This window comes from Microbacterium sp. KRD172 (genome assembly GCF_017168295.1).
In the GTDB taxonomy this organism is placed as follows: Bacteria; Actinomycetota; Actinomycetes; order Actinomycetales; family Microbacteriaceae; genus Microbacterium; species Microbacterium profundi.
On sequence record NZ_JABFAS010000002.1, the window covers coordinates 1,658,376 to 1,772,167 of the forward strand.

Annotated in this window: 113 protein-coding genes, 4 tRNA genes and 1 pseudogene (1 of these 118 only partly in view); 82 read left to right on the forward strand and 36 right to left on the reverse strand. The window is 67.0% G+C overall.

Annotation, left to right across the window (positions count from 1 at the left end):
• The first annotated feature begins 76 nt into the window (after positions 1-76).
• Positions 77-2,191, forward strand: a complete 2,115-nt coding sequence (locus J1M43_RS08345) for a type IIA DNA topoisomerase subunit B (protein ID WP_374058519.1) — start codon at positions 77-79, stop codon at positions 2,189-2,191.
• A 389-nt stretch (positions 2,192-2,580) separates the two neighbouring features.
• Here the strand turns inward: J1M43_RS08345 and J1M43_RS08350 are convergent, their stop codons facing one another.
• Positions 2,581-5,025, reverse strand: a complete 2,445-nt coding sequence (locus tag J1M43_RS08350) for a DNA topoisomerase (ATP-hydrolyzing) subunit A (RefSeq protein ID WP_206476460.1) — start codon at positions 5,023-5,025, stop codon at positions 2,581-2,583.
• A 44-nt stretch (positions 5,026-5,069) separates the two neighbouring features.
• Between J1M43_RS08350 and J1M43_RS08355 the strand changes: the two genes are divergently transcribed.
• Positions 5,070-6,197 (forward strand): alkaline phosphatase family protein, encoded by a 1,128-nt coding sequence (locus J1M43_RS08355; RefSeq protein ID WP_033107137.1) that lies wholly within the window; start codon positions 5,070-5,072, stop codon positions 6,195-6,197.
• Positions 6,198-6,240: 43 nt separating this feature from the next.
• Here J1M43_RS08355 and sepH read toward each other — a convergent pair whose 3' ends face one another.
• Positions 6,241-7,299, reverse strand: coding sequence for a septation protein SepH (gene sepH, locus J1M43_RS08360; protein ID WP_206476461.1), 1,059 nt, complete (start codon positions 7,297-7,299; stop codon positions 6,241-6,243).
• Between the two features lie 198 nt (positions 7,300-7,497).
• Between sepH and J1M43_RS08365 the strand changes: the two genes are divergently transcribed.
• Positions 7,498-7,791: a DUF4193 domain-containing protein gene (locus tag J1M43_RS08365; RefSeq protein ID WP_033107339.1), complete on the forward strand. Its 294-nt coding sequence runs from the start codon at positions 7,498-7,500 to the stop codon at positions 7,789-7,791.
• A 97-nt stretch (positions 7,792-7,888) separates the two neighbouring features.
• On the opposite strand, the gene J1M43_RS08370 is transcribed toward J1M43_RS08365, so the two are convergent.
• A complete protein-coding gene (locus J1M43_RS08370; protein ID WP_033107135.1) occupies positions 7,889-8,371 on the reverse strand; it encodes a DUF3093 family protein in 483 nt (160 codons plus the stop codon).
• A gap of 12 nt (positions 8,372-8,383) precedes the next feature.
• On the opposite strand from J1M43_RS08370, the gene dut reads away from it, so the two are divergent.
• The 5 genes from dut (at position 8,384) to dxs (ending at position 15,276) form a co-directional block, all read left to right on the forward strand.
• Complete coding sequence (gene dut / locus J1M43_RS08375) at positions 8,384-8,857, forward strand: dUTP diphosphatase (RefSeq protein ID WP_033107338.1); 474 nt, start codon at positions 8,384-8,386, stop codon at positions 8,855-8,857.
• Positions 8,854-9,444: a DUF3710 domain-containing protein gene (locus tag J1M43_RS08380; protein ID WP_033107134.1), complete on the forward strand. Its 591-nt coding sequence runs from the start codon at positions 8,854-8,856 to the stop codon at positions 9,442-9,444. The genes dut and J1M43_RS08380 overlap by 4 nt, the downstream gene beginning before the upstream one ends.
• The gene (locus J1M43_RS08385; protein ID WP_033107133.1) at positions 9,441-10,181 is read left to right on the forward strand and encodes a DUF3159 domain-containing protein; all 741 of its coding nucleotides are present in this window, start codon (positions 9,441-9,443) and stop codon (positions 10,179-10,181) included. Before J1M43_RS08380 ends, J1M43_RS08385 begins: the two co-directional genes overlap by 4 nt.
• Positions 10,182-10,333: 152 nt before the next feature.
• Positions 10,334-13,165, forward strand: coding sequence for an aconitate hydratase (locus J1M43_RS08390; protein WP_307823342.1), 2,832 nt, complete (start codon positions 10,334-10,336; stop codon positions 13,163-13,165).
• A gap of 170 nt (positions 13,166-13,335) precedes the next feature.
• Positions 13,336-15,276, forward strand: a complete 1,941-nt coding sequence (gene dxs, locus J1M43_RS08395) for a 1-deoxy-D-xylulose-5-phosphate synthase (RefSeq protein ID WP_206476463.1) — start codon at positions 13,336-13,338, stop codon at positions 15,274-15,276.
• A gap of 27 nt (positions 15,277-15,303) precedes the next feature.
• On the opposite strand, the gene J1M43_RS08400 is transcribed toward dxs, so the two are convergent.
• The 8 genes from J1M43_RS08400 to J1M43_RS08435 all read right to left on the reverse strand — a co-directional run bounded on the left by J1M43_RS08400 (position 15,304) and on the right by J1M43_RS08435 (position 23,203).
• On the reverse strand, positions 15,304-15,813 hold the full coding sequence (locus J1M43_RS08400) for a hypothetical protein (RefSeq protein ID WP_152594906.1): 510 nt from the start codon (positions 15,811-15,813) through the stop codon (positions 15,304-15,306).
• Positions 15,807-16,385 (reverse strand): hypothetical protein, encoded by a 579-nt coding sequence (locus J1M43_RS08405; RefSeq protein ID WP_033107129.1) that lies wholly within the window; start codon positions 16,383-16,385, stop codon positions 15,807-15,809. Before J1M43_RS08405 ends, J1M43_RS08400 begins: the two co-directional genes overlap by 7 nt.
• A gap of 44 nt (positions 16,386-16,429) precedes the next feature.
• Entirely contained in the window at positions 16,430-17,107 is a 678-nt protein-coding gene (locus J1M43_RS08410) for a TetR/AcrR family transcriptional regulator (protein ID WP_033107128.1), read from the reverse strand.
• A 52-nt stretch (positions 17,108-17,159) separates the two neighbouring features.
• The gene (locus tag J1M43_RS08415; RefSeq protein ID WP_235272443.1) at positions 17,160-17,819 is read right to left on the reverse strand and encodes a hypothetical protein; all 660 of its coding nucleotides are present in this window, start codon (positions 17,817-17,819) and stop codon (positions 17,160-17,162) included.
• Between the two features lie 185 nt (positions 17,820-18,004).
• Entirely contained in the window at positions 18,005-20,149 is a 2,145-nt protein-coding gene (locus J1M43_RS08420; protein ID WP_206476464.1) for a 3-hydroxyacyl-CoA dehydrogenase NAD-binding domain-containing protein, read from the reverse strand.
• Between the two features lie 8 nt (positions 20,150-20,157).
• On the reverse strand, positions 20,158-21,363 hold the full coding sequence (locus J1M43_RS08425; RefSeq protein WP_033107127.1) for a thiolase family protein: 1,206 nt from the start codon (positions 21,361-21,363) through the stop codon (positions 20,158-20,160).
• Between the two features lie 72 nt (positions 21,364-21,435).
• Positions 21,436-22,629 (reverse strand): HRDC domain-containing protein, encoded by a 1,194-nt coding sequence (locus J1M43_RS08430; RefSeq protein WP_033107126.1) that lies wholly within the window; start codon positions 22,627-22,629, stop codon positions 21,436-21,438.
• Positions 22,622-23,203: a DUF3000 domain-containing protein gene (locus J1M43_RS08435; RefSeq protein WP_033107125.1), complete on the reverse strand. Its 582-nt coding sequence runs from the start codon at positions 23,201-23,203 to the stop codon at positions 22,622-22,624. Before J1M43_RS08435 ends, J1M43_RS08430 begins: the two co-directional genes overlap by 8 nt.
• A 25-nt stretch (positions 23,204-23,228) precedes the next feature.
• Between J1M43_RS08435 and J1M43_RS08440 the strand changes: the two genes are divergently transcribed.
• A complete protein-coding gene (locus J1M43_RS08440) occupies positions 23,229-24,386 on the forward strand; it encodes a S9 family peptidase (RefSeq protein ID WP_206476465.1) in 1,158 nt (385 codons plus the stop codon).
• Here J1M43_RS08440 and J1M43_RS08445 read toward each other — a convergent pair whose 3' ends face one another.
• On the reverse strand, positions 24,387-24,818 hold the full coding sequence (locus J1M43_RS08445) for a SufE family protein (protein ID WP_206476466.1): 432 nt from the start codon (positions 24,816-24,818) through the stop codon (positions 24,387-24,389). It lies immediately after the preceding gene.
• A gap of 19 nt (positions 24,819-24,837) precedes the next feature.
• Positions 24,838-25,734: a sulfurtransferase gene (locus tag J1M43_RS08450; RefSeq protein WP_206476467.1), complete on the reverse strand. Its 897-nt coding sequence runs from the start codon at positions 25,732-25,734 to the stop codon at positions 24,838-24,840.
• Positions 25,735-25,863: 129 nt separating this feature from the next.
• Between J1M43_RS08450 and zapE the strand changes: the two genes are divergently transcribed.
• The 4 genes from zapE to J1M43_RS08470 all read left to right on the forward strand — a co-directional run bounded on the left by zapE (position 25,864) and on the right by J1M43_RS08470 (position 29,215).
• Positions 25,864-26,910, forward strand: a complete 1,047-nt coding sequence (zapE, locus tag J1M43_RS08455) for a cell division protein ZapE (RefSeq protein ID WP_033107121.1) — start codon at positions 25,864-25,866, stop codon at positions 26,908-26,910.
• Between the two features lie 116 nt (positions 26,911-27,026).
• Positions 27,027-28,265, forward strand: coding sequence for an ammonium transporter (locus J1M43_RS08460; protein WP_033107120.1), 1,239 nt, complete (start codon positions 27,027-27,029; stop codon positions 28,263-28,265).
• A gap of 28 nt (positions 28,266-28,293) precedes the next feature.
• Entirely contained in the window at positions 28,294-28,851 is a 558-nt protein-coding gene (locus J1M43_RS08465) for a type II toxin-antitoxin system PemK/MazF family toxin (protein WP_206476468.1), read from the forward strand.
• Positions 28,852-28,936: 85 nt separating this feature from the next.
• Entirely contained in the window at positions 28,937-29,215 is a 279-nt protein-coding gene (locus tag J1M43_RS08470) for a hypothetical protein (RefSeq protein WP_206476469.1), read from the forward strand.
• 127 nt (positions 29,216-29,342) lie between these two features.
• Here J1M43_RS08470 and J1M43_RS08475 read toward each other — a convergent pair whose 3' ends face one another.
• Positions 29,343-30,497 carry a DUF1611 domain-containing protein gene (locus J1M43_RS08475; RefSeq protein WP_307823344.1) on the reverse strand — a complete coding sequence of 385 codons (1,155 nt, stop codon included), beginning with the start codon at positions 30,495-30,497 and terminating at the stop codon, positions 29,343-29,345.
• 257 nt (positions 30,498-30,754) lie between these two features.
• On the opposite strand from J1M43_RS08475, the gene J1M43_RS08480 reads away from it, so the two are divergent.
• Both J1M43_RS08480 and J1M43_RS08485 read left to right on the forward strand, forming a co-directional pair.
• Complete coding sequence (locus J1M43_RS08480; RefSeq protein WP_234000250.1) at positions 30,755-30,961, forward strand: multidrug transporter; 207 nt, start codon at positions 30,755-30,757, stop codon at positions 30,959-30,961.
• A gap of 91 nt (positions 30,962-31,052) precedes the next feature.
• Positions 31,053-31,433: an SPW repeat protein gene (locus J1M43_RS08485; protein WP_033107117.1), complete on the forward strand. Its 381-nt coding sequence runs from the start codon at positions 31,053-31,055 to the stop codon at positions 31,431-31,433.
• Positions 31,434-31,474: 41 nt separating this feature from the next.
• Here J1M43_RS08485 and J1M43_RS08490 read toward each other — a convergent pair whose 3' ends face one another.
• On the reverse strand, positions 31,475-31,849 hold the full coding sequence (locus J1M43_RS08490) for a trans-aconitate 2-methyltransferase (RefSeq protein WP_052167051.1): 375 nt from the start codon (positions 31,847-31,849) through the stop codon (positions 31,475-31,477).
• Positions 31,846-33,171, reverse strand: a complete 1,326-nt coding sequence (locus J1M43_RS08495) for an ISL3-like element ISPfr2 family transposase (RefSeq protein ID WP_033107116.1) — start codon at positions 33,169-33,171, stop codon at positions 31,846-31,848. The genes J1M43_RS08490 and J1M43_RS08495 overlap by 4 nt, the downstream gene beginning before the upstream one ends.
• Before the next feature lie 340 nt (positions 33,172-33,511).
• Here J1M43_RS08495 and J1M43_RS08500 point away from each other — a divergent pair.
• Positions 33,512-34,371, forward strand: a pseudogene (locus tag J1M43_RS08500) (IS3 family transposase).
• A gap of 355 nt (positions 34,372-34,726) precedes the next feature.
• Here the strand turns inward: J1M43_RS08500 and J1M43_RS08505 are convergent.
• Positions 34,727-35,038, reverse strand: coding sequence for a putative quinol monooxygenase (locus J1M43_RS08505; protein WP_206476470.1), 312 nt, complete (start codon positions 35,036-35,038; stop codon positions 34,727-34,729).
• A gap of 107 nt (positions 35,039-35,145) precedes the next feature.
• Between J1M43_RS08505 and J1M43_RS08510 the strand changes: the two genes are divergently transcribed.
• The gene (locus J1M43_RS08510) at positions 35,146-36,087 is read left to right on the forward strand and encodes a GlxA family transcriptional regulator (protein ID WP_206476471.1); all 942 of its coding nucleotides are present in this window, start codon (positions 35,146-35,148) and stop codon (positions 36,085-36,087) included.
• A 370-nt stretch (positions 36,088-36,457) separates the two neighbouring features.
• On the opposite strand, the gene J1M43_RS08515 is transcribed toward J1M43_RS08510, so the two are convergent.
• The gene (locus J1M43_RS08515; RefSeq protein WP_052167050.1) at positions 36,458-36,778 is read right to left on the reverse strand and encodes a bifunctional 2-polyprenyl-6-hydroxyphenol methylase/3-demethylubiquinol 3-O-methyltransferase UbiG; all 321 of its coding nucleotides are present in this window, start codon (positions 36,776-36,778) and stop codon (positions 36,458-36,460) included.
• Entirely contained in the window at positions 36,775-37,782 is a 1,008-nt protein-coding gene (locus J1M43_RS08520) for an NAD(P)/FAD-dependent oxidoreductase (RefSeq protein WP_052167049.1), read from the reverse strand. The genes J1M43_RS08515 and J1M43_RS08520 overlap by 4 nt, the downstream gene beginning before the upstream one ends.
• 64 nt (positions 37,783-37,846) lie before the next feature.
• Here J1M43_RS08520 and J1M43_RS08525 point away from each other — a divergent pair, with 64 nt between their 5' ends.
• Positions 37,847-38,452: a helix-turn-helix domain-containing protein gene (locus J1M43_RS08525; protein ID WP_033107112.1), complete on the forward strand. Its 606-nt coding sequence runs from the start codon at positions 37,847-37,849 to the stop codon at positions 38,450-38,452.
• A gap of 15 nt (positions 38,453-38,467) precedes the next feature.
• Here J1M43_RS08525 and J1M43_RS08530 read toward each other — a convergent pair whose 3' ends face one another.
• The 4 genes from J1M43_RS08530 to J1M43_RS08545 all read right to left on the reverse strand — a co-directional run bounded on the left by J1M43_RS08530 (position 38,468) and on the right by J1M43_RS08545 (position 40,251).
• A complete protein-coding gene (locus J1M43_RS08530) occupies positions 38,468-39,025 on the reverse strand; it encodes a dihydrofolate reductase family protein (protein WP_206476472.1) in 558 nt (185 codons plus the stop codon).
• A gap of 165 nt (positions 39,026-39,190) precedes the next feature.
• The gene (locus tag J1M43_RS08535; protein ID WP_206476473.1) at positions 39,191-39,553 is read right to left on the reverse strand and encodes a type II toxin-antitoxin system RelE/ParE family toxin; all 363 of its coding nucleotides are present in this window, start codon (positions 39,551-39,553) and stop codon (positions 39,191-39,193) included.
• Complete coding sequence (locus J1M43_RS08540; RefSeq protein WP_206476474.1) at positions 39,550-39,798, reverse strand: hypothetical protein; 249 nt, start codon at positions 39,796-39,798, stop codon at positions 39,550-39,552. The genes J1M43_RS08535 and J1M43_RS08540 overlap by 4 nt, the downstream gene beginning before the upstream one ends.
• Positions 39,799-39,867: 69 nt before the next feature.
• On the reverse strand, positions 39,868-40,251 hold the full coding sequence (locus J1M43_RS08545) for a hypothetical protein (protein WP_152594904.1): 384 nt from the start codon (positions 40,249-40,251) through the stop codon (positions 39,868-39,870).
• Between J1M43_RS08545 and J1M43_RS08550 the strand changes: the two genes are divergently transcribed.
• Positions 40,228-40,761, forward strand: a complete 534-nt coding sequence (locus J1M43_RS08550; RefSeq protein WP_152594903.1) for a hypothetical protein — start codon at positions 40,228-40,230, stop codon at positions 40,759-40,761. The genes J1M43_RS08545 and J1M43_RS08550 overlap by 24 nt on opposite strands.
• A 46-nt stretch (positions 40,762-40,807) precedes the next feature.
• Here the strand turns inward: J1M43_RS08550 and J1M43_RS16725 are convergent, their stop codons facing one another.
• Positions 40,808-41,113: a phage major capsid protein gene (locus J1M43_RS16725; protein ID WP_234000244.1), complete on the reverse strand. Its 306-nt coding sequence runs from the start codon at positions 41,111-41,113 to the stop codon at positions 40,808-40,810.
• Here J1M43_RS16725 and J1M43_RS17160 point away from each other — a divergent pair.
• On the forward strand, positions 40,998-41,321 hold the full coding sequence (locus J1M43_RS17160) for a tyrosine-type recombinase/integrase (protein ID WP_160175068.1): 324 nt from the start codon (positions 40,998-41,000) through the stop codon (positions 41,319-41,321). The genes J1M43_RS16725 and J1M43_RS17160 overlap by 116 nt on opposite strands.
• A gap of 38 nt (positions 41,322-41,359) precedes the next feature.
• Here the strand turns inward: J1M43_RS17160 and J1M43_RS08565 are convergent.
• Positions 41,360-41,435 (reverse strand) — tRNA-Val (locus J1M43_RS08565).
• A gap of 149 nt (positions 41,436-41,584) precedes the next feature.
• On the opposite strand from J1M43_RS08565, the gene J1M43_RS08570 reads away from it, so the two are divergent.
• From J1M43_RS08570 to J1M43_RS08580, 3 genes are all read left to right on the forward strand, one after another.
• Positions 41,585-41,656 (forward strand) — tRNA-Gly (locus tag J1M43_RS08570).
• A 54-nt stretch (positions 41,657-41,710) separates the two neighbouring features.
• Positions 41,711-41,781 (forward strand) — tRNA-Cys (locus J1M43_RS08575).
• Between the two features lie 28 nt (positions 41,782-41,809).
• Positions 41,810-41,881, forward strand: a tRNA-Val gene (locus tag J1M43_RS08580).
• 206 nt (positions 41,882-42,087) lie between these two features.
• On the opposite strand, the gene J1M43_RS08585 is transcribed toward J1M43_RS08580, so the two are convergent.
• From J1M43_RS08585 to J1M43_RS08605, 5 genes are all read right to left on the reverse strand, one after another.
• Positions 42,088-42,480, reverse strand: coding sequence for a hypothetical protein (locus J1M43_RS08585; RefSeq protein WP_206476475.1), 393 nt, complete (start codon positions 42,478-42,480; stop codon positions 42,088-42,090).
• 30 nt (positions 42,481-42,510) lie between these two features.
• On the reverse strand, positions 42,511-42,963 hold the full coding sequence (locus tag J1M43_RS08590) for a helix-turn-helix domain-containing protein (protein ID WP_206476476.1): 453 nt from the start codon (positions 42,961-42,963) through the stop codon (positions 42,511-42,513).
• A 1-nt stretch (position 42,964) separates the two neighbouring features.
• Positions 42,965-43,756: a nucleotidyl transferase AbiEii/AbiGii toxin family protein gene (locus tag J1M43_RS08595; RefSeq protein ID WP_200881026.1), complete on the reverse strand. Its 792-nt coding sequence runs from the start codon at positions 43,754-43,756 to the stop codon at positions 42,965-42,967.
• A gap of 296 nt (positions 43,757-44,052) precedes the next feature.
• Positions 44,053-44,310 carry a type II toxin-antitoxin system RelE/ParE family toxin gene (locus J1M43_RS08600; RefSeq protein ID WP_206476477.1) on the reverse strand — a complete coding sequence of 86 codons (258 nt, stop codon included), beginning with the start codon at positions 44,308-44,310 and terminating at the stop codon, positions 44,053-44,055.
• Between the two features lie 10 nt (positions 44,311-44,320).
• Entirely contained in the window at positions 44,321-44,566 is a 246-nt protein-coding gene (locus J1M43_RS08605) for a type II toxin-antitoxin system Phd/YefM family antitoxin (protein WP_033107328.1), read from the reverse strand.
• A 374-nt stretch (positions 44,567-44,940) separates the two neighbouring features.
• Here J1M43_RS08605 and thrS point away from each other — a divergent pair, with 374 nt between their 5' ends.
• Positions 44,941-46,869, forward strand: a complete 1,929-nt coding sequence (thrS, locus tag J1M43_RS08610) for a threonine--tRNA ligase (RefSeq protein WP_241245383.1) — start codon at positions 44,941-44,943, stop codon at positions 46,867-46,869.
• Between the two features lie 56 nt (positions 46,870-46,925).
• On the forward strand, positions 46,926-47,459 hold the full coding sequence (locus J1M43_RS08615; protein ID WP_206477353.1) for an HIT domain-containing protein: 534 nt from the start codon (positions 46,926-46,928) through the stop codon (positions 47,457-47,459).
• A gap of 301 nt (positions 47,460-47,760) precedes the next feature.
• On the opposite strand, the gene pdxY is transcribed toward J1M43_RS08615, so the two are convergent.
• Together pdxY and J1M43_RS08625 are read right to left on the reverse strand one after the other, a co-directional pair.
• Positions 47,761-48,612, reverse strand: a complete 852-nt coding sequence (gene pdxY, locus J1M43_RS08620) for a pyridoxal kinase PdxY (RefSeq protein ID WP_033107102.1) — start codon at positions 48,610-48,612, stop codon at positions 47,761-47,763.
• A 39-nt stretch (positions 48,613-48,651) separates the two neighbouring features.
• Positions 48,652-49,959, reverse strand: a complete 1,308-nt coding sequence (locus J1M43_RS08625) for an aminotransferase class I/II-fold pyridoxal phosphate-dependent enzyme (protein WP_033107101.1) — start codon at positions 49,957-49,959, stop codon at positions 48,652-48,654.
• A gap of 96 nt (positions 49,960-50,055) precedes the next feature.
• Here J1M43_RS08625 and pdxS point away from each other — a divergent pair, with 96 nt between their 5' ends.
• The 10 genes from pdxS to J1M43_RS08675 all read left to right on the forward strand — a co-directional run bounded on the left by pdxS (position 50,056) and on the right by J1M43_RS08675 (position 60,364).
• Positions 50,056-50,973 carry a pyridoxal 5'-phosphate synthase lyase subunit PdxS gene (pdxS, locus tag J1M43_RS08630; protein WP_052167046.1) on the forward strand — a complete coding sequence of 306 codons (918 nt, stop codon included), beginning with the start codon at positions 50,056-50,058 and terminating at the stop codon, positions 50,971-50,973.
• Complete coding sequence (gene pdxT, locus J1M43_RS08635; RefSeq protein WP_033107100.1) at positions 50,963-51,556, forward strand: pyridoxal 5'-phosphate synthase glutaminase subunit PdxT; 594 nt, start codon at positions 50,963-50,965, stop codon at positions 51,554-51,556. The genes pdxS and pdxT overlap by 11 nt, the downstream gene beginning before the upstream one ends.
• Positions 51,557-51,752: 196 nt before the next feature.
• Positions 51,753-52,511 carry a YebC/PmpR family DNA-binding transcriptional regulator gene (locus J1M43_RS08640; protein ID WP_033107099.1) on the forward strand — a complete coding sequence of 253 codons (759 nt, stop codon included), beginning with the start codon at positions 51,753-51,755 and terminating at the stop codon, positions 52,509-52,511.
• A 47-nt stretch (positions 52,512-52,558) separates the two neighbouring features.
• Complete coding sequence (ruvC, locus tag J1M43_RS08645) at positions 52,559-53,143, forward strand: crossover junction endodeoxyribonuclease RuvC (protein WP_307823348.1); 585 nt, start codon at positions 52,559-52,561, stop codon at positions 53,141-53,143.
• A 9-nt stretch (positions 53,144-53,152) separates the two neighbouring features.
• A complete protein-coding gene (gene ruvA, locus J1M43_RS08650; protein WP_033107097.1) occupies positions 53,153-53,776 on the forward strand; it encodes a Holliday junction branch migration protein RuvA in 624 nt (207 codons plus the stop codon).
• Positions 53,769-54,809 (forward strand): Holliday junction branch migration DNA helicase RuvB, encoded by a 1,041-nt coding sequence (ruvB, locus tag J1M43_RS08655; RefSeq protein WP_307823349.1) that lies wholly within the window; start codon positions 53,769-53,771, stop codon positions 54,807-54,809. Before ruvA ends, ruvB begins: the two co-directional genes overlap by 8 nt.
• A gap of 69 nt (positions 54,810-54,878) precedes the next feature.
• Positions 54,879-55,289: a preprotein translocase subunit YajC gene (yajC, locus tag J1M43_RS08660; protein ID WP_033107096.1), complete on the forward strand. Its 411-nt coding sequence runs from the start codon at positions 54,879-54,881 to the stop codon at positions 55,287-55,289.
• Between the two features lie 43 nt (positions 55,290-55,332).
• Positions 55,333-57,060 carry a protein translocase subunit SecD gene (secD, locus tag J1M43_RS08665; protein ID WP_206476480.1) on the forward strand — a complete coding sequence of 576 codons (1,728 nt, stop codon included), beginning with the start codon at positions 55,333-55,335 and terminating at the stop codon, positions 57,058-57,060.
• Positions 57,060-58,049 (forward strand): protein translocase subunit SecF, encoded by a 990-nt coding sequence (gene secF, locus J1M43_RS08670; protein ID WP_033107094.1) that lies wholly within the window; start codon positions 57,060-57,062, stop codon positions 58,047-58,049. The genes secD and secF overlap by 1 nt, the downstream gene beginning before the upstream one ends.
• Positions 58,050-58,114: 65 nt before the next feature.
• Positions 58,115-60,364 (forward strand): bifunctional (p)ppGpp synthetase/guanosine-3',5'-bis(diphosphate) 3'-pyrophosphohydrolase, encoded by a 2,250-nt coding sequence (locus tag J1M43_RS08675; protein WP_206476481.1) that lies wholly within the window; start codon positions 58,115-58,117, stop codon positions 60,362-60,364.
• Here J1M43_RS08675 and J1M43_RS08680 read toward each other — a convergent pair.
• Together J1M43_RS08680 and J1M43_RS08685 are read right to left on the reverse strand one after the other, a co-directional pair.
• Positions 60,334-60,939 carry a hypothetical protein gene (locus tag J1M43_RS08680; RefSeq protein WP_052167044.1) on the reverse strand — a complete coding sequence of 202 codons (606 nt, stop codon included), beginning with the start codon at positions 60,937-60,939 and terminating at the stop codon, positions 60,334-60,336. The two genes, J1M43_RS08675 and J1M43_RS08680, sit on opposite strands and share 31 nt — an antisense overlap.
• Before the next feature lie 51 nt (positions 60,940-60,990).
• Positions 60,991-62,370, reverse strand: a complete 1,380-nt coding sequence (locus J1M43_RS08685) for a DUF349 domain-containing protein (protein ID WP_307823352.1) — start codon at positions 62,368-62,370, stop codon at positions 60,991-60,993.
• Positions 62,371-62,576: 206 nt separating this feature from the next.
• Between J1M43_RS08685 and nirB the strand changes: the two genes are divergently transcribed.
• Genes nirB through J1M43_RS08710 form a run of 5 tightly spaced genes read left to right on the forward strand, consistent with a single transcriptional unit; the run spans position 62,577 to position 68,610 of the window.
• Entirely contained in the window at positions 62,577-65,156 is a 2,580-nt protein-coding gene (gene nirB / locus J1M43_RS08690) for a nitrite reductase large subunit NirB (RefSeq protein ID WP_307823353.1), read from the forward strand.
• A complete protein-coding gene (gene nirD, locus J1M43_RS08695) occupies positions 65,153-65,545 on the forward strand; it encodes a nitrite reductase small subunit NirD (RefSeq protein ID WP_206476482.1) in 393 nt (130 codons plus the stop codon). Before nirB ends, nirD begins: the two co-directional genes overlap by 4 nt.
• 1 nt (position 65,546) lies before the next feature.
• Positions 65,547-66,803 carry a uroporphyrinogen-III C-methyltransferase gene (gene cobA / locus J1M43_RS08700; protein ID WP_206476483.1) on the forward strand — a complete coding sequence of 419 codons (1,257 nt, stop codon included), beginning with the start codon at positions 65,547-65,549 and terminating at the stop codon, positions 66,801-66,803.
• Positions 66,800-67,933: a uroporphyrinogen-III synthase gene (locus J1M43_RS08705; RefSeq protein WP_307823354.1), complete on the forward strand. Its 1,134-nt coding sequence runs from the start codon at positions 66,800-66,802 to the stop codon at positions 67,931-67,933. The genes cobA and J1M43_RS08705 overlap by 4 nt, the downstream gene beginning before the upstream one ends.
• Complete coding sequence (locus tag J1M43_RS08710) at positions 67,930-68,610, forward strand: sirohydrochlorin chelatase (RefSeq protein ID WP_206476484.1); 681 nt, start codon at positions 67,930-67,932, stop codon at positions 68,608-68,610. The genes J1M43_RS08705 and J1M43_RS08710 overlap by 4 nt, the downstream gene beginning before the upstream one ends.
• 103 nt (positions 68,611-68,713) lie before the next feature.
• Here J1M43_RS08710 and J1M43_RS08715 read toward each other — a convergent pair whose 3' ends face one another.
• A complete protein-coding gene (locus J1M43_RS08715; protein WP_052167042.1) occupies positions 68,714-68,998 on the reverse strand; it encodes a hypothetical protein in 285 nt (94 codons plus the stop codon).
• Between the two features lie 85 nt (positions 68,999-69,083).
• On the opposite strand from J1M43_RS08715, the gene J1M43_RS08720 reads away from it, so the two are divergent.
• The 18 genes from J1M43_RS08720 to J1M43_RS08805 all read left to right on the forward strand — a co-directional run bounded on the left by J1M43_RS08720 (position 69,084) and on the right by J1M43_RS08805 (position 91,756).
• Positions 69,084-70,412: a replication-associated recombination protein A gene (locus J1M43_RS08720; RefSeq protein ID WP_206476485.1), complete on the forward strand. Its 1,329-nt coding sequence runs from the start codon at positions 69,084-69,086 to the stop codon at positions 70,410-70,412.
• A gap of 191 nt (positions 70,413-70,603) precedes the next feature.
• Positions 70,604-71,233, forward strand: a complete 630-nt coding sequence (gene rpsD, locus J1M43_RS08725; RefSeq protein ID WP_033107089.1) for a 30S ribosomal protein S4 — start codon at positions 70,604-70,606, stop codon at positions 71,231-71,233.
• A 125-nt stretch (positions 71,234-71,358) separates the two neighbouring features.
• Positions 71,359-71,562, forward strand: coding sequence for a hypothetical protein (locus J1M43_RS08730; RefSeq protein WP_033107088.1), 204 nt, complete (start codon positions 71,359-71,361; stop codon positions 71,560-71,562).
• Between the two features lie 74 nt (positions 71,563-71,636).
• Positions 71,637-74,297: an alanine--tRNA ligase gene (gene alaS, locus J1M43_RS08735; RefSeq protein WP_206476486.1), complete on the forward strand. Its 2,661-nt coding sequence runs from the start codon at positions 71,637-71,639 to the stop codon at positions 74,295-74,297.
• Positions 74,294-74,767: a Holliday junction resolvase RuvX gene (gene ruvX, locus J1M43_RS08740; protein WP_033107086.1), complete on the forward strand. Its 474-nt coding sequence runs from the start codon at positions 74,294-74,296 to the stop codon at positions 74,765-74,767. Before alaS ends, ruvX begins: the two co-directional genes overlap by 4 nt.
• Positions 74,768-74,769: 2 nt before the next feature.
• Complete coding sequence (mltG, locus tag J1M43_RS08745) at positions 74,770-76,245, forward strand: endolytic transglycosylase MltG (protein WP_084595860.1); 1,476 nt, start codon at positions 74,770-74,772, stop codon at positions 76,243-76,245.
• Between the two features lie 4 nt (positions 76,246-76,249).
• Positions 76,250-77,074 (forward strand): shikimate dehydrogenase, encoded by an 825-nt coding sequence (locus tag J1M43_RS08750; RefSeq protein WP_033107085.1) that lies wholly within the window; start codon positions 76,250-76,252, stop codon positions 77,072-77,074.
• Positions 77,075-77,131: 57 nt separating this feature from the next.
• A complete protein-coding gene (gene aroC, locus J1M43_RS08755; protein WP_206476487.1) occupies positions 77,132-78,361 on the forward strand; it encodes a chorismate synthase in 1,230 nt (409 codons plus the stop codon).
• On the forward strand, positions 78,348-78,866 hold the full coding sequence (locus J1M43_RS08760) for a shikimate kinase (RefSeq protein WP_033107083.1): 519 nt from the start codon (positions 78,348-78,350) through the stop codon (positions 78,864-78,866). Before aroC ends, J1M43_RS08760 begins: the two co-directional genes overlap by 14 nt.
• The gene (gene aroB, locus J1M43_RS08765) at positions 78,863-79,951 is read left to right on the forward strand and encodes a 3-dehydroquinate synthase (RefSeq protein WP_033107082.1); all 1,089 of its coding nucleotides are present in this window, start codon (positions 78,863-78,865) and stop codon (positions 79,949-79,951) included. The genes J1M43_RS08760 and aroB overlap by 4 nt, the downstream gene beginning before the upstream one ends.
• The gene (gene aroQ / locus J1M43_RS08770; RefSeq protein ID WP_033107081.1) at positions 79,948-80,385 is read left to right on the forward strand and encodes a type II 3-dehydroquinate dehydratase; all 438 of its coding nucleotides are present in this window, start codon (positions 79,948-79,950) and stop codon (positions 80,383-80,385) included. Before aroB ends, aroQ begins: the two co-directional genes overlap by 4 nt.
• 95 nt (positions 80,386-80,480) lie before the next feature.
• On the forward strand, positions 80,481-81,041 hold the full coding sequence (efp, locus tag J1M43_RS08775) for an elongation factor P (RefSeq protein ID WP_033107080.1): 561 nt from the start codon (positions 80,481-80,483) through the stop codon (positions 81,039-81,041).
• A gap of 3 nt (positions 81,042-81,044) precedes the next feature.
• Complete coding sequence (gene nusB / locus J1M43_RS08780) at positions 81,045-81,455, forward strand: transcription antitermination factor NusB (protein WP_206476488.1); 411 nt, start codon at positions 81,045-81,047, stop codon at positions 81,453-81,455.
• 65 nt (positions 81,456-81,520) lie between these two features.
• Positions 81,521-84,775: a DEAD/DEAH box helicase gene (locus J1M43_RS08785; protein WP_206476489.1), complete on the forward strand. Its 3,255-nt coding sequence runs from the start codon at positions 81,521-81,523 to the stop codon at positions 84,773-84,775.
• A 197-nt stretch (positions 84,776-84,972) separates the two neighbouring features.
• Positions 84,973-86,361, forward strand: coding sequence for a nitrate/nitrite transporter (locus J1M43_RS08790; protein WP_307823536.1), 1,389 nt, complete (start codon positions 84,973-84,975; stop codon positions 86,359-86,361).
• A gap of 2 nt (positions 86,362-86,363) precedes the next feature.
• Positions 86,364-87,986: an FAD-dependent oxidoreductase gene (locus tag J1M43_RS08795; RefSeq protein ID WP_234000232.1), complete on the forward strand. Its 1,623-nt coding sequence runs from the start codon at positions 86,364-86,366 to the stop codon at positions 87,984-87,986.
• Positions 87,983-90,085, forward strand: coding sequence for a molybdopterin oxidoreductase family protein (locus J1M43_RS08800; RefSeq protein WP_206476491.1), 2,103 nt, complete (start codon positions 87,983-87,985; stop codon positions 90,083-90,085). Before J1M43_RS08795 ends, J1M43_RS08800 begins: the two co-directional genes overlap by 4 nt.
• A 93-nt stretch (positions 90,086-90,178) precedes the next feature.
• Entirely contained in the window at positions 90,179-91,756 is a 1,578-nt protein-coding gene (locus tag J1M43_RS08805; RefSeq protein ID WP_033107075.1) for a Rieske 2Fe-2S domain-containing protein, read from the forward strand.
• 3 nt (positions 91,757-91,759) lie between these two features.
• On the opposite strand, the gene J1M43_RS08810 is transcribed toward J1M43_RS08805, so the two are convergent.
• A complete protein-coding gene (locus J1M43_RS08810) occupies positions 91,760-91,903 on the reverse strand; it encodes a hypothetical protein (protein WP_206476492.1) in 144 nt (47 codons plus the stop codon).
• A 184-nt stretch (positions 91,904-92,087) separates the two neighbouring features.
• Here J1M43_RS08810 and J1M43_RS08815 point away from each other — a divergent pair, with 184 nt between their 5' ends.
• The 24 genes from J1M43_RS08815 to trpB form a co-directional block, all read left to right on the forward strand.
• Positions 92,088-92,354, forward strand: a complete 267-nt coding sequence (locus J1M43_RS08815) for a hypothetical protein (RefSeq protein WP_206476493.1) — start codon at positions 92,088-92,090, stop codon at positions 92,352-92,354.
• Positions 92,351-92,731: a PIN domain-containing protein gene (locus J1M43_RS08820; protein ID WP_033107073.1), complete on the forward strand. Its 381-nt coding sequence runs from the start codon at positions 92,351-92,353 to the stop codon at positions 92,729-92,731. The genes J1M43_RS08815 and J1M43_RS08820 overlap by 4 nt, the downstream gene beginning before the upstream one ends.
• 70 nt (positions 92,732-92,801) lie before the next feature.
• The gene (gene pyrR / locus J1M43_RS08825; protein ID WP_033107072.1) at positions 92,802-93,332 is read left to right on the forward strand and encodes a bifunctional pyr operon transcriptional regulator/uracil phosphoribosyltransferase PyrR; all 531 of its coding nucleotides are present in this window, start codon (positions 92,802-92,804) and stop codon (positions 93,330-93,332) included.
• Entirely contained in the window at positions 93,329-94,294 is a 966-nt protein-coding gene (locus J1M43_RS08830) for an aspartate carbamoyltransferase catalytic subunit (protein ID WP_033107071.1), read from the forward strand. The genes pyrR and J1M43_RS08830 overlap by 4 nt, the downstream gene beginning before the upstream one ends.
• Complete coding sequence (locus J1M43_RS08835) at positions 94,291-95,628, forward strand: dihydroorotase (RefSeq protein WP_374058529.1); 1,338 nt, start codon at positions 94,291-94,293, stop codon at positions 95,626-95,628. The genes J1M43_RS08830 and J1M43_RS08835 overlap by 4 nt, the downstream gene beginning before the upstream one ends.
• Before the next feature lie 2 nt (positions 95,629-95,630).
• The gene (locus J1M43_RS08840) at positions 95,631-96,134 is read left to right on the forward strand and encodes a hypothetical protein (RefSeq protein WP_234000227.1); all 504 of its coding nucleotides are present in this window, start codon (positions 95,631-95,633) and stop codon (positions 96,132-96,134) included.
• Positions 96,131-97,273, forward strand: a complete 1,143-nt coding sequence (carA, locus tag J1M43_RS08845) for a glutamine-hydrolyzing carbamoyl-phosphate synthase small subunit (RefSeq protein ID WP_206476496.1) — start codon at positions 96,131-96,133, stop codon at positions 97,271-97,273. The genes J1M43_RS08840 and carA overlap by 4 nt, the downstream gene beginning before the upstream one ends.
• Positions 97,273-100,560: a carbamoyl-phosphate synthase large subunit gene (gene carB / locus J1M43_RS08850; protein ID WP_033107068.1), complete on the forward strand. Its 3,288-nt coding sequence runs from the start codon at positions 97,273-97,275 to the stop codon at positions 100,558-100,560. The genes carA and carB overlap by 1 nt, the downstream gene beginning before the upstream one ends.
• The gene (pyrF, locus tag J1M43_RS08855; RefSeq protein ID WP_033107067.1) at positions 100,557-101,402 is read left to right on the forward strand and encodes an orotidine-5'-phosphate decarboxylase; all 846 of its coding nucleotides are present in this window, start codon (positions 100,557-100,559) and stop codon (positions 101,400-101,402) included. The genes carB and pyrF overlap by 4 nt, the downstream gene beginning before the upstream one ends.
• Positions 101,395-102,300 carry a guanylate kinase gene (gene gmk / locus J1M43_RS08860; RefSeq protein ID WP_033107066.1) on the forward strand — a complete coding sequence of 302 codons (906 nt, stop codon included), beginning with the start codon at positions 101,395-101,397 and terminating at the stop codon, positions 102,298-102,300. The genes pyrF and gmk overlap by 8 nt, the downstream gene beginning before the upstream one ends.
• Before the next feature lie 121 nt (positions 102,301-102,421).
• A complete protein-coding gene (gene rpoZ, locus J1M43_RS08865) occupies positions 102,422-102,679 on the forward strand; it encodes a DNA-directed RNA polymerase subunit omega (RefSeq protein ID WP_033107065.1) in 258 nt (85 codons plus the stop codon).
• A gap of 14 nt (positions 102,680-102,693) precedes the next feature.
• A complete protein-coding gene (gene metK / locus J1M43_RS08870) occupies positions 102,694-103,890 on the forward strand; it encodes a methionine adenosyltransferase (protein WP_033107314.1) in 1,197 nt (398 codons plus the stop codon).
• A 43-nt stretch (positions 103,891-103,933) separates the two neighbouring features.
• Positions 103,934-105,874, forward strand: coding sequence for a primosomal protein N' (locus J1M43_RS08875; protein WP_160175066.1), 1,941 nt, complete (start codon positions 103,934-103,936; stop codon positions 105,872-105,874).
• A gap of 25 nt (positions 105,875-105,899) precedes the next feature.
• Positions 105,900-106,850, forward strand: a complete 951-nt coding sequence (gene fmt, locus J1M43_RS08880) for a methionyl-tRNA formyltransferase (RefSeq protein WP_033107064.1) — start codon at positions 105,900-105,902, stop codon at positions 106,848-106,850.
• Positions 106,847-108,325, forward strand: a complete 1,479-nt coding sequence (locus tag J1M43_RS08885) for a transcription antitermination factor NusB (RefSeq protein ID WP_084595858.1) — start codon at positions 106,847-106,849, stop codon at positions 108,323-108,325. The genes fmt and J1M43_RS08885 overlap by 4 nt, the downstream gene beginning before the upstream one ends.
• Positions 108,322-109,002 carry a ribulose-phosphate 3-epimerase gene (gene rpe / locus J1M43_RS08890; protein ID WP_206476497.1) on the forward strand — a complete coding sequence of 227 codons (681 nt, stop codon included), beginning with the start codon at positions 108,322-108,324 and terminating at the stop codon, positions 109,000-109,002. Before J1M43_RS08885 ends, rpe begins: the two co-directional genes overlap by 4 nt.
• The gene (locus tag J1M43_RS08895) at positions 108,999-109,262 is read left to right on the forward strand and encodes a phosphoribosyl-ATP diphosphatase (RefSeq protein ID WP_033107061.1); all 264 of its coding nucleotides are present in this window, start codon (positions 108,999-109,001) and stop codon (positions 109,260-109,262) included. The genes rpe and J1M43_RS08895 overlap by 4 nt, the downstream gene beginning before the upstream one ends.
• Before the next feature lie 37 nt (positions 109,263-109,299).
• Positions 109,300-110,139: an ATP phosphoribosyltransferase gene (hisG, locus tag J1M43_RS08900; RefSeq protein WP_033107060.1), complete on the forward strand. Its 840-nt coding sequence runs from the start codon at positions 109,300-109,302 to the stop codon at positions 110,137-110,139.
• A 13-nt stretch (positions 110,140-110,152) separates the two neighbouring features.
• The gene (hisF, locus tag J1M43_RS08905; protein ID WP_033107059.1) at positions 110,153-110,914 is read left to right on the forward strand and encodes an imidazole glycerol phosphate synthase subunit HisF; all 762 of its coding nucleotides are present in this window, start codon (positions 110,153-110,155) and stop codon (positions 110,912-110,914) included.
• On the forward strand, positions 110,911-111,285 hold the full coding sequence (hisI, locus tag J1M43_RS08910) for a phosphoribosyl-AMP cyclohydrolase (RefSeq protein WP_033107058.1): 375 nt from the start codon (positions 110,911-110,913) through the stop codon (positions 111,283-111,285). Before hisF ends, hisI begins: the two co-directional genes overlap by 4 nt.
• Positions 111,282-111,872: a Trp biosynthesis-associated membrane protein gene (locus J1M43_RS08915; RefSeq protein ID WP_206476498.1), complete on the forward strand. Its 591-nt coding sequence runs from the start codon at positions 111,282-111,284 to the stop codon at positions 111,870-111,872. The genes hisI and J1M43_RS08915 overlap by 4 nt, the downstream gene beginning before the upstream one ends.
• Positions 111,873-111,919: 47 nt before the next feature.
• The gene (locus J1M43_RS08920) at positions 111,920-112,165 is read left to right on the forward strand and encodes an HGxxPAAW family protein (RefSeq protein ID WP_033107056.1); all 246 of its coding nucleotides are present in this window, start codon (positions 111,920-111,922) and stop codon (positions 112,163-112,165) included.
• Positions 112,165-112,977, forward strand: coding sequence for an indole-3-glycerol phosphate synthase TrpC (trpC, locus tag J1M43_RS08925; protein WP_033107055.1), 813 nt, complete (start codon positions 112,165-112,167; stop codon positions 112,975-112,977). Before J1M43_RS08920 ends, trpC begins: the two co-directional genes overlap by 1 nt.
• Positions 112,974-113,792, forward strand: partial view of a tryptophan synthase subunit beta gene (trpB, locus tag J1M43_RS08930; RefSeq protein ID WP_206476499.1) — the 5' portion only. Its footprint extends 450 nt past the window's final position; the window shows 819 of its 1,269 coding nt (coding positions 1-819); it begins with the start codon at positions 112,974-112,976; its stop codon lies beyond the right edge, outside the window. Before trpC ends, trpB begins: the two co-directional genes overlap by 4 nt.

Here is a 113,792-nt window from a genome sequence, read left to right on the forward strand (position 1 = left end):
GCCGGAGTCGCGAGGATGCGTCGCCAGGGGAGTGTCTGCAGAGCATCGAACGTGGTCGCGAATAGACTCGAGGATTGTGACCGCTGAGTATTCCGCCCATCATCTTCAGGTTCTCGAAGGCCTTGAGGCGGTTCGCAAGCGCCCCGGCATGTACATCGGATCGAACGGGTCTCCAGGGCTCATGCACTGCCTGTGGGAGATCATCGACAACTCTGTCGATGAGGCCGTCGGCGGCAATGGCACACGCATCGACGTGATCCTGCATGCGGACGGCAGTGTCGAGGTGCACGACCGCGGCCGCGGCATCCCCGTCGACATCGAGCCGCGCACGGGTCTGACCGGGGTCGAGGTCGTCTACACCAAGCTCCACGCCGGCGGAAAGTTCGGCGGCGGCTCGTATGCGGCATCCGGTGGTCTGCACGGAGTAGGCGCGTCCGTCGTGAACGCGCTCTCCGAACGGCTCGACGTCGAAGTCGACCGCGGGGGCAAGACCTATGCGATGTCGTTCCACCGCGGGGAGCCGGGCAACTTCAAGGATTCGGGCGAGAAGCGACCGGATGCACCGTTCTCCCCGTTCGAGAAGAGCAGCGAGCTCAGAGTCGCAGGCAAGGCCCCGCGGGGTGTCACCGGAACGCGTGTGCGGTACTGGGCCGATCGTCAGATATTCACGAAGGATGCTGCGTTCCAGCTCGCGGAGCTCGAGAACCGCGCACGTCAGACAGCGTTCCTCGTGCCGGGGCTCGAGATCGTCGTCCGCGACGATCGTGCTTCGACAGGCTCAGCAACCGAGTCGCCGACCTCGGCGACGGAATCGGTGGAGGTCTCGTACCGCTACGACGGCGGCATCGCGGAGTTCGTCGACTACCTCGCCGTGGATGCACCGATCACCGACACCTGGCGCATTCAGGGCACCGGAACGTTCAAGGAGACGGTTCCCGTTCTGCAGGCGAACGGCCACATGACCTCGCAGGAGGTCGAGCGCGAGTGCCGGGTCGACATCGCGATGCGGTGGGGCACAGGTTACGAGACGGTCACAAGATCATTCGTGAACATCATCGCGACGCCCAAGGGCGGCACGCACCAGCAGGGATTCGAGCAGGAGCTGCTGAAGGTGCTGCGCTCCCAGGTCGAACAGAACGCGCGCAGGCTCAAGGTCGGTAACGACAAGGTCGAGAAGGACGATGTGCTCGCGGGTCTCACGGCCGTGCTCACGGTCGAGGTGCCCGAACCGCAGTTCGAGGGCCAGACCAAGGAGGTGCTCGGCACACCGGCCGTACGCCAGGTCGTGGCGCAGGTGCTCCGCAAAGAGCTCGGCGCACGGTTCACCTCGACGAAACGCGATGACAAGAACCAGGCCAGCCAGCTGCTGGACAAGGTCGTCGCCGAGATGAAGGCGCGCGTCTCCGCACGCGCGCACAAGGAGACGCAGCGTCGCAAGAACGCCCTGGAGTCATCATCGCTTCCGGCGAAGCTCGTGGACTGCCGATCCAGCGACGTCTCGCGCAGCGAGCTGTTCATCGTCGAGGGCGATTCCGCACTGGGGACCGCCCGTCGTGCCCGCGACAGCGAGATTCAGGCACTGCTGCCGATCCGCGGCAAGATCCTCAATGTGCAGCGTGCATCGATCGGCGACATGCTCTCCAACGCGGAGTGCGCGTCGATCATCCAGGTCATCGGGGCCGGCTCCGGTCGCACCTTCGACATCTCCGCGGCGCGCTACGGCAAGATCATCCTGATGAGCGACGCCGACGTCGACGGCGCGCACATCCGCACGCTGCTGCTCACTCTGTTCTTCCGCTACATGCGTCCGCTGATCGAGGAGGGACGAGTTTTCGCCGCGGTGCCTCCGCTGCACCGGGTCATCGTGATGAATCCCGGGTCCAAGCCGAACGAGACCATCTACACCTATACCGAGCAGGAGCTGCACAACCTGCTCGCGAAGCTCCGCAAGGCGAACAAGCGCTGGCATGAGCCGATCCAGCGGTACAAGGGACTCGGCGAGATGGATGCCGATCAACTGGCCAACACGACGATGGACCGAGGCGGGCGACTGCTGCGGCGCGTGCGTATGGAGGATGCCGAGGCCGCAGGCCGGGTGTTCGAACTGCTGATGGGCAACGAGGTCGCGCCCCGTCGCGAGTTCATCATCGACTCGTCCGACCAGCTCTCCCGGGAGTCGATCGACGCGTGACGTCGAACTACCGCACGGGACACGACGGCACGGGGGAGGGCGACCCTGTGATCGCCCTGATCTCCGCGCCGTCGAATCTCGGGCTGAGGCCCCCGCAACCGGGTTCGGTGCCGGGGACATCGAAGGCGCCGGAGGCCCTGCGGGAGACCGGCCTGCATGAGGTGCTGATCGGCAGGGGAGCTGTCGACTGGGGCGCTGTGCTGCCCGGTCGCTATGTCGACGACGAGGGCCGTCGCGCCGTCGGCACCGTGCGCAATCAAGGAGCGATCATCTATCACGCGCGGCTCCTCGCGCGTCGCATCGTCGAGGCTCGCGCTGCCTCGGCGATCTCGGCACCGATGCCGTCGAACGCGATTGAACGCGGCCGTCCGACGGCGCCGCCGTGCGGGTCAGATGACCGGGCGGCCGATCGAGCCGATCACGCCGTCGATCAGCTGACCCGAGGCGTCGCGCTTGGCCGGGGTCTCCGGAAGCGTGCGCACGGCACCGTCCGTGCCGACCGCGTACGCGGGAGCCGCGCCAGCCCACGCCACGGTGAGCCGATCCTCGCCGCGCAGGAATGAATGCGCGCGCACGCCGCCGGTGCCACGGCCCTTGGCGGGGAACTCCGCGAAGGCGGAGACCTTGGCGCGTCCGGCATCCGTTCCGGGGATCACGCCCTCAGCACCGGAGACGGTCGCCACGGTCGCATCGTCGCTCGAATCCACGACGCCGAAGAACAGCACGGCCGCGCTCGAGCCGAGCTTGACGCCGGCCATTCCGCCGGCCGCCGCACCCTGGGTGCGCACTGCGGATGCGGGGAAGTGGAGCAGCTGAGCATCGGTGGTGACGAACACGACCTCGGAGTCGTCTGACGCCGATGCCGCACCGACCACTGCATCTTGCGGCTTGAGGGAGATGACCTCGATCTCGGGGCGCACAGGAAGGCCGGAGGGCACGATGCGCTTGATCGTCCCCTGCGCAGTCCCCATCGCCACCGGGACATCCGATGACAGATCCACCAGCGCGAGCACCTTCTCCGAGCGCGACGTGATGCCGAGGTAGTCGCGCAGCGGCGTGCCGGCGGCCAGCTGCACCGACGTGCCGGGGACGGAAGGCAGATCGACCGGGGAGAAGCGCAGCAGGCGTCCGGTCGTGGTGATGGCACCGGCCTCGCCGCGCACGGTCGTCGTCGTCGTCGAGATGATCGCATCGTGCTTGCTGCGGCGTGCAGGGCGGCTGAGCTCCTGGCCCTCTGCGAGGTCGACACGCACCGCGCGACCCGTCGTCGACAGCGCGATGACGGTCGGCACGTCGGCGATCTGCAGATCCGGCTCGCCGGCCTTCGCACGGCGTGGCGCGGCGGGCTTACCGTTCGTCAGCAGCGTGCGCCGTGGGGTGCCGTAGGCCTCGGCCGCGGCATCCAGCTCCTTGGCGACCTGCGCACGCAGCAGCACCTCGCTTCCGAGCAGCTCGCGAAGTTGAGCGATCTCCGCCTGCAGCGCATCGCGTTCGGTCTCGAGTTCGACGCGGGAGAACTTCGTCAGGCGGCGCAGCCGGAGTTCGAGGATGTACTCGGCCTGCGCTTCGGAGAGGTCGAACACCGTCCGTAGACGTGTGCGGGCCTGCTCTGAGTCGTCGGAGGAGCGGATGACCTGGATGACCTCGTCGATGTCGAGGATCGCGACGAGAAGCCCTTCAACCAGGTGCAGGCGCTCTTCCCGCCGTGCGAGACGGTACCGACTGCGCCTGGTGATGACCTCGAGCCGGTGGCCCACGTACACGCTGAGCATCTCTTTCAGGCCCAGCGTGCGCGGCTGCCCTTCGACGAGTGCGACATTGTTGATGTTGAACGAGTCTTCCAAGGGCGTCAGCCGATAAAGCTGCTCGAGCACGGCGTTCGGGTCGAAGCCGGTCTTGATGCCGATCGCGACACGCAGGCCGTGCTGACGGTCTGTGAGGTCGTTGACATCGCTGATGCCCTGCAGCTTCTTCGCCTGCACGGCATCGCGGATCTTCTCGATCAGTCGTTCAGGGCCGACCATGTAGGGCAGTTCGGTGACGATGATGCCGGTGCGCCGGGGGCCGATGGATTCGACGGAGACCTTGCCGCGCACCTTGAAGGCGCCGCGGCCGTTCGAGTAGGCGTCTTTGATGCCGTCCAGCCCCATGATGATGCCGCCCGAGGGGAAATCGGGTCCTGGGACGAACTCCATCAGCTCGTCGAGGGTGGCATCCGGATTCTCGAGCAGATGGATGGCTGCGGCGACGACCTCGATGAGGTTGTGCGGCGCCATGTTCGTCGCCATGCCCACGGCGATGCCGCTGGCACCGTTGACGAGGAGGTTGGGGAACGCTGCCGGCAGCACGGCCGGCTGCTGGAACTGGCCGTCGTAGTTCGGCACGAAGTCGACGACGTCTTCGTCGAGGTTCTCGGTGAGCGCGAGCGAGGCCGGTGCGAGGCGGGCCTCGGTGTAGCGGGATGCGGCGGGGCCGTCGTCGAGGGAGCCGAAGTTTCCATGCCCGTCGACGAGCGGCACCCGGAGTGCGAAGTCCTGCGACAGACGTACGAGTGCGTCATAGATGGCGGAGTCGCCGTGGGGGTGCAGCTTTCCCATCACCTCGCCGACGACTCGGGCGCTCTTGACATGGCCGCGGTCTGGGCGCAGTCCCATCTCCGCCATCTGATACAGGATGCGGCGCTGCACGGGCTTGAGTCCGTCGCGGGCATCCGGGAGCGCGCGGGAATAGATCACCGAGTAGGCGTACTCGAGGAATGATCCTTGCATCTCGGAGGACAGATCGATGTCCTGGATGCGCTCCTCGACGGGCTCGGTGGATTCGGTGCGGGGCATGGACTTCCTGGGGACGATGCTGGGCCTGTGAAAGACTGGCTCGGATGTCTCTGATTCTACCGTCCGCGCCGACGCCCGCCCGGAGCCTGACCGGGGTGGCGGGCGACTTGCTGGTGGCGCTCGAGGGTGCCGACGGGGCGCTGAGACCTGCCCGATCGGTCGTCCTCGTCATCGTCGATGGACTCGGTGCGATCCAGCTGCGCGGACACGCCGGCCATGCCCGTCGCATGACGGCCGGCCTGGGCAAGAAGGACGTCGCCTACTCGGTGTTCCCCACGACCACGGCGGCAGCGCTCACGAGCACTCTGACCGGCCTGGAGCCGGGCGAGCACGGATTGGTGGGCTACCGCGTGCTCGATCGGGAGCACGACAGGCTGGTGAACCAGCTCTCCGGATGGGAGAGCGACGGCATAGATCCGCTCGTCTGGCAACCGGCGCCCCCGGTGTTCGAGCGAGCGATCGCGGCGGGGCACGGCGCCTTCGCGGTCGGTATTGCCGCTTACGCGCACAGCGGCTTCACGAGGGCGACCATGCGAGGTGCCGCGTTCGTCGCGGCGAAGACACCGGCCGAGCGCGTGGCCGTCGCCTACCAGCTCGCCGCTGACAACCCCGGCTCGCTCGTGTACTGCTACCTCCCTGAAGTCGACAAGGCGGGGCACAAGCACGGTGTCGAGTCTGCGGAATGGATCGCGGCGCTGGAAGAGATCGACGGAGCGCTCTCGGCGGTCCCTCCGCGCCAGGTCGGAGTGCTCGTCACGGCGGATCACGGCATGATCGACGTTCCTGCGCATCGGCATGTCGTCCTCGACGAAGGCGACGCCCGCCTGGACGGGGTGCGTCACATCGGGGGAGAGCCCCGCATGCTGCACGTGTACCTGGAACCGGATGCCGATGCCGAGGCGGCGCTTCAACGATGGCGTATCGCGAGCGAGGGCGACGCCGAAGTGCTCAGCGGCACCGAGGCGATCGCGACCGGCCTGTTCGGTGCGCGCGTGACGCCGGCTGCGGCCTCCCGCATCGGCGATCTGCTGGTGATCGCACGCGGCAACAGGGCGTTCTACGACGGCACCGCCGAAGACCAGCGCGCGCGCGGAATGGTCGGCCAGCACGGTGCACTGACACCCGAGGAACGACAGGTTCCGTACATCCTGCGTGGGGCGTTCGCGGTCTGATCGAGCGTGGAACTGCGTCGGCTCAGCAGCCGATGCGTGCGCGTCAGTCGTCGGTGCGTGCGCCGAAGACGATCTCGTCCCACGACGGCATCGCATTGCGGCGGCGACGTCGTCCGGAGGTGTCGCTCGAAGAGTCCTGAGGCGCGGCATCCGGTGCGCGCTTCGGTTTCTGCTCCACGTACTCCGGCTCGAGAGACTCGAACAGCGCGATGGGTCCCGAGTCTTCCGCGCGGTCATGCTGCTCAGAGGATTCCTCATCCAGCAGAGGCGCACTCTCACGCTGTCCTCGGCGTCGGCGAAGGGCCTCGAGCAGATCGGCCGTCTCAGCACTCGTCACCGACTCGTCGGGCGCGCGCTTGATCGCAGCTGCCTGCGCTGCGGCGTTGGAGCGCTCCGGCGGCAGGGGCTCTTCGACGTCCGCCTCCGGGGCGGGCAGCAGCCGTGGGCCGAACGCACCGGAGTCGAAGCGGCTGTCGTCCTTGTAGGGGGACTCGGCACGGTCGCTGTCGACGGCGCGCAGGCGAGGAATGAGGCCCTCGGGCAGCGAGCCCTGCCGTGAGAGTTGCGTGGCATCCGCGTTCAGGGGCGAGAGCGCGCTGCGGCGCGGGTCGAAGCTCCAGCGGGCATCGTGCGACACCTCGTTGGCGTCGAACTCGAGTTTGACGATCCAGCCGGAATCGTCCTTCCAGCTGGCCCAGCGTTCTGCCGATGCCTGAAGATCGGCGAGCTTCGCGTGGATCGCGACGCCGAACGTCGGCTGAGCGTCTGGTTCGACCTCGCTGCCGATGAGCACAGGCACGGCGAGTGCCTGTCCGATGATGTGCTCGCGCTCGGCCAGCACAGGTCCTTCGAAGCGGGCGACATCGTCGACGCCGATCCCGAGAAGCTCGGCGACCTCGACTGCCGAGAGCCCGGAGCGGATGTGCGCCTGGATCTCGCGAGGGCTGGCGATGACGCGCGGGGCGTCGTCCGAGTCCCGGCGACGTGCGCGACGGATCTCGCGCTGCAGCACATCGTCGATGGCCAGCGCGAATCGCTCGCCGGAACCGGTGGCGAGGATCAGCAGGTCGTCTTCGGTGCCGACGATAGTGACGTTTTCCATGCGAATGCCCCTCTGATGGGTGTTCGATCATGGTGTCACGCACAGTCGCTCCGAGCCGGGAATACGCTGGGCGTGCCGTGAGTTTGATCTGCTGCGCGTGGCGGCATTTGCTAAATGTCTCTGCGTCGTGCAAACTATGCCCGCCGCGTACCCGACGGCGCACCGCCCACTAGCACCATGAAAGTGGAGATCTACCGCATGGCAACCGACTACGACGCCCCCCGAAAGAGCGAAGACGACTCCGAGTCGATCGAAGCACTCAAGGAGCGTGTGCCGGACAAACTGTCTGGCACGACCGGCGACGAGGACTCCGACAACCCGTCGAGTTTCGACCTCCCGGGTGCCGACCTCTCCGACCTCGAACTCGATGTCGTCGTGCTGCCAGCGCAGCAGGACGAGTTCACCTGCATGAGCTGCTTCCTCGTGAAGCACCGCTCGCAGCTCGATCACGAAGGCGCAGAAGGTCCGATCTGCAAGGAGTGCGCTGCCTGACGGCAGACGCACCGCGTTCACGCGCCCCGGCCGTATGGCTTGGGGCGCGTTGTCGTGCCAGGACGGATTGCGTCGTCGTGCCAGGACGGATTGCCGCTCAGGCGTGAGCGGATGCGGCCGCCTGGGCATCCTGGATCGCCGCGAGCAGCCGGTCAGGGGTGCGCGTGGAGATGGTCCAACTGGTCACTGGGTCGTCCGGGTCGGTGTTCTGGATGACCACGATGCCGTCGATGCCGCCGCGGATGAGGTGCCAGCCGCGCGCTGGCAGCGCGGTACCACGCGCCTCACGTGCTTCGTCACCGACCAGCGCGACGCCGGAGCCGAGCCACCGCGCGTCGATATGCGCTCTGCCGGTGCGCAGCACGGTGCCCGTCACACTGACGGCGGGTGATGCGGCGATGAGACCCACGATCAGCAGCACCGCCGCCGCCGCGCCGATCAGCAGAGCCAGCAGCGAACCCAGCGGTGTGAAGGTCAGCGCCACCATCGGCCCGATCACGGCTGCTGTCACGAGCAGCCAGAGGCTCGGGGAAAGACGTTCGCGATAGCGAACGAGCGTGTCAGGGGTGTGGTTCTGCATTAGCCTCGTGTGGTGAGCGATTCCGTTGATCTACCCATTATCGCGTCTCTTGCGCCGCATTACGCGCATCCGGGTGATGCCGGCGCCGATCTGGTCGCGGCCGAGGCCGTGCGACTCGAGCCGGGCGAACGTGCCCTCGTGCCCACGGGCGTAAGGATCGCGCTGCCCGACGGCTACGCCGCGTTCGTCGTGCCGCGCAGCGGTCTCGCAGCAAAGCACGGGATCACGATCGTCAACGCGCCGGGCACGGTGGATGCCGGATACCGCGGTGAGATCAAGGTGAGTCTGCTCAACACGGACAGATCGAACGCGTACGATGTGGCCGTCGGAGACCGGATCGCGCAGTTGATCCTGATGCCGGTGACGCGTGCGAACTTCATCCCGGTCGACGAGTTACCGGAGAGCGCCCGTGGTGCGGACGGATTCGGATCCACCGGATATCAGGCACCCTCGCAGAGCGCCGAACAGGCAGGAAACAGCAGATGACTGAAGAGATCACACAGCCGCCGTCGAAGTCGGCACCGGCGAACCGCTCGACAGACGGACCGTTCGATGAGTCCGAGGCGAACCCGATCCGCCCGTACATCGACCTCGGGGGCATCAAGATCCTCCCGCGCGAAGGACTGAATCTGCGTCTCGAGGTCGAGGAGCAGACCAAGCGCATCGTCGCCGTCGGACTCGACTACGCCGACTCGTCGCTTCAGGTGCAGCCGTTCGCCGCGCCGCGCACGCTCGGTCTCTGGCACGAGACGCGTGCGCAGCTGGTCGACCAGGTCCGCCAGCAGGGCGGGCGTGTCGAAGAGCGCGAGGGTCCGCTGGGCAAGGAACTCCTCGCCGAGGTGCCCAGCCCCGCATCCGAGGGTTCGGAGTTGCGGCTCGCGCGATTCGTCGGCGTCGACGGACCGCGCTGGTTCCTGCGAGGAGTGATCGGCGGATCTGCGGCTTCTGACCCCGATGCCGCCGCGAAGATCGAGGACCTGTTCCGCTCGATCGTCGTGGTTCGCGGAGGCGCACCGATGCCGCCGCGCGATCTGATCCCGCTCAAGATGCCGGCCACGCCCGGATCCGCGTGAGCGGCGACAACCACGAAAGCGACGAGGCGCGCGAGCAGAGCACCTCAGAGCTCCTCGGCGCCGCACTCGGCGGCGCCGCACGCAGGGCCGGCCTGGATCCTGCCGAGGACGCCAGCACGCACAAGGTCGTCTGGTCGGCGATCGGCGGATGGCGTGGCGTGCTCGAATCTGTGCTGCCGAGCCTCGCGTTCGTCGTCCTGTTCACACTCCGGCCCGAACCGCTCATCCTCGCGCTCGGCGTCTCCGTCGGGCTCGCCGCCGTGTTCACCATCGTGCGTCTGGTGCAGAAGTCACCGCCCTCGGCGGCACTGGGCGGTTTGATCGCCGCAGGCGCAGCCGCCGCCCTCGCGCTGTGGACCGGTCGCGGCGCCGACAACTTCGTGCCTGGCCTCATCACGAACGCCGTGTACGGCACGGTCCTGCTCGTCTCGGCCCTCATCGGCTGGTCGCTGATCGGCATCGCCGCCGGCTTCCTCATGGGTGAGGCGACGGCGTGGCGGGCGGACAAGCGCAAGCGCCGCGCGTTCCGCTGGCTCGGCATCGCATGGGCCGCACTGTTCTTCGCGCGTCTGGCGGTACAGCTGCCGTTGTACCTGACCGATCAGGTGACGGCGCTGGGCACACTGAAGCTCATCATGGGGCTGCCGCTGTTCGCGCCGTTGATCGCGGTCACCTGGCTTGTGGTGCGAGCGCTCTATCCTCGCGAGTCGCCGCAGTCCACAGCATCCCGTTCGTGATAGATTTATCTTGACATCAAGATAAATTGTGACCTTTCGCTGATGGGCTTTCACGGCGCACACTGTTAGGTGTGCCTTGCTAGCCGACAGCGTCGCACGCGAGCAAGATGGAGTCGCCTGTCGCTTCCATCAGACAAGAAGGAGACGGAATCGTGTCCACGGTGAACAGCTTCGGTGCCAAGAGCACCCTGACGGTCGGCAGTACCGACTATGAGATCTTCCGTGTTGACGCGGTTCCCGGCTTTGAGAAGCTGCCGTTCAGCCTGAAGGTGCTCCTCGAGAACCTGCTTCGCACCGAAGACGGTGCGAACGTGACGAAGGCGCAGATCGAAGCGCTCGGGTCGTGGGATGCCGCGGCGGATCCCAGCACGGAGATCCAGTTCTCGCCGGCACGCGTGGTGATGCAGGACTTCACCGGTGTGCCCTGCATCGTCGACCTCGCCACCATGCGCGAGGCTGTCACCGCTCTCGGCGGCGACCCGAACAAGATCAACCCGCTCTCACCGGCAGAGATGGTCATCGATCACTCGGTCATCGCGGATCTCTTCGGCTCAGAGAACGCTCTCGAGCGCAACGTCGAGATCGAGTACGAGCGCAACGGTGAGCGTTACCAGTTCCTGCGTTGGGGCCAGACCGCGTTCAACGACTTCAAAGTCGTTCCTCCAGGCACCGGCATCGTGCACCAGGTGAACATCGAGCACCTCGCAAAGGTCATCTACGACCGCACCAACGGCGGAGTCCTCCAGGCGTACCCAGACACCTGCGTCGGTACAGACTCGCACACCACGATGGTCAACGGCCTCGGGGTGCTGGGCTGGGGCGTCGGCGGTATCGAGGCCGAGGCGGCCATGCTCGGCCAGCCCGTCTCGATGCTCATCCCGCGCGTCGTCGGCTTCAGGCTCACCGGCGAGATCCCCGCCGGCGTCACCGCGACCGACGTCGTGCTCACGATCACCGACATGCTGCGTAAGCACGGCGTCGTCGGCAAGTTCGTCGAGTTCTACGGTGCCGGCGTCGCATCCGTACCGCTGGCCAACCGCGCCACGATCGGCAACATGTCGCCCGAGTTCGGTTCGACCGCGGCGATCTTCCCGATCGACGAGGTCACCACCGACTACCTACGTCTGACCGGCCGTGACGAGCAGGCCGTCACCCTCGTCGAGGTATATGCGAAGCTGCAGGGTCTGTGGCACGACGCGGACAAGGAGCCCGTCTTCAGCGAGTACATGGAGCTCGACCTCAGCACGGTCGTGCCGTCGATCGCAGGCCCGAAGCGCCCGCAGGACCGCATCCTCCTCTCCGAAGCCAAGTCGCAGTTCGAGCAGGACATCGTCAACTACGCCGACCCATCCACCTCGGACTCGCTCGTCGACCTCGAGTCCAAGCACTCGTTCCCGGCATCCGACCCGGGTGCGGGCCCTGGCGATGAGGACCACGACACTCGCCCTGTGCACATCTCCAGTGGGGTCAACGGCTCCTCCAAGCCGGTTCCGGTGACCACTCCCGATGGCGAGAGCTACATCCTCGACCACGGTGCGGTCACTCTCGCGGCGATCACCTCGTGCACCAACACGTCCAACCCCTCGGTGATGATGGCGGCGGGTCTTCTCGCTCGCAAGGCGCGCGAACGCGGCCTGAAGCAGAAGCCGTGGGTCAAGACGACGCTCGGCCCCGGTTCCAAGGTCGTCACCGACTACTACGAGAAGTCCGGTCTCGACAAGGACCTCGAGGGTCTCGGCTTCTACACGGTCGGCTACGGCTGCACGATCTGCATCGGCAACTCGGGTCCGCTGATCGAAGAGGTCTCCGCCGCGGTCAACGACCACGACCTCGCCGTGACGGCTGTGCTCTCGGGCAACCGCAACTTCGAGGGTCGCATCAGCCCCGACGTCAAGATGAACTACCTCGCATCTCCGCCGCTGGTGGTGGCGTACGCGCTGGCAGGTTCCATGCACTTCGACTTCGAGACCGATGCGCTCGGCAAGGACGAGAAGGGCGAGGACGTGTTCCTGAAGGACATCTGGCCCGCGCCGGGTGAGATCCAGGACATCATCGACTCGTCGATCTCGCGCGAGCAGTTCATCAAGCAGTACGCGACCGTCTTCGACGGCGACGAGCGCTGGACGAGCCTGCCCACCCCGACCGGCCCGATCTTCGAGTGGGACGACCAGTCGACCTACGTGCGTCGTCCTCCGTACTTCGAGGGCATGACGATGGAGCTGACCCCGGTCAGCGACATCACCGGCGCGCGTGTGCTGGCGACCCTGGGCGATTCGGTCACGACCGACCACATCAGCCCTGCGGGCAACATCAAGATCGGCACGCCGGCGGCGAAGTACCTCGAGGAGCACGGTGTGCGCCAGAAGGACTTCAACTCCTTCGGGTCGCGCCGAGGCAACCACGAGGTGATGATCCGCGGCACGTTCGCGAACATCCGCTTGAGGAACCAGCTGGTTCGCGCGGTCAACGACGGTGCGGAGGTCGAGGGTGGTTTCACCCGCGACTTCACGCAGACGGACGCACCGCAGTCGTTCATCTACGACGCCAGCCAGAACTACCAGGAGGCCGGCACTCCGCTGGTGATCTTCGGTGGCAAGGAGTACGGCTCCGGCTCCTCCCGCGACTGGGCGGCCAAGGGCACCAGCCTGCTGGGCGTCAAGGCGGTCATCACCGAGAGCTTCGAGCGCATCCACCGCTCGAACCTCATCGGCATGGGCGTCGTTCCGCTGCAGTTCCCGGCGGGCGAGAGCTGGGAGTCACTGGGACTCGACGGTACCGAGGTCGTCTCGATCAGCGGTCTGGAAGAGCTCAACAACGGCACCACTCCGAAGACGGTCCACGTGACGGCCTCACCGAGCGAGCACTCGCCTGAGGGCAAGCAGGTCGTGGAGTTCGACGCGGTCGTCCGCATCGACACACCCGGTGAAGCCGACTACTACCGCAACGGCGGCATCCTGCAGTACGTGCTTCGTTCACTCGTCTGATCGATCGCACAGGAGGGCCCGGGCGCACAGCGCCCGGGCCCTCCTGGCATACCCGGTGCGCTCGCGCCGCGCAAGCGGGTTAACCGTAAGTTCTCGGACTGCGAGGATAGAATCGACGGATGGAACCGACCGGCTGACCGGCACTGTTCCCGGAACGAGGAGGAGGGCGGATGCCGATTCTGCAGCGCATCAGCGGACCACGAGATCTCGATGACCTCACCCCCGACGAACTCGTGGAGCTCGCCGCAGAGACCAGAGAGTTCCTCGTCCAGAACGTCTCGCGAACGGGCGGCCATCTGGGTCCCAACCTCGGTGTCGTCGAACTCACGATCGCGCTGCACCGCGTCTTCGAATCGCCCGCTGATCCGATCATCTTCGACACCGGTCATCAGTCGTACATCCACAAGCTGCTCACGGGCAGGCAGGACTTCTCGGCTCTTCGCGTGCGTGGTGGGCTCGCCGGCTACCCGCAACGCAGTGAGAGCCCGCACGACGTCGTGGAGTCCTCCCACGCGTCCAGCTCGCTGAGCTGGGCGGACGGCGTCTCCAGGGCCCTGACGGCCACCGGACGGTCGGATCGTCATGTCGTGGCCGTCGTGGGTGACGGCGCTCTCACGGGCGGGATGACGTGGGAGGCACTGAACAACATCACCGACGACAACGACCGCAATCTCGTGATCGTCGTCAACGACAACGGGCGCTCCTACGCTCCGACGATCGGCGGCATGTCCCGCTATCTCAACCGCGTGCGCACGGCGGCGGCCTACAAGGACCTGCACCGCAAGTCCGACCGGCTCTTCCGCGTGTTCGGTCCGGTGGGTCGCGCGATGTTCCGCGGCATCCGTGGCGGCACCCACGGGTTCCTGTCCCGCTTCACGAACAACGAGGCGCTGTATTCCAATCTCGACATAAAGTACCTCGGACCCGTCGACGGCCATGACATACCGGCACTGCTCGAGACACTCGAACTCGCCAAGTCCTACGGTGCTCCAGTGCTCGTGCACGCCATAACCCAGAAGGGGCGTGGTTACCAGCCCGCACGCGACGACGAGGCCGACCAGTTCCATGCCGTCAATCGCATAGATCCGGTGACCGGCGAATCGCTGTCGAGCAGCGGGCAGAGCTGGACCGATGTGTTCTCTGATTCGCTGGTGCGCGTGGGGGAGCGCGACCCGAAGGTCATCGCGATGACCGCGGCGATGCTCCGACCGACCGGCCTCGCTCCGTTCGCGGAGCGCTTCCCCGACCGCGTGTACGACGTGGGGATCGCTGAGCAGCACGCCGTGGCATCCGCCGCCGGGCTCGCCTTCGGCGGACTTCATCCGGTCGTCGCCCTCTACGCCACGTTCATGGGGCGCGCCTTCGACCAGGTGCTGATGGATGTCGCGCTGCACAGGGCGGGTGTCACATTCGTCCTCGACCGCGCGGGAGTCACCGGGCCCGACGGCCCCAGCCATCACGGCATGTGGGATCTCGCGATGCTGCAGATCGTTCCGCACATCCGCATCGCGGCACCTCGCGACGGCGCGCGGCTCAAGGAAGCCCTCGACGAGGCGGTGGCCGTGGACGACGCGCCGACCGTCATCCGGTTCCCGAAGGGTGAGGTCGCCGCCGACATCCCCGCGCTCGAGCGCCTCGATGACGGTGTCGACGTGCTGTCGCGCGGTGAGAGCGAGGACGTGCTGATCGTCGCGATCGGACCGTTCGCAGCCATGGCCATGGATGTCGCCGCGCGTCTTCGTGCGCAGGGCATCGGTGCGACGGTCATCGATCCGCGCTGGGCGATCCCCGTGCAGCGGTCGGTCATCGACCTGGCGCGGTCTCACCGTCTGGTGATCACGCTGGAGGACGGCATCCGCGTCGGCGGCATCGGCACGCGCGTGCGCCAGGTGCTTCGCGAGGCCGGCATCGACACGGCAGTGGATGAGCTGGGGCTGCCGGATGAGTTCATCGATCATGCATCCCGTGATCAGATCCTCGCGGATGCCGGGCTCGCGGCGCCGAAGATCGCACAGGACATCGTGTCCCAGGTGCTCGGCACCCGTATTCCCGTCGCCCGTAATGCGGGGGAGACCGGCGCCATCGACCTGCCTCTGCACGACCGGCGCTGAGGGGGCTCATGCTCGGAGCAGATCTCGTCACACGCCGGTGATCCGCGTGGATTCGCGATGGGATCGCCAGGCGGTCCATGCCCATCCTCCGACGACGGCAGCAACGCAGACTCCCACGACGACCCCGCTGAATGGCCATCCGAAGACGTATCGGGTTGCGGCGGCGCCGCTGAGCAACGCTATCGTACCGATCAGTACGGTACCGATGAGGGCGCCCAGGAGGGCGAAAGCAGCGAGGTGCACGGCGATCGTCCTGGTGGTCGCGAGACGACGCCCGAGGTACCACGCCAGCGGAGAGCTGAGAGCGGCGACGACGGCGGACACCGCTCCGCCCACAGGCAGGCCCACGACGAGGTAGAGCGTCACCATGCTGAGCGGTGGCCCCCAAGGGAGACCGGACTGCACGATCCCCATGCCGATGAGGACAGCCGTCAGCTCGATCATGAAGATGCACCAGGATGCTCGTACCCCACGCCAGAACTCCCGCCGCGTGAACGCCATCGGCGCGGTCTTCGTGCGCGGTGTGACGTTCACCACGTAGTCGCCGTGGTGGAGGACGGGTGATCGAACGCGGCATCTTCGACCGCCGCATCCGCATCGTTGAATGAGCACGTGTGTCGAGTACGCCGCAACACGTAGCTGTCGTCGGCTAGTGCTCTGCGGAATGTGAACCACCAGCCGGCGGGAACAGCGATGACGGACGCCGCCGAGACGACGATCGATGTCGGGACTGCGAAGAACGACGTCCCACCGAGAATTACGCTGATGAGCCACATGCCGATCGCGCCGACTGGGAGGCCGAGAGCGACGTACGCAGAGATATGAAGCGCAATGGCGCGAGTGCGACGCAGCAGGTGACCGATCGGCCAGGCGACCAGAACACCTGCCACCATGACGAACAGTGAGATGGGACCGGCGACGAAAACGGTGACCACCAGGCTCAGCAGTATGAGTCCAATGAACATCATCGTCTGGTCGGACGAAGTCGAGAAGGACGCGTCGGCTATGGATGCTTCCAAGATGATCGTCAGGCCGACGAACACGAGCGCGATGAAGATGAACCAGGTGTACCAGGCGCCGCGAGTGAGTTCATCCCGGGTGAACGCCATCGGCTCATCGGTCGTGCGCGGCGAAGGAAGTGGACGATCCTCACTCAAGACCGCACCTCCGCGACGAGTGTGAGCAGTTCGCGCGATGCCGTGTGGATGCCGGGCACCTTGACGAAGGGGAGCGCAAGGCCGAGTATTCGCAGACCAGCATCCAGCATCCGCTTGGTCGATTTCGTGTCGACGGAGGAATCGTATGTCCAACGAAGGACGAGTGCGAGATACCCGACGAACAAGGCGTGCGGCAGGAGCTCGGCGACGTCATCGGGAAGACGGTGCTGGGCGCCGTCGACAGCCTCACGGAACAAGCCGACGGTCAGCTCACGGGCGGGCCCTGATTCGTCTGCCAGCGGGTTCAGTGGAGAGTCCGGTGGGATCATTGCGGCGAGGAATCCCGGCGCGACGTGCCGATAGGGCGTTACCGCGGCGAGCCCGGTGTCGAAGACCACTCGCAATCTGTCCACAAGGCCCGTCTTCGTGCTGAGGAGCGGGCGAGCTGATGCGGCATGCTCGTGCTGCACGCGGACGTAGAGCTCCTGCACCAGGTGCATCTTGGATGGGTAGTAGTAATAGGCGTTGCTCACCGAGACCTCGGCAATGTCGGCGATGGCCCGCATCGTCGTGTCGGTGTATCCGTGCTCGATGAATGAAGCGATGGCAGCATCGCGGATCCTCGCTCGTGTGCGCTCGCTCTTGGTCTGCGGCCGGTCGCCTGTTTCGAACATGTTCAAAAAATACCACAGGCGTGTCTCACACAGAGCACTAGGCGACCGTGGCTCAGTTGAGTGCGTGCAGTGCGGCGACGGCAGCGGACCCGCGGTCCGTCTCCCGCAGCGCCTGCGAGAGGAGGTACCCGTCGGTGAGGGCGTCGCCGGTGATCATGACGGAGAGGATCTCGATGCCACCGGCGGACTGCGCGCGCTCCGCGCACTGGGAGAGGACCATGACGTTGACGTCCTCGTTGCGTGGCAGCACCGCGCCGTCGGTCGCGTGGATGACGTCTCGCAGAGCGGCGCCGACGATGTTGGCCGCCCGTTCTTTCACGTTCACGACGTCGAGCTCGAAGACGCGAAGATCTCGCCCCGAGGGGACGGGGCGCCATTCGAATGACGCGTGGATGAGATGCTGATGCCCTGTTGCGCCGGTGAGATGACGCGCGGGCAGATCCGTCGATCGGACACGAACGTCGATGAGCTTGTACCAATAGAAGAGCGGGAACGCTCCGTGCGAGCCGGAGTGGAGCACGACCACCTCGCCCGCCGTGCCCTTGCCGGTGCGCACGCTGCGCGATGTGGGCTTGCGGACGATGGGTTTGCCGTTGCGGGTTCGGATCGCCGCCCACCCCTCGTCGACGGTCACGATGAAGAGCTTCAGGAGCGCAGGAACCACGAGCAGCGTGGTCAGGACGGCAGTGCCGGATTTGACGAGAGTGCTCATGGTCCCGGTTCCCAGTGCGCTGAATATCGCATCCACACTCACACTCTGCCTGTTCACCTGCGCGACACGGCGCCAGTTCACGGTCCCGCACGAGTTGTTCACCCGGATTTCGTGAGTGGTTGGCCGCTTGGACGCAGTGAAGGGGCCGCATCCGAGGACACGACCCCTTCGGGTGCGACGCAGCGTCAGACGTGCGCGATGCCGCGGATCGGCGGAGAGTGGAAGGTGCCGTCGAACACGCGTTCCGATGCGCCCTCGCGATCGAGGTACACAGAGGCGCCGCCGTCGATGAACGGCCAGCCGGCACCGAGGATGAGGCAGAGATCGATGTCCTCGACCTCGGGCACCACATCCTCGTCGAGCATGAGCTTGATCTCCTGCGTGAGTCCGTCCTGGACGCGTTGCAGAATCGTCTCAGCCGATGCGGGCGTGCTGCCCAGGTGGCCCTTGAGCGCCTTCTCGGCGGCCTTGGTCCAGCCGGTGACTCGGCCTCCCTTGTCCTTGTCCACGACCTGCTCCAGCTCGGCGAGAGCGTGGAAGTTCTCGTTCGCGTAGAAGCGGCCGGGGAAGTGGCGCACCATCGTGTCCTGCACGTGCGCCGCGACCTTCCAGCCCACCAGATCGATGAGCTGGAACGGCCCCATCGGCAGACCGAGCGGGCTGAACGCCTTCTCGACATCGGCGACGGGGGTTCCCTCGTAGACCGCACGTGCCGCTTCGCCCATGACCTTCGCCAGCAGGCGGTTCACCACGAAGCCCGGGGCGTCGGCCGTGAGCACGGCATTCTTCCCCAGTCCCTTCGCGACGACGAACGCGGTAGAGAGCGTATGCTCGTTCGTGCCGGGTGTCTTGACGATCTCGATGAGCGGCATGACTGCGACCGGGTTGAAGAAATGGAAGCCCACCAGACGTTCGGGGTGAGCGAGCTTCGCACCGATCTCCTCGACCGAGAGCGACGACGTGTTGGTCGCGAGGATCGCGTCTTCGGCGATGTACTTCTCTATCTCGCCGAACACCTGCTGCTTGACGCCGACCTCTTCGAAGACGGCCTCGATCACGAACTCGCAGTCGGCGTACTCGCTCTTGTCGACCGTGCCGTGGATGAGCCCGCGCAGCTGGTTGGCGCCATCGGCGTCCAGACGGCCCTTCGCCTCGAGTTTGCCGATCTCGTCGTTGATGTAGGCCACGCCCTTGTCGACGCGGGCCTGGTCGATGTCGGTGATCAGCACGGGCACGCGCAGCTTGCGCACGAACAGCAGCGCGAACTGGCTGGCCATGAGGCCCGCGCCGATGATGCCGACCTTGGTGACCTTCTTCGCGAGCGCCTTGTCCGGTGCGCCGACCGGGCGCTTCGCCCGTTTCTGCACCAGGTCGAAGGCGTACATGGACGCCGCGAACTGATCTCCGGTGACGAGCTCGCTGAGCGCCTCATCCTCACGGGCGAACCCTTCTGCCCGTGTTCCGCTCTTGGCCTTGTCGAGCAGCTCGAGCGCCGCGTACGGCGACTTCGGCACGGTGCCGATCTTCGACTCGAGCATGCCGCGCGCCATCTTGATGGCGATCGGCCACTTCGTCAGACGCTCCAGCTTGCCCGGCTCGTTCTTTCGCTCGACCTTCTTGCCACCGAGTACGGCATCCGCCCACGCGAGTGAGTTCTCGAGATAGTTGGCGGCGGGGAAGATCGCGTCGAAGATGCCGAGGTCGAACGCCTGCTGCGGCTTGAGCATGCGGTTCTGCTTGAGCGGGTTCGAGATCACCACCTCGAGTGCGTTCTCGATGCCGATGAGGTTCGGCAGCAGATACGCGCCTCCCCACCCGGGGATGATGCCGAGGAAGACCTCGGGCAATGCGACGGCGGCCGCGGAGGCGTCGACCGTGCGATAGGTCGAATTCAGTGCGATCTCGAGGCCGCCACCGAGCGCGAGTCCGTTCACGAAGGCGAACGACGGCACACCGAGTTCGCTGAGCGAGCCGATCACCTTGTGGCCCAGCTGAGCGATGAGCTTGGCCTGCTCCTTCGACTGCACCTTGGAGATGTCCGAGAGGTCAGCACCCGCGGCGAGGATGTACTGCTTGCCGGTGATGGCGACGGCCTGGATCTCGCCGGCCCCGGCGCGGGCCTTCAGCCCGGACAGCGTCTCACCGAGCTCGGTCAGCGTGGCGGGGCCCAGCGTGTTCGGCCGCGTGTGATCGCGACCGTTGTCCAGGGTGATGAGCGCCAGGACCTTGCCGGATGGGAGGCGGATGTCGCGCACGGGGGAGTGCGTGACGACCTCGTCGCCGGCGAGCGCCAGGATGGAGGAGAAATCGATCTTTTCGTAGTCGGTCACGTCGCCGCTCACTTCCGCTTCTTGCCGTCGTAGAAGGGGTTCTCCCAGATGACGGAGCCACCCTGACCGAGGCCCACGCACATGGCCGTGAGGCCGTAGCGCACGTCGGGACGCTCGGCGAACTGCGCCGCGAGCTGGATCATCAGTCGGACACCGGATGCCGCGAGCGGGTGGCCGATCGCGATCGCGCCGCCCCACTGGTTGACACGAGGGTCGTCATCAGCGATGCCGAAGTGATCGAGCAGCGAGATGACCTGGATCGCGAACGCCTCGTTCAGCTCGAACAGTCCGATGTCGGAGATCGTCAGACCGGCCTTCTTCAGCGCCTTCTCGGTCGAGGGGATCGGACCGATGCCCATGATCTCCGGCTGCACGCCGGCGAAGGCGAACGACACCATCTTCATCTTCGGCTTCAGGCCGAGTTCCTTGACCGCCCCGCCACCGGCGAGCAGCGACATGGTGGCGCCGTCGGTCAACGGAGACGAGGTGCCGGCGGTCACGCGACCGTGCGGGCGGAACGGCGTCTTCAGCGCGGCGAGGTCTTCCATCGTCGTCTGGGGACGGCGACCCTCGTCCTCAGTGGCGAGGCCCCAGGCACCGTCGGCGCCCTTGATCGCCACGGGCACGAGGTCGGGCTGGATCTTGCCTGCGTCGTACGCGGCCTGCACCTTGTGCTGGCTCAGCATGCCGAAGCGGTCGGAGCGCTCCTTGGTGAGGTGAGGGAAACGGTCGAAGATGCGCTCGGCCGTGACGCCCATGTTCAGGGCACCGGGGTCGACCATCTTCTCCGCGACGAAGCGGGGGTTCGGGTCGGCGTTGCCGCCGATCGGGTGGTGGCCCATGTGCTCGACGCCGCCCGCGAGGGCGAAGTCGTACATGCCGATGCCGATCGACGCACCCATGGTGGTGACACTGGTCATCGCGCCGGCGCACATGCGCTCGACCGCGAGACCGGGGACGGTGTTGGGCAGGCCGGCGAGGATCGCGACCGAGCGGCCGAGCGTCAGACCCTGATCGCCCGTCTGCGATGTGGCGGCGATCGCGACATCATCGATGCGCTCGGCCGGAATGCCGGCGTTGCGCTCCATCAGACCGATCGTCGCCTTCACAGCGAGATCGTCCGCGCGTGTGTTCCAGTACATGCCTTTTTCGCCGGCGCGCCCGAACGGGGTGCGTACGCCATCAACGAAGTAGACGTCCGAGATCTCGGCCACTCTGCCTCCAAGGTTAGGTTTGACCTCAGACTACGAGTCGTCGGATACCGTGGGGAATCGGTTGGATCGAACCTACGACTCGGACGCGGCGGGCTGATCTGCCGATTGACCGGCTTCTACAAAGGCATCCACGATCTTCTGTGCAGTCTGCTCAATCTGCCACGGCCGCGCGCCGAGATCTGCCAGGGCCGCGCCGACGGCATCCGCCGTCAACTCGGGGGGAGCCCATGCGACCCGCCGAAGCGTCTCGGGCTTCAGCAGGTTCTCCGTCGGCATTCCGAGTTCTTCGGCGCGGGCCTCCACGACCGGACGCGCGAGTTTGAGGCGCGCGTCGGCCTCAGGATTCCGCTCGCTCCAGGCCCTCGCGGGAGGCAGAGCGTCGCTGTGTCCCCGCTCGCGGGGCACCGCTGGAGCCTCGCGCCCCCTGACGATCGCGTCCCACCACCGGTCGAGCTGAGACCTGCTGGCGCGCCCGTTGAACGCCTGGACGCCGGCGAGTGCCTGCTTGCTCTGCGGGTTCGCGAGGACCGCGGCGACCAGCGACCGGTCGGGAACGAGGCGCCCTGGAGATGTGTCCTGTTGCTGCGCGAATTCTTCGCGCGCCTCCCACAGCGACCTGGCGACAGCGAGTCCGCGGGCGCCCTTCACCTGATGCAGACCGCTCAGGCGGCGCCAGGGGTCTTCTCTCGGCGGCCGGGGCGGCTGTGCGAGCGTGGCGGCGAACTCCTGCGCTGCGAAGTCGGTCTTACCCTGCTCCTCGAGTTCGGTCGCGATGACGTCGCGCACGTCGACGAGATGCAGAACGTCGAGCGCTGCGTAGTCGAGCCACGCGTCGGGCAGCGGGCGCGTCGACCAGTCGGCGGCGGAGTGCTCCTTCTTCAACGTGATGCCGAGGGTGTCCTCCACCACTGCTGCGAGGCCGACGCGTTCGTGGCCGAGCAGGCGTGCGGCGAGCTCGGTGTCGAAGATCGTCGCCGGCTCGAGTTCGAGCTCGCGCAGCGACGGCAGGTCCTGGCTGGCGGCATGGAGTACCCACTCGACGTCGCCGATCGCATTCTGCAGCGCGGCGAAGTCGCCGATCGCCGGCGGATCGAAGAGGAAGACGCCAGCGCCGCGGCGGAACACCTGCACGAGATATGCGCGCTGCGAGTAGCGGAACCCTGATGCCCGTTCGACGTCGACCGCGACAGATCCTGAGCCCGCGGCCAGCGATCTGCAGGCCGCCTGGAACTCGATCGGGTCGTCGATGACTCTGTACTCAGTCACGCCCTGCCTTTCGTGCGCCGAACACGGCGATGTTCTCTGAGCCGGGCGGGAGACCGGCGAGCATGCCGACGAGCTCGGCCCATGCTTCCACGTGCGGTCGGAACGGTTCTTCCGGCGTCCAAGAAGATCGTAGTTCGATCTGGGCTCCGTCGCCTTCCTCAGCCAGCGCACCGAAGCCCTTCGAGAGAGTCTTCGTCGCCGTGCCGGACGCGGAGTGGTACGAGGCATCCCGAGAATCTAGAGCGTCCACGAGCCACGACCACGTCACATCCGCGAGGAGGGGATCGGTGCCGATCTCCGGCTCGAGAGGCGCCTGGGCGAACGTCACGATCCGCCATGCTCCGCCCCATGCGGGCGGGGCGTCGGGATCATGCAGCAGGACGAACCGTCCGGTGCCGTAGATCGAGTCACCGTGGTCGTCGGGGCGGACGTCGGCTGCGAGAGCGATCGAGAACGGTGCGAGGCCCTGCGGGGAGGGGATCTCGCGGATCACGATGTCGTCTCGGAAGACCGTGTCGCGCAGCTCGGCTGCGGCACGTTCGAAATGCGCTCCGGCATCGGGATGTGCGCTCACGCTGACAGGCTAGAGTCAGGAAGCGATGAAGAGTCTCAGGCACGCCGTTGCACTGCTCGTCCCTGCGCTGATCGCGATGCTCGGGACTGCGGCCGCGTTTCTCGTGTTCGCGATCGCCCGGCGCGTCGTCACCCCGTCGCCCCGGGCGGCGGACACCGAGATCCTGGCCGTCGACACCGGGGCGCAGACGATCGAGCTCTCGCGCACTCCGGACACCGAGCTCCCCGGTCGCTACGGGTTGTTCACGACGGGCACGCACGGTTATGTGAAGCTCGGCGCCGTGCTGAGCGCAGACGCGACACGCGTACGACGCAAGCTCCTCACGCAGATCGAGTCCGGCGCGAAGATCGATCGGGCCGCCGGGTTCAGCGGCTGGTACTACTCGTCACCGAGCGAACTGCACCTGCCGTGGGAGAACGTGCTGATCGGATCGCCCGCCGGACCGTGCCCCGCGTGGATGTTCCCCGCCGCGTCATCGACGTGGGTCATCCAGGTGCACGGTCGGGGAGTGACGCGTGCAGAATGCCTGCGCGCGGTGCCGGTGTTCCACTCCCTGGGGATGCCGAACCTCGTAGTCTCGTACCGCAACGACGGCGAGGCGCCGCGCAGTAAGGGAGGGTCGTACGCCCTCGGTGCTTCGGAGTGGCGAGACGTCGATGCGGCGATCTCGTACGCACTGCGACATGGGGCGACCAGCGTGCTGCTGATGGGCTGGTCGATGGGCGGTGCGATCGCATTGCAAACCGCCGTGTCATCCGCGCACCGCGAGTCGATCGCAGGGCTCGTGCTCGATTCGCCTGTGGTCGATTGGCGCAACGTGCTTCGTTTCCAGGCTCGTGAGGAGGGCATCCGCGATCCCTTCCCCGCCCTGGCGATGAACGCTCTGTCGTCACCGCTGACCGCACGCCTGTCCGGCTCGGAGTTCGTGATCTCGTTCGACAAGCTCGACATGGTCGCACGCGCGGACGAGCTCACCGTGCCGATCCTCGTCCTGCACAGTGAAGACGACGGCTTCGTTCCTGCTGACGCCTCGCACGCCCTTGCCGAGGCGCGTCCTGACCTCGTCACGATGCCGACATTCACCGGCGCACGGCACACGAAGATCTGGAATTATGACCAGATCGGCTGGACTTCCGCGATCACCGACTGGATGGCGGCGAACGGCTTCACCGCTTCGGAGTGATCAGCGCTTCTGGGTGACCTGGCGCTTGACACGCATCAGCATCCCGGTCATGCCGCCGATGCGCAGCGGCGAGACCGCGCGAGTGAGGCCGATGCTCTGCGGATAGTCGTCGGGGATGGCGAGCACCTCGTCGGCCGTCAGACCGCTGATGCCCTGGACGAGGATGCTGGCGAAGCCGCGGGTCGTCGGCGCCTCCGCCGGCGCCGTCGCATGCATCGTGACGACGTCGTCGTGGACTTCGACGTAGATGTACACGGGCGACTGGCACTCTGCGACGCGCTCGTACATCTCCGGATGGTTCGCGACTTCCTCCGACACCTCTGGGAGCTCGTTGGAGAACTCCAGCAGCAGCTGAAGGCGCTCGTCCTCCGGGAGCTCGAGGAAATCGTCGCGGATCTCCGCGAGCGGGTCAGGAACGTGTGTGGTGCTCATCCCTGCCATTTTCACACGCTCAGAGGGTACCTGGCTCGTTGCCGGTGACGATCGGCACACGCACCGCGCTGCCCCACTCCGTCCAGGATCCGTCGTAGTTGCGCACGTTCGCGAACCCGAGCAGGTGCTTGAGCACGAACCAGGTGTGGCTGGAGCGCTCACCGATGCGGCAGTAGGCCACGACGTCGTCGCTGTCATTGAGACCCGCTCCGTCGCGGTAGATCGCGTCGAGTTCCGCGCGGGTGCGGAAGCCGCCGTCTTCTGCGACGGCCTTCGCCCACGGCACGCTCTGTGCGGTGGGGATGTGCCCAGCCCGCAGTGCCCCTTCGTCCGGGTACGCCGGAGCAGTGGTGCGCTCACCGCTGTACTCCTCTGGGGAGCGGACGTCGATGAGGGGTCCGCTGCCGATGAAGGCGACGACGTCGTCTTTGTAGGCGCGCAGAGCCGAGTCGTCGCGCTCGACGATCGGGTACTCGGTCGGCGTCGCCTCGGTGCGGTCGGTGGTGATCTCGCGACCTTCATCGATCCAGCGGTCGCGCCCACCGTCGAGGAGGCGCACGTCCTCGTGGCCGAAGAGCGAGAAGACCCAGAGCGCATATGCCGCCCACCAGTTGTTCTTGTCGCCGTAGATCACGACGGTGTCGTCGCGGGAGATGCCCTTGCGGCTGAGCAGAGCGGCGAAGCCCTCTCCGTCGACGTAGTCGCGCACGACGGGGTCGTTGAGCTCGGTGTGCCAGTCGACCTTCACGGCGCCCGGAATGTGACCCGTCTCGTAGAGGAGCACGTCCTCGTCGGATTCGACGACGACCAGACCAGGCTCGCCGAGGTGTGCTGCAAGCCATTCGGTGGTGACGAGCCGTCCTGGCTCGGCGTACTCGGCGAACTTCTCGGATGAGGAATCGAACTCGATGGTCACGTGGCGCTCCGGGGTGAGGTGCGAGCGAAGGCTCTGGCTGGGACGGCGTAGTGTTGAGCCGTCCCTTAGACGATAGAGCCGTTCCGAGCGCCTGGCACCCGTTCTGTAAGACTTCGACACAGGAAACGAATGACCGACACGACCAGCCCTGACGTCGCGCACCTCACCGAGCGCCAGCCGGTGGTCACCGGACCCGAGATGCTCGCGAGTCTGGTGCCGCCCCCGCAGTTCGACGACGCGACGTTCGAGAGCTATCGCTCGGATGCCGAGTTCCCCTCCCAGGCTGCGTCGAAGGCATTGCTGGCGAAGTTCGCAGGGCGCGGAGCGCCCGTCAAGCGCGGAGGCCTCTTCAGCCGTGCGAAGAAGGAGCCCGAGCTGAAGCCTGGCGTCTACCTGGATGGTGGCTTCGGCGTCGGCAAGACCCATCTGCTCGCATCGATCTACCACGCGATGCCGGCACGGCGGAAGTACTTCGGCTCGTTCATCGAGTACACCGCTCTCGTCGGAGCGCTCGGCTACCGCAACACCGTTGACCTTCTCCGCGGTGCTGATCTGATCTGCATCGACGAGTTCGAACTCGACGATCCGGGTGACACGATGGTGATGACGAGGCTCCTCGGAGAGCTGGTGAGCACGGGCACCCGCCTCGCCGCCACCTCGAACACCCCGCCGAATGCCCTCGGCGAGGGCCGCTTCGCCGCACAGGACTTCCTCCGCGAGATCCACGCGATGTCGGACAGCTTCGAGACCATCCGCATCGACGGAGTCGACTTCCGCCAGCGTGCGCTGGACGGTCATGCCGTCGCGCTGGACGATGCCGCGTACTCCCAGCGCATCGCGGCTGCATCGGGGACGGCATCCGATGATGTCTTCGGAGATGTCATCCGTCACCTGGCCAAGGTGCACCCGTCTCGGTACATCCGGTTGATCGACGGACTGTCGCTCGTCGGCCTCCGCGACGTGCAGGTGCTCACCGATCAGTCGGAGGCGCTGCGCTTCGTCGCGTTCGTCGACCGCGTCTACGACGCGCAGCTTCCGATCGTCGCGACCGGTGTGAGCCTCGATCAGGTCTTCGCGGAAGAGATGCTGGGCGGTGGATACCGCAAGAAGTATCTTCGCGCCATTTCCAGGCTCAACGCACTCACACATTCTGCGCAGCAGCCCAGCATCGCGTAACGCGATGGTTACACCCGGCTCACGGCTGTAACCGGTCGGAAACACTCACTGCGCATCCCGGAAATTGGGCATCGCCACACTGAAGCTCTCAATTACTTCGGATGTGAGGTTTTCCTATGGATGCTCCCGGCAACATCTCGTGGGCGATCACCGCGACAGCGCTGGTCCTTCTGATGACACCAGGCGTCGCGTTCTTCTACGGCGGTCTCGTCAAGGCGAAGAGCGTGGTCAGCATGATGATGATGAGCTTCGGCTCCATCGGACTGGTCGCGGTGCTCTGGATACTGTTCGGCTTCTCGATGAGTGCAGTGGAGAGCCCGACGCAGTTCGCGGGCAACCCGTTCGCCGACTTCGGTCTGAGCAGTCTCGCAGCCGGTGAAGGGTCGAACGTCGCACTCCTCGGCGTCGCGTACGGAGCGACCTTCGCGATCATCACGGTCGCGCTGATCTCGGGCGCCATCGCGGATCGCGCCAAGTTCGGCAGTTGGCTGATCTTCGCCGGCATCTTCGCCACGGTGGGCTACTTCCCGATCGCCGCCTGGGTCTGGGGCGGTGGCTGGATCATGAACCTCGGCACCACCCTGTTCGGTGAGGACAGCGGCATCGCCGTGATCGACTACGCCGGTGGCACGGCAGTGCACATCAACGCCGGTGCTGCCGCTCTCGCCCTCGCTCTCGTGCTCGGCAAGCGCATCGGATTCCAGAAGGGCATCCTCAAGCCGCACAACGTGCCGCTGACGCTGCTGGGTGCGGCCCTGCTGTGGTTCGGCTGGTTCGGCTTCAACGCGGGTGCGGAGTGGCTGTCCGACGACATGGGCGGTGTCGGCCTGATCGGACTGAACACGCTGGGTGCGACGGCTGCCGCCATCCTCGGCTGGATTCTCATCGAGAAGATCAAGGACGGCAAGCCCACCTCGGTCGGTGCCGCCTCCGGTGCGGTCGCAGGTCTGGTCGCCATCACTCCGGCCTGCGCCAACCTGACTCCGGGCTGGTCGCTGCTGCTCGGCGCCCTCGCCGGTATCGTGTGTGCTCTCGCGGTCGAATTGAAGTTCCGACTCGGCTTCGACGACTCGCTCGACGTCGTCGGCATCCACCTCGTCGGCGGTCTGCTGGGCACGATCTACCTGGGCTTCTTCGCTTCGGAGACCGGATTGCTCGTCGGCGGCGACGCTCGTCAGCTCGCGGTTCAGCTGATCGCCGCACTGGGTGTGCTGATCTACTCGTTCGTCGTCGCCTTCATCATCGGCTTCGCGATTCAGAAGACGATCGGCTTCCGCATCACGAACGAGGACGAGATCGCCGGTGTCGACTCGGTCGTCCACGGTGAAGAAGGGTACGCGCTGGTCGACGCCTGATCCGCAGGGTCGCCGATAGGGTGACGGGGTGACCTCCTCCAAGAGCATCCTGTCTCAACTCGCCGACATCGTCCTGAAGGCACTGACATCCCGAACGCCCCGCTCTCCTGAGAAGGAGGCGGGGCGTTCGCGTGCGTCTGTCACTGTTCCGAACGGCGGCGACGCGGGGCAGTTGCGGGGGCGCGAGACCATGCGGGTCGATCCCGAGCTCATCACAGACCTGCAGCTCGGCTACAGCCCTGCGAAGGACGACGCTCCGGATTCCGGCGAGATCATCTGGACGTGGGTTCCCTACGAGGAGAACGACGGCAGGGGCAAGGACCGCCCGGTTCTGGTGATCGGTCGGCAGTCCGCCGACCGCGTGTACGCGGTGCGGATGACGAGCAAGGCGCATGATGGGGACACGGACTACCTCTCCATCGGCAGTGGCGCCTGGGATGCACAGGGACGGGAGTCGTGGGTCGACATAGAGCAGCTCTACAGCGTGCACGAGGGCGGGATGCGACGCGAGGCAGCAGTGCTGAAGCGGGCGCTCTACGATCGCGTGGCCGCGGCGCTGATCACGCGCTACGGATGGGCTCGTTGACGCTAAGCGTCATGCGCGCAGCGCTTCGCTCAGCCAACGCGCGTGGAGTCGCCAGGGATCTCCCGCTCGCTCGAACCCGCGAGACGTGAGCCTGGAGTTCACGACTGAATGTGAACCACTCGCCGCCCTCGCGCAGTTGCGCGAACTCACGATGGCGCTGTTGTTCGACGGACCTGTCGCCGCGTTCGAAGGCCAGGAGTTCATCATGGCGGATGCTGGCGAGCCGCTGCCGCGGACGCATGCTCGTGCCGATCTTCACCCGACGGTCGAATCGCAGGTAATAGACGACATCGATGCGGGGGAGCGGCAGGTCAGCATCCGGCACATCGCCGTAACGCCAGCCGCACGCGGAGCATGTCCATGATCCTGCAACTCGGCGTCCGCGGCTGTCTCCGCACAGAGTGCAGGGGCCGGGCAGGGCAGCGTTCTTGACCATCAGATGGAGACGTTACCCGCGGCCGAGGACATCGGTGCCGAGTAAGTCGACTTCGTCAGGCCGATCGCTGCGTGAGCGCCTTCGACAGTTCGGGGAACGCCTGCAGCACCATGTCGACGAGTTCGTCCAACGGCCTGGTCAGCGGATCCGTCGCGGGGACTCCGAGGTCGAGTTCGATCTCGTCGATGGCTGCGGCGATCTGCGTCTCGGTGAGGTTCTCGTGGTTCACGGTCACGCCGATCACCCGGGTGTCGGCGAAAGCCTCGATCAGGGTGACTTCACTGGCGACGTCCGGCATCGGCATCATAGGGAAATCACCGAGCACGCGTCGGCCCGGCGCATGCTGGACGATCACGCCGGCCGGACGACTGCCGCGGAGGATATGGGCCGAGGTGAGATACGCGGGATGGCTGAGCGCGCCTTGACCTTCGACGATGATCACATCGGGATCCTCGCCCTCGAAGGCGGCGACGACCTGATTCTCGACCTCGCCGGAGCAGAACTGCGGCACCAGCGCGTCGAGCGCCACACCGTATCGACCGCCCTGGATGATGGTGGTCTGTCCTGTGCCGACCATGACGGCGCGGATGCCGCGGTCGTTGAGCGCCTTGACGAGCAGCGTCGACGTCGTCCGCTTGCCGACCGCGCCATCCGTGCCGAGAACCGCGATCCTCGGGCAGGTGACGTCGAAGATCCGCCCGGAGAAGAGATGGAGGTCCTTCTTGTCCTTGGGCCGACGCACATCAGTTATCGTGACGCCGGCGAGGAGCGCGGCCGCGGCGAACTCCGCGTCGTCGTTGAGGAACTCATGCAGGCCGTTGATGATGTGCATGCCGCGCGCGACGCCGTCGAGCAGTACGACCCGCTGCGCGTCCAACAACAGCCCGTCCGCTGGCGCTACGCCGCAGATGAGGTAATCCGGCGTGCTGCCGGCGTGCGCTATGGCTTCCGTGAGACTCGCGAGGATCGGGATGCCGTTGGCGACGCCGTCGAGCACAGTCCCGGCATCCGCCCCCGCGTGGTGGCTGTCGATGACGCTGAGGATCTCGTACTTCTCGGAATGACGGACCAGGCCGTTGGCGGTCTTGCCGTCCTGTTCGGCGAACTGCGCCTCGCAGTAGACGATGGCGGTCGAACCGATGGGCAGTGTCGGAAGCGATCTTGCGTCGGCGTCTGTGCGGGAGTCTGTTGAACGGGTGTACGGGTGCACGGGAATCGGGTCTCCTCAAGGTGATCCAGAGGAGGCGACGGAGAACGAAATGGCCAGAACGGGCCCGTTGGTCGACAAGAAGTCTTCCCTGACGCCGGCAAGATGCCGACTTCGCTCACCGTAGCAGTGAAAAATGCGGGTAAGGCGTGAACCGCGACCGGGCCCATCGCATAGCCATGTCGACCGCTGACGACAAGCCCCTGCTCTCCGGACCCGCCCACGCATACGCTGGGGAACCCCGGACGAAAGGATGCGGTGTGTCACACGAAGAGATGAGCAAGGAGCGGAAGCGCGAGGATCAACTCACGACGGCGCCAGACGCCACCGAGGCCGATGCAGCGCCGCGGGTGGAAGTGACCGAACGTGAGGGCGTCACACGGGTGGACGTCGCCGAAGACGCGGCGGTGCGGCCAGGACCGGGCCCGGGGATGCCGGAAGCGGACGGAGATTCCGACTCAGCGTGATAATGCTCTCGTCGGCATCCCATCCGATTTCCCCACTGCGCCGAACCTCTGATGACAGCCGCGATACCGCGGCCATACTCAAGGAGGAATCATGCGCTTCATCCCCACCAAGGTTCACGGCGTCCTCGACTACCTCGTCGGCATCGCGCTCATCGCGGCGCCGTGGCTGTTCGGGTTCGCCGGGGTCGGAGGACCTGCCGTCGTCATCCCGATCGTGCTCGGCGTCGGACTGATCGTCTACAGCCTCTTCACGAAGTACGAATGGGGCCCCTTCGGACTCATTCCGATGCCCGTTCACCTCGTGTTCGACATCGTGGCGAGCCTGTTCCTCGCACTCTCGCCCTGGATCTTCGGCTTCGCTGGCGAAGCGCTCAACGTGTGGCTGCCGCACGTCGTGGTCGGCGTCACAGTGATCATCGTCGTGCTGTTCTCCAAGACCCAGCCCGGGCCCAGCGCGAACCGGAACAGCTGAGCCGCTTTCGACCTGAGAGCGAGCCTGCGCGTGCGCCGTGTCTAATCGACCCGGCGCACGCGCAGAACTGTGTCCACGAGGACTACGTCCTTTTCATCACGCCACTTCACCGTCCGCTCGATCAGCGCGTTCGCCTCTACGATCCATCCGGTGGGCAGATCAAGCGATGCCAGCACCTCGTCGGGAGTCGGGAAAGGCGGGATCTCGGTGTCGTGCACATGCTCAGACATGGGCGGAAAGCCGCCGTGTCCGACGACGAGCAGCCGTCCGCCCGGTGCGACTGCAGACACGGCACGCCGCAGGATGGCCTCCCGTGGGAAATCGACGGGGGAGTGCATGAACGCCGATGTCACGAGGTCGTACTGCGCCGACGGACGCCAGGTCGTCAGGTCGGTCTGTAACCATTCAAGGCTCATCCCAATCGGGGGTGTAGGAGTTGGGGTCTGAAGCCGCCGGTCTCGAGCAGGCTTCGGGCGATGTAGTTGGTCAGGTTGCGGAACCCGAGTGCGGAGCCGCGCAGGTGTTCGAGCCGTCCGTTGAGTGCCTCGGTCGGCCCGTTGCTGGTGCCGGGTCGTTCGAAGTAGGCGAGCACGTCGGCGGCTCGCTTCTTCAGGGTCCGGGCCAGGGTGGTGAGCTCGGTGAGCACCTTGGGGACGCCGGCGCTGAGGTCGGTGATCAGCTTCTCCATGAGCTCGCGGCCACGTTGCCGGTCCTGGTGGCGATAGGCGGCGATCATGCGCTGGTAGACACCCCAGGTCGCCTCGACCTCGACGTGAGCGTCATCAACGAACAGCGCGCGTAGCCTGTCGCTCTGCGTGTCGGTGAGCAGGTCCGAGCCGGTGTGCAGCGTGCGCCGCGACTTGTAGAGCGGGTCGTCCCTGAACCCACGGTGCCCGTGGATCGCGAGTTGGACCCGGCGCCGGCACCTGTCGAGGGCGTCACCGGCCAGGCGCACGACGTGGAAGGGATCCATCACCGTGACCGCGTCCGGGATCTCCTCTGCAGCGGCGGTCTTGAACCCGGTGAAGCCGTCCATCGCGACCACCTCGACCGCGTCACGGAAGGCGTCGTCGCGGTCGGCGAGCCAGGTCTTGAACGCCGCCTTCGACCGGCCCTCGACCATGTCCAGCAGCCTTGCTGGGCCGGCGCCATCGCGGACCGGGGTGAGGTCGATGATCACGGTGACGTACTTGTCGCCACGCCTGGTGTGGCGCCAGACGTGCTCATCGACGCCAATGACCTTCACGCCCTCGAACCGCTTGGGGTCGTTGATCAGCAGCCGCTTGCCTTCGGCCAGGACCGCGTTGTTGGCGGTGTCCCACGCGACCCCGAGTCCCTCGGCGACACGGGCGACGGTGAGGTGTGCGACCACGATCCCTTCCAGCGCCCACCGCAGCCCGGTGCGCGAGAGCTTCGCGCGTGGCTCCGCCGCGGCGCTGGTGTCTTGGCGCCACACGTGTCCGCAGTCTGCACAGCGGTAGCGGCGCACTACAACTTCCAGCACGGTCGGTCGCCAGCCCAGCGGCTCGTGGGCCAACCGCCGGATCACGGTGTCACGAGCGGCGCCTTCGCTGCCGCACCGTCGGCACCACTGATCTGGTTCCACCACGCGGCACGCGAGGACCGCACGATCCGGTTCAAGTCGTTGTCCGGTCACGCTCAGACCGAGGCCGTCGAGTCGAGCGAAGGCGGTCAGGTCAGGGCGGCCGAAGCCGGCCGGCGGGGTAGCGTCGGGCACGTCGAGGTCTTTCGGATGGATGGCGTAGGAACCTCCGTCGTCGGGAGACCTCGACGTCTATCTGCGGACCGACGCGCCCGGCCGACCTACACCGTCATCTGAGAAGACCCCTGAAACGTCTTCGCCGACGACGGGACCGGCGAGGAGGAGGGCGCGGTGAGCTAAAAGAATGGAGCTTGCTCGGCTTCGACGCCGCCGCAAGCTCCGGTGAAACGGTCGGTACTGGTCGGTCGTCGTCGGTCACCACCGGATGGCGGCGTCCTCCACGCTCGGGGCGCTTGACCCCTGATCTTGGACACGCTGATTCCAGCACGATGCTGGGGAAGCGAGAATCCAAGGGATGGCTAGGAAGAACTACACGGACGAGTTCCGGCAGCGCGCGGTGGACTTGTATGAGTCCACGCCGGGTTCGACGCTCAAGGGCATCGCCGGGGATCTCGGGATCTCTCGGGGTGCGCTGAAAGAGTGGGTCGACAAGTTCGGCTCCGGGGTCACGGTTGCCGCTGCGTCACCGCCGACCTCAACGACGGTGTGCCCGTGGCGGAGCGGGTGAATCACAAGCGCGCCGCGCGGGTAATGCGTGAGCACCGTCTCGCGGGGATCCGGTTGCGACGACGGGTGAAGACCACGATCCCGGACCAGTCCGCCAGGCGCTTCCCCGACCTGATCGGACGGGACTTCTCCGTCGGCGACCCCGGCCGCCGCTACGTGGGCGACATCACCTACCTGCCTATCGCCGACGGCACGAACCTCTACCTCGCGTCCTGCATCGATCTCGGCTCCCGGAAGCTCGCGGGCTGGCAAGTCGCCGACCACATGCGCACCGAACTCGTCGAAGACGCCCTCCGTGCCGCGCACCGCGACCGCGGGTCGCTGGTCGGCGCGATCTTCCACTCCGACCACGGCAGCGTCTACACCTCGAAGGCCTACGCCGCGCTCTGCGAGCAGCTGGGCGTGACCCAGTCCACGGGCGCGGTCGGCACGAGTGCCGACAACTCACTCGCGGAAAGCTTCAACGCCACGCTCAAGCGCGAACTCCTCGCCGGCCGGTCAGCGTTCCCGGACCAGGCCACCGCCTACCGGGCCGTGTTCCGGTGGGCGAACCGCTACAACACTCGCCGGCGCCACTCCGCGATCGGCAACATCAGCCCGAACGCCTACGAAGCCGCACGCTCCGCTACGCTCGCGGAAGCGGCATAACCGAACCGACACCGTGTCCACGATCAAGGGCCAAGGCCCCGGCGTTTGCGCAGGTCAGCGGCTCGTTCGCCCAGTGGGCGCATCAAGCGATAGACGCAAAGCCGACGTGATTAGGTCGTCGGTTCGATTCCGACAGGCGGTTCGGTTCTGGTGGTCGCGCGATGCGCTGGCCTCACGGCTCTGCCCGACACCGACGTCGCTCTCCTCTGCGACGGACCCCTCGCCGGCTGAGCGCTCGCGGCCGGCATCCTGTCCGTGTGCCGATAGGCCTCGCACCGCTCGGCAACGCAGCGTGGCGTTGCGTCGCGACCTGGCGACGGCTCGGCGGGGCGCGATCGTCTCGTGCGTTGGCGGACTACGGGAGCTTGGACGCGAGGACGTCGGCCGCCAGGATCTCGGGTGCTGCGCCGAGGAGGTGCTGGTTGGCCATCAGGGCTGCGACGATGGCGCCGTTGGCGTGGGCGTCGCGAGCGGCCTCGTCGGGGAATGCATCGAAGATCCAGAAGGTGTCGGCGTGGGTCCTAGCCGCGAACCAGACAATCGTTCCTACTTCTTCGTTGGCGAGTGCGACAGCGCCGGCGAGCAGATCAGCGAGCGCGTCGTGCTGTCCATCGGCCGCGACGATCTTGGCGACGAAGGCATACGGAAGTGATGAGGGTGTGGACATGAGGGGTTCTCCTTGCAGTCGGGGTTCTTCGTGGGACGAGTTCAGCCTATGACGAGCGAGGGCCGATGGGGAGTGGCGTATACGGCAGTATTGCTATCATTAGCGCCATGCGTATCGGACTGATCGCGATCGACGGCTGCCTCGGTTCGGCGGTCGCGTCGGTCATCGACATCGTGCGGGTGGCCGACGGAGCCCGCGGCGATGTCGACCCGCGGATCGACCCGATCGAACTCGCCATCCTCGGACCGAAACGGCGAGTGACCACGACGGCATCGATGACCCTGTCGGTGGACCACCCGCTGCCGGAGTCCGGAGAGTTCGACGTGGTCGTCGTCCCTGCGCTTGGAACCCTCACGGCCGCCGCTACCCACGACGCCCTCCAGAGCCGAGATGCTCGTTCGGTCATCGCCTCACTCGGGCGCCTCGACGAGGCGACCACCCGGATCGCCGCGGCGTGCACCGGCGTGTTCGCCGTCGCCGAGACAGGACGGATGCATCATCGGCGGGCGACGACCAGCTGGTTCCTGGGGCCGGAGTTCCGGAAGCGCTATCCGACCGTCGCCCTCGATCTCGACACCATGGTCGTGGTCGACGGGAACCTCGTCACCGCCGGCGCCGCCTTCGCCCACATCGACCTCGCGCTCTCACTCGTGCGATCGATCAGCCCCGACCTGGCCCAACATGTCGCCAAGCTCCTCATCATCGACGAGCGCCCGTCGCAGGCGGCCTTCGTCGCCTACGAACATCTCCGGTACGAGGACCCGATCGTCGTCGAGTTCGAACGCTTCGTGCGCGCCCGCCTGGACGAACCGTTCAACGTCGCCTTCGTCGCGCAGTCGCTCGGCACCAGCCGGCGCACCCTCGAACGACGAGTCCGTGCGGCGCTCAACCTCACTCCGCTCGGCTTCGTCCAACGGCTTCGCACCGAACGAGCTCGGCACCTCTCAGCAACCACGCACCTCACCTCCGCCGAGATCGCGCTACGGGTCGGCTACGCGAACGCCGAGACTCTGCGCTCCCTCCTGCGCAGGGAGCGACGCCGTTCCTGACCTATCGCCATGCCTGTAGCCGGTGTCCTAGCGCTCGACTGGAACCACCTCTCAGCACGTCGCGTCGACGCTCCTGCGTCGCCCCTGGACGACCCACTCGACACGCCCGCAGCACAGCCCATGTGACGTGCCCCGGCTTCCCGGCCGGTCGGGGTTGGGTGGCTGTGATGTCGCTGCGTTCTCGTCGAGGGGGTCAGCAGACTCGATCAGAGCCGATTGGGATGAGACGCGAAGGCGGTTAGGTCAGGGCGGCCGAAGCCGGCCGGCGGGGTAGCGTCGGGCCCGTCGAGGTCTTTCGGATGGATGGCGTAGGAACCTCCGTCGTCGGGAGATCTCGACGTCTATCTGCGGACCGACGCGCCCGGCCAACCTACACCCTCATCTGGGAAGAGCCCCATTCGATCCGGTCGGATAGTCCCGCCTTCGCAGCCTCTGCTGCGCCGACCTCCAGAGCGATCGAAGAGATGTCGAGCGCGGTGACGTACCACCCTCGAGCGGCGAGCCAGAGTGCATCAGCGCCTTCGCCGGATCCGAGTTCGAGCGCCGTGCCCGGCGTCAGCTCAGACACCTGCTGAGCCACCGTCGCGTTGACCCGCCCACTCCATATCCGCCCGTGCTCGGTGCGTCGACTGACATACCGCTCATCCCAGAATCGAGTCGCGTCTGTCGCGGCATCCGGTTCGTGAGTCACCGCACTCCCGCTTCCTGATCGGCGTTCACTGCTCGGGCGGCGAGCGCGACCTCCTCCGCGACGAACTCTCCGTTCAATGCGAGCGCGGCTGTGGCGCCCGACCCCATCGCGATGGGAACCAGCGCGGCCGGATTCGCCGTGTTTCCCACCGCCCAGACTCCGGGGACGCTCGTTCGTCCGAACTCGTCGACCGCGGGCCACGCGCCGAAAGGCGTTTCGGTGCGCGCGGCACCGAGCTGCTGCAGCGGTTCATCGAGCGGGACGAGTCGCGGTTCGGCGAAGATCGCCTCGATCTGTACGACCGTGCCGTCGGCGAGTGCGAGTCCGGTCAGCCGGTCTCCGTCGGAAACGACGCGTGTGACGCTCCGGTGTTCGAGGTGGATGCCGCGCTGCTCGAGGATGAGTCGATCGGTTTCACCGATCGGGTCTGCGAGTGCCGTGAACACGGTGATGTCGGCGGAATACGAGCGCAGCATGTGCGCCTTGTGGATGCCGGCGGCAGAGCCCAGCAGCACACCGATCCTGCTCCCGACGGCTTCGCGGCCATCGCAGTACGGGCACGCGACGATGCCACGGCCCCACTGCTCTGCGATCCCATCGATCTCGGGGAGCACATCGCGAGTTCCCGTCGCGACGATGAGGCGACGCGCGGTGATGCGGGCGCCTGCTTCGGTGATGACCTCGAATCCGTCGGAGACAGCGCGGGTCTCGATCACGCGCGCCGTTCGGATCACTCCGTCCGCAGCCAGAACCTCGCGTCGGCCGTCGGCCACGAGATCGAGAGGGGAGTAGCCGTCGCGGCTCAGCACGCCGTGCATGTGCGGTGCGAAGCGGTTGCGCGGCTCCTGTGCGTCGAGGACGAGAACACGTCGTCTGGCGCGCGAGAGGATGAGCGCGGCACTGAGGCCTGCGGCGCCGCCCCCGATGATGATGACATCCCAGAGTTCGTCGGGTGTTGCAGTGCCGGTTGCGGGTGTTGTTGATGTTCGGTCGTCGCGTGTCATGTTCCAAGAGTGCGCAGATGGTACCGTTGTGGCAAATATCTGTGCTGAATCAGCAAGGAGAATCATGCCCGACGACTCGGTCTCACTCATCGGCCCCCGACTCAAGAGCTGGCGCGAGAAGCGCAGTATGACCCTCGCCGACCTTTCGGAAGCGACCGGGATATCGTCGAGCACGCTATCGCGCCTGGAGGCGGGAAAGCGGGCGCCGAACCTGGAGCTCGTCGTGCCGATCGCCAGGGCGCTGAGGCTGGAACTCGACGACATCGTTCCGCGTAAAGCACCGGACCCGCGTGTGGCACGCACCAGAAAGCGCATGGGGGACACCTGGTATGAGTCGCTCTCGCCTGAATCCAGTCCGGTGCAGACCTATAAAGTCACGTTTCCGGCGAACCCGGCAGGCGTCGCCGCCGTGCCGGAGCCGAAAGTGCACGACGGGCAGGAATGGCTCTACGTGCTGTCGGGTCGTCTCCGTCTCGTGATCGGTGAGCAGGACGTGGTGCTCGGTCCCGGAGAAGCTGCCGAATTCGACACGCGCATCCCGCATTGGTTGTCGGGCGTCGGCACCCGACAAACGGAGCTGCTGTCGATCTTCAGCAAGGAGGGCAAGCGCATCCATCTGCGCGCGCGTCCTGCTGCTCCATCCAATGGGAGCACGGAGACACCTCAATAAGTGAGGTTCTCGGTATCAGCCTGCGCGCCGGTAATGCATGGCGACAGTGCCGTTGTGCAGCGGTTCTGCGGAGACCAACTCGAGCATTCGCGTGCTCGCCAGTCCGCTCTGGTACAGGGTCGGGCCGTGGCCGGCGATCACGGGTTGGATGAGAAATCTGTACTCATCGATCAGCTCCAACCGGTCAAGCTCCGTCGCGAGCGCGCCGCTGCCGAGGAGTACACCGTCTGGCGTCGCGTCCTTGAGCCTCTGGACGCCCGCACGCAGATCGTCTGCGATGTGGTGACTGTTGGTCCATGGGAAGTCAGTTCGGGTGGACGAGACGATGTACTTCGGCTTGGCGTCCAGCTTGATCGCCCACTCGCGCAACGCCGGAGGTGCGCTCTCGTCGCCACGAGCGACGGCCGGCCAGTAGCTCTCCATCATCTCGTAGGTGATGCGCCCCCACAGCATCGCACCGGCTTCGTCCATGAGGCGGGTGAAGAAGGCGTGCGTCTCGTCATCCGCGATGCCCTCCTGATGATCGACGCAGCCGTCGAGAGTGACGTTGGCGCTGAAGGTCAGGAGTCCCATGCGGGGAGTATAGATCTGACAGTGTGGTGGGCGATACCGGACTCGAACCGATGACCTCTTCCGTGTGTAGGCGCTCAGATCAGGGCTTCCCTTGATTCTTCGGAGCCTACGGGTGTCTCTGAGACCCCTGAATCCGTTGTCGGGGTGATTTTGGGGTGATCGTTCTCAGCCGCTATTCGGGATGCGCTGCGCGGGAATGTCCATCGCCTCGTGCAGCAGGCGAACGACCTGAATGACCTTGCCGACCTGCCGGTAGACCACGAAGTGGCGCGGGCTGGCGATGCGACGCACCGCCGGGCTGACCTCGTCGCGGCAGGCCCGCAAATGAAGGGTCCGCAGGCCGGTCGCAAGGTCGTCACGTTCGCGTGAACCCAGTACGGTCGGATCGTCTCTGATCAGATTGATTGCTGCGATGATCAGAGCCTCGTACCCATCGCGTACGGTGTCGCCGAAGTTCTTCACTGACCATTCAAGCGCGTCAACGATGTCCGCGCGAGCCGCGGGTGCTAGGAAGAGTTCGTGCGTCACGCGATACGACGAGCAGCGCGTTTTGTAGCGACCTGACCGAGATCGCGAATATATTCATCGATGGAGTCGGCAGAAACGCGAATCCCCTCGCCACGATCGAGCTGTTCGATGCCCTCGTTCACCGCAGATGTGAGTTCGGCGTAGCGGGCTTCATCGAACTCTTCAGTGGTTTCGAGAGTAGCGATCAGCTCGTGTGCGATCTCGGCGCGCTCTGAGCGCGAGAGCGCACGAGCTGCGTCCAGCACTTCTGCGAGCTTCGGAGTCATGGTTTCAGTCTATCGCTGGGGACTGACAATGGGGAGGATTTGCGGCGCTCACAAGCTATGGCCACGGTCGGACGCTGCTTGGCTTGGGGCGGCTCGGTGCTGGCTCTGGTCGTGGAGCGCGGCACGTCGCTGCTCCGCTTGCTGGGCGTCGCGTGCGGCCTGTGCTGCGCGGGTCTGCTCGATCCGCTCTGCGGCTTCGGCGGGGGTGAGTGTGCGCAGCAGTTTGGCTTCTTCCCGCGCCTGCTTTGCGGTCTTCGTGGCTCGTGCGGCTTGCTGTGCGGGGTTGGTGGTGAGGTATGCCTGCTGGTTGCGGATCACGGTCTCCGCGCCGAATGCTCGCGCGTATGCGGCGAGTCGTGCGGTCTGTGCGCGCTCGGGCCGGTGCAGTAGCGCGTCGCGTGCTGCCTGGTGTTCCTGCTCGGCGTCGATCACGCGCGGGTCGCTATCGATCCGGGGTCGGGTGATCCTCTCCACCCAGGCGTCGGAGAGGCCAACGCGATCACGAAGCGTGAGGCCGAGCGGGCTACCGAACTTCACCGAATCGACTGGAGTTGTGACTGGGACACACCGGGCCGCTATCGCGTCCAGAATCTAGGGCCGGACATCGCGCTGAACGTGCGCGCCCAGATCACCGTGGACGATGAAACCGTGGTCGGTGAGGCGCTCAGGTTAGAATCGGGCGAGGCCATCATCCTGGACTTCCCCCGGGCTCTTGCGACGTACAAGCATGAACAACGTGAGCGCGACGAAGACCGGAATTGGAAAAGCGCGCAGAAGGATTCGGGACTGTTCGGCGGTACGGTGACGAACCTGCCGATCATGTCCAGGCTGAGCCCCCTTCACGGGGCGGACCACTGGATCCGCGACCTTCTCACCTGGCAAAGCCCGGCAGGGAATCCCCTCAAGAAGGACGATCAGCACAAGTTGTGCACATTGGCGTGAGGAGGGACCGAACCCTTCCGGCCGATCCCTCCTGCTCCGCTTCAGATCATGCGCTGAGGCTGATCTTCTGAACTGCGGCCGCGTGCGGGAACGCGAACGACACGCGCATGGTCGCGCGGATCGCAGTGCGGTCGCTGGTGAAGTACGCGGAACGGTCCACGGCCAGGTCGACGTCGTTGCGGCGAACCAGGATCGCGCGCACCTTCGGGATGCCCATCTGGGAGGACAACGGCCTGGTGTTCTCACAGGAGGACGGGTCGCCGGTCGATCCCAAGTACGTCACGCGGCGCATGATCGTCGTGGAGAAGCGGGAGAAGTTGCCGCTGATGGGGATGCACGGCTGGAGGCACATTCACGTGACTCTGCTGGACCAGGCGGGGTGCCCTCTGCCGGTCATCCAACAGCGTGTCGGGCACTCAGCCAGCAACATCACAGAGGGCGTCTATACACACCGTCAGGTGGACGCTCAACGGCCCTGGGCGCTCGCGGCTGGAGCGCTCGCGGACCCCGATTCCACACAACCGGCCGATCTGTCCACACAACACGCTGTGGGCCAGTAGTTGAAAGACGAAAACCCCCGGATAACCAGGGGTTTTCATGGTGGGCGATACCGGACTCGAACCGATGACCTCTTCCGTGTGAAGGAAGCGCGCTACCAACTGCGCCAATCGCCCATGACCCAGGGGGTCGAGAAACGATATTACCCGAATGCCGGACGCCGTCATGACCAAACCGCATGACACGCGCGAGATCGGGTTTCGGTTTTGCGGGATCGAAATGATCGGCTAAAGTTTTACAAGTGCCCGGTGAGCCGGAACACAACGCGGATGTAGCGCAGTGGTAGCGCATCACCTTGCCAAGGTGAGGGTCGCGAGTTCGAATCTCGTCATCCGCTCGAGTGCAGGAGTCTCTTTCTGAGGGGCTCACGGCACGTGGGGTCAATCCACACGGTGGCGTGGCCGAGCGGCTAGGCACCGGCCTGCAAAGCCGTTTACACGGGTTCGAATCCCGTCGCCACCTCGTCGCATCAACTTAATAGCCTTCACAGGCGCGATTGGCGCAGCGGTAGCGCGCTTCCCTGACACGGAAGAGGTCACTGGTTCGATCCCAGTATCGCGCACAGACTAAATACCAGATCAGCCCCGGTTTTCCGGGGCTTTTTTGTTTCCACTACGGCGCCGCTACCAATTGAGCCCGACATCCTGAACCGCCGCCTGGTGTGGCCGACCCGGCTCGGGGACGCACTGAACCTGCTCGCCGCGACCACGCTGGCCTGCCAACGGCGCGGGGACTCCCAACTGTCCGCGTGGACGCTGATCGGCATGTTCACCCGCGGCCGGCTGCTACCCCGCCGCTGGCGCCACTGCGCACCTGAGAACCGGTGCCAGGGCGCTCCCGCACGCCCCGGGAACCACGTAACGGGTTCTCTCGAAGGTCGTACCGGAGGTAGTTGCAGAACTCAGTATCCGATCGTGTGGTGCCCGCGACTCCGAGCTTTCGACGTGCGGCGCTCTCCGCCTCTATGTCGTCGAACGCGTCGATCTCGTCCCCGCCCATGGACCTGATGTCGCGAAGGTCCACCTGGTTCTCGAGGCAGCTGCGGGAAGTCGATGCTCCGGCGAGTGAGACTTCCTCTGCGGTGCGCTCCTGCTCACCGAACCGTCCCCGTACCCGGGCTGCTTCACCGCGTGCGTGCGCGTCGGCGCTGATGTCGGTCATGCCCCGCATGAACCCTGCGGGCGCGGGTGGTCACATGAGGACGAGACGTGGCGCGAGGAGGGGAGCGACCCGCTCTTCCGCGAGACTCTCGAGGGCGACGAGGACGTCCATGCTGGGGGTCACCTTGCCGGACAGGTAGGTGCTCAGCCGGGGTCGGGACGTTCCGAGCCGCTCGGCGACCTGCTGCTGCGTCATCCGAGTCTTCCGGAAGGCCGTCACGAGACGGTCGTGCGCGATCTCGCTGGGGGACCGGCCCTTCATGGCGAGAAGGAGGCGCACGTATTCGACCGCGGACGTCGATTCGGCGGCGTCAGCGGCTTCTTCGAACACGGCGCGCAGGTCGGGGTTCGCGTGCACGGCGTCAGCGATGCGCGCCCAGTGCTGCAGGTATCCGCGATCGAGTGCGGCGAGCATGCCCTCGAACCCCCATGCTTCGACGGGGTCGTTCGGGGTCACGTCGATGTTCCGAAAGGCCAAGGGCATGTCATTCACCTCCGGTGGGGATATGCGCGGCGACGGTTCGGCACGCTGCGACGATCTCATCCCAGTTCTGCCATCGAGGGGTCATCCCCTTGTATGAGCTCAGCCGTGCGATCTGGGAAGCGTCCCGCGGCTGCGGGGAGGCGAGTTGGCGGGCGAGCTGGGATCGGACGGGGCGATCTTCGGGATGGGTGTCGTCGCGGTAGTAGTCGTCGATGTCGCCGAGGACGGCGCCGATTCGGTCTGGTCCGAAAGTCGCGGACAGGGCAGCGATGTCGACGTAGTCGCGCATCTGGTTCCGCTTCACGATCAGGTAGGCCTTGATGCGTGCGAGTTCGTCGATGGTGGGGACGGTGAGCATGTCTCCGGAGCGGAGCTGCACCTGGGTGGTCTCCAACGGGCGGGCGCGGATGAGCTGCCGGACGCCGGCTTCGATGCCGCCGAGCTCGCCGAGGATGATCCTCCCCGGAGTGGCTCGGTTGAGGACGAAGTCTCCGTCGCGTTCCAGCGCGTCGAGGACGACCTCGAAGCGCTGGTTCAGGTCACGAACGATGTGATCGTGGTCGGTGGACGTGCGGTGCCGGGCGTAGTAGGCGGCAGCGGTGCCTCCGACGAGGACCGCGTCGGGTACGAGACGCTGCAGTCGCGCGGCTGATTCGAGCACGGCCTCCAGACCTGCAGGCATCGTGTCCGCTGGCGGCAGGTTCGCTTCCGGTGGCGTGTGTGCAGACTCGGAGAACTGGCCGCCACCGGGGACGGCAGGACGGTGGGCGCGCCCATTCTGATCCTTCACCATGACAGGATAGTATCAGTTCTGATACCTCTGCGGGCCGTAGAACGATGGATCGTCGGCGCACTCGATTGTGTCGCCGAGCGCAACCCACAGAGCCTCAGCAGTGTCGATTGTGCTTTCAAAGTGTGGGGAACTTTTCGCGCCCAACACTGGCGGTCGCGTGGCAGCCCTTGCTCCTGCCAGCGGGCAGAGTCCAGGGCAGTGAACAGGCTCACCTCGCCTGGACCGTCGGGACGGCGGACATCGCTCGTGAGCCAGGTGATCGCCGTCCCAGCGCTGACCAGAGGACGCAGTACCGTTCATTGGTCGTACACCTCTCGACGTTGACCGAGGGTGACGACGACCACCAGCAGCCGGCTGTCCTGGACGGTGTAGATGATGCGGTAGTCCCCGACACGGATGCGGAGCCCGTCGCGTCCGCGCAGCGCCTTCGCTCCTGGTGGACGCGGATCGGCCGCCAGGAGTGCGATCGCACCCTGGATCCGGGATTGGTCCCGCTTGTCGATTTTCTTCAGTGCTCGCAGCGCAGCAGGACGCACTTCGATCTCATAGGCCATGCGGGACGTCTCACCAGCCCAGATCGGCTTTGACCTGCTCCCAGGGGATGTTGGGTCCTTCCTCGGCCATGGCGGCATCGAACGCAGTGATGTCCTCGATCTCCTGGGCAGCGCTCCTCAGTCGGTCGTACTCGGCAGCCGACACGATGACAGCCTGAGCCTCGCCGCGACGCTCGACGGTGACGGCCTCGCGCTGGGCTGTCTCGATGACACTAGCGAAGCTCTTGCGCGCCTCAGAGGCAGTGATGCGGGACATGCTCGCGTTGTACAACTGTGAGGATGAGATGTACATCGCTGGAGCCGAGCCGAGCTCGCTGACCGGATCAATGCGACGATGCACGGGTTCGAGGTCGCTTTCCCGTCCTTCCATCGACATGCCCCGCTCTGTGAGAGAATTGACTTGTTCACGCGTCGTCCCTTCTAGACGAACGTGATCGCCGCTCCCGTGGACTTCCACTCCACGGGAGCACTTTTCGTTAACGGGGACGACCCCGACGGCATCCGCTCCGAGCGCGCAGACGACGCCGCGAGGCGAGTAGCCTAGAGGCGACCCAAATGGAGTGATCAGTGCCTGAAAACGCCCAGCCGACAGACGGCTTCGCCTTGTTCTCCGACCGATCCGTCGTCGCGATGCGCGTCAACGGCGACCTGAAGGATCTGGCGACCACCGTGACGACGACCGATGAGGTCGAGCCCGTCACGATCGACAGCGAAGACGGGCTCGCGATCCTGCGGCACTCGACCGCGCACGTCCTCGCCCAGGCGGTGCAGCGCATCAACCCCCAGGCGAACCTCGGCATCGGCCCGCCGATCACCGATGGCTTCTACTACGACTTCGGCGTCGAGACGCCGTTCACACCCGAGGACGTCAAGGCGATCTCGAAGGAGATGCAGCGCATCGTCCGCGAGGGACAGCGCTTCGTGCGCCGTGTGGTCACGGATGACGAGGCCCGCGCCGAACTCGCGAACGAGCCGTTCAAGCTCGAGCTCATCGGGCTCAAGGGCGGCAACAAGGAAGCAGCCGAAGGCGCATCCGTCGAGGTGGGCGCGGGCGAGCTGACCATCTACGACAACACCACGAAGGACGGCGAGGTCGCCTGGAAGGACCTCTGCCGCGGCCCCCACCTGCCCAGCACGCGCATGATCGGCAACGGCTGGGACCTCACCCGCATCGCCGCCGCCTACTGGCGCGGCAGTGAGAAGAACCCGCAGCTGCAGCGCATCTACGGCACCGCTTGGCCGACCAAGGACGAACTGCGCGCCTACCAGCACCGGCTCGAAGAAGCGGCCAAGCGCGACCACCGCCGCCTCGGCAAGGAACTCGACCTCTTCTCGTTCCCCGAGGAGATCGGCTCGGGTCTGTCGGTCTGGCACCCTCGCGGCGGCATGATCCGCGGCGAGATGGAGCAGCACGCACGCAAGCGCCACATCGAGGGCGGCTACACCTACGTGTACACGCCGCACATCTCCAAGGAAGACCTCTTCCTCACCTCGAACCACCTCGTCACCTACAAGGAGGGCATGTTCCCTCCGATCGTGATGGACGAGGAGCGCGACGAGAACGGCGAGATCACCAAGCAGGGCCAGGACTACTACCTGAAGCCCATGAACTGCCCGATGCACATCCTCATCTACAAGGAGCGTGCGCGCAGCTACCGCGACCTGCCCCTGCGCCTCGCGGAGAACGGCACCGTTTACCGCAATGAGCTCTCCGGCGCACTGCACGGGCTCACCCGCGTGCGCGGATTCACCCAGGACGACTCGCACCTCTTCGTCACCCCCGATCAGCTGGAGGACGAGGTCGCGAAGGTCCTCGAATTCATCCTGTCGATGCTCCGCGACTTCGGGCTCACCGATTTCGAGCTCGAGCTGTCGATGAAAGACGACGAGAAGGCGAAGTGGATCGGCTCGGACGAGTTCTGGGAGTCTTCGACGGATGCGTTGCGGCGCGTCGCCGTGGCATCCGGTCTCAAGCTCACCGAAGTACCCGGCGAGGCCGCTTTCTACGGCCCCAAGATCGACCTGAAGACGCGCGATGCGATCGGCCGCACGTGGCAGCTGTCAACGGTGCAGGTCGACCCGAACCTCCCAGAGCGCTTCGACCTCGAGTTCATGGACAAGGACGGGCAGAAGAAGCGCCCGATCATGATCCACCGCGCGCTGTTCGGTTCGATCGAGCGCTTCTTCGCCATCCTGCTCGAGCATTACGCCGGTGACTTCCCGGTGTGGCTGTCCCCGGTGCAGGTCGTCGGCATCCCGGTTGCAGATGACTTCGCCGACTACCTCGGCGAGATCGTCACGACGTTGCGCGACGGCGGCGTGCGCGCCGAACTCGACGTGTCGGATGACCGGATGCAGAAGAAGATCCGCACCCACACCACGGGCAAGGTGCCGCTGATCCTCATCGCGGGGGAGAAGGACCGGGATGCCGGCACCGTCTCGTTCCGCTTCCGTGACGGTACGCAGGAGAACGGCGTGCCGATCGCGGATGCCGTGGCTCGCATCCGTGCGGCGATCGACACCCACGCGCTCGTGCACACAGTGGAGGATCTGGCGTGACAACGACGCCGGACCCATCGTTCACCGACGCCGCGTCGGAGACCGAGGCGTCCGGCGTGGGCGCGGAGGATGCCGGGCACCTCGCCGGCATCCCCGATGAGTTCCAGCGGCTGTGGACCCCGCACCGGCTGGCGTACATCCAAGCGGGCCCTGAACCGCTGCGCGACGAGTGCCCGTTCTGCGAAGCACTGAAGCATCCGGATGCCGAGCGACTCATCGTCGCGCGCGGCGAGACCGCCTACGTGCTGCTGAACCTGTTCCCGTACAACTCGGGGCACCTGCTCGTGTGCCCGTACCGCCACATCGCGACGTACGACCAGGCGACGGCGGAAGAGGTCGCCGAGATCGGCGCCCTGACGCAGACCGGCATGCGCGTGCTCCGCGAGGTGTCGAACTGCGACGGATTCAACCTGGGCATGAACCAGGGCGCGGTCGCCGGCGCCGGCGTCGACGGGCACCTGCACCAGCACATCGTGCCGCGCTGGAAATCGGACGCGAACTTCTTCCCGATCATCGCCAAGACCAAGGCGCTGCCGCAGCTGCTCGGACAGGTGCGCGAGGCCGTGGCGCACGCCTGGCCGCAGGGATGAGGCTTCGACTCGCTGCGCTCGCTCAACCCGTTTCGTCTCGCTGCGCTCGCTCAACGACCCGCGGGATGTCACACTGGGCTCGCTGAGGCTTCGACTCGCTGCGCTCGCTCAACCCGTTTCGTCTCGCTGGCGCTCGCTCAACGACCCGCGGGATGTCACGCTGGGCTCGCTGAGGCTTCGACTCGTTGCGCTCGCTCAACCCGTTTCGTCTCGCTGCGCTCGCTCAACGACCCGCGGGGCTGGGCCCAGGAACTGAGGCTTCGACTCGCTGCGCTCGCTCAACGACCCGCGGGATATCCGCTCAGCGCACCTGACGCGCGCTGAACTGCATCTTCGGGTGCGCGTAGGACTCCTGCGCCTCGATGAGCTGCAGCTCGCGGTCGCCCGAATCCAGCGTCAACTGCAGCAGGTCGAACACGCTCGACGCGGTGCGCTCGAGAGCGACCTTCGCGCTGCCCGTGGAGACATAGTGGGCCGTGAACAACGCCGCCGTGACGTCGCCCGAGCCATTGGCCTTCATCGGCAGGAAGGGCGTCTGCACGATCCAGGCGCCGGCATCGTCGGCCGCGAGCATCTCGATCGTGCCCTCTTCACGGTCGGGCCGCTCGACGCTCGTGACGAGCACCGTCGACGGGCCCATCGCGCGCGCGGCATCGACCGATGCGAGGGTCGACTCGAGGGTGTCGGGATCGGTGCCGGTGAGGAAGCCCAGCTCGAACTGGTTCGGCGTGATGATGTCGGCGACGGGTACGACGCGCTCGCGCAGAAGCTCGGGGATCGCCGGCGCGACGAAGCATCCGGATTTCGCATTGCCCATGACCGGGTCGCACGCGTAGAGCGCGTTCGGATTCGCGGCCTTCACTCGCGCGACGGCGTCGATGATGACATCGCCGATGCCCTCGCCGCCCTGATAGCCCGACAGGATCGCGTCGACCTGTGCGAAGGCACCGCGCTCCTCGATCCCCGTGATGACGTCGGCGACGTCGCTCGGATCGATCATCGGCCCGCGCCATGCGCCGTAACCGGTGTGGTTCGAGAAATTGACCGTGTACACGGGAAGCACGTCGACGCCGATGCGCTGCAGGGGGAACACCGCGGCGGAGTTGCCGACGTGGCCGTAGGCGACAGCTGACTGGATCGAGAGGATCTTCATCCTTCGATCTTCTCACTGCTCGATGCCGCCACGCGCACCTCAGCGCACCGCGCCGGCGATGTCCTCGACGAGCTGCGCCGCGTCATCGTCTGTCAGATCGTGCACGGTGAGCCGCAGATGATGTGACGGCGTGTCCGCGTTCGTGAGCGAGAATCCGTCACCGGTCCGCACCAGCCAGCCACGACGCATCAGCCGCTCCGAAACGATCTGCGCGGGGATCGGCAGTTCGACCCAGAGATTCATTCCGTCCACGTAGCGGGTCTCGATACCGTGTGCGCGCAGCTGCTCCGCGAACGCGGCGTTGCGTTCGGCGTAGTGCGTGCCCGCGGCTCGGATCGCTGTGCGCACGCCGCTGTCTTCGAGCAGTCCCAGCGTCAGGCGCTGCAGCAGGTGGCTCACCCAGGTCGTGCCGGGGCTCAGCCGCATGGCGAGCCGCTCGGCGGTCTCCGGATCCGTCGCCGCGACCGCGAGGCACATGTCCGGACCCAGGAACTTCGACACCGACCGCAACAGCGCGAAGCGCTTGTGATCAGGGCCAATCAGGCTCTCATACCCACGGGAGGAGAGCATCGAGAAGTGGTCGTCCTCGATGATCAGGACGTACGGATGCTCGGCCAGCAGTTCCCGCAACGCCGCGGCGCGTGCGGGGGAGAGGCTCACCCCGGTCGGGTTCTGCGCTCGCGGTGTGCAGATGATCGCCCTGACCCCGGCGTCGAGCGCCGCGCGCAGTGCGTCGACCGTCATCCCCTCGTCGTCCACCGCCACCGGGACCGCACGGTAACCGCCGAGACGGACCGTGTGGATGCTCGCGAGGAAGCACGGGTCTTCGAGAGCCACTGCGTCATCGCGCATCAGCGCCTGCGCGAGAAGGCGCTCGACAGCATCCACCGCTCCGCTGGTGATCGTGATGCGGAAGTCGGGCGCCGGGAGGTCGGGGGAGATCCACTCGCGTGACCACGCCTCGAGTCCGGTGTCGATCACAGGTTCGCCGTACAGGACAGGACGCCCGGTGACCGTCGCCAGCACAGGGGTGGGGTCGGGAATCAGCCGAGGGTCGGGGTTGCCGGTGCCGACATCGCGCAGCACGGTGTCGGCGGCGTAGCCCTCCTGCGCGACCGCGTCGTGTTCGACGAGCATGGTGCCCGCCCGTCCACGGCTGACGACGAGACCCGCCTGCGCCAGTTGCCGGTACGCCGCGACGGTGGTGTTGCGGTTCACCCCGAGACGTGCTGCGAGCTCGCGCACCGGCGGGAGCGCGGCACCGGGACGCAGCACGCCGCGGTCACGCAGTTCGCGCACGCTCGTCGCGATGTCGGATGCCGTGGCACCCGTGATCTGGTCATTCATGTCACCCCTCGACATGCGAGTCTACGGGGCGCTCGAGCGGTGGTATCTTTTGGCATAGATCAAAGTGCACGTTTGGATACCCGGAAGGAACAGCTCATGGCTGCAGACCAGAATCCCACCACCGGCCAGAATCCCACGACAGGGTCATCGCGCGTCAAGCGCGGTCTCGCCGAGATGCTCAAGGGCGGCGTCATCATGGACGTGGTCACGGCAGATCAGGCCAAGATCGCCGAAGACGCAGGCGCCGTCGCCGTCATGGCGCTCGAGCGCGTCCCCGCCGACATCCGTGCGCAGGGCGGCGTCTCGCGCATGAGCGACCCGGACATGATCGACAGCATCATCGAGACCGTCTCCATCCCGGTCATGGCTAAGGCGCGCATCGGACACTTCGTCGAGGCGCAGGTGCTGCAGGAGCTGGGCGTCGACTACATCGACGAGTCCGAGGTGCTCTCGCCAGCCGACTACGTGAACCACATCGACAAGTTCGGCTTCAAGGTTCCCTTCGTCTGCGGCGCGACCAACCTGGGCGAGGCGCTGCGGCGCATCAACGAGGGTGCGGCGATGATCCGCTCCAAGGGCGAGGCCGGCACCGGAGACATCTCAGAGGCCGTGAAGCACATCCGCAAGATCCGCGGCGAGATCGCTGCGCTCACCGCACTGCCCAAGGACGAGCTGTTCGTCGCCGCGAAGGAGCTGCAGGCGCCCTACGAACTCGTCGCCGAGATCGCCGAGACCGGGAAGCTCCCCGTCGTGCTGTTCGTCGCCGGCGGCGTCGCCACTCCGGCGGATGCCGCGATGATGATGCAGCTCGGTGCGGACGGCGTGTTCGTCGGCTCCGGGATCTTCAAGTCGGGCAACCCGGCGGAGCGTGCCGCCGCGATCGTGAAGGCCACGACGTTCTACGACGATCCCAAGGTCGTCGCCGAGGTCTCGCGCGGACTGGGTGAAGCCATGGTCGGGATCAACGTCGCCGACCTCCCGGCACCGCACCGACTCTCCGAGCGTGGCTGGTAACCCCACCGTCGGCGTCCTGGCGCTGCAGGGCGACGTGCGAGAGCACGAGCGGGTTCTGCGCGACCTCGGGGTGGACGTCGTCCGCGTGCGCCGCCCCGAGGAGCTCGCGCAGGTCTCAGGCCTCGTGATCCCCGGCGGCGAGTCGAGCGTGATCGACAAGCTGTCGCGGCTGTTCGGTCTGCAGCATCCGATTCGCGAAGCGATCCGCGATGGGATGCCGATGCTCGGCACGTGCGCCGGCCTCATCATGCTCGCCGACAGTCTCGTGGATGCGATCGACGGTCAGGAGTCGTTCGGCGGCCTGGACGTCGTCGTGCGGCGCAACGCCTTCGGACGGCAGGTCGAGTCGTTCGAAGCCGTCCTGGATGTGCCGGCGCTCGGGCCCGAACAGGTGCGTGCGGCATTCATCCGAGGGCCTGTCATCGAGCACGTCGGGCCGGAAGCCGCAGTGCTGGCCGGCCTGGACGACGGCCGAGTCGTCGCGGTCGAGCAGGGTGCGCTGCTCGGCATCAGCTTCCACCCCGAGATCACCGGGGAGACGCGCTTCCACGAGCGCTTCCTTGCGGCCGTGCATGCTCGTTGACCCGCACGCCTGTCAGCGCAGATGACGGATGTCGGCCGAAACACCGCGTTTTCGGCTGACAGGTGTGATTCCTGCTGACACGTGCGTCGAGACCTCCGCGGTTCTGGACCCGTGGTGTGACACGACGCGGGCGGAATCTTTTAGAATGGACGACGCGCTGCGATGTCAGCAGGGCGGATACGACGAGCGGAGACATATGTCCGGGCATTCCAAGTGGGCGACGACCAAGCACAAGAAGGCGGTCATCGACTCCAGGCGCGCGAAGTCATGGGCCAAGCTCATCAAGAACATCGAGGTCGCGGCGAAGCTCGGCGGCGCCGATATGGCCGGCAACCCGACGCTGTTCGACGCCGTGTTCAAGGCGAAGAAGATGTCCGTCCCGAAGGACAACATCGACCGCGCGGTCAAGCGCGGCGCAGGCATCGGCGGCGAATCGATCGAGTACCTCTCGATCATGTACGAGGGCTACGGCGCCAACGGCGTGGCTCTGATGATCGAGTGCCTCACCGACAACAAGAACCGTGCGGCCGCCGAGGTTCGCACCACTCTCAGCCGCAACGGCGGCACCCTGGCGGACCCTGGCAGCGTCGCCTACAACTTCACCCGCAAGGGCGTCATCGTCGTCGGCTCCGAAGGTACGTCCGAGGATGATGTCATGATGGCGGCGCTCGAGGCCGGCGCCGAGGAGATCGAGCCGCACGCCGAGGGCTTCGAGGTCATCACCGACGCATCCGACCTCGTGACCGTTCGCACCGCGCTGCAGGATGCGGGCATCGACTACGAGTCCGCCGACGTCGAGTTCGTGCCGAACCTCAAGGTCGAGATCGACGCCGACACCGCACGGAAGATCTTCCGCCTCATCGATGCGCTCGAAGACAGCGAGGACGTGCAGAACGTCTACAGCAACTTCGACCTGACCGCGCAGGTGCAGGCCGAACTCGAGAACGACGAGTAAGGCGCGCCGCGCAAGCCGCCACACCTCGAGGCGCTTAGCCTGGGAGGGTGGCGGCTTCCTCTCTGCGCGTGCTCGGCATCGACCCCGGTCTCACCCGGTGCGGCGTCGGCATCGTCGACGTCGATCGCTCGCGCCGCGGCACCCTCGTGCACGTCGGCGTCATCCGCACGCCTCCGGAGATGCCGATCGGCGACCGCCTCGCCGCGATAGCCGCCGGGATCAGGTCCGCCCTCGAGCAGCACCGACCGGATGCCGTCGCCGTCGAGCGTGTCTTCGCACAGCACAACAGCCACACCGTGATGGCGACGGCGCAGGCGAGCGGCGTCGCACTGCTGCTCGCCGCGGAAGCGGGCCTGCCCGCCGCGACCCACACACCCAGCGAGGTGAAGGCCGCCGTCACCGGCTACGGCTCGGCGGACAAGAAGCAGGTGCAGGCGATGATCGCCCGCATCCTGCGCCTCGACGCTCCGCCGCAGCCCGCCGACGCGGCCGATGCCCTCGCGATCGCCCTCTGTCACGCCTGGCGCAGGGCCGGTGCAGTACCAGGTACGGCAGATACCCTGACGCCGGCGCAGCGCGCGTGGGCGGATGCTGAGCGTGTCGCTCGAACATACATACGATCAGGCTCGTAGGCTGGGAGAATGATCTCCTCGCTGCACGGGACCGTGCTCTCCACAGGTGCCGACCATGTCGTGATCGAGGTCGGCGGCGTGGGGTTCTTCGTCTTCGTCACCGGAGACTTCGCGCACACGAGCCGCATCGGCGAGCAGCTGCGCCTGCACACCAGCCTGATCGTCCGCGAGGACGCCCTCACCCTGTTCGGATTCGCGGAACCCCTCGAGCTGGAGGTGTTCGGACACCTGCTCAGCGTCACGGGCGTCGGACCGAAGTCTGCGCTGGGCGTGCTCGGACACCTCACGGTCGACCAGATCGCGACGGCCGTGGCAGAAGACGACGACGCGCCGTTTCGACGCGTGTCCGGGATCGGCCCGAAGACCGCGAAGCTCATCGTCGTGCAGCTCTCCGGAAAGCTCAAGGCGCCGTCGCCGCGCGCGGCCGATGCTCGCTCCGCGACAGGAACGGACGTCGTCGCGCAGGTGACCGCGGCTCTGGTCGGGCTCGGCTGGTCGGAGAAGGTCGCGAACGAAGCAGCGACGGAGACAGCTGAGTCGGCGAGCGATGCCGACCGCCGGTCGGTGTCGGCGCTGCTGCGGCAGGCCCTGGCCGCGCTCGGCCCGGCGAAGGCAGGAGCACCACGTGGTTGACGAAGGCTCGCCGGAAGGCAGGAGCGCCGAGCCCATCGACGAGGCGGAGCTCGCGATCGAAGGCGCCCTGCGCCCCGGCAGTCTCGGAGAGTTCATAGGACAGCCGAAGGTGCGCGGTCAGCTGCAGCTGCTGCTCGATGCTGCGCGGATCCAGAACCGCTCACCCGACCATATTCTCCTCGCGGGTCCGCCAGGACTCGGAAAGACGACGCTCGCGATGATCGTCGCGCACGAGAGCGAGCGTCCCTTGCGCCTCTCCAGTGGTCCCGCCATCCAGCACGCCGGCGACCTTGCTGCGCTGCTGTCCAGCCTGGTGCCCGGCGAGGTGCTGTTCATCGACGAGATCCACCGCATGGCGCGTTCCGCGGAGGAGATGCTGTATCTCGCGATGGAGGACTTCCGCATCGACATCATGGTCGGAAAGGGCGCTGGCGCCACCAGCATCCCGCTCGATCTGGCACCGTTCACGCTCGTCGGCGCCACGACGCGCTCCGGACTGCTCCCCAACCCGCTGCGTGACCGATTCGGGTTCACCGGTCACCTCGAGTTCTACGACGACAGCGACCTCGAGAAGGTCATCCTTCGATCGTCCGCCATGCTCGGCGTGTCGATGCCCGGCGACGCACGTGCGGAGATCGCACGCCGTTCACGGGGAACACCCCGCATCGCCAACCGTCTGCTGCGCCGTGTGCGCGACTACGCCCTCGTCCACGGCGAGCACGGTTCCGCCTCGATCGCCGAGGTGCGGGCCGCTCTCGAGCTGTACGACGTCGATCCGATCGGCCTCGATCGCCTCGATCGTGCGGTGCTCGACACGCTCGTGCGCAGGTTCCGCGGTGGTCCGGTCGGCCTCAGCACTCTTGCCGTCGCGGTCGGTGAGGAAGCCGAGACCGTCGAGAGCGTCGTCGAGCCATTCCTCGTGCGGATCGGGTTCCTGGGCCGCACTCCGAGGGGTCGTGTGGCGATGCCGGAGGCCTACGAACACCTCGGACTGCAGCATCCGGAGACTGCCGCATTGTTCAATGATCTATAATCGCTGGAGGCTTCCCCCGACCCTCTGCGCGTCCTTCGATGGCGTGCGCTCTTTGAAAGGCTTCGCCTGATGGAAATCGTCCTCTTCGGACTCCTCGCAGTTCTCCTCGTCTTCATGTTCCTCAACACGCGCAAGCGTCAGAAGCAGCTGAAGGCCGATCAGGAGGAGAAGGCCACCAAGACGGTCCCCGGCGTCAAGGTTCTGATGCAGGGCGGAATCTACGGAACCATCGTCGCCTACGACGCGGAAGACCTCGACTCGCCCGCCCTCGTGGAGATCGCGCCCGGTACCATCATCGAGGTGCACAGCCAGGCGATCCTCCGCATCGTCGAGCCGAAGGACGTGGTCATCGAGACCGACGACGACGCCGAGTCGGATGCTGTCGATGATGCACCCGTCATCGTCGACGAGTCTCAGCCCTCGCTCGAGACCCCGGAGGAGACCCGGGCCCGCCTGGATCGCGACTCCGACGGCAAGTAGACCCTCGCCTCGCCCGCCCGGCATCGTAGAAAGCTGAACGTACGTGGCATCTTCTTCTCCAGTCCGTCACGCCTGGAAGGTTCTTCTCAGCCTTCTGATCGTGACTGCGGCGCTCTTCGGCGTGAACACGATCGGTGTCATGCTCGGGAAGAGTTCCTGGGCTCCTGAGCTCGCGCTCGATCTCCAAGGCGGCACCCAGATCGTGCTCGGCGCGGTGACAGAAGACGGAGCTGATCCCACGCAGGAGCAGCTCGACCAGGCCGCGGCGATCATCCGCCAGCGCGTCGACGCCGCGGGCGTCGCCGAGGCCGACGTCACGACTGAGGGCGGACGCAACATCGTCGTCCAGATCCCCGGCACGGCCGACGACGAGACACGAGCGCGGATCCAGGCGAGCGCACAACTCGAGTTCCGCTCCGTCATCTACGTGGGAGATCCCGCGACCGAGTTCGTCGGCGAAGACGGCAACGCCACGCCGTACCCGTCGCCGGATCCCAGCGCCAACGACGTTCCGACCGCAGAGCCGACCGACGGCAGCGACATGGCGTGGGTCACGGAGAGACTGCAGTCCGAGTTCCTCGCCTTCGACTGCGCAGATCCCGAGAACACCGCGGCGGACGCGCCCGAGGACGAGCCGCTGATCACATGCGACGACTCCGGGGCCGTGAAGTACATCCTCGGCCCGATGGAGCTCTCCGGCGACGCCATCGACGACGCGACCAGCGGACGCGCGCCCGACTCGGGCGCGTGGACTGTGAACCTCGTACTCGACGGCAACGGCACCGACGTCTTCGGCAAGATCAGCCAGCGGCTCTACCAGAACCAGCTCGACGGACTCAGCCCCCGAGACCAGTTCGCGTTCGTGCTGGACGGCAAGGTCATCTCCGCACCGCAGATGAACGCCCAGATCCTGAACGGCAAGCCCAGCATCTCGGGTTCGTTCACTCAGGAGACGGCGGAAACGCTCGCCGACCAGCTCAAGTACGGCGCACTGCCGCTCAGCTTCACGACCGAGAGCTCCGACACGGTCTCCGCGACGCTCGGCACGCAGCAGCTGCAGATCGGTCTGATCGCCGGCCTCATCGGCCTCGCGCTCGTCGCGCTCTACTCGCTGCTCAGCTACCGTGCGCTCGGCTCGGTGATCATCGCGTCCATCGCGGTGATGGGCATTCTGACCTACATCATCGTGTGCATCCTGGCCTGGCGGCTCGGCTTCCGCCTGTCGCTCGCCGGCGTCGCGGGTCTGATCGTGTCGATCGGTTTCACGGCCGACTCGTTCATCGTCTACTTCGAGCGCATCCGTGACGAACTGCGTGACGGCAAGTCGATCACCGGTGCAGTCGAGGACGGATGGGGTCGCGCGAAGAGAACCATCTACATCTCGAAGTCGATCAACATCCTCGCCGCCGTGGTGCTCTACATCCTCGCCGATTCCACCGTGAAGGGGTTCGCCTTCACCCTGGGTCTCACGACCCTGATCGACGTGTTCATCTTCGTGATCTTCACGCACCCAGTGATGCAGTTGCTGGCTCGAACACGGTTCTTCGGGGGCGGTCACAAGCTGTCCGGCCTCGACCCCGACGCGCTCGGCGCGGTGTACCGCACACGCACGCAGTACCGTCAGGTCACGTCGGCGACCGTCGGACGCGCTGCCAGGAACAGCCGTTCACGCGCAGAAGCAGAACGCCGTCAGACCATCGCAGAGCGCAAGCGCGCAGAGGCGCTGGCCGGCGACAGATCCACCGACGCCGGAAGCGAGGGAGAGCGCTGATGGCCTCCATGGATGAATTCGGCAACAACCTCTACAGCGGGAAGACCTCGTTCCCGTTCGTCGGCCGCCGGCGCTTGTGGTTCGTGATCGCGATCGCTCTCGTCGTCGCATCCGCTCTCGTCCCGCTTCTGCGCCCGGTGCAGTTCTCGATCGAGTTCACGGGCGGTTCGCAGTTCACGGTGCTCGCACCGGACAGCACCGACCAGTCGATCGCCTCGGGTGCCGTCCGCTCCGTGGTTCCCGAAGCCGCAGCCAAGGTCGCCATCGTGAACGGCACGGATGTGCGTGTGCAGACCTCGCAGATGAGCCCGGAGGAGACGCAGAGCGTCGCCGGCGCCCTGGCAGAGGCATACGACGTTCCCGCCGAAGAGGTCACCTCCTCGTTCATCGGTCCGGTCTGGGGTGAGAGCGTCACCAGGCAGTCGCTCTGGGGCCTCGCGATCTTCCTCGCGCTGACGTTCCTGATCCTCGCGATCTATTTCCGCACCTGGAAGATGTCGGCAGCGGCGATCCTCGGTCTGCTCGACGTTCTCGTCATCACCGTCGGCGTGTACGCGCTTGCCGGTTTCGAGATCTCGCCGGCGGCGGTGATCGGCTTCCTCACGATCCTCGCGTATTCGCTCTACGACACGACTGTGGTGTTCGACAAGATCAGGGAGAACACGACGGAGGACGGCGAGAACTCGTCCCGTACCTTCGGCGAGGCCGTCAACCTGGCTGTCAACCAGACACTGATCCGGTCGATCAACACCTCGATCGTCGCGGCGCTCCCCGTCGGGGCGATCCTGTTCATCGGGTCGTTCTGGCTCGGCGCGGAGACCCTCACCGACATCTCGCTGTCGATCTTCGTCGGCATCCTCGTCGCCACATACTCGACGCTGTTCGTGGCCGCGCCGCTGTACTCGCTGTTCCGCGAGAAGGAGCCGCAGATCATCGCTCGGGACAACCGCGTGCTCGAGCTGCGCGAACGCGCACGCGCCGACGCGTAGCACCGTCAGGCGCGAGTGGGTGCCTGTTCGCGACGCGTAGGATGTTCTGACCCGGAGGTGCAGTGATGGCTGAGGCTAACACTCAGGCGCAGGGATCCAGTCTGAGGAGGCTGGTGCCCCGCATCTTCTCACGCGCGCCCCGCATCAACGACCTCGACAACCTCGTGCGCACGGTCCGGGTGAACCATCCGAAGGGTGACCTCGCGATCATCGAACGCGCGTACCGGGTCGCCAACGAGAAGCACGAGGGGCAGAAGCGGCAGAGCGGCGAACCGTACATCACGCATCCGCTCGCCGTCGCGCAGATCCTCGCCGAGATGGGCCTCGGACCGCGCGCCATAGCGGCGGCTCTGCTGCACGACACGGTCGAAGACACCGGCTACGCGCTCTCCGACCTGACCGAAGCCTTCGGCGACGAGGTCGCGATGCTCGTCGACGGCGTCACCAAGCTCGACAAGGTCAAGTACGGCGAGAGCGCTCAGGCGGAGACGGTCCGCAAGATGATCGTGGCGATGTCCAAGGACATCCGAGTGCTGCTGATCAAACTCGCCGACCGCCTGCACAACGCCCGCACCTGGGGATTCGTCCCGCCGGAGAAGGCGGAGCGCAAGGCCAGGGAGACGCTGGAGATCTACGCTCCGCTCGCCAATCGCCTCGGCATCCAGGCGATCAAGTCCGAACTCGAAGACCTTTCGTTCGCGGTGCTGCATCCCAAGATCTACGCCGAGATCAACAGCCTCATCGCGCAGCGCACCCCTCAGCGCGAGAAGTACCTCAAGCAGGTCATCGAGTCCATCAACGAGGACCTGCATGATCTGAGGATCCGCGGCAAGGTCGGCGGCCGACCGAAGCAGCTGTACTCCGTGTACCAGAAGATGGTGATCCGCGGACGCGAGTTCGACGACATCTACGACCTCATCGGCATCCGCGTGCTGGTGAACTCGGTGCGCGACTGCTACGCCGTCCTCGGCGCGATCCACGCACGCTGGACGCCGCTTCCCGGCCGGTTCAAGGACTACATCGCCACCCCGAAGTTCAACCTCTACCAGTCCCTGCACACCACGGTCATCGGGCCGAGCGGGCGTACGGTCGAGATCCAGATCCGCACGCATGAGATGCATCAGCAGGCGGAATTCGGCGTGGCCGCGCACTGGATGTACAAGGAGCGGATGAACGGCGGAAAGCCTGTCGCCGGGCCCACCGACACCGATATGACCTGGTTGGCCCATATCTCGGATTGGCAGGCCGAGACCGCCGACCCCAGCGAGTTCCTCGACTCGCTGCGCTTCGAGATCGGCGCGAAGGAGGTCTACGTCTTCACCCCGAAGGGCCGGGTCATCGGCCTTCCCTCCGGTGCGACGCCTGTCGACTTCGCGTACGCCGTGCACACCGAGATCGGCCACCGCACCATGGGTGCGAAGGTCAACGGCCGCCTGGTGCCGCTCGAGACGGCTGTGAAGAGCGGTGACGTCGTCGAGGTGTTCACCTCCAAGAATCCGGATGCCGGTCCCAGCCAGGACTGGCTCAGCTTCGTCAAGAGCACACGCGCGCGCAACAAGATCCGCGGCTGGTTCACGAAGGAGCGGCGCGAAGAGGCCATCGAGCAGGGCAAGGAGTCCATCGCCCGCGCGATGCGCCGTCAGAACCTGCCGCTGCAGAAGCTGATGAGCCATGATTCCTTCGCCGAAGTGGCCCAGCAGCTGCACTACGAAGACGTCTCCGCGCTCTACGCCGCGGTCGGCGAGGGCCACGTCTCCACCCAGTCGGTGCTGGAGAAGGTCACCGCCCTCATCGCGGCGAACGACACCACGACCGGTGCGATCGAGATTCCGGGAGGCTCCCGCACCCGCGAGCCGCGCACCGGCGACTCCGGCATCCTGGTGCGCGGCGCGGATGACATCCTCGTCAAGCTCGCCAAGTGCTGCACTCCTGTGCCGGGTGACCCGATCGTCGGCTTCGTCACCCGCGGCAGCGGCGTGTCCGTGCACCGCACGGACTGCGTCAACGTCAAGGCTCTCAGCGCCGAAGAGCAGCGTTTCGTAGAGGTCGAATGGGCACCGACGACCAAGAGCGTGTTTCGGGTGCATATCCAGGTCGAAGCGCTCGACCGTGCAGGTCTGCTCTCCGATGTCACGCGCGTGCTCAGCGAGCACCACGTGAACATCCTCTCGGCGACCGTGAACACCAACGACGAGCGACTGGCGATCAGCCGATTCGTGTTCGAGATGGGCGACTCAGTGCACCTGGATCGCGTGCTCAACGCGGTTCGCCGCATCGACGCGGTCTACGACGTGTACCGGGTCACCTCTTCCTGAGCGAACTCTTCGACACGAGCACCCGGCGCGCGCTGGTCCAGGAGCTCGGCGACGACGGCCAGTGCAGCCCGCTTACCCGGCATCCGTGACCGTGCGGCGAGGAGGGTCTGCACCAGCGGCACGAGTGACGGACACGCTGCCGCCATGGTGCGCATCCATGTCGCGCACTCGCCGTACCGGCTCGAGGTCAGGACGAGATCGGTCAACGTGCGCAGCGGCGTCGTCACCGGCATGATGGCGACCAGCATCAGATCGTCCGCCGGCACCTGTCCTTCGTGGACGATCACGTTGTGCCGTGGCTGGACTCGAGGTCGGCGATCGACGGCGCGCTGGATGTGATGGCGCAGTGGTGGCCCGTCGCCGATCCCGTGCACCCACGCCGCGGTGGGCCCGCTCATGGCGTAGCCGGGGGAGAGGATCGGTGCGAGCGCCGCGGCCCTGGCCCCGGCATCCTCCGGCAGATCGACAGGCATGTACCCCTCACCGACCTCGACGAGCAGTCCATCAAGGCGCGCAGCGCTCAGCTCCTGCTGAGACAGCAGCGCCCCGGGTCGGTAGAACAGTGACGGATCCACACATTCAGTGTGGCTCCCTGCTCTCCTCGCCGGGGTGGGCTGTGGATAAGGTCAGCCGTCGAGCGCGTTCAGCCAGGCACGGCGCGCTTCGAGAGCGTCCGCCGCCTCCTTGGCTGCCTTCTTGTCGCCGGCCTTCTCGGCCGCGGCCTTCTCGCCCTCGAGCTTCTCGATCGCGTCGAGGAGCTGCTGGCTCATGTCGTTCGCACGCGCCTTGGTCTCGGGGTTGTTGCGCTTCCAGTCGACCTCTTCGCGCGACTTGAGCGCCTGCTCGATCGTGCGCAGCTTGTCGTCCAGTGCACGCTCGCGGTCGCGCGGGAAGATGCGTCCCACGTCATCCCACTGGCGCTGGATGCGGGTGAGAAGGGCGCGTGCCTGCTTGATGTCAGGCTCATCGGCGACGGCTTTGGCGTCTTCGAGCAGCGTCTCGCGGGCCTCGATCTTCGGAGCCGACTCCGCCTCTTCCGCGGCGGACTGCTCTGCGCGTGCCGCGTACAGCGCGTCGCCGGCGGCCTTGAACCGTGCCCACAGTGCGTCGTCGGCCTTGCGCCCTGCGCGACCGGATGCCTTCCAGTCGTCGAGCAGCGTGCGATATGCCGGGATGCCGTCAACGCCCTTGGGTGCCAGCGCTTCGGCTCGCTCGATCAACTGCGCCTTGCGGTCGCGCGCGGCCTTGTGCGTCTCGTCGAGGTCGGAGTAGAACGCACGGCGGCTCTTGTCGACGACGGAACGGGCGTCGCGGAACCGCTTCCAGAGCTGCTGCGAGATGCCCTTGGGCAGGCGGGGACCGCTCTGCTGCTGTGCCTGCCACGCGTCGAAGAGCGCGGTGACCTCTTCGGTGACCTGCTTCCACTGCACCTTCGCGAGGTCGCGCGCGGCGATCTGCTCGATGCTCTCGACGAGGACGGTCCGTTCGGCGATGGCAGCGTCCACGAGTTCCTTGGCCTGCTCGGCCTCAGCGGCGCTGGCCTCCGACAGGGCGGTGCTGAGCGTCTCGAGCCTGGCGTGCAGCGATGCGAGATCGCCCACGGCCGCAGCACCCGTCACCTCGTCGACGAGGCGCTTGGCCTGCGTCGTCAGGTCACTGGCGGACGCACCCCCGGCCTGATGACGCTGCTCGAGCGTGTGCACCTTGAACGCGAGATCGTCGAACTTGCGCACGAAGTAGGCGAGAGCCTCATCCGAGGTGCCATCCGGATACTGACCGACGACCCGCCACTCCTCGCCCTCGCGCACCTCGACGGTTCCGTCTTCGCTCACGCGACCCCAGTCGGCGGAGTCGGCGGCCGCGACCGGTGACACCGGTGCAGCGGCCTGAGCCGGTGCGGCAGCGCGCGGCGGCATCGGGATGCGCGGGGGCCCGGGAAAAGGAGGTGCGGGGAGAGGAGGTGAGGGGACAGGGGGAGTCGGCTTCGAAGGCTCGGTGGCAGACACGATGTGCTCCTAGCGCGGTCAGCCCGCGGGAGAGGGAAGGGACGTTGTTCAGCCTAGTACGAGCGGGGCAGTGCTCGAGGGGGCCGGACCTCACAGTCTCGTTACCGTTTTGTGAGGAGAACGTTCGACGCGCGTAACGGGAGCCGCCGGGTCCGCGAAACACCGCGCTCATAGTGTCTGGTCATCCCCGACGTGCTGGAGGCGCAGTGAACGAGAACACCGAAGCGGCGACACGGGTCGTCGTCGTGGGCGCCGGAATGGTGGCGCACCGGTTCGTCGAGAGCGTGTTGAGCAACCCCGAGGGCGCAGTGCACATCACCGTGATCGGCGACGAAGGACGGCATCCGTACGACCGCGTCGGACTCACCGGGTACTTCTCCGGTGCGACGCCGACGGAGCTGACCCTCGATCGTGCGGTCTTCGACGACGAGCGCGTCGCCTTGATCGCCGACGACCGCGTGGTCCGCATCGATCGGCGGACGCAGACGGTGGTGACGCGCGCACGGCAGGCGATCGCCTACGACACGCTCGTACTCGCGACCGGATCGTATGCCGCGCGTGTGGCGGTCGACGGTGCCGACCTGCCCGGATGCTTCGTCTACCGCACGCTCGACGATGTGCAGGAACTGCGGCGGTTCGTGCAGCACCGCAGCGCCGAACTCGGAAGGCCACTGCGTGGCGCCGTCATCGGCGGCGGGCTTCTCGGGCTCGAGGCCGCAGGCGCCTTGCAGGGGCTCGAGGTCGACTGCACGGTCGTGCAGTCCTCCGATCGGCTGATGTCCGCCCAGCTCGACCTCGCGGGAGGCGGGATGCTGCGCCGCCTGATCGAGGCGCGCAGCATCTCGGTGCGCACCGAGTCGCGGACGACGAGACTCGATCCGGATGAATCGGGCGCCGTCACCGCACTGGAGTTCCAGGACGGCAGCTTCCAGCGCGCGGACGTCGTGATCTTCACCGTCGGGGTGCGCCCACGCGACGAACTCGCCCGCAACGCGCAGATCGACGTGCACCCCCGCGGGGGCGTGCTGATCGATGATCGCTGTCGCACGAGTGATCCTGCCATCCTCGCGATCGGCGAGGTGGCGAACTTCGACGGCCGCAGTGTCGGTCTGGTCGCCCCGGGGTACGCGATGGCAGAGGTCGCCGCGACGCGGCTGCTCGGCGGCGACGCGACGTTCCCCGGCTACGACGAGTCGGCCAAGCTCAAACTGTCCGGCGTCGACGTCGCAAGCTTCGGGGATGCGTTCGCGCAGACGCCGAACGCGCTCGATGTCGTGTATGCCGACCCCGTGGCCGGCGTCTACAAGAAGCTCGTGCTCTCGGACGATGCGCAGACTCTGCTCGGCGGCATCCTCGTCGGAGACGCAGCGGCGTACGGCTCGCTGCGTCCGCTGGTGGGTGCCGGACTCGGCGCCGACCCCGTCGCGTACCTCATGCCGGAAGGCGGCGTCGAAGCGCCAGGAGGCGCGCTGCCCGACGGGGCCGTGGTGTGCTCGTGTTCGAATGTGACGGCCGGCCGGATCCGGCAGGCCGTGCACGAAGAGGGCTGCATGGATGCCGGTGCCGTCAAGGCCTGCACCAGGGCGGGTGCGACCTGCGGCTCGTGCGTGCTCATGGTGACGAAGGTCGTGGGGCAGGAGCTCACGAAGCTCGGTCAGACCGTGTCGAACGCGCTGTGCGAGCACTTCGACATGTCGCGCCGGCAGCTCTTCGATGCGGTGCGCGTGTCGGAGCTCACGACGTTCAGCGCCGTGATCGAGAGATTCGGCCGCGGTCGCGGCTGCGACATCTGCAAGCCGGCCCTCGCCAGCATTCTCTCCGTCCTCGTCGGCGCGCACGTGCTCGACGGCGAGAACGCGACTCTGCAGGACACCAACGATCACGTCATGGCCAACATGCAGAAGGACGGCACCTACTCCGTCGTGCCGCGGATGCCGGGCGGCGAGGTGACACCCGCAGGCCTGATGGTGATCGGACAGGTCGCCGAGGACTTCGGCCTGTACACGAAGCTCACCGGCGGACAGCGCATCGACATGTTCGGGGCGCGCCTGGAGCAGCTGCCGCTCATCTGGCAGCGACTGGTCGACGCGGGCTTCGAATCCGGCCAGGCGTACGGAAAGTCGCTGCGGACGGTGAAGTCGTGCGTCGGCTCGACCTGGTGCCGCTACGGGGTGCTCGACTCGGTGGGCATGGCTGTTCGGCTCGAGCTGCGGTACCGCGGCCTCAGGGCGCCCCACAAGCTCAAGATCGGCGTGTCGGGATGTGCGCGCGAGTGCGCCGAGGCGCGAGGTAAGGACGTCGGCGTCATCGCGACAGAGACCGGATGGAACATGTACGTCGGCGGTAACGGCGGGTTCACACCACGGCACGCCGAACTCCTGGCCTCGGGGCTCTCCGATGATGAGCTGATCAGCGCCATCGACCGGTTCTTCATGTACTACATCCGCACGGCCGACCGCCTGCAGCGCACCGCACCCTGGTGCGAAGAGCTCGACGGCGGACTCGCCGGGCTCAAGGAGGTCATCTTCGACGACTCGCTCGGCATCTGCGCCGACCTCGACGCCGCGATGGCCAGGCATGTCGACAACTACGAGGACGAGTGGGCGGCGACGCTGCGCGATCCGCAGAAGCTCAAGCGCTTCGAGTCGTTCGTGAACGCGACCGAGACACCGGATCCGTCCCTCGCGTACGTCGCGACCCGTGGCCAGCTCCGACCGGCCACGGCAGAGGAACGCGAGGCAGGTGGCGTGATGATCGCCGGAACCACCCTGGAGGTGCGTCGATGACGCTCATGCCCGAAACCCGCAGCGCGGTGCGCGTGTGCAGCATCAATGACCTCGAGGTGGAGCGGGGCCGCGCCGCACTGCTCGGGGCGGAGCAGATCGCGCTGTTCCTGCTCCGTGACGGCACCGTGCATGCCGTCTCGAACCTCGATCCGTACAGCGGGGCGAACGTGATCTCGCGCGGCATCGTCGGCACGAGGGGTGATGCGCCGACGATCGCCTCGCCCATGCACAAGCAGGTGTTCGATCTGCGGACCGGCGAGTGCGTGGAGAGCCAGGGAAAACCTGCTCTGGCCCTCGACGTGTGGGCAGTTCGCATCGACGGAGACGACGTGTATCTGCCTTCGCATGCGGCTCGGTCGTCCGACGAGGCGCTGCAGGAGGTGGGCTGAGATGACCACGATGCTCGGGCTGTCGCTGACCGGACGCCGCGTCGTGCTCGTCGGCGGTGGAGCCGTCTCCGCTCGACGCCTCGGGCGATTCCTCGCCGATGGAGCGCTGGTGCGCATCGTGGCACCCGCGCTCGCGCCGCAGATGCACGCCCTGGTCGCCTCGCATCGGGAGCAAGCAGGCGCGGACGAGGTCGAATGGGTTCCGCGCCGCTTCATCGCGGAAGACCTCGACGAGGCATGGCTCGCGCACTGCGCGACCGGCGACGTCACCGTCGACCGAGAGGTCGCCGCACTCTGCGAGCAGCGGCGGATCTTCTGCATCAACGCGTCCGACGGTGCGCACGGCAGCGCACGGATGACTGCGCAGGCCACGTCAGGTGACGTGGTCGTCGGCGTGTCGAGCGAAGTGGGCGTCGATCCTCGTCGTGCGGCCGGAGTGCGCAACGCGATCGAGGGGATGCTGGAATCCGGTCGCCTGCCGCTGCGCAGGCGACGCACGGGGGGCACCGGCCGCGTCGACCTCGTCGGTGGCGGACCCGGTCCCATCGATCTCATGACGGTGCGCGCACGGCGACTGCTCGCCGAAGCCGATGTCGTCATCGCCGACCGTCTCGGGCCGACGGATGCGGTGATCGCCGAGCTCGATCCAGAAGTGCTCGTGATCGACGTCGGCAAACGCCCGCACCACCACCCTGTGCCGCAGGATGAGATCAACGCACTGCTGGTCGAACACGCCGCGGCAGGCAAGCGCGTCGTACGTCTCAAGGGCGGCGATCCGTTCGTGTACGGCCGAGGCGGCGAAGAGGTCATCGCCTGTCAACAGGCGGGTATCCCCGTCGAGGTCACTCCCGGCGTCTCCAGCGCGCTGTCGGTGCCGCAGGCCGCCGGGATCCCGGTGACGCACCGGGGCACAGCATCCGCCCTGCATGTCGTGAACGGTCAGGGCGACGTGTCGGCGACCACCCTCCACTCGCTCGCAGACCCCGAAGTGACGACCGCGATGCTCATGGGCGTCGCGGCGCTGCCGGAAGTCGTGCGAACGGCGCTCGATCACGGGATCAGCGACGAGCTTCCGGTCGCGATCATCGAGAACGGTCACACCCCGCGCCAGCGCACGACCCGCAGCACTCTCGGTGACGTCGTCGCACGTGCCGCCGCGGTCGGCGTGCAGAACCCGGCAGTGATCGTGTTCGGCGATGTCGCCAGGGCCGGCCTGCTCATGCCGGAATCCGTCCGAACACGGGAGTCGCATCGGTGAGCTCCCGCAGCATTCTGGATGCCGCGCTCGCGGGCTGCACGATCGTCGTCGCCGCAGATCGTCGAGCGGGCGATCTGGCGAGCGCGCTGGAGCGGCGGGGCGCTGTGGTCTGCCGCGCTCCCGCTCTCAGCATCGTGCCCAACGCCGACGACGAAGAACTCATCCGCCGCACGCGTGATCTCGTCGAGCGTCCGCCGGACATCGTGGTCGTCACCACCGGAGTGGGCTTCCGCGGCTGGATGGACGCCGCACATGAACACGATCTCGCCGAAGCGCTGACCGATGCGCTGCGCGGCTCGCAGTTCGTCGCCAGGGGACCCAAAGCGAACGGAGCCATCCAGCAGGCCGGGTTCGTCGCGGACTGGGTGGCCGAGTCGGAGACGGCCGCCGAAGTGGGGGAGTACCTGCTCTCCTCCTCTCTCACCGGAAAGCGCATCGCGGTGCAGCATCATGGCGCAGGATCCGACGGACTGGACAACCTGCTCGAGGTCGCAGGGGCGGAGGTCGAGAGCCTCACTGTGTATCGCTGGGGTCCGCCGGCCGATCCGCATCTCGTGGAACGCTCGGTCGCCCACGCCGCAGGAGGCGAGGTCGATGCGGTGCTGTTCACCTCGGCACCTGGCGCCGCGGAATGGATCCGCGCTGCCAGACGGCTGAAGGCGCTGGACGGCATCCGGCACCGAGCGGCAACCGGCAGGCTGCTGCTCGCTGCGGTCGGACCGATCACCGCGGCGCCGTTGCGCGAGCACGGGCTCCGCGAGACGATCGCCGATCGCGGCCGGCTCGGCTCCCTCGCGCGCTGTGTGATCGGCTACTTCGGCGGCGGGGGAGGCGCACCGGTGCTGATGACATCAGCGGGCAGTGTGTCGATGCGCAGTGGCGGGGTCGTGATCGACGGCGAGTTCATCGCGCTCTCCCGCGCCGGCGCTGGTCTGCTCGGCGCCCTCTTCGACGCGGGCGGCCGTGTGCTGTCGCGGGAGGAGATCGCCGTCGCGCTGCCGCGCACAGGAGGCAATGCCCATGCCGTCGAGATGGCTGTCGCACGCGTTCGGGAGGCGCTCGGAGACGTGGACGTCATCCGCACCGTCGTGAAGAGGGGCTACCGCCTCGTTGTGGAGGACCCAGCGTGACCACCTTGATCGCCTGCTCGCACGGAACGAACGACCTGGCCGGGCAGGATGCGGTCCGCAGCCTGATCGACGACGTCAGGGCGCTGCTGCCGGAGGTGAGGGTCGTCGCGGCTGTGGTCGACGTGGAGCAGCCGCAGATCGATGAGGTGATCGACCATGAGGCACGACGGGACGACGTGGTCGTCGTGCCGTTGCTGCTGTCAGTCGGGTACCACACCGCCGTCGACATCTCGCGAGCCGTCGACAGGCATGCCGGCGCCCGGCAGTCGGAACCGCTCGGTACGCATCCGCTCGTCGCGGACGTCCTCGTGGATCGTCTGGCTGCGGCGCTGCCCGGCGGATGGCTGCCGGGGGACCATGTCGTGCTCGCCGCTGCGGGATCGAGCAACCCATCGGCACTGATCGATGTGGAAACGGTCGCAGCCGGGGTGCGGACGATGCTCCCCGTTCCCGTCACCGTCGGATATGCATCGGCATCCGCTCCCCGCATCACGGATGCTGTCGCGGATGCGCGCCTGAGCGGCGCCGCTCGTGTGATCGCAGCCAGTCATGTGCTGGCGCCGGGTTTCTTCGCCGGGCTCGTCTCGGCCGCGGGTGCGGATGTCGTCAGCACGCCCCTCGCGCCCGATCGGCGCATCGCCAGGGTCGTCGCAGACCGCTTCCACGCCACCCGCTGACGGCGTGCCGGCAGCAGTACGCCCCGGTGAGCTCCGGAATCACCGGGGCGCGCTGGGGCGTTCGGTCAGACGGTGCCGACGGGACCGCGCGTGTGAGATCCCGCTATTGGGCAGCAGTGTCGGCGAAGAGTCCCGAGAAGGGGTTCTCTATCGGACCGGGCGTGGAGGTCTCGGTGGGTTCGGGCTCGGGAGCGAACACCGCTGCGTGCACGGACTGGCTCGCGATCGCGCCCACCACGAGCAACCCGCCGACGATCCCGGCGATCAGGTTATCGCGCGTCCGCCTTCTGATCTGGGCGTCGTGCCAGGCCGTACGGGCGGCATACAGACGTGCGCGCTCCGACTCGGTTCGTGAGCGCTGAGCGTTCTTTGGTCCGCGACCGGCCATGGATCCTCCTTCGACGCCTCGCCTGAGCGCCGTCTGCGAGCCTATCGTGGGGAGCTTTGTCGGCGCCGCGCATTAGCCTGGACGGATGACATCTGCGCCTCTGCTCTCGGGACAGACACCCCTTGCGGTGCGGATGCGACCCGTCTCGCTCGCCGAGGTGGCCGGCCAGCAGCATCTGCTGCGCGCCGGATCGCCGATCGTCGCGCTGGCAGACCCGGAGGCGACGTCGCCAGGGGCGGTGTCGATCATCCTCTGGGGCCCGCCAGGCACGGGGAAGACCACGCTCGCACAGGCCATCGCGCGCTCCTCCGGCCGACGCTTCGTCGAACTGTCGGCCATCACCGCCGGTGTGAAAGACGTCCGCGAGGTGATGCAGGAGGCGATCACCCAGCGCGATCTGTACGGGCAGACGACGATCCTGTTCCTCGATGAGATCCACCGATTCACGAAGGCGCAGCAGGACGCGCTGCTGCCGGGTGTCGAGAACGGCTGGGTGATCCTGATCGCCGCGACGACCGAGAACCCGTCGTTCTCGGTGATCTCACCGCTGCTGTCGAGGTCGCTGCTGCTCACGCTTCAGCCCCTCACCGACGACGACATCGCGATGCTGATCGATCGTGCGATCTCCGACGCGCGCGGGCTGAACGGCACCGTCGCGATCGACGAGGCCGCCAGGTCGGCGCTGGTGCGGCTGGCGTCCGGCGACGCGCGACGCGCACTCACCGGCCTCGAAGCCGCTGCCGCCGTCGCGATGTCGCATACTGCAGACGACACCGAGGCGGCGATCACGGCCGACGATGTGGCTCAGGCCGTCGACCGCGCACTGCTGCGCTACGACCGGCAGGGCGACGAGCACTACGACGTGATCAGCGCGTTCATCAAGTCGATCCGCGGCTCGGACGTCGATGCGGCGCTGCACTACCTCGCACGCATGATCGAGGCGGGGGAGGACCCGCGCTTCATCGCACGGCGCCTGGTGATCTCGGCATCCGAGGACATCGGGCTGGCAGACCCGCAAGGACTGGTCATCGCCACGGCTGCCGCCGATGCGGTGGCGTTCATCGGCATGCCGGAGGGACGCATCCCCCTCGCGGAGGCGACCGTGTATCTCGCGACCACGGCGAAGTCGAACGCCTCGTACAACGGCATCAACGCGGCGATCGCGGATGTCCGTGCCGGCAATTTCGGCCGCGTTCCCGTGCACCTTCGCGACGCGCACTATGCGGGCGCCAAGCGCCTCGGCCATGGCAAGGGCTATGTCTTCCCGCACGACAACGAGTACGGCATCGTGCCGCAGCAGTATCTGCCGGACGAACTCGTCGGCCGTCGCTATTACGAGCCCAAGCAGCTCGGAGCCGAGCGCGACGTGTCGGCCAGACTCGAACGCATCCGCCGCATCCTCGGTGATCGCTGACTTGACTGCCGACCCCGCCGCGGGCGCGGATCACAGTCTGTTAGACTTGAGCGGCTCGAAACACAGTTTTCGGGCATCCCCTCGTTCACACCCCACCTTCTCGGCGCCCCGGCGTGCGCCCGAAGGAAGAACGGCGGAGATACGTCCGTGAGACGTGAAAGACACGTCCACGTCATCGGAAGGAAAACTTCGTGGTCACGAAGTCCCAGGACCGCCGCAAGGTCCGCCTGTCCCGCGCCCTCGGCGTGGCACTCACACCGAAGGCCGCCCGCTACCTCGAGAAGCGTCCCTACGCTCCGGGCGAGCACGGCCGCACCAAGCGCAAGACCGACAGCGACTACGCCGTCCGTCTGCGCGAGAAGCAGCGTCTGCGCGAGCAGTACGGCATCCGCGAGAAGCAGATGCGCAACACGTTCAACGAGGCTCGCCGCCACGACGGCCTGACCGGTGAGAACCTGGTCGAGCTGCTCGAGATGCGTCTCGACGCGCTCGTGCTGCGTGCCGGTTTCGCCCGCACCACCGCGCAGGCTCGCCAGCTCGTCGTGCACCGTCACATCCTCGTCGACGGCCAGCTCGTCGACCGCCCGTCGTTCCGCGTGAAGCCGGGTCAGCTCATCCACGTCAAGGCCAAGAGCGAGGGCACCGAGCCCTTCCAGGTGGCAGCAGCCGGCGGTCACGCCGAGGTGCTTCCCCCCGTTCCCGGCTACCTCGAGGTCGAGCTCGACAAGCTCCACGCGCGTCTGCTGCGTCGTCCGAAGCGCGCCGAGGTCCCCGTGACCTGTGAAGTGCAGCTCGTCGTCGAGTACTACGCGGCTCGCTGAGTCATACGGCTCGCTGAGACGCGAACCATTTCCGCAGAGGGCGTCGGGATTCATCCCGACGCCCTCTGTCGTTTCCGCATACGATGGAGACACCGCGCCTCGCGGCCCAAGGCAAGGAAGACGACATGAAGACGTTCCTGTGGTTCCTGATCGGTGTGATCGGCGGATTCGTCGCCGCCCACTTCATGAACAAGGATCCTCGCGGTCACGACATCCTCGCCGAGGTCGACGCCAGGATCAACGGCTTCACGACGGTTCTCAGCGACGCCTATCGAGCGCAGGAGGCTCGCCTGGTCGAGCCCGTCGCTCCTCCGAGCACTGATCACTGAGCACTGATCCCCAGCATTGTGCATCGCGGCCGTCGCGATGCTCATCCTCCTCACTGAAGGACAGCCGTACCCCTATGAAAACTGCGGACATCGCGCAGCGCTATCTCAGCTACTTCGAGAAGAACGAGCACACGATCGTGCCCTCTGCGTCGCTCGTGAGCGACGACCCGACGGTGATGTTCACGATCGCCGGCATGGTGCCGTTCATCCCGTATCTGACCGGAGTCGTGCCTGCGCCGTACTCGCGTGCAGCCGATGTGCAGAAGTGCATTCGTACCAACGACATCGAAGAGGTCGGCAAGACGGTGCGTCACGGCACGTTCTTCCAGATGCTCGGCAACTGGTCGTTCGGCGACTACTTCAAGGAGGGAGCGATCACGTACGCGTGGGAGCTCCTGACCACGAGCGAGGCCGATGGCGGACTGGGGTTCCAGGAGAAGGACTTCTGGGTCACCGTCTACGAGACCGATGACGAAGCCGCAGACATCTGGCGGCGCGTGATCGGGCTTCCGGAGGAGCGGATTCAGCGCCTCGGACGTGCCGACAACTACTGGCACACCGGCCAGCCCGGTCCCGGCGGCCCCGACTCGGAGATCTTCTTCGATCGCGGCGCGGAGTTCGGGCGCGACGGCGGCCCGGCGGCGGACGACAACCGATACATGGAGCTGTGGAATCTCGTCTTCATGCAGGAGCTGCTCAGCGACGTGCGCTCCCAGGTCGACTTCGACATCGCGGGTCCGCTGCCGAAGAAGAACATCGATACGGGCATGGGCCTGGAGCGTGTCGCCTTGCTCAAGCAGGGCGTGGCGAACATGTACGAGACGGACCAGATCCGTCCTGTGCTCGACCGCGCCGTCGAGCTGTCCGGCAAGCGCTACGGGGCCGTCCATGAGGACGACGTCCGCTTCCGCGTGATCGCGGATCACGTGCGATCGTCGCTCATGCTGCTCTCCGACGGCGTGAAGCCCTCGAACGAGGGCCGTGGCTACGTGCTGCGCCGGCTCATGCGCCGCACGGTGCGCGCCATGCGGCTGCTCGACGTGGACGCACCTGTCTTCCCCGAACTGTTCGCCACCTCCCGAGACGCGATGAAGTCCGCATACCCGGTTCTCGAGACCGACTGGACCAGGCTCTCCGGCCTGGCCGTCGCCGAGGAGGAGACGTTCCTGCGCACGCTCGCGCAGGGATCCACGATCCTCGACCTCGCACTCGCCGACACCAAGAAGGCAGGCAAGCAGACTCTTGCCGGGCCTGAGGCTTTCCTGCTGCACGACACCTACGGCTTCCCGATCGATCTCACGCTCGAGATCGCAGAGGAGGCGGGCCTCAACGTCGATCGCACGGCCTTCGACACGCTGATGCAGGAGCAGCGCACACGTGCGAAGGCCGATGCGAAGAGCCGCAAGCGCCAGCTCGCCGACGTCTCGGTCTACCGCGACTTCCGCGCCCTCGGCGAGACCGGATTCGCCGGATACACCGATCTCGACATCGAGTCGCGCGTGCTCGGCATCCTCGTCGACGGCCAACCAGTAGCATCCGCCGGCGAGGGCCAGGTCGCCGAGATCATCCTCGCCGAGACGACGCTGTACGCCGAGTCAGGCGGTCAGGTCGCCGACAAGGGAACGATCGTCGGCGCCGGGTTCGAGCTCGACGTGCTCGACGTGCAGAAGCCGGTCGCCGGCCTCATCAGCCATACCGTGCAGGTGGTCAGCGGCAGCGTCGCACTCGATGATCGCGCGACGACCGTCGTGGACGCGGCGAACCGCCGAGCAGCCCGTCAGGCGCACTCGGCGACGCACCTCGTGCACGCCGCGCTGCGCGACACGCTCGGTCCGACCGCCACCCAGGCCGGATCGCTCAACCGCGCGGGTTACATGCGCTTCGACTTCTCGTGGTCGCAGGCGCTCTCCGTGGACGCACGCACCGATATCGAGGAGATCACCAACCGCGCCGTCCAGGACGCCCTCGAGGTGACGACGCGCATCGTGTCGCTCGATGAGGCGAAGGAAGCCGGCGCCATGGCGCTGTTCGGCGAGAAGTACGGCGACGTCGTGCGGATGGTCGACATCGGCGGCCCGTGGTCGCGGGAGCTCTGCGCGGGCACCCACGTGAACACCAGCGCGGAGATCGGACTTGTCAGCGTCGTGGGCGAGTCGTCGGTCGGCGCCTCCAACCGACGTATCGAGGCATTGGTCGGTCAGGACGCATTCCGCGAGCTCGCTGCAGAGCGTGCGATCGTGTCGCAGCTCACAAGCGCTCTCAAGACGCCGCGCGAGCAGCTGCCGGAGCGGATCGCCGAGATCGCCGCGAACCTGAAGACGGCCGAGAAGCGGATCGCGCAGTTCGAGGCGAAGCAGCGCGAGGGGCAGGTGCCCGCGATCGCGGAGGCGGCGGAGCGCGTCGGCGCATATCGCGTCGCGGCGGTGTCGCTCGGCGACGTCGCATCGGCGGACGACGTGCGCACGCTGGCGCTCAGCGTCCGTGAGCGCCTCGGCTCGGATGCCGCGGTCGTGGCACTCGGCGGCGTCGCCGCCGGACGTCCGGTCGTCGTGGTCGCCACCAACGATTCCGCACGTGCGGCGGGCGCGAAGGCTGGTGCGCTCGCGAAGCGCGCGGCCGGTGTGCTCGGGGGCGGCGGCGGCGGACGCGATGATGTCGCACAGGGCGGCGGAACGGATGCCACGGCATTGGGCGCGGCGCTGGACGCCGTGACGCAGGAGCTGCGCGGCGCGTGAGCGGATTTCGCCGCGGAGTGCGGCTCGGCATCGATGTCGGCAAGGCGCGGGTGGGCGTGGCGCGCTGCGACCCTGACGGCATGCTCGCCGTGCCGGTGGAGACCGTGCAGCGATCGGAGCAGTCCCTTGCCCGCATCGCCGAGATCGCCGCGGAGTACGAACCGCTGGAGTTCGTCGTCGGTCTTCCGGTGAACATGCAGGGTGCTGACACGCCTTCCACTGCGGATGCACGTGAGTTCGCGGCCGCTCTGCAGCGCCTCACCGCGGTGCCGGTGCGCATGATGGACGAGCGACTCAGCACGGTCACAGCGCACGCCGCTCTGCGCTCTTCTGGCAGAACTCAGCGAAACTCTCGTAGCATTGTCGATCAGGTCGCGGCAGTGGTGCTTCTGCAGCACGCGATCGACACGGAGAAGAGCACCGGTAACCCGGCCGGTTCCGTGGTTCCAACCGACGAGGAGCCCACTTGAGCATGCCCGAACGCGAGAGTCCCGAACGCGAGAGTCCCGAACGCGAGAGTCCCGAACGCGGGTCGAACTCGCTTTCCGACGACCTGTTCTCGAAGCTCCCCGCGCCGGGACACCAGGTTCCCGCCGCCGACCAGCCGCTACCGGCACCCGGCTCGCGCCGCGCGCTGCGCGAGGCCGCGCAGTCCGAGACGACACCGTCCGAGCGGGTCCGGTCCGCAGCCACGAACCACGAGGTCGCTCAGCCGAACGAGGCCGCGGCCTCGACAGCGGATGATGCGGCCGAGAACGAGTCGCTTTTCGACACTGCCGCTGATCCGGCGACGCGTCCGGTGACCGCATCGGCGGCGGCATCCCTCGACGATCTCTTCGCGGCCGAACACGACGATTCCAACGGCAGCGCACCACGCAGGAAGAAACGGCGCACCGGCTGTCTCGTCGCCCTCATCATCGTGCTCGCCCTCATCGGCGGTGCGGTGGCCGGTGGCGCATGGGCCTGGAACACCTACGGCGACAAGATCAGCGAGGTCATGGGCTGGGGCGAGCCGGATGACTACGAAGCGGGCATCGCGTCCGGCGAGGCACTGGTCACCATCCAAGATGGCGATACCGGTTCTCCTGTGTCGACCGCCTTGTACGAGGCGGGCGTGACCAAGACGGAGAGTGTCTTCTACGACTATCTCGTCAAGGAGAACGTCGCGGTGACGTTCTACCCCGGTGTGTACAAGCTGCAGCAGAAGATGACCGCCGAGGCTGCGCTGACCGCTCTCCAGGACGAGGCGAACAAGCTCGAGAACTCCGTCGGCATCGCTGAAGGCAGCACTCTGGAGTCTTCGCTCCCCGTGATCACCGAGAGCATCGGCATCCCTCTCGAAGACCTGCAGGCGGCCGTCGCCGATCCCGGCGCCTACGGGGTCGCGTCCGAGAGCCTCGAAGGCTGGTTGTTCCCCGCCGTGTACACGTTCGATCCCGAAGCCACGGCCACCCAGGTGATCCAGCGCATGGTCGATCGCACACGTGAATCGCTCACCGCGGCCGGCGTGCCGGCCGGCGACGAGCAGCGCGTCCTGACGATCGCATCCATCATCCAGCGCGAGGGCCGTACCGACGACTTCGCCAAGGTCTCGCGCGTCATCCAGAACCGCCTGGATGACGGGATGAAGCTGCAGATGGATTCGACGGCGCAGTACGGCTACGGAGAGCTCCACGAGGGCGTGGTGAGCACATCATCCGAGGCGCAGAACAACGACAACCCTTGGAACACCTACGTGTACGAAGGGCTGCCGGCCGGTCCGATCGCGAATCCGAACGACGCTGCGATCAAAGCCGCGTTGAATCCTGCCGACGGTCCGTGGCTCTACTTCGTCACGATCAACCTCCAGACCGGCGAGACGGTGTTCACGAGCACGTACGAAGAGCATCAGGCCGCCATCGAGACGTGGCAGGCATGGTGTCGTGCGAATCCCGACCAGGGATGCTGAAACGATGACCACCCGTCTCCTGGCGGTGTGGGGCGATCCGATCGCTCACAGCAAGTCGCCGACTCTGCACGGTGCGGCGATCCGAGTGCTCGGTCTGGATTGGGAGTACGGTCGCCGGGAGGTCGACGCCGACGGCTTCTCCGCCGCGCTGCGCGGATTGGACGATTCCTGGCGAGGGCTCTCCCTCACCATGCCGCTCAAGGAACAGGCGTTTCGCGCGGCGCAGACGCACGACCGTCACGCCGAACTCACCGGCGCGGTGAACACTCTGCTTCTCAACGCAGCGCCTTCGGGCTTCAACACGGATGTCGGCGGCATCATCGACGCGTTCGCCGAGAACGAGGTCACCGGCGCCGCGCGTGCGCGCATCCTCGGCGCTGGTGCGACGGCGGCTTCGGCGCTGGTCGCGGTGGCGGAGATGGGGGCACACCGCATCGACGTCCGCGCGCGACGTCCGGAACGTACCCAGACACTTCGTGCTCTGGGCGAGCGGCTCGGTGTCGAGGTGACGGTGAGCGGCTTCGCCGATCAGATCGGTCCCGTGGACGTCACGGTCGCCACGCTTCCCGGCGGGGCCGTGCTCGAGCGTACGGCAGCTTTCGCCGAGCACGGAGGCATACTGCTCGACGTCGCCTACGCGCCGTGGCCGTCCGCTCTGGCCGAGGCCTGGGCCACTGAGCACGTCATCTCCGGGGTGGGCATGCTGCTGCACCAGGCCGTGCGGCAGGTGCGCGTCTTCGTACACGGCGATCCGGTCGACGAGCTCGACGATGAAGCAACCGTGCTGGCCGCCATGCGCACTGCGCTGAGGGAACCGGCACCGTCCTGACCGGATCTCCGCGACATGCGGGAAGAACAGGGTCCCCGCTCATGGGAGACTGGAGCAATGCTCCGCGTGCTCACGGCCGGCGAATCGCACGGCCCCGAACTCATTGCCGTCATGGAAGGGCTGCCGTCCGGCGTCCCGGTCTCATCCGAGGCGATCCAGCAGGATCTCGCCCGCCGTAAACTCGGCTATGGGCGCGGATCACGCATGAAGTTCGAGCAGGACGAGCTCACCATCTCGGGTGGTGTTCGGCACGGCAGGTCTCTCGGCAGCCCGATCGCCCTGCGCATCGGCAACACCGAGTGGCCGAAGTGGATCGAGGTCATGAACCCCGAGCCCATCGAGATCACCGACAAGTCGCGCGGCCGTTCAGCGCCGCTCACTCGGCCCCGCCCTGGACACGCCGACCTCGTCGGCATGCAGAAGTACGACTTCGATGAAGCACGCCCGATCCTCGAGCGCGCGAGCGCACGCGAGACCGCGGCACGTGTCGCCCTCGGCGCCGTGGCCAGGTCGTTCCTCGGTGCGCTCGGCATCCGTCTCGTCAGCCACACGCTGTCCATCGGCCCGGTGCGGGTACCGGACGGCGCTGCACTTCCGACACCCGATGACGTCGACGCGCTCGATGCCGATCCGCTGCGATGCTTCGACGCCGACACCTCGGCCGCCATGGTCGCGGAAGTCGATGACGCCCGTAAGGACGGCGACACGCTGGGTGGCATCGTCGAGGTGCTCGCCTACGGCCTACCGCCTGGACTCGGCTCGCACGTTCACTGGGATCGCCGTCTCGACGCACGTCTCGCCCAGGCTCTCATGAGCATTCAGGCCATCAAGGGCGTAGAAGTCGGCGACGGTTTCGAGACCACGCGTCGGCGCGGCTCCGCCGCCCACGATGAGCTCTTCTCCGCCGATGCGGGCATCACCCGAGGATCCGACCGCGCAGGCGGCACTGAAGGCGGCATGTCCACTGGCACCGTCCTGCGCGTGCGAGCGGGGATGAAGCCGATCGCGACGGTGCCGCACTCGCTGCGCACGATCGACGTCGCCACCGGCGAGACCGCGACAGCCCATCACCAGCGCTCCGACGTGTGCGCAGTGCCCGCGGCGGGTGTCGTCGCCGAGGCGATGGTCGCCGTCGAGCTCGCGAACGCCGTACTGGAGAAGTTCGGTGGAGACAGTGTCCGCGAGACGGCCCGCAACCTGCAGAGCTACCTCGACGCGATCCCGGCAGAGTTGCGCACCGCGCCCGCCTCGGAGGCGGCCCTGATCGCATACGATGATCACGTCTGAGCGGCTGATCGTCGTGCTCGTCGGTCCGATGGGCGCCGGCAAGACCAGCGTCGGACGGCAGGTGGCCAAGCGCCTCGGCGTGAGATTCATCGACACCGACAAGCGGATCGCCGCCGAGCACGGCCCGATCCCGGAACTCTTCGAGTCACGGGGCGAATCCCACTTCCGCGAACTAGAGCAGCTGGCCGTCGCCACGGCGCTCCGAGACGGGGGAGTGATCTCCGTCGGCGGTGGTGCGGTCAGCTCATCGGCGACGCGCGAGCTCCTGCATCGGCATCCGGTCGTCTTCCTGGCGGTGTCGCCGGAGGCCGTGGTAGATCGCATCCGCACCGGCGGACGGCCGCTCCTCGCGGGCGACGACGACCCCCTTGAGCGTTGGAATCAGATCTACGAGCAGCGCCGCGGCTGGTATGAGGAGGTCGCCGATGTGACCTTCGACACCTCTCATCGGCCGATGCAGCGCATCGCCGAAGAGATCGCGGCATGGAGGAGAGAACAGGCATGAGCACGACCACGATCAGCGTGAGCGGACAGGCATCCTACGACATCACGGTCGGACGCGGCATCCTCGACAGGGTGTCCGCGGCCCTCGATCCAACGGTGCGGAAGATCCTCGTGGTGCATCCGCCCACGCTCGCAGAGCGCGCCGCGGAACTGCGCGACCGTCTGCTCGCCGACACCGCCGACGGGCCCCGTGAGGTGCTGCTGGCCGAGGTGCCTGATGCCGAGCAGGGCAAGCGCATCGAGGTCGCCGCGTTTTGCTGGCAGATCATGGGCCAGTCCGACTTCACGCGCACCGATGCCGTCGTCGGATACGGCGGTGGGTCCGTGACCGACCTCGCCGGCTTCGTCGCGGCCACGTGGCTGCGCGGAGTGCAGATCGTGCAAGTGCCGACCACTGTGCTCGGCCTCGTCGACGCCTCAGTCGGCGGCAAGACCGGCGTCAACACCGCAGAGGGCAAGAACCTCGTCGGCGCCTTCTGGGCACCGCGCGCCGTCATCGGCGACCTCGACGAGTTGAGCAGCCTCAGCACCCACGAGGCCACGGCAGGGTTCGCCGAAGTGGTCAAAGCCGGCTTCATCTGGTCGCCGGAGATCCTCGACATCATCGAGGCCGACCCCTCCCGTGCCGTCGACACGACGACCGAAGAGTTCCGTCGTACGATCGAACTCGCGATCGACATGAAGGCGCAGGTCGTGTCTGATGACTTCCGCGAGGCCGGTCAGCGCGAGATCCTCAACTACGGCCACACCCTCGGCCACGCGATCGAGCACGCCGAGCGGTACCGCTGGCGCCACGGCGCGGCGATCTCGGTCGGGATGCTGTTCGCCGCCGAGATCTCCCGGCTCGCCGGCCGGCTCTCCGATGACGTCGCCGACCGCCATCGCACCGTGCTGGAGTCCCTCGGCCTGCCGACGACCTACCGCGCCGGTGCTTGGAAAACGTTGCTGGCGACCATGCAGCGCGACAAGAAGAGCAGAGGCGGGATGCTGCGCTTCATCGTTCTCGACGACATCGCCAAGCCCACAGTGCTGCAGGCGCCGGACGAATCGTTGCTCTTCGCCGCCTACCAGGAGGTGGGAGCGTGAGCCGCCGCATCCTGCTCGTCAACGGACCGAACCTCAATCTGCTGGGCACCCGCGAACCGGAGGTGTACGGTTCCGCAACCCTCGCGGACGTCGAGCGGATCACGCGCGATGCCGCGGCAGAGGCGGGGTTCGAGGTGCGCAGCATCCAGAGCAACCATGAGGGCGTGCTGATCGACGCGATCCACGCGGCCCGTGAGGATTGCGCCGCGATCGTGATCAATCCTGGCGGGCTCACGCACACCTCCGTCGCGCTGCGCGACGCGCTCACCGGCGTGTTCCTGCCGTTCGCCGAGGTGCACGTCTCAGACGTGCACGCGCGTGAGGAGTTCCGGCACTTCTCCTACCTCGAGGATGTCGCAGCAGTCCGCGTGATCGGGGAGGGCGTGGACGGCTACGCGAACGCTGTACGTCAGCTCACGGCGCTCATCCCGTAGAATCGACTGTCGGCCGCACTCATCGAACCCGGACAGGGTGAAACCCGAAACGGTGAAGACCGGCCCCTCATCAACGGAAACGGAACTCTCAGCGCATGGCATCCACCGCAGACATCAAGAACGGCGTCGTCCTCAGCATCGACGGACAGCTCTGGAACGTCATCGAGTTCCAGCACGTCAAGCCCGGCAAGGGCGGCGCGTTCGTGCGCACCAAGCTGAAGAACGTCGTCTCGGGAAAGACCGTGGACCGCACGTACAACGCCGGCGCGAAGATCGAGATCGAGAACGTCGATCGCCGTGACTTCACGTACCTCTACGCGGACGGCGACGGCTTCGTGTTCATGGACACGACCGACTACGACCAGATCACCGTCGGTGCGGCCACGGTCGGCGACGCGAAGAACTTCCTGCTGGAGAACCAGCAGGTCACGATCGCCCTGAACAACGGCAATCCGCTCTACATCGACCTCCCCGCATCTGTCACGCTCGAGGTGACGTACTCCGAGCCCGGCCTGCAGGGCGACCGTTCCTCGGCAGGCACGAAGCCTGCGACGGTGGAGACCGGGTACGAGATGCAGGTGCCGCTGTTCATCGAGACCGGAACGAAGATCAAGGTCGACACCCGCACGGGTGAGTACCTCGGTCGCGAGAAGTAAGGCGTGGGCGCTCGGACGAAGGCGCGCAAGCGCGCACTCGACATCCTCTTCTCCTCGGACGTCCGTGGAGACGACCTCGCTGTCGCTCTCGCCGCAGAAGCCAGGCGCGCCGCCGGCGAACCCGCTCGCGAGGCCTCCTGGCTGTACGCGCGCGAGATCGTCGACGGCATCGTCGATCACCGCGACGAGATCGACGAGCACATCGTGACGCACAGCCGTGACTGGAAGATCGAGCGGATGCCCGCCGTCGACCGCGCCCTGCTGCGCATCGGCGTGTGGGAGATCCTGCACAACGACCAGGTGCCGACCGCGGTCGCGATCGATGAGGCGGTTGAGCTCGCCAAGGAGTTCTCGACCGACGAATCCGGCGCATTCGTGCACGGCGTACTCGCGAGGGTGGCCCGAGCCGGCTGACCCGATGGATGCGCGCACGCGCATCCTGGGAGTGCAGCGTCGATGCTCGACGAGAGGATGCCGGTATGCCAGCGCCGTACGTCGATCCCGCTGTCATCCGTGCTCTGACGGACGACGGCGGGTACCGCCGCGGTCTGTCGTATCAGCGTTCGGGCATGGTGACACGCACCGCGTGGGACGATGCCGAGCGAGTACTCACCTCGGTCGTGGCGGGATCGGCCGGCCACTCGTACCGCTGCTCGATCCGCTTCTCCGCAAGCGGGGTGACCGCTTCTGTGGCGTCGGCGTTCTGCTCCTGTCCGGTGGCGCAAGGCTGCAAGCACGTCGTCGCGACGCTGCTCGTGAACAATGACGACGCCGTGCTGTCACCGGCGGTCACCCGTGACCAGCCGAGACCCGCCGCCTGGCGTGCCCTCGTTCCCTCCGCCTCTGCCGACGGCTCGACGGACATCGCGCTCGGAGTGGAACTGCGCCAGCGGGCGGCCGGTGGAGCGCACCACTGGTCGCCGCGACCGGTGCGCCCCGCCACCCCGCGCGACCTCGCCAAGGGAACAGGCGAACTGCTGCTCGGCATCCGTCCGCTCATGCGCAGCGCGGCGACCGGCTCCTGGATCCAGGGCGATGTGTCATGGGACTCGGTGCGCCGCTCGGCTGCTCAGTTCGGTCGCGAGCGCGTGCGCTGGTTCGCCGACCTGCTGAGCCTCTCACGCGACTCCCTGCTGTCGGGCACCGCGGGGGACTGGCTCTCGATGGATCTGATCGAATCCTCGCTGCTGTGGGGCCATCTTCGCCAGGCACCCGGACTCGGCATCCCTCTGGTGTCGACACGGAAGAGCACGACCGTGGCGCTCGGGGAGGCGGCGTCCGTCGCGGCGGAGTTCACGCGGAACGACGACGGCGCGCTCAGCATCGGCGCGGAGGTCATCCTCGACGAGCGGTTGGTTCCGACTGCGTCCGTGCGGGCCATCGGACACTCGGGGATCTACACGGCCGAGTCGATCGGCAGCCGCATCGCCCTCACGCTGGCCGAGGTCGAGCTCAGCGACCCCGTCCACACGCTCCTGAAGGCGCAGGGCGCGATCACCGTCACCAAGGCCGACGAGGCGGCGTTCCTGCGTGAGGCGTACCCTGCGCTGGCGAGACGCGCGCCGATCCGTACCGTCGGCGCGGTGAAGCTGCCCGCTGTGCCGTTGCCGCAGCCGACTCTGGTCGTGACGTTCCGCAGCGGCGACACGATCGACTACGCATTCGAATGGACCTACAAGGGCCACAGAAGATTCCCGCTCTCGCCGACAGCGGATGCCGTGCGCGACGCGCCCGCCGAACGGGAGCGTCAGAGCGAGATCGAGCAGATCTGGCAGAGGCTCTCCGACTCCGTGTTCACGGCATCCGCGACGCTGCACGACATCGACGCCGCCGAGTTCGTCGCGCACGTCGTTCCCGCCTTCCAGGCTCAGGGCGTCAGCATCGTCGAGAACGGCACGCGCAAGGACTACCAGGAGATCACCGGCATCCCGGAGATCACCGTCTCGACCGTGGAGACCGTCGACGCCGACTGGTTCGATCTCGGGGTGCTCGTGAAGATCGACGGGCGCACCATCCCGTTCACTCCGTTGTTCACGGCGATGGCGAAGGGCAGGCGCAAGCTGCTGCTCGTCGACGGCAGTTATCTGTCTCTCAATCACCCCGCGCTCGACCGGCTCCGTGAGCTGATCGACGAGGCCTCAGAGCTGCAGGAATGGGAGACCGGCCCGCGCATCAGCCGCTACCAGACCGATCTGTGGGAGGAGTTCGAAGACCTCGCGGACGAAGCGCTCCCCGCTGTGAACTGGCGTGCCACAGCCGAGGGACTGCGTCAGGCGACCGAGGTGCCGTCGACACCCGTGCCCGCGGGGCTCGGGTCCGAGCTGCGGCCGTACCAGAGGACCGGATTCGATTGGCTCGCATTCCTGTGGACGCATCGCCTCGGCGGCATCCTCGCCGACGACATGGGACTCGGCAAGACCATCCAGCTGCTCTCGCTCGTGCTGCACGCGAAGGAGGCGGGGGAGAAGCGGCCGTTCCTCGTCGTCGCCCCCACGTCCGTGCTCGGCTCCTGGCAGAGCGAAGCCGCGCGATTCGCTCCCGGCCTGCGCGTGCGCGTGATCGACAGCAGCAGCGTCAAACGTGAAGTGATGACGGATGCTGCCCACGGCGCCGACCTCGTCATCACCTCGTACACCCTGGTGCGTCTTGACGAGAAGGAATTCGCTGAGACCCGATGGGCCGGCCTCATCCTCGACGAGGCGCAGTTCGTGAAGAACCCCAAGACGAAGCAGCACCGCGCCGTCGCCGCGCTGAAGGCCGATGTCGTGTACGCCGTGAGCGGCACCCCGATGGAGAACAGCCTCACCGATCTCTGGGCGCTGTTGAAGCTCGCGGCTCCCGGCCTGTTCGCGTCGGCCAGGAAGTTCGGCGAGGACTACGTGCAGCCCATCGAGAAGGGCAAGGTTCCGGAGAACGAGGAGGGCGGCGAGTACCGGCAGCGGCGCCTGGAACGGCTCCGCCGCCGCATCCGTCCGCTCATGCTGCGCCGGACCAAGCAGCTGGTGGCCGCAGACCTTCCAGAGAAGCAGGAGCAGCAGCTGCACGTCGAGCTCAGCCCGTCGCACAGGGCCCTGTACGACGTGGTGCTGCAGCGCGAGCGGCAGAAGGTGCTGGGTCTGCTGGAGGATCTCGACCGCAATCGCTTCATCGTGTTCCGCTCGCTCACGATGCTCCGTCTGCTGAGCCTGTCACCCGGACTCGTCGACCCCGCGGACGCGAAGATCGGCTCCCGTAAGCTGGATGCACTTCTCGAGCATGTACAGGAGCTGCAGGCAGAAGGCCACCGCGCACTCGTGTTCAGCCAGTTCACCTCGTTCCTCAAGGAGGCGGCAGCGCGGCTCGATCACGCAGGCATCGCGTATGCGTACCTGGACGGATCGACGACCAGGCGGCCCCAGGTCATCGACGCCTTCCGCGCAGGCGAGCAGCCCGTGTTCCTCATCAGCCTGAAGGCGGGCGGATTCGGCCTCACCCTCACCGAAGCCGATTACGTGTTCCTGCTGGATCCATGGTGGAACCCGGCCGCCGAAGCGCAGGCGGTGGACCGTACGCATCGCATCGGTCAGCAGAACCCGGTCATGGTGTACCGGATGATCTCCTCCGGAACGATCGAGGAGAAGGTCCTCGCCCTCCAGGAGCGCAAGGCGCGCCTGTTCACGGCGGTCATGGACGACGAGGAGATGTTCGCCCAGTCGCTCACCGCCGACGACATCAGGGGACTGTTCGAGAGCTGAGGGCTGCGTGCGGGTGCCGGCGCAGCGCGTGTTACGACGACATGACACGCCCCTCACGGAGCCCATCCGCGCAGGTGACGCAGAAGTGACGCGCCGGAAACGAATCCCGCGATCTCCCGAAACAGCGTCCTCCTATCGTCGATGCCGTACCGTCCGGAAGTCTCGGACCCGCGCGCATCAGGGGGTCAGCCGTGGTCATCTCGTCCGTCGCAGCAACACAGGATCAGCACGCACGTCCGGTCGTGCTCACTCGCCGGCCGGGGCGGTGGGTCGACGGGTTCGACCCCGAGAGCTCCGAGTTCTGGCGCACCGAGGGCCGCCGAATCGCACGACGCAACCTCGGCTGGTCGATATACGCGGAGTTCCTCGGCTTCATCGTCTGGCAGCTGTGGAGCGTCGTCGTCGTGCTGCTGCCTGCTGCGGGCTTCACCTTCACCAGCGCGGAGACGTTCTGGCTGCTCTCAGTGCCGAGCCTCGTCGGCGCGACGCTGCGCTTTCCGTACACGTTCATGGTGCCGCGCTTCGGCGGACGCAACTGGACGATCGTCTCCGCTGTGCTGCTGCTGATCCCAGCGTCATTGCTGGCGGTCGCGGTCGGCAACCCTGAGACGCCGTTCTGGTTGATGCTGGTGATCGCCGGGCTCGCAGGCTTCGGCGGGGGCAACTTCGCCAGCTCCATGGCGAACATCACGTACTTCTTCCCTCAGCGGGAGAAGGGCTGGGCTCTCGGCCTCAACGCCGCGGGCGGCAACCTCGGCACTTCGGTGGCACAGTTCTTCGTGCCGGTCGTCGTCTCGATCGGTGCAGGGATCGGTCTCGGTCTGCCACTGGCCGGTTGGATGTGGGTGCCCTTCATCCTGTTCGCTGCCTGGGGTGCCTGGCGGTACATGGACAACCTGTCCTCGGCGAAGGCCGATTTCGCGGGATCGGCAGCGGCGTTGCGAGAACCGCACCTGTGGCTGCTCTCACTGTTGTACATCGGCACCTTCGGATCGTTCATCGGATTCTCCAGCGTCTTCCCGAAGCTGATCGTGGATGAGTTTCCCGAGTTCTCAAGTCTGCATGTCGGCGCCGCCGTCGTGTCCCTGGCGTTCCTCGGCGCGCTCGTCGGCTCCGTCTTCCGACCGCTGGGCGGGCGTCTGGCCGACCGTTTCGGCGGCGCCCGGGTGACCATCGCGGCCTTCGCCGTGATGGCTGTCGGCGCATTCGGCATTCTCGGTGTGCTCGCGCTCGAGCAGTTCTGGCTCTTCCTCGTCTGCTTCCTGGTGCTGTTCGCCGCCACCGGAGTGGGGAACGGCTCGACGTACCGGATGATCCCCATCGTCTTCTCCGCAAGGGCGATCGCGCGACGAGAGGGCGACGCTGCGATGGTGGCGCGTCGTGCCGCAGCAGCACTCGGACTCATCGCCGGGATCGGAGCGTACGGCGGCTTCGTCGTGCCCCAGGTGCTGAACGCTTCGCAGCTCGCCTCGGGCGGGTACCAGGCCGCGTTCGTCGGGTTCGGTATCGCCTACCTCGTACTCCTCGTCATCACAGCCCTCGCCTACGCCGTGCCACGCGCCTCGCTCGACGGACGGCGGATCTGAACGTGTCGGAAGGCGCTCCACCGCTCCGAGTCGTGATCGTCGGGTTCGGCCCCGTCGGCGCGCGGCTGTGCGAGGAGCTGCTTCCTGCGGTCAAGACCGGTTCGATGGCTCTCACCGTGATCGGGGCTGAGTCGGATGCGCCGTACAACCGTGTTCTCGTGGCCGAGCTGGCGGTCGACAGAGCGGATGCCGCGGGCATCACCCTGCACGATCCGCAGGAGAGCATGCGGGCGGGGGTCGATGTGCGCCTCGGCACCAGGGCAGTCAGCGTGGACAGGGCGATCAAGCAGATAGAGCTCTCGAACGGTGAGCGGGTGGCCTATGACCGACTGGTGCTCGCGACCGGGGCGCGCGCCAACATACCCACGCTGACCGGTATCCACCGGCCGGCCTTCGACGTCGACTCGCTGGCCAGATCGGGTGCCAGCGTCATCGGCGCGGATCCCGTGCTTCCGAACGGGGTGACGGTGCTGCGAGATCTCGCAGACGCCGAGCGTGTTCGTGCGGCAGTGAGCGAAGGGGCGCGACTGGTCGTGCTGGGCGCCGGTGTGCTCGGGCTGGAGTTCGCTCTGCTGGCGGCCGGTGCGGACGCAGAGGTCGCGGTGGTGCATCACGGGGCGACGCCCATGCCCCGCAGTCTCGACCGAGGCGCTGGCATCGTGCTCTCGCGCGCACTGCGGGAGGCGGGCGTCGAGGTGTACGCGCACAGTCGTGCCGAATCTGTCGGCTTCCGCACGGGCGACGACGGGGAGCCGGCATTCGACGCGCTGGTCACGGCAGACGGCAACTACGTTCGCGGCGACCTGCTGGTGCTGTCGTGCGGAGTCGGAGCCCGAGCTGAGCTCGCGACCGCAGCGGGTATCCGCACGGCGGCAGGGATCGTGGTCGACGAACAACTGCGTTCCTGGAGCGACGACGATGTCTTCGCGATCGGCGACTGCGCGCACGTCGTGGAGCGCACGGTTGAGACGAATGCACTGACGCGCCTGCCCGGTGCACCTTCCGGACTGATCGGTCCCGGATGGCGGCAGGCCGAGTGGCTCGCCCGTCGCCTCGTGGCTGAATCCGCCTGTGCTGCTCTTCCCGCGGCGCCACCGGCGGAGCGGGATTGCGTCGTCATGTTGAAGGCGGACAGGGTGGATGTCGCGGCAGTGGGTGACGTCGACGTCGACATCTGGGATGCATCGCCGCCCGACGACTCTGCGCCACTGCGTCACGTCGCGCAGTGGGCCGATCCTCAGCACGGCCGCTATCTCAAGCTGGTCACCAGGGGCGGTGTTCTCCAAGCCTTCACGAGCGTCGGGATGCCCCGCACAGCGGCCGAGCTGACGCTGCTGTACGACCGACGAGGGGAACTGCCGGCCGATCGTTCGCTGCTGCTGCGGATGGACGGTGCGGACGACAGCGCAATCGCACGTTCAGACGCGTTCGCTCCCGAGACGACGGTGTGCCTGTGCAACGGCGTGAATGTGGAGGCGATCGGGGACTCTGTGGCCAGGGGCAATGACACCGTGGCCTGCCTGGGACGCGACACGCGTGCGGGCACCGGTTGCGGCGGATGCAAGCCACGCCTGGTCGAACTCATCGAGCGATTCACCTCTTCAGCGCAGGTCGCACCGGCATGAGTGTCGATACGCACACGCATTGTCCGTACTGCGCTCTGCAGTGCGCGATGACGCTCACGCCCAGAGCCCTGGACGCCGCGATCGGTGAGCCTTCCCTGACGGTCACCGGCCGTTCCTTCCCGACCAACCGCGGCGGTCTGTGCAGGAAGGGCTGGACCTCTTCGGCGCTGCTCGACTCGGACGACCGCATCCGCACACCTCTCGTCCGTGACGCGCACGGTGAGCTCGTGCCGACGGAGTGGTCAGTGGCGCTCGACACTCTCGCTCGGCGCATTCGTGCACTGCAGGGCCAGCACGGACGGGACAGCATCGGCGTGTTCGGGGGAGGCGGTCTCACGAACGAGAAGGCCTATCAGCTGGGCAAGTTCGCGCGTATCGCGCTCGGTACATCGCGCATCGACTACAACGGACGCTTCTGCATGTCGTCCGCCGCCGCAGCCGCGAACCGCGCGTTCGGCATCGACCGCGGACTGCCGTTTCCGCTCACCGACCTGGACGCGGCGAAGACCGTGCTGCTGCTCGGTTCGAACGTCGCAGAGACCATGCCGCCTTTCCTTTCGCACCTCGCCGGCGTCCGTGAGGCCGGCGGCCTCATCGTGGTCGATCCGCGTCGCAGTGCGACGGCGAGACTGACCGAAGAAGGGCAGGGGACACACCTGGCGCCTGCGCCGGGGAGCGACCTCGAGCTGCTGCTCGGCCTCACCCACATCGTGATCGCGGAACGGCTGTACGACGCCACCGCGATCGAGGAGCTCACCCTGGGGTTCGATGACCTGCGCCGCAGCGTCGCCGCATGGTGGCCGGCCCGCGTGCAGCAGGTGACCGGCGTGCCTGTCGCCGTGCTGAGAGATGTGGCGCGGCGCCTGTCGGAAGGGGAGGAGACCTTCATCCTGACGGGCCGCGGTGTCGAGCAGCATGCGAACGGCACCGATACAGCGACTGCCGCCATCAACCTGGCGTTGATCCTCGGACTTCCCACGCGACATGGCAGCGGCTACGGCACGCTCACCGGACAGGGCAACGGGCAGGGCGGCCGCGAGCACGGTCAGAAGTGCGATCAACTGCCCGGGTACCGCAAGATCATGGATCCGGTCGCACGAGCCCATGTCGCTGCGATATGGGGAGTACAGGCAGAGGACCTGCCCGGTCCTGGTCTGCCTGCCGTGCAGCTGCTGGCCTCGATCGACGTGCCGGATGGGATCCGCGCACTGCTGGTGCACGGGTCCAATCCCGTCATCTCCGCACCCGATGCGGGCGCCGTGCGCGATCGGCTCGCACGCCTGGATCTTCTCGTGGTCTGCGACTTCTTCCTCTCCGAGACCGCGGCGATGGCGGACATCGTCCTGCCGGTCACGCAGTGGGCGGAGGAGGAGGGCACGATGACGAACCTCGAGGGCCGGGTGATCCGTCGCAGGCGTGCGGTCGATCCGCCCGGCGGCGTGCGCAGCGAGCTGTGGATCTTCGCAGAGCTCGCCCGTCGGCTGGATGCGCCGGGTCGCTTCGACGTCGATCCGGCCCTGGTGTTCGACGAGCTGGCGCGCGCCTCCGCGGGTGGTGTCGCCGACTATTCCGGGCTCAGCCATGAACTTCTCGACGATGACACCGAGGCGTACTGGCCGTACCCGAGCGGAAGCGAGGGCACACCGCGCCCGCTGCTCGGCGGGTACCGGCATCCCGACGGCCGAGCCCGGATCGTGCCGGTGTCAGTCGGCGTCCGCCTCGAGAGTGCGGCGACCGGATCAGAACTCACGCTCATCACCGGACGTCTGCTCGAGCACTACCAGTCCGGTGCGCAGACGCGGCGGGTGCCGGAGCTGATGGCCGCGCGCGATGCTCTCGAAGTGACGATGCATCCATCCACCGCGGCTGACCGCGGACTCGGCGACGGAGACCGGGCCACGCTCGAGAACAGCCGCGGTACCGTGACGGCGAAGGTCGCGACGAGTGTCTCCATCCGGCCGGATACAGTGTTCCTGCCGTTCCACTTCGCCGGCGCCCACAGTGCGAACCTGCTGACGAGCGATGCCACCGACCCCGTCTCGGCGATGCCGGAGTTCAAGACGGCGATCGTGCAGGTGCGTGCGGCCGCGGTCCGCTGAGCCCACCAGCGAGATCGTCCCGCCCTGCCCGGTCGCACCTCGCGCTCAGTGGCCCCCGGGTACAATCGTGAGGTCAATCTCAGAAGGAGCGCAATGCGGATCACGGGGCTCGGCCACGCCGGAATGTTCATCGAGACGGTCGGCGGAAACATCATCTGCGACCCGGTGATGGGCCCTTCGTTCTACGGCTCCTGGTTCCCGTTCCCCGACAACCGCGGTCTCGACTGGGAGAAGCTGGGACGCGAGGCGGACTTCCTGTACATCTCGCATCGCCATCGCGATCACTTCGATCCCGCGCTTCTCGAGCGGTACATCCGCAAGGACATCGAGGTGCTGCTGCCTGACTATCCGATCGACGATCTCGAGAAGGACATCCGCGCGCTCGGGTACGAGAACATCACCTATGCGCCGGCAGGTGAGGTCATCGAACGCGGTGAGCTGAAGATCATGATCACGCCGCTGCGTGCCCCCAGCGACGGCCCGATCGGCGACTCGTCGCTCAGCGTCGACGACGGCACGGCATCCGTGCTCAACCAGAACGATTCGCACCCGCTCGACCTCGAGAAGCTCCTCAGCTTCGGCAAGCCCGATGCGTACTTCACGCAGACCTCAGGAGCGATCTGGTGGCCCATGGTCTACGACCTGCCGCAGGACGCGAAGCAGAACTTCGCGCGCCTCAAGCGCGATGCGCAGAACAAGCGGGCGATGTTCTACATCGAGAAGGTCGATGCGCCTCATGTGTTCCCGATGGCCGGTCCGCCGATGTTCCTGCGCGACGAGCTGTTCAAGTACAACGGCTTCGGACTCGATGACGACTCGATCTTCACGGACCAGAAGCAGTTCATCGCGCATCTGAAGGAGCAGGCGCCGCAGTACGACGGGCAGCTCTTCGTGCCCGGGACGGTCGTCGAACTCGATCACGCCGACATGACGATCACGCAGACGTTGTACACGGATGCCGAGATCGCCCACGTGTTCGATGAGAAGTGGGAGTACCTCGAGTCGCAGCGCGCGAGCCGCCAGCAGGAGATCCGCGACGAGGAGGCCTCCCGTGCGGGCGTCATCGCGCCGGACGAGATGCTCGCGACCCTCAAGGCGTGGTGGGAACCGCTGCTGAAGAAGTCGCGCACCATCCGCCTCGGCGTCGGCGGCTGCGTGCGGTTCCGCATCGGCGATCTGGACATGGTGGTCGACTTCCCGCGGGCCAAGGTCCGCGAGTACGCGGGGGAGGAGTGCATCTACTGGTACACGATCCCCGCCGATCTGGTCTCCACCAACATCCGCGATCACGAGATCGACTGGTCGAACTCGATCTTCCTGTCGATGCAGTTCCATGTCGGCCGCAGCGGCAAGTTCAACGAGTTCCTCACGACGTTCCTCAAGTGCCTGTCAGTGGATCGCATCGAGTACGTCGAGAACTGGTACTCCGAGCAGACAGATCAGACCGAGGATGCTGAAGTCGGCGACTGGGTCGTCCAGCGCCGCTGCCCGCACCTTCGAGCCGACCTCACCAAGACCGGCAAGGTCGATGACGAGGGCGTGCTCACCTGCAGCATGCACGACTGGAAGTGGGACCTGAAGACCGGCAAGTGCCTGACCACCACCGGTCATCCTATTCGCGCCACGAAGGTCGACGAAGTCACCGACGCGGCGTTGCGCCTGGGCGCCTGAGCCTCACGTCGAGGGGACCGGTCGCCGTGCGAGCAGCACAGCGACCACGGGGTTGAGTACCATGAGTGCGGCCCAGGCCAGCTTCGCGCTGTTCGCATCGACCAGCAGGGCGACCGGAATCGACGCGAGGAACACAGCCGGCGTCACAAGCGCCCCGAGTACCTCACCGAGTCGGCGCGGTCGTACGATTCCGCACGGCGACGTGAACCTGTGGTCTCCGTCGCGGTTCTCTGAGTGTCGCTCATGTGCACAGCGTGCAGCGCTCGTCTCCGCCGTGCCAGGCGTTCGCATGCTCCTGTACCACTGATGATGTCGGTGGTACAGTGGCGTCATGCCCACGACATTGACCCGCATCCAAGTCACGCAGACGCCCGCGTTGCGCGATGCGCTCGAACTCGCCGCCGAAGAATGGCCCGGAGTCCCGCATTCCGAACTGGTGGCGAGGCTCGCTGTCGAAGGGGGACAGTCGCTCGCGGCCGTTCGCGCAGCCCGTCGTGTCGCGCGACGCAGAGCGCTCGACGAGACTCGGGGCATCTTCGGCCCTGACGTCTACCCGCCGGGATATCTCGATGATCTCCGAAAGGACTGGCCGGAATGATCGTCCTGGACGCAAGTGTGATGATTGCGCACCTTCTTGAAGGCGATGCACATGCAACAGCAACGATGGAGCTTCTCGACACAGAAGAGGAACTGGCGATGCATCAGATCTCGATCGCGGAGAGCCTGGTCGGACCGGCGAAGCGGAATGTGATCGATGTCGCAGAACGAGCAATCGGTACTCTTGGCGTCGAGCGGTTGCAAGCACCCATTGACGAGCCCCGGCGCCTCGCGCTTCTACGCGCCGAAACCGGTCTGAAGATGCCGGATTGCTGTGTCCTCGCGGGTGCAGAATCCAACGGCGCTACGCTCGCCACGTTCGATCGTCGCCTCGCGGATGTCGCGCGCGAGCGCGGCGTCGAGGTCGTCGGCGCCTGAACCGACCCCTAGACTGATACGAGCAAGCAACCTTTAACACCGTCCGGAGAGGCGGAGAAGGGAGCGGTGAATGAGCGCACGAACTGTGCTGCATGAAGCCGATATCTCGCGGGCTCTGACCCGTATCGCGCATGAGATCCTCGAATCCAATCGAGGAGCCGAGAACCTCGTCCTGCTGGGCATCCCGACCCGCGGCGTCACTCTCGCACATCGCCTCGGCGCGCTGGTCAGCAGCATCTCCCAGACCTCGGTCGCGACCGGCTCCCTGGATGTGACCCTGTTCCGCGACGATCTAGCGAAACAGCCCACCAGGTCGCCGCAGCCCACCGACATCCCCGCCGGCGGCATCGACGGCAAGACGGTCGTGCTCGTCGACGACGTGCTGTTCTCCGGGCGCAGCATCCGCGCCGCCCTCGACGCGATCCAGTCGATCGGCCGCCCGTCGACCGTGCGTCTGGCGATCCTCGTCGATCGTGGTCACCGCGAGCTCCCCATCCGTCCCGACTTCGTCGGCAAGAACATTCCGTCCTCCCGCCAGGAGCGCGTGAACGTGCGCCTGTTCGAGAACGATGGCGCAGAGGAGGTGACGATCGGAGAATGAGGAACCTCCTCGACACCCGCACCCTCGATCGCGAGAGCGCACTGCGCATCCTCGACGTCGCAGAGGACATGTCCGACACCCAGACCCGCGAGAACAGGAAACTGCCGACGCTGCGCGGCAAGACCGTGGTCAACCTGTTCTTCGAGGACTCCACACGCACGCGCATATCGTTCGAAGCCGCCGCGAAGCGCCTCTCCGCCGACGTCATCAACTTCGCCGCCAAGGGGTCGAGCGTCTCGAAAGGCGAGAGTCTCAAGGACACCGCGCAGACTCTGCAGGCCATGGGCGCGGATGCCGTCGTCATCCGCCACCACGCCTCCGGCGCCCCGCGCACACTCGCGACCAGCGGCTGGATCACCGCGGGCGTCATCAACGCCGGCGACGGCACGCATGAGCATCCGACCCAGGCGCTGCTCGACGCCTTCACGATCCGCAAGCGCCGATTCGGGGCCGATAGCCGCGGCCAAGACCTCTCCGGCATCCGCGTCGTGATCGTGGGGGATGTGCTGCACTCGCGCGTCGCGCGCTCGAACGTCTGGCTCCTCACGACACTCGGCGCCGAGGTCACGCTCGTCTCGCCGCCGACGCTGGTGCCGCAAAACGTGTCGCAGTGGCCGGTGCGCGTGGTCTACGACCTCGACGAGGCTCTCGCCGACGGTCCGGATGCGGTGATGATGCTGCGTATTCAGCTGGAACGCATGAACGCCGCGTATTTCCCGAGTGAGCGGGAGTATTCCCGGCGCTGGGGGCTGGACGCCGTGCGTGCGGCCACGCTTGCGGACGATAGCATTGTGATGCACCCCGGACCCATGAATCGCGGCCTGGAGATCTCCGCCGAAGCTGCGGACTCGCCGCGCTCGACGGTGCTGGAACAGGTCACCAACGGGGTGTCAGTGCGCATGGCGGTGCTCTACCTGCTGCTGGCAGGAGAACGAGACGACGAACGAGGAGAAGGCAGCTGATGGACACCCTCGTGATCACCGGGGCACAGCTTCTCGGCGCGGACAGCGCCGACATCGTGGTGGAGAACGGCATCATCGCCGAGATCGGCAGCGGGCTCAGCCGGGCCGGCGCCCGAGTCATCGACGCGCAGGGCCTCATCGCACTGCCGGGCCTCGTCGACCTGCACACGCACCTGCGCGAGCCTGGTTATGAGGCGTCCGAGACGATCCTCACCGGCACCAGGGCGGCAGCATCCGGCGGGTTCACCGCGGTCTTCGCGATGCCGAACACGTCACCGGTCGCCGATTCCGCCGGCGTCGTCGAGCAGGAACTCGCCCTCGGAGAGGCGGCGGGCTACGCCACCGTGCAGCCGATCGGCGCCGTCACCGTCGGGCAGAAGGGCGAACGCCTCGCTGAGCTCGGCGCCATGGCCACCTCACGCGCCAAGGTGCGCGTCTTCAGCGACGACGGATTCTGCGTCTTCGATCCGCTGATCATGCGCCGCGCACTCGAGTACGTGAAGTCCTTCGGCGGTGTCATCGCCCAGCATGCACAGGATCCGCGGCTGACCGAGGGCGCCCAGATGAACGAGGGCGTCGTCTCCGCAGAGCTGGGACTCGCAGGATGGCCGGCCGTCGCCGAGGAGTCGATCATCGCGCGCGATGTGCTTCTCGCCGAGCACGTCGGCTCACGCCTGCACGTCTGCCACCTGTCCACCGCTGGTTCCGTCGACATCATCCGCTGGGCCAAGAAGCGCGGTATCGACGTCACTGCAGAGGTCACTCCGCACCACCTGCTGCTCACGGACGAACTGGTCCGCGGCTATGACGCGAAGTACAAGGTGAACCCGCCGCTTCGTCGCGAAGAGGACGTACTCGCCGTGCGCGAGGGACTGGCCGACGGCACTATTGACATCGTCGCCACCGACCACGCCCCGCATCCCAGCGAGAACAAGGCCTGCGAATGGCAGGCCGCAGCGAACGGCATGGTCGGCCTCGAGAGCGCGCTGCGCGTCGTGCATCAGTCGATGGTGCAGACCGGCCTGATCGGATGGGCCGACGTCGCCCGCGTCATGAGTCAGGCGCCCGCACGCATCGGACTTCTCGACGGTCACGGCACTCCGCTCGAAGCCGGTCAGCCTGCGCAGATCACGCTGTACGACGCCTCGCGGGAGGGCACCTTCACCGCTGCCGATCTGCACGGTCGCAGCCGGAACTCGCCGTATCTCGGGCGCGACCTTCCCGGCCGCGTCGAGTGGACGATCCACCACGGCGTCGTAACGGTCGAATCCGGCGCCGTCGTCGAAGAACTCCACTCATGCGATGCACCGAGCGGCCGCAGGGAGGGGAAGTGAGCATGCGGGACATCGCTGTCGCCATCACCATCGTCCTGGCGGTGCTCGTCCTGGTGTCCATGTATCTGGCATGGCGACGACGCCTGCGACGCGACGGCGTGCACGTCGCGCCGGTGGGTGTCCCGGAGCACGCGGAGGTCCTGGCCAGGCACGAGGTGCTGTACGTCTCGACGACACGCCACGACCAGCCGCTCGAACGTCTGGCGATCACGCCGCTGGCATACCGTGCCCGCGGTGAGATCGCGGTGACCGATCGTGGCGCCGCGCTCTGCCTCGACGGCGCGCCCACGGTCTTCCTCGCATCCGCGAAACTCGTTCAGGTCGACCGTGCGACGGTCACGATCGACCGTGTCGTCGAGCCGAACGGTCTCGTGCGACTCGCATGGAACGTGTCCGACGACACGATCGTCGACTCGTACCTGCGCGTCACGGCCGGCGATCCCCAGAACCTCATCTCAGAACTCCAGCGGCTCATCCCCGCGAACGACACAGGAGCCGAATCATGACACTCCCAGACCCCGCCGTCCTCGTCCTCGAAGACGGCACCCGTCACGTCGGGCGCGCATACGGCGCGCAGGGGACCACGCTCGGCGAGGTCGTCTTCTCGACCGGCATGAGCGGGTACCAGGAGACGCTGACCGATCCGTCCTACGCCGGCCAGATCGTGCTGCAGACCGCGCCCCACATCGGCAACACCGGGATGAATGACGAAGACACCGAGTCGCGACGCATCTGGGTCGCCGGCTACATTGTGCGCGACCCCTCCCGTGTCGTGTCGAACTGGCGCGCGAACGCCTCTCTGGACGAGATCCTCGTCCGCGACGGCATCGTCAGCATCAGCGGCATCGACACTCGGTCGATCACGCGGCACATCCGCTCCGCCGGTTCCATGCGAGGCGGCATCTTCTCCGGCGCGGACGCCGCGCTGGATGCTGATGAGCAGCTGCGCCGCGTGCAGGAGGCCCCCGAGATGAGCGGCCAGAACCTGTCGGCGCAGGTCTCGGTCGATGTCGCCGAGGTCACGACGGCGTTGGGGGAGCGCATCGGCAACCTCGCAGTGCTCGACCTCGGCGTGAAGCAGGCCACGATCGACAACCTCGCCGCACGCGGCTTCGAGGTGCACGTGCTGCCGCAGTCCTCGACCATCGAAGACATCCGCGCGGTCGATCCGGTCGCGGTGTTCTACTCCAACGGTCCGGGTGACCCGGCGGCATCGGGCGAGCACGTGGCGCTGCTGCGGAACGTGCTCGATGACGGCCTGCCGTTCTTCGGCATCTGCTTCGGCAACCAGCTGCTCGGTCGCGCACTGGGTCTCGGCACCTACAAGCTGCCCTTCGGGCATCGCGGCATCAACCAGCCTGTGCTCGACAAGAGCACCGGCAAGGTCGAGATCACCGCACACAACCACGGTTTCGCGGTCGAGGCGCCGCTCGAGGGCGCGTTCGACAGCCCGAACGGCTACGGAAAGGTCGAGGTCAGCCACGTCGGCCTCAACGACAACGTCGTCGAGGGTCTTCGCGCTCTCGACATCCCGGCTTTCTCGGTGCAGTACCACCCCGAGGCTGCGGCCGGCCCCCACGACGCCAACTACCTCTTCGATCGGTTCCGTGACCTGGTCGTTGCCACCCAGAAGGACGCCAAGTAATGCCAAAGCGCGACGACATCAATTCCGTCCTCGTCATCGGATCCGGCCCGATCGTGATCGGTCAGGCCTGCGAGTTCGACTACTCCGGAACCCAGGCGTGTCGCGTGCTGCGCGAGGAGGGCGTGCGCGTCATCCTCGTAAACTCCAACCCGGCCACGATCATGACCGACCCCGACTTCGCCGATGCGACCTACATCGAGCCGATCACCTGGCAGGTCATCGAGACGATCATCGCGAAGGAGAAGCCGGATGCGATCCTTCCGACGCTGGGCGGCCAGACGGCCCTGAACGCCGCGATCGAGCTGCACAACCACGGCATCCTCGAGAAATACGACGTCGAGCTGATCGGCGCGAGCTTCGAGGCCATCAACAAGGGCGAGGACCGCCAGATCTTCAAGCAGCTGGTGCTCGACTCCGGTGCAGACGTCGCGGCCAGTCGCATCGCTCACACAATGGACGAGGTGCTCGCCGCGGCCGACGAGCTCGGCTACCCGCTCGTCGTGCGCCCGAGCTTCACGATGGGCGGCCTCGGCTCCGGCTTCGCCTACGACGAGAAGGACCTGCGCCGGATGGCCGGCGCCGGACTCCACGACTCGCCGACGAACGAAGTGCTCCTCGAGGAATCGATCCTCGGCTGGAAGGAGTACGAGCTCGAGCTCATGCGCGACACCGCCGACAACACGGTCGTCGTCTGCTCCATCGAGAACGTCGACCCCGTCGGCGTGCACACCGGCGACTCCATCACGGTCGCCCCGGCACTGACGCTGACCGACCGCGAGTATCAGAAGCTCCGCGACATCGGCATCGACATCATCCGCGCCGTCGGCGTGGACACCGGCGGCTGCAACATCCAGTTCGCGATCGACCCGGCCGACGGCCGCATCATCGTGATCGAGATGAACCCCCGCGTCTCGCGCTCCAGCGCCCTCGCCTCGAAGGCCACCGGATTCCCGATCGCGAAGCTCGCGGCGAAACTCGCTCTCGGCTACCGCCTCGACGAGATCCCGAACGACATCACCGGTGTGACGCCTGCGAGCTTCGAGCCCACGCTGGACTACGTGGTCGTCAAGGTGCCGCGCTTCGCGTTCGAGAAGTTCCCGGCCGCCGACCCGACGCTGACCACGACCATGAAGTCGGTGGGCGAGGCCATGGCGATCGGCCGCAACTACGCCACCGCCCTGCAGAAGGCGCTCCGCTCGCTCGAGAAGCGCGGCTCCAGCTTCCACTGGGGTGAAGAGACGCGCAGCGTCGACGAGCTGCTCGAGATCTCGAAGACGCCGACCGATGGCCGCATCGTCGTGCTGCAGCAGGCGCTGCGCAAGGGCGCGACGATCGAGCAGGCATTCGATGCCACGGCCATCGACCCGTGGTTCCTCGACCAGATCGTGCTGATCAACGAGGTCGCAGAGACCGTCCGCACCGCGGGCGAGCTCGATGCCGCCACGCTCCGCTACGCGAAGGAGCACGGCTTCTCCGACGTGCAGCTGGCCGAGATCCGCGGCATCAGCGAGGCGGAGGCGCGCGGAGTCCGTCACGGCTTCGGCATCCGCCCGGTGTACAAGACGGTCGACACGTGCGCGGGGGAGTTCCCCGCGCTGACGCCGTATCACTACTCGAGCTACGACTTCGAGACCGAGGTCGCACCATCGGAGCGCACCAAGGTCGTCATCATCGGATCCGGGCCGAACCGCATCGGCCAGGGCGTCGAGTTCGACTACTCGTGCGTGCACGCGTCGTTCGCACTGTCGGATGCCGGATACGAGACCGTCATGGTCAACTGCAACCCCGAGACCGTCTCCACCGACTACGACACCTCCGACCGGCTGTACTTCGAGCCGCTCACACTGGAGGACGTTCTCGAGGTGCTCGACGCCGAAGCCGCCAGCGGCACCATCCTCGGCGTCGTCTGCCAGCTCGGCGGACAGACCCCGCTCGGGCTCGCCAAGGGCATCGAGGCAGCGGGCTACACGGTGCTCGGCACGAGCCCCGAGGCGATCGACATCGCCGAGGAGCGCGAGCTGTTCTCGCAGCTGCTGAACTCGGCAGGGCTCATCGCCCCGCGGCACGGCACGGCCATCGATGCGGACGGCGCCGTCGTCATCGCGGAGGACATCGGCTACCCGGTGCTGGTGCGCCCGAGCTTCGTGCTCGGCGGCCGCGGCATGGAGATCGTGTACGACACCGCGAGCCTGCGCGACTACTTCGTGCGCACGGCAGGCGAGGTCATCGTCGGCCCAGGCACCCCTCTGCTCGTCGACCGCTTCCTCGACGACGCGATCGAGCTCGACGTCGACGCACTCTACGACGGCAACGAGCTGTACATCGGCGGCGTCATGGAGCACCTCGAAGAGGCCGGCATCCACTCCGGCGACTCCAGCTGCACCCTGCCGCCCATCTCGCTCGGACGCAGCGACATCGACCGCATCCGCATCGCCACCCTCGCGATCGCCGAGGGCGTGGGCGTGCGCGGCCTGCTGAACGTGCAGTTCGCGATCAGCGCCGGCGTGCTCTACGTCATCGAGGCGAACCCGCGGGCGAGCCGCACTGTTCCGTTCGTGTCGAAGGCGCTCGGCATCCCTCTCGCGAAGGCCGCTAGTCGCATCATGGTCGGCGCGACGATCGACGAGCTGAAGACCGAGGGGCTGCTGCCTGTCTCCGACGGATCGCGCGTACCGCTCGGTGCGCCGGTCGCCGTCAAGGAGGCCGTGCTGCCGTTCAAGCGGTTCCGTACCAGGGACGGCAAGATCGTCGATTCGGTCCTCGGCCCCGAGATGCGCTCGACCGGTGAGGTCATGGGCATCGACAAGGACTTCCCGACCGCGTTCGCGAAGAGCCAGGCCGCGGCCTATGGGGGCATGCCGACTTCGGGCACCGTCTTCATCTCGGTCGCCGATGCCGACAAGCGTGCCGTGATCCTCCCCGCGCACCGTCTGCAGCAGCTCGGCTTCCGCCTGGTCGCCACCGAGGGAACCGCCGAGATCCTCTCGCGCAACGGCATCGCGGTCACCGTGGTGTCGAAGTACAGCGAGACGCTCGACAGCGGCGAGCAGAACATCGTCGACCTCATCAACGACGGCGAGATCGACATCATCGTCAACACGCCCTCCGGTGGTGCCGCACGGGCGGACGGATACGAGATCCGCGCCGCAGCTGTCGCCGCGGACAAGGCGCTGTTCACTACGATGGCAGTTCTCGGTGCCGCCGTCAGCGGAATGGACGCCGCCGACGAGGGCTTCGATGTGAAGAGCCTCCAGGAATACGCGACCGAGCGAGAGGCAGCCCTATGACCGAGCGCTTCGGTGAGCGCGTCAGGGCTGCACTTGGCGCCCATGGTCCGCTCTGCGTCGGCATCGACCCGCACCAGGCATTGCTGATGTCCTGGGGATTGGCGGATTCTGCCGCCGGCGTGCGCGAACTAGGTCTGCGAACAGTGGATGCTGCGGCAGAACGAGTGGGATTCGTGAAGCCGCAGGTGTCGTTCTTCGAACGCTTCGGTTCCGCGGGGTTCGCCGCGCTCGAAGACGTGCTCACCGCAGCGCGCGACGCGGGTCTCGTCGTGATCGCCGACGCGAAGCGCGGTGACATCGACACGACGATGGACGCATATGCCGCGGCGTGGTTCACCCCCGGTTCGCCGCTCGAGGCGGATGCGCTCACGGTGAACCCGTTCCTCGGTGTCGGCTCACTGGCGAGCACATTCGCTCTCGCCGAAGAAGCCGGCAAGGGCGTCTTCGTGCTCGCCGCGACGAGCAACCCCGAGGCTGCGACCGTGCAGCGTGCACGTGCGGCGGACGACCGGAGCGTCTCGGCCGCGATCATCGCCGATGTCAGCGCACGCAACGCCCGGTCGACACCGGAAGGCGAATGGGCGAGCCTCGGTTTCGTGATCGGCGCGACGGTGGACTGGGCGGATGCCGGCCTCGCCGAGTTCACCCCCGCCACCCCCATCCTCAGCCCCGGCTTCGGCGCGCAGGGCGCGGGTCCCGCAGATCTTCGTGCACGATTCGGCGCGCACGCCTGGATGGTCATCGCATCGGAGAGTCGCAGCATCCTCTCCGCCGGTCCGGACGCGATCGCCTCGACGATCGATGCACGCACCGCCGAGTACCGGGAGGCACTGAATGTCTGACCGCAAGGTTCCCGAGGTCGATCGCGCCGCCGCGGCACGTCGAGCCGTCGAACGGCGCCGCGCCAGAGCCGCCCTCAAACGCGATCTGACCATGCGCGTCGTCGCCCCGCAGAGCATTACGGCGCAGGCGTTCGACGACGCGGAATCCGTCGCCGGATCCATGCGCATCACCGATTTCCTGCTCGCGCTGCCCGCCATCGGCGTCGGCAAGCGCGATCGCATCCTCGCCGAACTCGACATCTCGCCGGTGAAGCGGCTCGGCGGGCTCGGAGTGCGCCAGCGCGTGACACTTCAGCGCTGGCTCGATGAACGCTTTCCCGCGCAGACGCCACGGTCCGGGCGGAGTCGGCTGCTGGTGCTCGCCGGTCCCACGGCGGTCGGCAAGGGCACGGTCGCAGCGCACATCCGCGAGAACCACCCGGAGATCCACCTCTCGGTGTCCGCGACCACCAGGCCGCCGCGCCCGGGCGAGATCGACGGAGTGCACTACTTCTTCGTCGACGACGCCGAGTTCGATCGGCTGATCGCCGAGGGGGCGCTGCTCGAGTACGCGGTCGTCCACAATCGCTCTCGCTACGGCACGCCGCGCGCGCCGATCGACAAGGCTCTCTCCGAAGGCAAGACCGTGCTTCTCGAGATCGATCTGCAGGGAGCGCGCCAGGTGCATGCCGCAGAACCGTCTGCGACGCTCATCTTCCTGCTGCCTCCGTCGTGGGACGAACTGGTGGATCGGCTGGTCGGCCGAGGCACCGAGGACGACGAGGAACGCGCCCGCAGACTGCGCACCGCCAAGGTCGAATTGGCTGCTCAGAGCGAGTTCGATTACCGGATTGTGAACGAGGACGTCGCCACTGCCGCTCGCGAGGTCGTAGAATTGTCTGAGGCGACTGCGCGCTGAGCGATCCCTGAGCCTGTCGAAGGGTCGCGAACCTGTCGAAGGGCCCTGAGCTTGTCGAAGGGTCGCGCGCCCGCCGATTCGACTTCGCGACGAACCCGTCGCCTGATCTGGAGGTCCCACCATGGCCGGACACCACACCAAGGGCATCATCGACCCGCCGATCGACAACCTGCTCGACCGCGTCGAGTCGAAGTACGAGCTGGTCATCTACGCGTCCAAGCGCGCGCGTCAGATCAACGACTACTACGCCGACCTCCACGAGGGCAACCTGTTCGACAACGTCGGACCGCTGGTGGACTCGTCGGTCGAGGACAAGCCGCTCACCATCGCACTCCACGAGATCAACGAGGACAAGCTTCGCCTTCGCCACGCTGAGTGAAGGCGGCTTCCTCGATGAGCGCGCTGCGCCTTTTCACCTCTGAGTCCGTCACCGAGGGGCACCCCGACAAGATCTGCGACCAGATCTCGGACAGCATCCTCGATGGTCTGATCGCCCAGGACACCGGCTCTCGCGTCGCTGTGGAGACCCTCGTCACGACGGGCCTGGTGCATGTCGCGGGCGAGATCCGCACCGAGGCGTACGTCGACATCCCCACGATCGTCCGTCAGGTGGTCAACGGGATCGGCTACACCTCGAGCGAGACCGGCTTCGACGGCGACTCGTGCGGCGTCAGCGTCTCGGTGGGGGAGCAGTCCAGCGACATCGCACACGGGGTGGATCAGGCGCAGGAGCAGCGCGACGGCAGTTCGGTCGACGCGCTCGACGGGTTGGGCGCGGGCGATCAGGGCATCATGTTCGGCTTCGCGACGATCGAGACGCCCGAGCTCATGCCGATGGCCGGCCACACGGCGCACCGCATCGCCGAGCGTCTCACCGCGGTGCGTCGCTCCGGCGAACTCGCCTACCTGCGCCCCGACGGCAAGACGCAGGTCACGCTCGGCTACGAAGGCTTCACGCCCAAGACCATCGACGCCGTCGTGCTCTCGACGCAGCACCACCCCGACATCTCGCAGGACGAGCTCAAGGAGCAGGTGCGACGGCTCGTCATCGATCCTGTGCTCGAGGGCACCGGCCTCGAGATGCCTTCTGATGAGCGGTATTTCATCAACCCCGCCGGTCCCTTCGTCACGGGTGGGCCCAAGGGCGACGCCGGACTGACCGGTCGCAAGATCATCATCGACACGTACGGAGGCGCGGCGCGCCACGGCGGTGGCGCGTTCAGCGGCAAGGACCCGTCGAAGGTCGATCGTTCCGGCGCCTACGCCATGCGCTGGGTCGCGAAGAACGCCGTCGCCGCAGGCCTCGCCGAGCGGCTCGAGGTGCAGGTCGCTTACGCGATCGGCGTCGCGCGTCCTGTGGGGCTCTACGTCGAGACATTCGGCACCGGCAAGGTCTCGGACGAGGTCATCACCGACGCCATCCGTCAGGTGTTCGACCTGCGGCCGCAGGCGATCATCGAAGAGCTCGATCTGCTGCGCCCGATCTACCGCCAGACCGCGGCGTACGGTCACTTCGGCCGTGAGCTCGCGGACTTCACCTGGGAGCGCACGGACCGCGCCGACGAGCTCCGCCGCGCAGCCGGACTCTGATGTCCGGGCGCGGGGCGCGGATGCCCACGCACGGAGCGCGCAGTTGAGTCGGCGCATCGCGCGGGTTCTCCTTGATTCCCCGCTGCCGCAGCTGGATCGACTCTTCGACTACACGCTGCCGGAAGAGCTCGGCGACGTGCCGATCGGTGTGCGTGTGCGCGTACCGCTGCGCACCGCCGGCCGCATGGTCGACGCCTATGTGGTCGAGGTCGCGGAGGAGGACGACGCCGAGCGTCCGCTTTCGACCGTCGAAGCCGTGGTCTCCACAGCCGCCGTGCTGCCGGAGCGGCTCTATCGCCTGGCCCGCAGAACAGCCGATCGTGCGGCCGGATCCGCCAGCGACATCCTCCGCCTGGTCATCCCGAAACGTCAGGTGCGCGTCGAGAAGGCGTGGAAGGCCGACGCAGAGGCTCCATCGGTGACCGCGGACGCGATCGAGCGCGCGGATGCCGTACTGGCGGAGTACACCGATCTCGATGAGCTGCTCGGGGCCGGGCATCGCGGCGCCGTCGAGGCGATCCCCGGCATCCGTGACGGTGTGCTGCGCTGGACGGAACTGCTCGCGGCGACCGCGACGCGGATGCTGGCATCCGGGCGCTCGACGATCCTCGTCGTGCCCGACCACCGCGACCTGGACAGGCTCCTCAGTGCGCTGGACACCCTGCTTCCCGCTGAGGCGATCGTGCGATACGACTCCCGCCAGTCCAACCCCGACCGCTATCGCGGTTTCCTCCGCACACTGGAGGACGCCCCTTGCGTCGTCGTCGGCAATCGCTCGGCCGTCTACGCACCGGTGCAGGCGGGGCTCGTGGCGATCTGGGATGACGGCGATCCGCTGCTCGGCGAGCAGCTCGCCCCGTACGTGCACGCACGCGATGCCGCGCTGCTGCGCCAGGAGCAGGAGGGCTCTGCACTGCTGCTGGCGGGGCACACCCGTACGACGGACGCCGAACGCCTGGTCGCCCGCGGTTGGATGAACGACATCCACGCCACTCGGCGCGTGCTGCCCAAAGTCGTGCTGAGCACGCCGCAGGAGATGGAGCAGCCGACGCAGCGTGTGCATTCCAGTGCCTTCGCCAGCGCGCGCAGGGCCACCGAGGAGGGCCCGGTGCTGGTGCAGGTCTCCCGCCCGGGGTTCTCACCGAGTCTGGTGTGCGCCGACTGCCGTGCTCCGGCGCGCTGCGTGCCCTGCGGAGGCCCGCTCGGTGCGCGGCATCGCGGGGCAGTGCCGGTATGCGGGTGGTGCGGGCGCTCCGCACGCGCATGGACCTGCCCTTCGTGCTCGTCGACGAAGCTGCGACTCGCTTCCTCGGGCAGTGAGCGCACTGCAGACGAGCTCGGACGCGCGTTCCCCGGCGTGCGGGTCATCATCGCCGACGGCGCCCATCCTGTCGAGACGGTGTCCGACAAGCCCGCGCTGGTCGTCGCGACGCGCGGCGCGGAACCCGTCGCCGACGGCGGCTATCGTGCTGTCGTGCTGCTGGACGGCTCTCGGATGCTGCAGGCACCCGATCTGCGTGTCGGCGAGTCCTGCCTGCGGTGGTGGTCGAACGCCGCGGCCCTCGCAGCCCCCGGTGCTCCGATCCACCTCGTGGGCGTCGATGGCCCGGTGGGGAGGGCATTGGCGACCTGGAATCAGGCCGGTTACGCGCGTTCCGAGCTCGCCGAGCGTGCCCCGCTGCACATGCCGCCGGCCGCTCGCGTCGCGCTCGTCGAGGGGCTGCCCGACTCCGTCGATCGTGCGCTGGCCGCGCTTGACGAGCTGCCGCTTCCGTCGGACGCGATCCTTGGCCCGGTTCCGATCGCGACCGACGAGGGACGAGTGCGCGCGCTGGTGCGCTTCGGATACGCCGCCGGAGCCACCGTGGCCGCCACTCTTCGTGCCGCGGTGGTGGCAGAGGCGGTGAAGCGTCGCCGCGGACGGGGCCAGAGCAACCGCAGCCCACTCTCGCTTCGGCTCGATATCCTCGATCCTGAGCTGTGACACCCATCCCTTCCGGAGAACCTTGATGAGACTCGTCTTCGCCGGCACTCCTGCCGCCGCCATTCCCACTCTGCGCACGCTCGCGCTTGAGCACGAGATCCTGGCCGTCGTGACGCGCCCCGATGCGCCGCTCGGGCGCAAGCGGGTGCTGACGCCGTCGCCCGTCGCGCAGGCTGCGGAGCAGCTGGGGCTGCCGGTCATCAAGGCCGCACGTCTGGATGACGAGGCGACCGGCCGCATCGCGGCACTTCGACCCGAGCTCGGCGTGATCGTGGCATACGGCGGACTCGTCCGCGAGCCGCTGCTGTCGACTCCGGAGCACGGCTGGATCAACCTGCACTTCTCGCTGCTGCCCGCCTGGCGCGGTGCGGCGCCCGTTCAGCGTGCGCTCATCGCCGGGGACCCGGAGTTGGGCGTGAGCGTGTTCCGGCTCGTTCCCGCGCTGGATGCCGGTGACCTGTTCGCCTCGCGACCTGTGCCGCTGCAGTCCGACGCCAACGCCGACATCGCGCTCGAGGTGCTCGCTGACGACGGTGCCGGCCTCACGGCCGAGGTCGTGGCCGGCATCGCCGACGGGACCGCCGTCCCCCTGCCGCAGGAGGGCGAAGCCTCGTCGGCGCCGAAACTCACGCTCGAGGACGGCCTGCTGGATTGGGTGCAGCCCGTGGAGGCCGTCTACGCACGGTTCCGCGGTGTCACGCCGGAGCCCGGTGCGCACACGACCGTCGCCGGCGTGCGTCTCAAACTGATCGAGGCCCACCCCGCCGACGACGCCGAACCGCTGTCACCCGGCGAGATCGCCGCGACCAAGCAGGCGCTGCTCATCGGCACTGCGACCACACCGTTGGAGGTCCGGCGCGTGCAGCCGGCCGGGAAGGCGCCGATGAACGCGACGGACTGGTGGCGCGGCTTCCGTGCCCCGGCACGGGCCGGCTCTGTCCCGACAGGCGACGACACGATCCGGGCCGGCGCATGAGCGCTGCGAAGAGGCGAGAGAGCCGGCTGCCGGGCGCGAAGGATCGAGGTGTCTCGCGGCGCCAGTCCTCCGAGCCCCAGCGGTCACCGAGGAGTTCCCGCACCGTGCAGCCGGCACGCCGTGTCGCGTACGACGTGCTGCGCGCTGTCAGCGGATCCGATGCGTACGCGAACCTGCTGCTGCCGTCCGCCATCGCGGACGCCGCGCTGAGCCCTCAGGACGCCGCCCTCGCCACCGAGCTGACCTACGGCACCCTCCGCCGGCGCGGCACCTATGACGCCATCATCGCCGCGGCGGCCGGCCGCTCGATCGATGACATCGACGAGGCCGTCCTCGACGCGCTGCGACTCGCGACGCATCAGCTGCTCGCGACCCGGGTCGCATCGCATGCAGCCGTCAACGAATCCGTGAATCTCGTGACGGCCGAATCGGGCAGAGGCGCCTCCGGCTTCGCGAACGCCGTGCTCCGTCGCATCTCACGCGACACACCCGGTCAATGGCAGGAGCGCATCGAGAGCGAAGCACGCTCTGACGATGAACGTCTCGGTCTGCGCACGGCGCATCCGGTCTGGATCATCCGCGCGCTGCGCCGCGCCCTCGCCGCCGAGAGCCGCGAAGAAGAGCTCGAGGCGCTGCTCGAGGCCGACAACGTCTCGCCGGAGGTCACCCTGGTCGCGCTACCCGGGCTGGCCGAGCGCGGCACCCCCGCCAGGCCTTATGCGCCCACCGCGTTCGGATCTCCCGGTGGAGACCCGCACACGATCATCGCCGCATCCGGCGGCACGGTGCGCGTGCAGGACGAGGGCTCGCAACTGGTCGCACTCGCACTCGCCGGCGCCGCACCGATCAGGGCGGGGGAGCAGTGGCTCGATCTCTGCGCCGGTCCCGGCGGCAAGACGGCGCTTCTCGCCGCGATCGCCCGGCAGCACGACGTGACTCTTGAGGCGAACGAGGTCGTGCCGACACGTGCACGGCTGGTGCGCAACGCCCTGAAGGCCGTACCGGGTGAGGTCACCGTCCACGAGGAGGACGGACGAGGCCTCACCGCCGCGAGCCGCGGACACTACGACCGCATCCTCGTCGACGCGCCGTGCACCGGCCTCGGCGCGCTGCGCAGACGACCGGAGGCGCGCTGGCGCAAGAGCCCCGCCGACGTCGCCGAACTCGTCCCGCTGCAGGAGCAGCTGCTCGCCGGAGCCCTCGACGCCCTCGCACCGGGCGGCATCGTCGCCTACGTCACGTGCTCACCGCATCTCGCAGAGACCTCCGGCGTGGTGAGCGAGGTGCTGCGCACGCGTGAGGACGTCATCGAACTGGATGCCGCCGGCGTGCTCTCCGGCGTGGTGCAGAGCCCGCTCGACCTCGCATCCGACGGAAGCGGCCGCGTACAGCTGTGGCCGCATCGACACGGCACCGATGCGATGTTCCTCGCGCTGCTCCAGCGCAGCGATGCATCCGGGAGAATGATCAGATGAGTCTTCCTGCAGCTCCCCGCATCAACCCCAGCATCCTCGCAGCCGATTTCGTCAACATGCAGGCGGATCTCGCCCGCATCGCGGCAGCCGACTACGCGCACGCCGATGTGATGGACAACCACTTCGTGCCGAATCTCACCTTCGGGACCCAGATGGTCGAACGCATCCAGGCGACGAGCCCGATCCCGCTCGACGTGCATCTGATGATCACCGACCCGGATCGCTGGGCGCCCGAGTACGCCGAGCTCGGCGCCGCGAGCGTCACGTTCCATCTCGAGGCCGCAACCGACCCGGTCGCCCTCGCCCGCAGGCTGCGTTCGATCGGTGCCCGCGCCGGGATCGCGCTCAAGCCCGGCACCGATGGGGAGAGCCTCTACGAACTCTTCGACGAGTTCGATCAGATCCTCGTGATGACCGTCGAACCGGGTTTCGGCGGACAGGGCTTCATGGCCGAGACGATGCCGAAGCTGCGCGCGCTCGCGGATGAGGCACGACGTCGCGGATCCGACGTGTGGTTCCAGGTCGACGGCGGCATCGCCGACGACACGATCGCCCAGGCCGCCGCGGCCGGTGCTGACACCTTCGTCGCCGGATCCGCCGTGTACGGTGCGACCGACATCGAAGCGGCCATCGCCGGGCTTCGAGAGCGCGCGCGAGCCGCTAACCTTGGATCGTGAAGACTTTCGACGAGCTGTTCGCTGAGCTCAGTGCCAAGGCCGAGACCCGCCCTGCAGGCTCCGGCACTGTCGCTGAACTCGACGGCGGCGTGCACACGATCGGGAAGAAGATCGTGGAAGAGGCCGCAGAGGTGTGGATGGCCTCCGAATACGAATCCGACGCCGAGGCTGCGGAGGAGATCTCCCAGCTGCTGTACCACGTGCAGGTGATGATGATCGCGAAGGGGCTCAGCCTCGAGGACGTGTACCGACATCTCTGATGCGCACCGTCCCCTTCCTCTGATCTGAAAGCTCCCCATGCTGCGCATTGCTGTTCCGAACAAGGGCTCGCTCGCCGAGACCGCCGCCGAGATGCTCGCCGAAGCCGGCTACGCCGGACGCCGAGACTCCAAGACCCTGCACGTGATCGACGCCGGCAACGACGTCGAGTTCTTCTTCCTCCGTCCGCGCGACATCGCGATCTACGTCGCCTCCGGCGCTCTCGACGTCGGGATCACCGGCCGCGATCTGCTGCGCGACGCCCCGGAGCAGGCGCGCGAGGTGCAGGCCCTCGGCTTCGCCCGCTCGACCTTCCGTTTCGCGGCGCCCGCCGGCCGTTACAGCACGATCGAGGATCTCGCCGGGGTGCGGGTCGCATCCTCGTACCCTGGCCTCGTCGACGCGTTCCTGCGTGAGCACGGCGTCGAGGCGACGCTCGTGCCGCTCGACGGCGCAGTGGAATCCGCCGTGCAGCTCGGCGTCGCCGATGCCATCGCCGACGTCGTCGAGACCGGCACCACCCTTCGTCAGGCCGGCCTCGAGATCTTCGGACCCGTCATCATCGAGTCCGAGGCCGTGCTGATCAGCCGTCCAGGTGACGCGGACGGCACCGAACGGCTTCTGCGCCGCCTCCGCGGCGTCATCGTGGCACGCCAGTACGTGCTGCTCGACTACGACCTCCCCGGCGAGTTGATCGAGAAGGCCACGGCCATCGCATCCGGTCGCGAATCGCCGACCATCTCGCCGCTTCAGGATCCGAAGTGGGTCGCCGTCCGCGTCATGCTGCCCCGCACTGGTATAAACCAGGTGATGGACGACCTCTACGCGATCGGTGCACGCGCGCTGCTGGTGACCGCGATCCACGCCGCGAGATTGTGATCGGGGGACTCAGATGACTCTCACCAGTCGCGTCATCCCGTGCCTCGACGTCGCCGCAGGGCGTGTCGTCAAGGGTGTCAATTTCGAGAACCTCCGTGACATGGGCGACCCTGTCGAACTGGCCGCGCACTACGCCGCCCAGGGTGCCGACGAGATCACTTTCCTCGACGTCACTGCCACGGTCGATGCCCGCGCAACCACTTATGAGGTCGTGCAGCGCACAGCCGAGCACGTGTTCGTGCCGCTGACGGTCGGCGGAGGAGTGCGCAGCGTCGAGGACGTCGCACGCCTGCAGGGCGTCGGCGCAGACAAGGTGGGCGTCAACTCCGCAGCCATCGCCAGGCCCGAGCTCATCGGCGAGATCGCCGACCGATTCGGCGCCCAGGTGCTGGTGCTCTCGCTCGATGTCAAACGCGCCGCGACGACGGCATCCGGTTTCGTGGTCACCACCCACGGCGGGCGCACGCAGACGTCGTTGGATGCCCTGGAGTGGGCACGAGAGGCCATTGAACGCGGCGCCGGCGAGCTGCTGGTCAACTCGATCGACGCCGACGGCACGCACGACGGTTTCGATCTGGAACTCGTCCGTCTGATGCGCGACGTCTCCTCGGTGCCGGTGATCGCCTCCGGCGGCGCCGGGGCCGTGACTGATTTCGCGCCGGCGATAAAGGCCGGAGCCGATGCCGTGCTCGCCGCGAGCGTCTTCCACTCCGGTGCGCTGACCGTGGGCGAGGTCAAGGATGCGATGAGTGCGGAAGGAATCCTGGTGCGATGACTGATTTGGAAGAGCGGATCGCGCAGGTCGCCTGGAACTCCGACGGACTCGCGCCCGCGATCGTGCAGCAGTGGGACACGCGCGAGGTGCTGATGCTCGCGTGGCTGGATGCCGAGGCGCTGCGCCGCACACTCACGACCGGCCGCGCAACCTACTGGTCGCGCTCACGCCAGGAGTACTGGCGCAAAGGCGACACCTCCGGCAACATCCAGCGCATCCACGAGGCGCGGCTGGACTGCGACGGTGACGCGATCCTGCTGCTGGTCGATCAGACCGGCCCTGCCTGCCACACCGGCACCCGCACCTGCTTCGACGCGGCCGATCTCGAGGCCGTCGACGGGCTGGCCGCGCCAGGGGCAGGTGCCGAATGAGACTCCTCCGCCGCGGGCGCAGCACAGCCGTCGTCGCGATCCTGCTCGCGGGCGCAATCGGCATCATCTCGTCCACACAGACGTGGTTGAGCGTCGACCGCGCGGATGCGGGAGAGTCGATCCTCGTACCTGGTGCGGATGCTCTGGCGCTGCTCGCTCCGCTGAGTCTCACCGTCCTCGCGCTCGGGACCGCTCTGACCCTCGTCGGAAGGGCACTCCGCTACGTGTTCGGGACGCTGGCACTGCTGGCGGGAGCGCTGTTGACCTGGTGGACGGCGGAAATCGTGTTCACCGCACCCGTCTCGGCAGTCGAGGCAATCGTGACCGAGACCACGGGGCTCGCCGGCGGCACTGCGGTGTCGGATGTGGTCGCCTCCATCACCCCGACGTTCTGGCCGGTGCTGGCGCTGGTCGGGTGGGTGCTGCTGACCGCGGGGTCCGTGTTCACGCTCCTTACGGCGAATCGATGGAAGAGCGGCGGCAGACGATTCCGCACCGACGCGGCAGCTCACAGCGAGGCTGAAGGCCCAGTGGACGCGATCGATTCCTGGGATGACCTGTCGCGGGGGACCGATCCGACACGATGACCCCGATAGACTGATCGCGCATATCAACGACCGCTTCGGAGGAGACCATGACCAACCCGATCGCTGACCCCGGCCACGGACACTCACCGGCGGCGTGGACCGCTGTGATCGTCATGCTGTTCGGCTTCACGCTGGGCACCGTGGCCTTCTGCCTGGCGGCGTTCAGCCCGATCTGGACCCCCATCGTCTGGGTGGGTGTCGGCATCATCGTCGTCGGTCTGCTTCTCGGATGGATCCTGGCCAAGGCGGGTTACGGCGTGAAGGGCCCCAAATACTCGCCGAAGGGGCACTAGTGGTTCTCGCCGACCTGACGGCCGGCGCAGTCGAAGACGCCGAACGCAGGGCGCTGACGCGCCCGCTGGTCGAGGTGGAGCGGGTCGCTCTCGCGCGTCCTGCCGCCAAGGATGCGCTCGTCGCTCTCGCACCCGCGGAACGGGTCAAGATCATCGCCGAGGTCAAACGTGCGAGCCCTTCCCGCGGCGCACTCGCCGACATCCCGGATCCGGCGCACCAGGCAGGTCTCTACGAGACGGGCGGGGCATCGGCGATCAGTGTCCTCACCGAGCAACGTCGGTTCGGCGGCAGCCTCGCCGATCTCGAGGCCGTCACCGCGCGGGTGTCGCTTCCCGTGCTGCGCAAAGACTTCATCGCGACGCCGTACCAGGTGCTGGAGGCACGCGCAGCAGGAGCCGACCTCGCGCTGCTCATCGTCGCCGGCCTCGAGACGAAGGTGCTGCAGGAGCTGTTCGCCCTCATCAATGAGCTCGGCATGACGCCGCTCGTCGAGACCCACTCCGCGGACGAGCTTGACGCCGCGATCGATCTCGGTGCACCGCTGATCGGAGTGAACGCCCGCAATCTGAAGACCCTCGAGCTCGATCGCGATCTGTTCAGTCGGCTCGTCGATCGCATTCCCGCGGATGCCGTGAAGATCGCCGAATCCGCAGTGCTGAGTCCTGCCGATGTCGCGCACTACCGCTCGGCGGGTGCCGACGCCGTGCTGATCGGCGAAGCGCTGGTCACCGGCGATCCGGTCGCGACGCTCAAGAGCTTCCTTGACGTCGAGGCATCCGATGCACTGAGCGACCGGAGGGAGTCGAAGTGAGTCTGCGAGATCAGCCGGGACCGTTCTTCGGCGAGTTCGGCGGACGTTACATGCCGGAGTCGCTGATCGCGGCGATCGACGAGCTCACGGTCGCCTATGAACAGGCGATCGCCGACTCCGGGTTCCGCGCCGAACTGGCAGGGCTCCTCAGCTCCTACGCCGGGCGTCCGTCCGCGCTCACCGAGGTGCAGCGATTCGCCGAGCACGCCGGGGGAGCGCGGGTCTTCCTCAAGCGCGAGGACCTCAACCACACCGGCAGCCACAAGATCAACAACGTGCTCGGGCAGGCGCTGCTCACCAAGCGTCTGGGCAAGACGCGGGTCATCGCAGAGACCGGCGCGGGGCAGCACGGCGTCGCCACCGCGACGGCGGCAGCACTGTTCGGTCTGGACTGCACCATATACATGGGCGAGGTCGACACCGAGCGTCAGGCTCTCAACGTCGCCCGCATGCGTCTGCTCGGTGCCGAGGTCGTGCCGGTCACCACTGGATCGCGCACACTGAAGGATGCGATCAACGACGCCTACCGCGACTGGGTCGCGACGGTAGAGACCACCAACTACATCTTCGGAACGGCCGCGGGCCCGCACCCTTTCCCTGCCATGGTGCGCGATTTCCAGAAGATCATCGGCGAAGAGGCCCGTCAGCAGCTGCTCGACGAGACCGGCAGGCTCCCGGACGCCGTCATCGCGTGCGTCGGCGGAGGATCCAACGCGATCGGCATGTTCGACGCGTTCCTCGACGATGCGGACGTGAAGCTCTACGGCGTCGAGGCCGCCGGCGACGGAGTGGACACCGAGCAGCACGCCGCATCC

Bases quoted from the DNA above. Each gene is read 5' to 3' on its own strand.
- J1M43_RS16725 (WP_234000244.1), bottom strand. From the start codon at position 41,113: ATGTGCCTCCAGCCGTGCATCCCCATCAGCGGCAACTTCTCCCGCTTC.
- J1M43_RS08485 (WP_033107117.1), top strand. From the start codon at position 31,053: ATGCGCTTCATCCCCACCAAGGTTCACGGCGTCCTCGACTACCTCGTC.
- pyrF (WP_033107067.1), top strand. From the start codon at position 100,557: ATGACCGAGCGCTTCGGTGAGCGCGTCAGGGCTGCACTTGGCGCCCAT.
- zapE (WP_033107121.1), top strand. From the start codon at position 25,864: ATGACCGACACGACCAGCCCTGACGTCGCGCACCTCACCGAGCGCCAG.
- hisF (WP_033107059.1), top strand. From the start codon at position 110,153: ATGACTCTCACCAGTCGCGTCATCCCGTGCCTCGACGTCGCCGCAGGG.
- metK (WP_033107314.1), top strand. From the start codon at position 102,694: ATGAGCGCGCTGCGCCTTTTCACCTCTGAGTCCGTCACCGAGGGGCAC.
- J1M43_RS08350 (WP_206476460.1), bottom strand. From the start codon at position 5,025: ATGCCCCGCACCGAATCCACCGAGCCCGTCGAGGAGCGCATCCAGGAC.
- nirD (WP_206476482.1), top strand. From the start codon at position 65,153: ATGACGCTCATGCCCGAAACCCGCAGCGCGGTGCGCGTGTGCAGCATC.
- J1M43_RS08830 (WP_033107071.1), top strand. From the start codon at position 93,329: ATGAGGAACCTCCTCGACACCCGCACCCTCGATCGCGAGAGCGCACTG.
- rpe (WP_206476497.1), top strand. From the start codon at position 108,322: ATGAGTCTTCCTGCAGCTCCCCGCATCAACCCCAGCATCCTCGCAGCC.
- J1M43_RS08915 (WP_206476498.1), top strand. From the start codon at position 111,282: ATGAGACTCCTCCGCCGCGGGCGCAGCACAGCCGTCGTCGCGATCCTG.
- fmt (WP_033107064.1), top strand. From the start codon at position 105,900: ATGAGACTCGTCTTCGCCGGCACTCCTGCCGCCGCCATTCCCACTCTG.
- J1M43_RS08595 (WP_200881026.1), bottom strand. From the start codon at position 43,756: ATGGTGAAGGATCAGAATGGGCGCGCCCACCGTCCTGCCGTCCCCGGT.
- pdxS (WP_052167046.1), top strand. From the start codon at position 50,056: ATGGCTGCAGACCAGAATCCCACCACCGGCCAGAATCCCACGACAGGG.
- ruvA (WP_033107097.1), top strand. From the start codon at position 53,153: ATGATCTCCTCGCTGCACGGGACCGTGCTCTCCACAGGTGCCGACCAT.
- J1M43_RS08805 (WP_033107075.1), top strand. From the start codon at position 90,179: ATGCGGATCACGGGGCTCGGCCACGCCGGAATGTTCATCGAGACGGTC.
- J1M43_RS08585 (WP_206476475.1), bottom strand. From the start codon at position 42,480: ATGACCGACATCAGCGCCGACGCGCACGCACGCGGTGAAGCAGCCCGG.
- J1M43_RS08715 (WP_052167042.1), bottom strand. From the start codon at position 68,998: ATGGCCGGTCGCGGACCAAAGAACGCTCAGCGCTCACGAACCGAGTCG.
- J1M43_RS08530 (WP_206476472.1), bottom strand. From the start codon at position 39,025: ATGGGACTCCTGACCTTCAGCGCCAACGTCACTCTCGACGGCTGCGTC.
- J1M43_RS08440 (WP_206476465.1), top strand. From the start codon at position 23,229: ATGAAGAGTCTCAGGCACGCCGTTGCACTGCTCGTCCCTGCGCTGATC.
- pdxY (WP_033107102.1), bottom strand. From the start codon at position 48,612: ATGAAGATCCTCTCGATCCAGTCAGCTGTCGCCTACGGCCACGTCGGC.
- efp (WP_033107080.1), top strand. From the start codon at position 80,481: ATGGCATCCACCGCAGACATCAAGAACGGCGTCGTCCTCAGCATCGAC.
- hisG (WP_033107060.1), top strand. From the start codon at position 109,300: ATGCTGCGCATTGCTGTTCCGAACAAGGGCTCGCTCGCCGAGACCGCC.
- J1M43_RS08815 (WP_206476493.1), top strand. From the start codon at position 92,088: ATGCCCACGACATTGACCCGCATCCAAGTCACGCAGACGCCCGCGTTG.
- J1M43_RS08490 (WP_052167051.1), bottom strand. From the start codon at position 31,849: ATGAGCCTTGAATGGTTACAGACCGACCTGACGACCTGGCGTCCGTCG.
- carB (WP_033107068.1), top strand. From the start codon at position 97,273: ATGCCAAAGCGCGACGACATCAATTCCGTCCTCGTCATCGGATCCGGC.
- thrS (WP_241245383.1), top strand. From the start codon at position 44,941: ATGCGCGTCAACGGCGACCTGAAGGATCTGGCGACCACCGTGACGACG.
- J1M43_RS08380 (WP_033107134.1), top strand. From the start codon at position 8,854: ATGACTGAAGAGATCACACAGCCGCCGTCGAAGTCGGCACCGGCGAAC.
- J1M43_RS08820 (WP_033107073.1), top strand. From the start codon at position 92,351: ATGATCGTCCTGGACGCAAGTGTGATGATTGCGCACCTTCTTGAAGGC.
- J1M43_RS08750 (WP_033107085.1), top strand. From the start codon at position 76,250: ATGACCACCCGTCTCCTGGCGGTGTGGGGCGATCCGATCGCTCACAGC.
- J1M43_RS08445 (WP_206476466.1), bottom strand. From the start codon at position 24,818: ATGAGCACCACACACGTTCCTGACCCGCTCGCGGAGATCCGCGACGAT.
- J1M43_RS08505 (WP_206476470.1), bottom strand. From the start codon at position 35,038: ATGTCCACACCCTCATCACTTCCGTATGCCTTCGTCGCCAAGATCGTC.
- dxs (WP_206476463.1), top strand. From the start codon at position 13,336: ATGCCGATTCTGCAGCGCATCAGCGGACCACGAGATCTCGATGACCTC.
- J1M43_RS08840 (WP_234000227.1), top strand. From the start codon at position 95,631: ATGCGGGACATCGCTGTCGCCATCACCATCGTCCTGGCGGTGCTCGTC.
- alaS (WP_206476486.1), top strand. From the start codon at position 71,637: ATGAAAACTGCGGACATCGCGCAGCGCTATCTCAGCTACTTCGAGAAG.
- J1M43_RS08885 (WP_084595858.1), top strand. From the start codon at position 106,847: ATGAGCGCTGCGAAGAGGCGAGAGAGCCGGCTGCCGGGCGCGAAGGAT.
- carA (WP_206476496.1), top strand. From the start codon at position 96,131: ATGACACTCCCAGACCCCGCCGTCCTCGTCCTCGAAGACGGCACCCGT.
- J1M43_RS08720 (WP_206476485.1), top strand. From the start codon at position 69,084: ATGACATCTGCGCCTCTGCTCTCGGGACAGACACCCCTTGCGGTGCGG.
- J1M43_RS08520 (WP_052167049.1), bottom strand. From the start codon at position 37,782: ATGACACGCGACGACCGAACATCAACAACACCCGCAACCGGCACTGCA.
- secF (WP_033107094.1), top strand. From the start codon at position 57,060: ATGGCCTCCATGGATGAATTCGGCAACAACCTCTACAGCGGGAAGACC.
- J1M43_RS08675 (WP_206476481.1), top strand. From the start codon at position 58,115: ATGGCTGAGGCTAACACTCAGGCGCAGGGATCCAGTCTGAGGAGGCTG.
- gmk (WP_033107066.1), top strand. From the start codon at position 101,395: ATGTCTGACCGCAAGGTTCCCGAGGTCGATCGCGCCGCCGCGGCACGT.
- hisI (WP_033107058.1), top strand. From the start codon at position 110,911: ATGACTGATTTGGAAGAGCGGATCGCGCAGGTCGCCTGGAACTCCGAC.
- J1M43_RS08785 (WP_206476489.1), top strand. From the start codon at position 81,521: ATGCCAGCGCCGTACGTCGATCCCGCTGTCATCCGTGCTCTGACGGAC.
- J1M43_RS08605 (WP_033107328.1), bottom strand. From the start codon at position 44,566: ATGTCCCGCATCACTGCCTCTGAGGCGCGCAAGAGCTTCGCTAGTGTC.
- J1M43_RS08730 (WP_033107088.1), top strand. From the start codon at position 71,359: ATGAAGACGTTCCTGTGGTTCCTGATCGGTGTGATCGGCGGATTCGTC.
- J1M43_RS08510 (WP_206476471.1), top strand. From the start codon at position 35,146: ATGCGTATCGGACTGATCGCGATCGACGGCTGCCTCGGTTCGGCGGTC.
- J1M43_RS08405 (WP_033107129.1), bottom strand. From the start codon at position 16,385: ATGGCGTTCACCCGGGATGAACTCACTCGCGGCGCCTGGTACACCTGG.
- J1M43_RS08625 (WP_033107101.1), bottom strand. From the start codon at position 49,959: ATGAATGACCAGATCACGGGTGCCACGGCATCCGACATCGCGACGAGC.
- J1M43_RS08640 (WP_033107099.1), top strand. From the start codon at position 51,753: ATGTCCGGGCATTCCAAGTGGGCGACGACCAAGCACAAGAAGGCGGTC.
- J1M43_RS08590 (WP_206476476.1), bottom strand. From the start codon at position 42,963: ATGCCCTTGGCCTTTCGGAACATCGACGTGACCCCGAACGACCCCGTC.
- J1M43_RS08370 (WP_033107135.1), bottom strand. From the start codon at position 8,371: ATGCAGAACCACACCCCTGACACGCTCGTTCGCTATCGCGAACGTCTT.
- sepH (WP_206476461.1), bottom strand. From the start codon at position 7,299: ATGGAAAACGTCACTATCGTCGGCACCGAAGACGACCTGCTGATCCTC.
- J1M43_RS08415 (WP_235272443.1), bottom strand. From the start codon at position 17,819: ATGAGCACTCTCGTCAAATCCGGCACTGCCGTCCTGACCACGCTGCTC.
- J1M43_RS08600 (WP_206476477.1), bottom strand. From the start codon at position 44,310: ATGGCCTATGAGATCGAAGTGCGTCCTGCTGCGCTGCGAGCACTGAAG.
- rpoZ (WP_033107065.1), top strand. From the start codon at position 102,422: ATGGCCGGACACCACACCAAGGGCATCATCGACCCGCCGATCGACAAC.
- J1M43_RS08355 (WP_033107137.1), top strand. From the start codon at position 5,070: ATGTCTCTGATTCTACCGTCCGCGCCGACGCCCGCCCGGAGCCTGACC.
- J1M43_RS08365 (WP_033107339.1), top strand. From the start codon at position 7,498: ATGGCAACCGACTACGACGCCCCCCGAAAGAGCGAAGACGACTCCGAG.
- pyrR (WP_033107072.1), top strand. From the start codon at position 92,802: ATGAGCGCACGAACTGTGCTGCATGAAGCCGATATCTCGCGGGCTCTG.
- J1M43_RS08525 (WP_033107112.1), top strand. From the start codon at position 37,847: ATGCCCGACGACTCGGTCTCACTCATCGGCCCCCGACTCAAGAGCTGG.
- cobA (WP_206476483.1), top strand. From the start codon at position 65,547: ATGACCACGATGCTCGGGCTGTCGCTGACCGGACGCCGCGTCGTGCTC.
- aroB (WP_033107082.1), top strand. From the start codon at position 78,863: ATGAGCACGACCACGATCAGCGTGAGCGGACAGGCATCCTACGACATC.
- J1M43_RS08410 (WP_033107128.1), bottom strand. From the start codon at position 17,107: ATGTTCGAAACAGGCGACCGGCCGCAGACCAAGAGCGAGCGCACACGA.
- yajC (WP_033107096.1), top strand. From the start codon at position 54,879: ATGGAAATCGTCCTCTTCGGACTCCTCGCAGTTCTCCTCGTCTTCATG.
- J1M43_RS08800 (WP_206476491.1), top strand. From the start codon at position 87,983: ATGAGTGTCGATACGCACACGCATTGTCCGTACTGCGCTCTGCAGTGC.
- J1M43_RS08460 (WP_033107120.1), top strand. From the start codon at position 27,027: ATGGATGCTCCCGGCAACATCTCGTGGGCGATCACCGCGACAGCGCTG.
- J1M43_RS08760 (WP_033107083.1), top strand. From the start codon at position 78,348: ATGATCACGTCTGAGCGGCTGATCGTCGTGCTCGTCGGTCCGATGGGC.
- J1M43_RS08920 (WP_033107056.1), top strand. From the start codon at position 111,920: ATGACCAACCCGATCGCTGACCCCGGCCACGGACACTCACCGGCGGCG.
- aroC (WP_206476487.1), top strand. From the start codon at position 77,132: ATGCTCCGCGTGCTCACGGCCGGCGAATCGCACGGCCCCGAACTCATT.
- mltG (WP_084595860.1), top strand. From the start codon at position 74,770: ATGCCCGAACGCGAGAGTCCCGAACGCGAGAGTCCCGAACGCGAGAGT.